The organism is Flavobacterium piscinae (genome assembly GCF_004122145.1).
GTDB lineage: Bacteria > Bacteroidota > Bacteroidia > Flavobacteriales > Flavobacteriaceae > Flavobacterium > Flavobacterium piscinae.
Window position 1 is genome coordinate 288,358 of the sequence record NZ_SBKQ01000001.1, and the last position, 105,365, is coordinate 393,722.

At 33.8% G+C, this 105,365-nt stretch carries 95 protein-coding genes, 1 rRNA gene, 1 pseudogene and 1 riboswitch (1 of these 98 running past the window's edge); of the genes and pseudogenes, 55 read left to right on the forward strand and 42 right to left on the reverse strand.

All coding sequences use genetic code 11. The annotated features are described in order from the left end of the window. The 4 genes in view from EQG68_RS01125 to EQG68_RS01140 are tightly spaced (at most 43 nt apart) and all read left to right on the forward strand, a layout consistent with a single transcriptional unit that may run on beyond the window. Nucleotides 1-2,029, forward strand: the 3' portion of a protein-coding gene (locus EQG68_RS01125; RefSeq protein WP_129462950.1) for a S9 family peptidase. The gene continues 146 nt to the left of window position 1, outside the view; the window shows 2,029 of its 2,175 coding nt (coding positions 147-2,175); its start codon lies beyond the left edge, outside the window; it ends in the stop codon at nucleotides 2,027-2,029. Between the two features lie 18 nt (nucleotides 2,030-2,047). Continuing rightward, a complete protein-coding gene (locus EQG68_RS01130; protein ID WP_129462951.1) occupies nucleotides 2,048-3,763 on the forward strand; it encodes a peptide MFS transporter in 1,716 nt (571 codons plus the stop codon). Between the two features lie 43 nt (nucleotides 3,764-3,806). Continuing rightward, complete coding sequence (locus tag EQG68_RS01135; RefSeq protein WP_129462952.1) at nucleotides 3,807-4,268, forward strand: thioredoxin family protein; 462 nt, start codon at nucleotides 3,807-3,809, stop codon at nucleotides 4,266-4,268. After that, nucleotides 4,268-4,726 (forward strand): thioredoxin family protein, encoded by a 459-nt coding sequence (locus EQG68_RS01140; RefSeq protein ID WP_129462953.1) that lies wholly within the window; start codon nucleotides 4,268-4,270, stop codon nucleotides 4,724-4,726. Before EQG68_RS01135 ends, EQG68_RS01140 begins: the two co-directional genes overlap by 1 nt. A 3-nt stretch (nucleotides 4,727-4,729) precedes the next feature. Here the strand turns inward: EQG68_RS01140 and EQG68_RS01145 are convergent, their stop codons facing one another. The 5 genes from EQG68_RS01145 to surE are packed head-to-tail and all read right to left on the reverse strand — an operon-like array spanning nucleotide 4,730 to nucleotide 9,667. Further along, the gene (locus EQG68_RS01145) at nucleotides 4,730-6,760 is read right to left on the reverse strand and encodes a ComEC/Rec2 family competence protein (protein WP_129462954.1); all 2,031 of its coding nucleotides are present in this window, start codon (nucleotides 6,758-6,760) and stop codon (nucleotides 4,730-4,732) included. A gap of 46 nt (nucleotides 6,761-6,806) precedes the next feature. Then, nucleotides 6,807-7,460, reverse strand: a complete 654-nt coding sequence (locus EQG68_RS01150; protein WP_129462955.1) for a C40 family peptidase — start codon at nucleotides 7,458-7,460, stop codon at nucleotides 6,807-6,809. Nucleotides 7,461-7,503: 43 nt separating this feature from the next. Beyond that, on the reverse strand, nucleotides 7,504-8,616 hold the full coding sequence (lpxB, locus tag EQG68_RS01155) for a lipid-A-disaccharide synthase (protein ID WP_129462956.1): 1,113 nt from the start codon (nucleotides 8,614-8,616) through the stop codon (nucleotides 7,504-7,506). A gap of 2 nt (nucleotides 8,617-8,618) precedes the next feature. Beyond that, the gene (locus EQG68_RS01160; protein WP_129462957.1) at nucleotides 8,619-8,891 is read right to left on the reverse strand and encodes a hypothetical protein; all 273 of its coding nucleotides are present in this window, start codon (nucleotides 8,889-8,891) and stop codon (nucleotides 8,619-8,621) included. 2 nt (nucleotides 8,892-8,893) lie between these two features. Continuing rightward, on the reverse strand, nucleotides 8,894-9,667 hold the full coding sequence (gene surE, locus EQG68_RS01165) for a 5'/3'-nucleotidase SurE (protein WP_129462958.1): 774 nt from the start codon (nucleotides 9,665-9,667) through the stop codon (nucleotides 8,894-8,896). Between the two features lie 203 nt (nucleotides 9,668-9,870). Between surE and EQG68_RS01170 the strand changes: the two genes are divergently transcribed. Both EQG68_RS01170 and EQG68_RS01175 read left to right on the forward strand, forming a co-directional pair. Further along, nucleotides 9,871-12,120: a carboxy terminal-processing peptidase gene (locus EQG68_RS01170; RefSeq protein ID WP_129462959.1), complete on the forward strand. Its 2,250-nt coding sequence runs from the start codon at nucleotides 9,871-9,873 to the stop codon at nucleotides 12,118-12,120. Nucleotides 12,121-12,162: 42 nt separating this feature from the next. Continuing rightward, nucleotides 12,163-13,269, forward strand: coding sequence for an ABC transporter permease (locus EQG68_RS01175; RefSeq protein ID WP_129462960.1), 1,107 nt, complete (start codon nucleotides 12,163-12,165; stop codon nucleotides 13,267-13,269). A gap of 29 nt (nucleotides 13,270-13,298) precedes the next feature. Here the strand turns inward: EQG68_RS01175 and EQG68_RS14955 are convergent, their stop codons facing one another. Further along, complete coding sequence (locus EQG68_RS14955; RefSeq protein ID WP_164975357.1) at nucleotides 13,299-13,841, reverse strand: hypothetical protein; 543 nt, start codon at nucleotides 13,839-13,841, stop codon at nucleotides 13,299-13,301. 115 nt (nucleotides 13,842-13,956) lie between these two features. Here EQG68_RS14955 and EQG68_RS01180 point away from each other — a divergent pair, with 115 nt between their 5' ends. Then, a complete protein-coding gene (locus EQG68_RS01180; protein WP_129462961.1) occupies nucleotides 13,957-14,772 on the forward strand; it encodes a DNA/RNA non-specific endonuclease in 816 nt (271 codons plus the stop codon). 5 nt (nucleotides 14,773-14,777) lie between these two features. After that, on the forward strand, nucleotides 14,778-15,614 hold the full coding sequence (locus tag EQG68_RS01185; RefSeq protein WP_129462962.1) for an endonuclease/exonuclease/phosphatase family protein: 837 nt from the start codon (nucleotides 14,778-14,780) through the stop codon (nucleotides 15,612-15,614). A 1-nt stretch (nucleotide 15,615) separates the two neighbouring features. Here EQG68_RS01185 and rodA read toward each other — a convergent pair whose 3' ends face one another. The 6 genes from rodA to purH are packed head-to-tail and all read right to left on the reverse strand — an operon-like array spanning nucleotide 15,616 to nucleotide 22,708. Continuing rightward, on the reverse strand, nucleotides 15,616-16,869 hold the full coding sequence (gene rodA / locus EQG68_RS01190; protein ID WP_129462963.1) for a rod shape-determining protein RodA: 1,254 nt from the start codon (nucleotides 16,867-16,869) through the stop codon (nucleotides 15,616-15,618). Beyond that, a complete protein-coding gene (mrdA, locus tag EQG68_RS01195; protein ID WP_129462964.1) occupies nucleotides 16,869-18,722 on the reverse strand; it encodes a penicillin-binding protein 2 in 1,854 nt (617 codons plus the stop codon). The genes rodA and mrdA overlap by 1 nt, the downstream gene beginning before the upstream one ends. Then, a complete protein-coding gene (locus EQG68_RS01200) occupies nucleotides 18,719-19,225 on the reverse strand; it encodes a rod shape-determining protein MreD (protein ID WP_129462965.1) in 507 nt (168 codons plus the stop codon). Before EQG68_RS01200 ends, mrdA begins: the two co-directional genes overlap by 4 nt. Then, on the reverse strand, nucleotides 19,218-20,042 hold the full coding sequence (gene mreC, locus EQG68_RS01205; RefSeq protein WP_129462966.1) for a rod shape-determining protein MreC: 825 nt from the start codon (nucleotides 20,040-20,042) through the stop codon (nucleotides 19,218-19,220). Before mreC ends, EQG68_RS01200 begins: the two co-directional genes overlap by 8 nt. 54 nt (nucleotides 20,043-20,096) lie before the next feature. Continuing rightward, a complete protein-coding gene (locus tag EQG68_RS01210) occupies nucleotides 20,097-21,125 on the reverse strand; it encodes a rod shape-determining protein (RefSeq protein ID WP_112084823.1) in 1,029 nt (342 codons plus the stop codon). A gap of 56 nt (nucleotides 21,126-21,181) precedes the next feature. Beyond that, nucleotides 21,182-22,708, reverse strand: coding sequence for a bifunctional phosphoribosylaminoimidazolecarboxamide formyltransferase/IMP cyclohydrolase (gene purH / locus EQG68_RS01215; RefSeq protein ID WP_129462967.1), 1,527 nt, complete (start codon nucleotides 22,706-22,708; stop codon nucleotides 21,182-21,184). A 233-nt stretch (nucleotides 22,709-22,941) separates the two neighbouring features. On the opposite strand from purH, the gene EQG68_RS01220 reads away from it, so the two are divergent. Then, entirely contained in the window at nucleotides 22,942-24,195 is a 1,254-nt protein-coding gene (locus EQG68_RS01220) for an ABC transporter permease (protein WP_129462968.1), read from the forward strand. A gap of 60 nt (nucleotides 24,196-24,255) precedes the next feature. Here the strand turns inward: EQG68_RS01220 and EQG68_RS01225 are convergent, their stop codons facing one another. The 5 genes from EQG68_RS01225 to tamL form a co-directional block, all read right to left on the reverse strand. Further along, nucleotides 24,256-24,843, reverse strand: a complete 588-nt coding sequence (locus tag EQG68_RS01225) for a hypothetical protein (protein ID WP_164975358.1) — start codon at nucleotides 24,841-24,843, stop codon at nucleotides 24,256-24,258. Beyond that, on the reverse strand, nucleotides 24,809-25,279 hold the full coding sequence (locus EQG68_RS01230) for a hypothetical protein (protein WP_129462970.1): 471 nt from the start codon (nucleotides 25,277-25,279) through the stop codon (nucleotides 24,809-24,811). The genes EQG68_RS01225 and EQG68_RS01230 overlap by 35 nt, the downstream gene beginning before the upstream one ends. Nucleotides 25,280-25,340: 61 nt before the next feature. Beyond that, entirely contained in the window at nucleotides 25,341-26,195 is an 855-nt protein-coding gene (gene accD, locus EQG68_RS01235; RefSeq protein WP_129462971.1) for an acetyl-CoA carboxylase, carboxyltransferase subunit beta, read from the reverse strand. Between the two features lie 37 nt (nucleotides 26,196-26,232). Continuing rightward, entirely contained in the window at nucleotides 26,233-27,300 is a 1,068-nt protein-coding gene (fbaA, locus tag EQG68_RS01240) for a class II fructose-bisphosphate aldolase (protein WP_129462972.1), read from the reverse strand. Between the two features lie 116 nt (nucleotides 27,301-27,416). Next, entirely contained in the window at nucleotides 27,417-29,972 is a 2,556-nt protein-coding gene (gene tamL, locus EQG68_RS01245; protein ID WP_129462973.1) for a translocation and assembly module lipoprotein TamL, read from the reverse strand. 36 nt (nucleotides 29,973-30,008) lie between these two features. Here tamL and EQG68_RS01250 point away from each other — a divergent pair, with 36 nt between their 5' ends. Further along, nucleotides 30,009-30,737 (forward strand): RNA methyltransferase, encoded by a 729-nt coding sequence (locus tag EQG68_RS01250; RefSeq protein WP_129462974.1) that lies wholly within the window; start codon nucleotides 30,009-30,011, stop codon nucleotides 30,735-30,737. Here EQG68_RS01250 and porT read toward each other — a convergent pair. After that, nucleotides 30,734-31,435 (reverse strand): type IX secretion/gliding motility protein PorT/SprT, encoded by a 702-nt coding sequence (gene porT / locus EQG68_RS01255; protein ID WP_129462975.1) that lies wholly within the window; start codon nucleotides 31,433-31,435, stop codon nucleotides 30,734-30,736. The genes EQG68_RS01250 and porT overlap by 4 nt on opposite strands. 1 nt (nucleotide 31,436) lies before the next feature. Further along, on the reverse strand, nucleotides 31,437-32,168 hold the full coding sequence (ubiE, locus tag EQG68_RS01260) for a bifunctional demethylmenaquinone methyltransferase/2-methoxy-6-polyprenyl-1,4-benzoquinol methylase UbiE (protein ID WP_129462976.1): 732 nt from the start codon (nucleotides 32,166-32,168) through the stop codon (nucleotides 31,437-31,439). A gap of 184 nt (nucleotides 32,169-32,352) precedes the next feature. Here ubiE and EQG68_RS01265 point away from each other — a divergent pair, with 184 nt between their 5' ends. Continuing rightward, nucleotides 32,353-32,682 (forward strand): hypothetical protein, encoded by a 330-nt coding sequence (locus tag EQG68_RS01265; protein ID WP_246011596.1) that lies wholly within the window; start codon nucleotides 32,353-32,355, stop codon nucleotides 32,680-32,682. A 52-nt stretch (nucleotides 32,683-32,734) separates the two neighbouring features. Here the strand turns inward: EQG68_RS01265 and EQG68_RS01270 are convergent, their stop codons facing one another. Next, the gene (locus EQG68_RS01270) at nucleotides 32,735-33,217 is read right to left on the reverse strand and encodes a dihydrofolate reductase (protein WP_129462977.1); all 483 of its coding nucleotides are present in this window, start codon (nucleotides 33,215-33,217) and stop codon (nucleotides 32,735-32,737) included. Nucleotides 33,218-33,219: 2 nt separating this feature from the next. After that, nucleotides 33,220-33,567, reverse strand: coding sequence for a 2TM domain-containing protein (locus EQG68_RS01275; RefSeq protein WP_129462978.1), 348 nt, complete (start codon nucleotides 33,565-33,567; stop codon nucleotides 33,220-33,222). A 249-nt stretch (nucleotides 33,568-33,816) separates the two neighbouring features. Between EQG68_RS01275 and EQG68_RS01280 the strand changes: the two genes are divergently transcribed. Then, nucleotides 33,817-34,113, forward strand: a complete 297-nt coding sequence (locus EQG68_RS01280; RefSeq protein ID WP_129462979.1) for an isoamylase early set domain-containing protein — start codon at nucleotides 33,817-33,819, stop codon at nucleotides 34,111-34,113. Nucleotides 34,114-34,159: 46 nt separating this feature from the next. Here the strand turns inward: EQG68_RS01280 and EQG68_RS01285 are convergent, their stop codons facing one another. The 7 genes from EQG68_RS01285 to EQG68_RS01315 form a co-directional block, all read right to left on the reverse strand. Continuing rightward, nucleotides 34,160-34,588: an energy transducer TonB gene (locus EQG68_RS01285; RefSeq protein ID WP_129462980.1), complete on the reverse strand. Its 429-nt coding sequence runs from the start codon at nucleotides 34,586-34,588 to the stop codon at nucleotides 34,160-34,162. 25 nt (nucleotides 34,589-34,613) lie between these two features. Continuing rightward, a complete protein-coding gene (locus tag EQG68_RS01290; protein ID WP_129462981.1) occupies nucleotides 34,614-35,408 on the reverse strand; it encodes an energy transducer TonB in 795 nt (264 codons plus the stop codon). 9 nt (nucleotides 35,409-35,417) lie between these two features. Further along, nucleotides 35,418-36,242: a thymidylate synthase gene (locus EQG68_RS01295; RefSeq protein ID WP_129462982.1), complete on the reverse strand. Its 825-nt coding sequence runs from the start codon at nucleotides 36,240-36,242 to the stop codon at nucleotides 35,418-35,420. Nucleotides 36,243-36,589: 347 nt separating this feature from the next. Then, nucleotides 36,590-38,248, reverse strand: coding sequence for a NupC/NupG family nucleoside CNT transporter (locus EQG68_RS01300; RefSeq protein ID WP_129462983.1), 1,659 nt, complete (start codon nucleotides 38,246-38,248; stop codon nucleotides 36,590-36,592). Nucleotides 38,249-38,274: 26 nt separating this feature from the next. Beyond that, a complete protein-coding gene (locus tag EQG68_RS01305; protein WP_129462984.1) occupies nucleotides 38,275-38,898 on the reverse strand; it encodes a bifunctional nuclease family protein in 624 nt (207 codons plus the stop codon). 129 nt (nucleotides 38,899-39,027) lie between these two features. Next, entirely contained in the window at nucleotides 39,028-39,996 is a 969-nt protein-coding gene (locus EQG68_RS01310) for an electron transfer flavoprotein subunit alpha/FixB family protein (RefSeq protein ID WP_129462985.1), read from the reverse strand. 75 nt (nucleotides 39,997-40,071) lie between these two features. After that, nucleotides 40,072-40,818, reverse strand: coding sequence for an electron transfer flavoprotein subunit beta/FixA family protein (locus EQG68_RS01315; protein ID WP_129462986.1), 747 nt, complete (start codon nucleotides 40,816-40,818; stop codon nucleotides 40,072-40,074). Nucleotides 40,819-41,079: 261 nt separating this feature from the next. Between EQG68_RS01315 and EQG68_RS01320 the strand changes: the two genes are divergently transcribed. The 8 genes from EQG68_RS01320 (at nucleotide 41,080) to EQG68_RS01355 (ending at nucleotide 54,413) form a co-directional block, all read left to right on the forward strand. Beyond that, nucleotides 41,080-42,057: a pyruvate dehydrogenase complex E1 component subunit beta gene (locus tag EQG68_RS01320; RefSeq protein WP_129462987.1), complete on the forward strand. Its 978-nt coding sequence runs from the start codon at nucleotides 41,080-41,082 to the stop codon at nucleotides 42,055-42,057. Nucleotides 42,058-42,126: 69 nt separating this feature from the next. Next, nucleotides 42,127-44,607, forward strand: coding sequence for a DUF5686 and carboxypeptidase-like regulatory domain-containing protein (locus EQG68_RS01325; RefSeq protein ID WP_129462988.1), 2,481 nt, complete (start codon nucleotides 42,127-42,129; stop codon nucleotides 44,605-44,607). A 147-nt stretch (nucleotides 44,608-44,754) separates the two neighbouring features. Then, a complete protein-coding gene (locus tag EQG68_RS01330) occupies nucleotides 44,755-45,285 on the forward strand; it encodes an inorganic diphosphatase (RefSeq protein WP_129462989.1) in 531 nt (176 codons plus the stop codon). A gap of 111 nt (nucleotides 45,286-45,396) precedes the next feature. Further along, nucleotides 45,397-47,868, forward strand: a complete 2,472-nt coding sequence (locus EQG68_RS01335; RefSeq protein WP_129462990.1) for a sodium-translocating pyrophosphatase — start codon at nucleotides 45,397-45,399, stop codon at nucleotides 47,866-47,868. Nucleotides 47,869-47,952: 84 nt separating this feature from the next. After that, nucleotides 47,953-50,217 (forward strand): glycoside hydrolase family 20 protein, encoded by a 2,265-nt coding sequence (locus EQG68_RS01340; RefSeq protein ID WP_129462991.1) that lies wholly within the window; start codon nucleotides 47,953-47,955, stop codon nucleotides 50,215-50,217. A gap of 1 nt (nucleotide 50,218) precedes the next feature. Further along, nucleotides 50,219-51,211 (forward strand): isoaspartyl peptidase/L-asparaginase family protein, encoded by a 993-nt coding sequence (locus EQG68_RS01345; protein ID WP_187347455.1) that lies wholly within the window; start codon nucleotides 50,219-50,221, stop codon nucleotides 51,209-51,211. After that, nucleotides 51,211-51,882, forward strand: a complete 672-nt coding sequence (locus EQG68_RS01350; RefSeq protein WP_129462992.1) for a copper homeostasis protein CutC — start codon at nucleotides 51,211-51,213, stop codon at nucleotides 51,880-51,882. Before EQG68_RS01345 ends, EQG68_RS01350 begins: the two co-directional genes overlap by 1 nt. A 59-nt stretch (nucleotides 51,883-51,941) precedes the next feature. Next, nucleotides 51,942-54,413, forward strand: a complete 2,472-nt coding sequence (locus tag EQG68_RS01355; protein ID WP_129462993.1) for a beta-mannosidase — start codon at nucleotides 51,942-51,944, stop codon at nucleotides 54,411-54,413. Here the strand turns inward: EQG68_RS01355 and EQG68_RS01360 are convergent. Genes EQG68_RS01360 through EQG68_RS01370 form a run of 3 tightly spaced genes read right to left on the reverse strand, consistent with a single transcriptional unit; the run spans nucleotide 54,410 to nucleotide 56,418 of the window. Further along, nucleotides 54,410-55,000 carry a carboxymuconolactone decarboxylase family protein gene (locus EQG68_RS01360; RefSeq protein WP_129462994.1) on the reverse strand — a complete coding sequence of 197 codons (591 nt, stop codon included), beginning with the start codon at nucleotides 54,998-55,000 and terminating at the stop codon, nucleotides 54,410-54,412. The genes EQG68_RS01355 and EQG68_RS01360 overlap by 4 nt on opposite strands. Before the next feature lie 9 nt (nucleotides 55,001-55,009). Next, nucleotides 55,010-55,624, reverse strand: coding sequence for a deoxynucleoside kinase (locus EQG68_RS01365; RefSeq protein WP_112084796.1), 615 nt, complete (start codon nucleotides 55,622-55,624; stop codon nucleotides 55,010-55,012). Further along, nucleotides 55,624-56,418: a hypothetical protein gene (locus tag EQG68_RS01370; protein ID WP_129462995.1), complete on the reverse strand. Its 795-nt coding sequence runs from the start codon at nucleotides 56,416-56,418 to the stop codon at nucleotides 55,624-55,626. Before EQG68_RS01370 ends, EQG68_RS01365 begins: the two co-directional genes overlap by 1 nt. Nucleotides 56,419-56,542: 124 nt before the next feature. Between EQG68_RS01370 and EQG68_RS01375 the strand changes: the two genes are divergently transcribed. Then, complete coding sequence (locus tag EQG68_RS01375; protein ID WP_129462996.1) at nucleotides 56,543-57,451, forward strand: GLPGLI family protein; 909 nt, start codon at nucleotides 56,543-56,545, stop codon at nucleotides 57,449-57,451. A 34-nt stretch (nucleotides 57,452-57,485) separates the two neighbouring features. Beyond that, entirely contained in the window at nucleotides 57,486-60,212 is a 2,727-nt protein-coding gene (locus EQG68_RS01380; protein ID WP_129462997.1) for a TonB-dependent receptor, read from the forward strand. Between the two features lie 57 nt (nucleotides 60,213-60,269). Here EQG68_RS01380 and metK read toward each other — a convergent pair whose 3' ends face one another. Then, nucleotides 60,270-61,520, reverse strand: a complete 1,251-nt coding sequence (gene metK, locus EQG68_RS01385; RefSeq protein ID WP_129462998.1) for a methionine adenosyltransferase — start codon at nucleotides 61,518-61,520, stop codon at nucleotides 60,270-60,272. A gap of 283 nt (nucleotides 61,521-61,803) precedes the next feature. Between metK and EQG68_RS01390 the strand changes: the two genes are divergently transcribed. From EQG68_RS01390 to EQG68_RS01420, 7 genes are all read left to right on the forward strand, one after another. Next, a complete protein-coding gene (locus tag EQG68_RS01390) occupies nucleotides 61,804-63,030 on the forward strand; it encodes a T9SS type A sorting domain-containing protein (protein ID WP_129462999.1) in 1,227 nt (408 codons plus the stop codon). A 97-nt stretch (nucleotides 63,031-63,127) separates the two neighbouring features. Beyond that, on the forward strand, nucleotides 63,128-64,030 hold the full coding sequence (locus EQG68_RS01395; protein ID WP_129463000.1) for a T9SS-dependent choice-of-anchor J family protein: 903 nt from the start codon (nucleotides 63,128-63,130) through the stop codon (nucleotides 64,028-64,030). A gap of 202 nt (nucleotides 64,031-64,232) precedes the next feature. Continuing rightward, nucleotides 64,233-64,335: riboswitch (SAM riboswitch) on the forward strand. A gap of 255 nt (nucleotides 64,336-64,590) precedes the next feature. Then, complete coding sequence (locus EQG68_RS01400) at nucleotides 64,591-65,580, forward strand: homocysteine S-methyltransferase family protein (RefSeq protein WP_129463001.1); 990 nt, start codon at nucleotides 64,591-64,593, stop codon at nucleotides 65,578-65,580. Beyond that, nucleotides 65,580-68,267 (forward strand): methionine synthase, encoded by a 2,688-nt coding sequence (gene metH / locus EQG68_RS01405; RefSeq protein WP_129463002.1) that lies wholly within the window; start codon nucleotides 65,580-65,582, stop codon nucleotides 68,265-68,267. Before EQG68_RS01400 ends, metH begins: the two co-directional genes overlap by 1 nt. A gap of 76 nt (nucleotides 68,268-68,343) precedes the next feature. Next, a complete protein-coding gene (metF, locus tag EQG68_RS01410) occupies nucleotides 68,344-69,300 on the forward strand; it encodes a methylenetetrahydrofolate reductase [NAD(P)H] (RefSeq protein ID WP_129463003.1) in 957 nt (318 codons plus the stop codon). A 67-nt stretch (nucleotides 69,301-69,367) separates the two neighbouring features. Next, entirely contained in the window at nucleotides 69,368-70,453 is a 1,086-nt protein-coding gene (locus EQG68_RS01415; RefSeq protein ID WP_129463004.1) for an acyloxyacyl hydrolase, read from the forward strand. A gap of 4 nt (nucleotides 70,454-70,457) precedes the next feature. Continuing rightward, nucleotides 70,458-71,195, forward strand: coding sequence for a head GIN domain-containing protein (locus EQG68_RS01420; protein ID WP_129463005.1), 738 nt, complete (start codon nucleotides 70,458-70,460; stop codon nucleotides 71,193-71,195). Here the strand turns inward: EQG68_RS01420 and gldA are convergent, their stop codons facing one another. After that, entirely contained in the window at nucleotides 71,196-72,095 is a 900-nt protein-coding gene (gene gldA, locus EQG68_RS01425) for a gliding motility-associated ABC transporter ATP-binding subunit GldA (RefSeq protein ID WP_129463006.1), read from the reverse strand. 258 nt (nucleotides 72,096-72,353) lie between these two features. On the opposite strand from gldA, the gene EQG68_RS01430 reads away from it, so the two are divergent. The 20 genes and pseudogenes from EQG68_RS01430 (at nucleotide 72,354) to EQG68_RS14960 (ending at nucleotide 91,725) form a co-directional block, all read left to right on the forward strand. After that, the gene (locus tag EQG68_RS01430) at nucleotides 72,354-73,181 is read left to right on the forward strand and encodes a prephenate dehydratase (protein WP_129463007.1); all 828 of its coding nucleotides are present in this window, start codon (nucleotides 72,354-72,356) and stop codon (nucleotides 73,179-73,181) included. After that, nucleotides 73,178-74,323 (forward strand): pyridoxal phosphate-dependent aminotransferase, encoded by a 1,146-nt coding sequence (locus tag EQG68_RS01435; protein WP_129463008.1) that lies wholly within the window; start codon nucleotides 73,178-73,180, stop codon nucleotides 74,321-74,323. The genes EQG68_RS01430 and EQG68_RS01435 overlap by 4 nt, the downstream gene beginning before the upstream one ends. Before the next feature lies 1 nt (nucleotide 74,324). Next, nucleotides 74,325-75,164, forward strand: coding sequence for a prephenate dehydrogenase (locus tag EQG68_RS01440; protein ID WP_129463009.1), 840 nt, complete (start codon nucleotides 74,325-74,327; stop codon nucleotides 75,162-75,164). Nucleotides 75,165-75,212: 48 nt separating this feature from the next. Then, nucleotides 75,213-76,295 (forward strand): bifunctional 3-deoxy-7-phosphoheptulonate synthase/chorismate mutase type II, encoded by a 1,083-nt coding sequence (locus tag EQG68_RS01445; protein WP_129463010.1) that lies wholly within the window; start codon nucleotides 75,213-75,215, stop codon nucleotides 76,293-76,295. A gap of 63 nt (nucleotides 76,296-76,358) precedes the next feature. Beyond that, nucleotides 76,359-77,702 (forward strand): M48 family metallopeptidase, encoded by a 1,344-nt coding sequence (locus tag EQG68_RS01450; RefSeq protein WP_129463011.1) that lies wholly within the window; start codon nucleotides 76,359-76,361, stop codon nucleotides 77,700-77,702. Nucleotides 77,703-77,713: 11 nt separating this feature from the next. Continuing rightward, complete coding sequence (locus tag EQG68_RS01455; RefSeq protein ID WP_129463012.1) at nucleotides 77,714-79,246, forward strand: DUF6770 family protein; 1,533 nt, start codon at nucleotides 77,714-77,716, stop codon at nucleotides 79,244-79,246. A gap of 146 nt (nucleotides 79,247-79,392) precedes the next feature. Next, entirely contained in the window at nucleotides 79,393-80,361 is a 969-nt protein-coding gene (rsgA, locus tag EQG68_RS01460) for a ribosome small subunit-dependent GTPase A (RefSeq protein WP_129463013.1), read from the forward strand. A 34-nt stretch (nucleotides 80,362-80,395) separates the two neighbouring features. Beyond that, nucleotides 80,396-80,848 (forward strand): D-aminoacyl-tRNA deacylase, encoded by a 453-nt coding sequence (gene dtd, locus EQG68_RS01465; protein WP_129463014.1) that lies wholly within the window; start codon nucleotides 80,396-80,398, stop codon nucleotides 80,846-80,848. A 2-nt stretch (nucleotides 80,849-80,850) separates the two neighbouring features. After that, a pseudogene (locus EQG68_RS01470) lies at nucleotides 80,851-81,006 on the forward strand (pyrophosphatase); the annotation flags it as partial. A gap of 177 nt (nucleotides 81,007-81,183) precedes the next feature. Next, on the forward strand, nucleotides 81,184-81,306 hold the full coding sequence (locus tag EQG68_RS15300) for a hypothetical protein (protein ID WP_262707599.1): 123 nt from the start codon (nucleotides 81,184-81,186) through the stop codon (nucleotides 81,304-81,306). A 293-nt stretch (nucleotides 81,307-81,599) separates the two neighbouring features. Further along, a complete protein-coding gene (locus EQG68_RS01480; protein WP_129463015.1) occupies nucleotides 81,600-82,670 on the forward strand; it encodes a Fic family protein in 1,071 nt (356 codons plus the stop codon). After that, on the forward strand, nucleotides 82,671-82,997 hold the full coding sequence (locus tag EQG68_RS01485; protein WP_026711001.1) for a nucleotide pyrophosphohydrolase: 327 nt from the start codon (nucleotides 82,671-82,673) through the stop codon (nucleotides 82,995-82,997). Between the two features lie 2 nt (nucleotides 82,998-82,999). Continuing rightward, entirely contained in the window at nucleotides 83,000-83,185 is a 186-nt protein-coding gene (locus EQG68_RS01490; protein WP_129463016.1) for a hypothetical protein, read from the forward strand. Continuing rightward, nucleotides 83,182-83,508: a DMT family transporter gene (locus tag EQG68_RS01495; RefSeq protein ID WP_129463017.1), complete on the forward strand. Its 327-nt coding sequence runs from the start codon at nucleotides 83,182-83,184 to the stop codon at nucleotides 83,506-83,508. The genes EQG68_RS01490 and EQG68_RS01495 overlap by 4 nt, the downstream gene beginning before the upstream one ends. Continuing rightward, entirely contained in the window at nucleotides 83,508-84,755 is a 1,248-nt protein-coding gene (aroA, locus tag EQG68_RS01500; RefSeq protein ID WP_129463018.1) for a 3-phosphoshikimate 1-carboxyvinyltransferase, read from the forward strand. The genes EQG68_RS01495 and aroA overlap by 1 nt, the downstream gene beginning before the upstream one ends. Nucleotides 84,756-84,932: 177 nt before the next feature. Further along, a complete protein-coding gene (gene queA / locus EQG68_RS01505; protein WP_129463019.1) occupies nucleotides 84,933-85,982 on the forward strand; it encodes a tRNA preQ1(34) S-adenosylmethionine ribosyltransferase-isomerase QueA in 1,050 nt (349 codons plus the stop codon). 312 nt (nucleotides 85,983-86,294) lie between these two features. Next, complete coding sequence (kynU, locus tag EQG68_RS01510; RefSeq protein WP_129463020.1) at nucleotides 86,295-87,575, forward strand: kynureninase; 1,281 nt, start codon at nucleotides 86,295-86,297, stop codon at nucleotides 87,573-87,575. Nucleotides 87,576-87,610: 35 nt separating this feature from the next. Beyond that, nucleotides 87,611-88,699 (forward strand): agmatinase family protein, encoded by a 1,089-nt coding sequence (locus tag EQG68_RS01515; protein ID WP_129463021.1) that lies wholly within the window; start codon nucleotides 87,611-87,613, stop codon nucleotides 88,697-88,699. A 108-nt stretch (nucleotides 88,700-88,807) separates the two neighbouring features. Continuing rightward, on the forward strand, nucleotides 88,808-91,192 hold the full coding sequence (locus tag EQG68_RS01520) for a penicillin acylase family protein (RefSeq protein WP_129463022.1): 2,385 nt from the start codon (nucleotides 88,808-88,810) through the stop codon (nucleotides 91,190-91,192). Nucleotides 91,193-91,194: 2 nt separating this feature from the next. Then, nucleotides 91,195-91,725: a hypothetical protein gene (locus EQG68_RS14960; RefSeq protein WP_164975359.1), complete on the forward strand. Its 531-nt coding sequence runs from the start codon at nucleotides 91,195-91,197 to the stop codon at nucleotides 91,723-91,725. Nucleotides 91,726-91,729: 4 nt separating this feature from the next. Here the strand turns inward: EQG68_RS14960 and EQG68_RS01530 are convergent, their stop codons facing one another. The 4 genes from EQG68_RS01530 to EQG68_RS01545 form a co-directional block, all read right to left on the reverse strand. Further along, the gene (locus EQG68_RS01530; RefSeq protein WP_129463024.1) at nucleotides 91,730-93,262 is read right to left on the reverse strand and encodes a cryptochrome/photolyase family protein; all 1,533 of its coding nucleotides are present in this window, start codon (nucleotides 93,260-93,262) and stop codon (nucleotides 91,730-91,732) included. Nucleotides 93,263-93,365: 103 nt separating this feature from the next. Continuing rightward, on the reverse strand, nucleotides 93,366-94,670 hold the full coding sequence (locus EQG68_RS01535; protein ID WP_129463025.1) for a DASH family cryptochrome: 1,305 nt from the start codon (nucleotides 94,668-94,670) through the stop codon (nucleotides 93,366-93,368). Nucleotides 94,671-94,773: 103 nt separating this feature from the next. After that, nucleotides 94,774-94,923 (reverse strand): DUF2256 domain-containing protein, encoded by a 150-nt coding sequence (locus tag EQG68_RS01540; RefSeq protein ID WP_129463026.1) that lies wholly within the window; start codon nucleotides 94,921-94,923, stop codon nucleotides 94,774-94,776. A gap of 2 nt (nucleotides 94,924-94,925) precedes the next feature. Continuing rightward, a complete protein-coding gene (locus EQG68_RS01545) occupies nucleotides 94,926-95,561 on the reverse strand; it encodes a flavin reductase family protein (RefSeq protein ID WP_129463027.1) in 636 nt (211 codons plus the stop codon). A 146-nt stretch (nucleotides 95,562-95,707) separates the two neighbouring features. Here EQG68_RS01545 and EQG68_RS01550 point away from each other — a divergent pair, with 146 nt between their 5' ends. Then, the gene (locus EQG68_RS01550) at nucleotides 95,708-97,051 is read left to right on the forward strand and encodes an FAD-dependent oxidoreductase (protein ID WP_129463028.1); all 1,344 of its coding nucleotides are present in this window, start codon (nucleotides 95,708-95,710) and stop codon (nucleotides 97,049-97,051) included. Between the two features lies 1 nt (nucleotide 97,052). On the opposite strand, the gene EQG68_RS01555 is transcribed toward EQG68_RS01550, so the two are convergent. The 3 genes from EQG68_RS01555 to EQG68_RS01565 are packed head-to-tail and all read right to left on the reverse strand — an operon-like array spanning nucleotide 97,053 to nucleotide 99,381. After that, nucleotides 97,053-97,418, reverse strand: a complete 366-nt coding sequence (locus EQG68_RS01555) for a cupin domain-containing protein (protein ID WP_129463029.1) — start codon at nucleotides 97,416-97,418, stop codon at nucleotides 97,053-97,055. 12 nt (nucleotides 97,419-97,430) lie between these two features. Further along, nucleotides 97,431-97,799 carry a DMT family protein gene (locus EQG68_RS01560; protein ID WP_129463030.1) on the reverse strand — a complete coding sequence of 123 codons (369 nt, stop codon included), beginning with the start codon at nucleotides 97,797-97,799 and terminating at the stop codon, nucleotides 97,431-97,433. 40 nt (nucleotides 97,800-97,839) lie between these two features. Next, a complete protein-coding gene (locus EQG68_RS01565) occupies nucleotides 97,840-99,381 on the reverse strand; it encodes a helicase HerA-like domain-containing protein (protein ID WP_129463031.1) in 1,542 nt (513 codons plus the stop codon). Nucleotides 99,382-99,502: 121 nt separating this feature from the next. Between EQG68_RS01565 and EQG68_RS01570 the strand changes: the two genes are divergently transcribed. Continuing rightward, nucleotides 99,503-100,135: a 7-carboxy-7-deazaguanine synthase QueE gene (locus EQG68_RS01570; protein ID WP_129463032.1), complete on the forward strand. Its 633-nt coding sequence runs from the start codon at nucleotides 99,503-99,505 to the stop codon at nucleotides 100,133-100,135. 63 nt (nucleotides 100,136-100,198) lie between these two features. Here EQG68_RS01570 and EQG68_RS01575 read toward each other — a convergent pair whose 3' ends face one another. Beyond that, nucleotides 100,199-100,900 (reverse strand): class I SAM-dependent methyltransferase, encoded by a 702-nt coding sequence (locus EQG68_RS01575; RefSeq protein ID WP_129463033.1) that lies wholly within the window; start codon nucleotides 100,898-100,900, stop codon nucleotides 100,199-100,201. Nucleotides 100,901-100,972: 72 nt separating this feature from the next. Between EQG68_RS01575 and EQG68_RS01580 the strand changes: the two genes are divergently transcribed. Then, the gene (locus EQG68_RS01580) at nucleotides 100,973-101,470 is read left to right on the forward strand and encodes a YkgJ family cysteine cluster protein (protein WP_164975360.1); all 498 of its coding nucleotides are present in this window, start codon (nucleotides 100,973-100,975) and stop codon (nucleotides 101,468-101,470) included. A gap of 1 nt (nucleotide 101,471) precedes the next feature. Further along, the gene (locus EQG68_RS01585; RefSeq protein WP_129463034.1) at nucleotides 101,472-101,861 is read left to right on the forward strand and encodes a PH domain-containing protein; all 390 of its coding nucleotides are present in this window, start codon (nucleotides 101,472-101,474) and stop codon (nucleotides 101,859-101,861) included. Here EQG68_RS01585 and EQG68_RS01590 read toward each other — a convergent pair. Next, a complete protein-coding gene (locus tag EQG68_RS01590) occupies nucleotides 101,858-103,129 on the reverse strand; it encodes an exo-beta-N-acetylmuramidase NamZ family protein (RefSeq protein WP_246011600.1) in 1,272 nt (423 codons plus the stop codon). The two genes, EQG68_RS01585 and EQG68_RS01590, sit on opposite strands and share 4 nt — an antisense overlap. Nucleotides 103,130-103,212: 83 nt before the next feature. On the opposite strand from EQG68_RS01590, the gene EQG68_RS01595 reads away from it, so the two are divergent. Together EQG68_RS01595 and EQG68_RS01600 are read left to right on the forward strand one after the other, a co-directional pair. After that, the gene (locus tag EQG68_RS01595; RefSeq protein ID WP_129463035.1) at nucleotides 103,213-104,448 is read left to right on the forward strand and encodes an ABC transporter permease; all 1,236 of its coding nucleotides are present in this window, start codon (nucleotides 103,213-103,215) and stop codon (nucleotides 104,446-104,448) included. An 852-nt stretch (nucleotides 104,449-105,300) separates the two neighbouring features. Continuing rightward, a 16S ribosomal RNA gene (locus EQG68_RS01600) occupies nucleotides 105,301-105,365 on the forward strand; the annotation flags it as partial.

A 105,365-nucleotide genomic window follows, 5' to 3' on the forward strand; every position in this document is an offset into this window, starting at 1 on the left:
AAACCAATATACCGTATTAAATTTTGACAGAACTTCAAGAACTTTTCAAATTGATTTGTATGATTTTGAGACCTTAAAAAAAGTGGGCACACTCATTGATACGAAAAATCGTTCAGAATTAACTTCCATTGATAGTTATACTTTTAATGCGGCAGAAACTCAGTTGTTAATTGCGATGAACTCAGACCCAATTTACCGCCATTCCACTGTTGCCGATTTTTATCTCTACGATATAACTTCTAAAAAAATTCAAAAAATAGCCGATTATAAAATTCAAGAGCCAACATTTTCTCCCGATGGAAAGAAAATCGCGTATGGTTATCAAAATAATTTATATGTGTATGATTTAGCTTCTGCAAAACATATTCAAATTACAACAGACGGAAAGAAAAATCACATCATCAACGGAATTACCGATTGGGTTTATGAAGAAGAATTTGGTTTTGTTAGAGCCTTTGATTGGAATAGTTCGAGCACACATTTGGCTTTTATAAAATTCGATGAATCCAATGTTCCAGAGTTTTCTATGGATGTATATGGTAAAGAATTGTATCCTTCACAAGAAGTATTTAAATATCCTAAAGCCGGTGAGAAAAACGCCTTGGTTTCTTTGCATACCTATGAAGTTGCTTCAAATCAAACCCAAAACATTAATTTGAGTCAGTACAATGATTTTTATATTGCTAGAATGAAATGGACGAATGAGGCTAATGATTTGAGTATTCAAATACTTAACCGTCATCAAAACAATTTAGATTTACTTTTTGTGGATGCTAAAACCGGAACAACCAAAGTGGTGTTAAATGAAAAAGATGCTGCCTATATTGATGTAACCGATAATTTAACTTTTTTAAAGGACAACAGCTTTATATGGACTTCCGAAAAAGATGGATTTAATCACATTTATCATTACGATAAATCAGGAAAATTACGAAACCAAATTACGAAAGGCAATTGGGAAGTGACTTCCTATTACGGTTTTGATGAAAAAAACGGACAAGTTTATTACCAATCCGTAGAAAATGGTTCCATCAATCGCGATGTTTATAAAATTAAATTAGATGGGAAAAATAAAGTTCGTTTAACCCAAAAAACAGGGACGAATAAGGCAACTTTCAGTCCGAACTTTCAGTATTTTATTAATTCTTTTTCCAGTGTAACCGAACCAACTTCTTATACTTTACACAATTCAAAAGACGGAAAGCAAGTTCAATCCATAGTTGATAATAAAGAGTTAGCTTCCAAATTAGAAAGTTACAATCTTCCTACCAAAGAATTCTTCGAATTAACGACCGAAAAAGGACACAAATTGAATGCATACATCATCAAACCGAAAGATTTTGATGCTACAAAAAAGTATCCATTATTGTTATTTCAATACAGCGGACCGGGTTCGCAGCAAGTAGCCAATCAATGGTTGGGTGCTAATGATTATTGGCATATGCTATTGGCCCAAGAAGGTTATTTGGTTGCTTGTGTAGATGGGAGAGGAACCGGATTCAGAGGAGCAGCTTTCAAAAAAGTGACACAAAAAGAATTAGGTAAATACGAAGTAGAAGACCAAATAGATGCTGCAAAGGTGCTTGGAAATTATCCTTATATCGATAAAACTAGAATCGGAATTTGGGGATGGAGTTACGGTGGATTTATGTCCAGCAACTGTATTCTAAAAGGAAACGATGTATTTAAAACTGCAATTGCCGTTGCTCCGGTAACCAATTGGCGTTTTTACGATTCGATTTACACGGAAAGATACATGCAAACCCCACAAGAAAATGCGAGTGGATATGATGATAATTCCCCCATCAATCATGTGGATAAATTAAAAGGAAATTACCTAATCATTCATGGAACAGCGGATGACAACGTACATTTTCAAAATGCAACCCGAATGATTCGAGCGTTACAACTGGCAAATAAACAGTTTGATCAAGCCATTTATCCCGATACGAATCATGGCATTTATGGCGGAAAAATTCGCTTGCAATTGTATACAAAAATGACAAACTATATTAAACAAAATCTTTAACAAACCAAAACAAATTTTATGAGTGAAGTAGCAGTAAAATCCGGACATCCAAAAGGATTATGGGTTCTTTTCGGAACCGAAATGTGGGAGCGTTTCAATTTCTATGGAATGAGAGCCATCTTAACCTTATTTATGGTAAATGCCTTATTGATGAAAGAAGAAGAGGCATCCATTATTTATGGTGGTTTTCTTGGATTGTGTTATTTAACCCCTATGTTAGGAGGTTTTATAGCTGATCGGTTTTTAGGAAATAGAAATTGTATTATGATTGGTGGTGTAATGATGGCTATCGGTCAAATTATGTTGTTTTTTAGTGCCAGTATTTTTGGTTCAAACTTAGGTTTAGCCAATGCTTTATTATGGGGAGCACTCGGAATTATTGTATTTGGGAACGGGTTTTTTAAACCAAATATTTCTTCTATGGTTGGTAGCTTATATCCTAAGCAAGAAAAATCTAAGCTGGATACAGCTTTCACAATCTTTTACATGGGAATTAATATTGGTGCTTTTTTGGGTCAGTTTATTTGTCCTTTTGTAGGTGATGTTAAAAATGAAGTGGTTATGGCTGACGGTTCCTTAAACATGATTCGTGATGTTCATGCTTTTAAATATGGATTCTTAGCGGCAGGTATAGCAATGATTTTGGGTACAGTCTTATTTTATGTTTTAAAAAACAAATATGTTGTTACTCCGGAAGGAAGACCAATAGGAGGTTTACCATCGGGACATGATGCTTCAGATTATGAAGAAGGTGAGTCGATGAAAGCAGAGTTTTCTATGAAATCAATCATGATTACAATTGGAGTGTTTCTAGCTGTATTTGCTGCCTTTTATTTCAATACAGACGGTACAAATGTGGTAAAATTATACATTTACCCATTCATCTACGCTAGCGGTGTTGCTCTTGCAACTTTAATTTTGTTAGATAAAACGCTAACAAAAGTAGAAACGCAAAGAATTTGGGTAATATACATCATGTCGTTTTTTATCATATTCTTTTGGGCTGCTTTTGAACAAGCCGGTTCTTCATTAACATTTATTGCAGATAACCAAACGGATAGAAATATTTTCGGATGGAATATGCCTCCTTCAATGGTTCAAATTTTTAATGGACTATTTGTGGTAATGTTGGCGTTTCCATTCAGTTTGTTGTGGGATAAGTTAAGAGCAAAAAATATCGAACCACTTTCTACAGTAAAACAATCTTTAGGTTTGTTGTTGATTGCACTGAGTTACTTTATCATTGCTCATAATGTAAAAGATTTAGGAACATCAGGATTACTTGCAATTAAATGGTTAATTTTATTATATTTAATTCAAACAGTTGCCGAATTGTGTTTGTCTCCTATCGGTTTGTCTCTAGTAGGTAAGTTAGCTCCAAAACGTTTTGCTTCTTTGGCATATGGGGTTTTCTTTATCTCGAGTGCCGCTGGTTATGCATTATCAGGAACTTTAGGATCAATTCTTCCTGCTACCGGTGATAAATTCAAAAAAGCGGAAGAATTAGGAATTGATTTGCAAGGAGTTTTAGATAAAACTATTTCACCAACTGCTGAACAACTGAAATTACTTGCTGATAATCAGATAAATGATCATTATAAATCTTTTGCAGGTTTTGAAATTCAAAATCTATATGATTTCTTTATGGTATTTGTGGTACTTTGTGGTTTAGCAGCATTAATTTTGTTCTTATTAACCCCAATGATTAAGAAAATGATGCACGGTGTTCGTTAATATCGGCATTATTTTTGACAATGAATTGTAAAATAATATTTTTATGAAAAAGATAATTTTGATTTTTGCTTTAATAGCAGTTGCTTTTGCACAAGCACAGGAAATTAAATGGATGACTTTTGATGAAGCAACGGCACTTCAAAAGAAAAATCCCAAACCCATTTTTATGGATGTGTATACTGATTGGTGTGGACCTTGTAAAATGTTAGATAAAAACACCTTTCAAACCAAAGAGTTTGCAGACTATATCAATGCCAATTATTATGCTGTAAAATTCAATGGAGAAGGAAACACAACAGTAAATTACAAAGGGAAAAAATATACAAACCCAGGCTATGACGCCAACCGAAAAGGAAGAAACAGCATGCATGAATTTACTAGCTTTTTAAAGGTAGAAGGCTATCCTTCGATGTATGTAATGGATAAAAAAGGTGAAATTGCCAAAGTCATTGTAGGTTATTATCAAGCAGATCAACTATTAGCTGAACTAAAAGAAATTAAATAATGAAAAAGACAATTTTATGTATATTTTTTCTTTGTGCAGTAAATAGTATTTCAGCACAGGAATTAACGTGGCATACAGATATTAATAAAGCCATTGGAATATCTTCGCAAACAAATAAACCAATGCTTTTGTTTTTTACAGGGAGTGATTGGTGTGGCTGGTGCATTAAATTACAAAAAGAAGTTTTCAAAAAACCTGAATTTGCTGAGTGGGCTGAAAATGTTGTGTTGGTAGAATTGGATTATCCTCGTAAAACAAAATTAGAACCTGCTTTGGCTCAACAAAATGCCCAATTACAACAAATTTTTAAGGTTTCCGGATATCCAACGATTTGGTTTGTAACTCCCCAGAAAAACGGTGAACAAATTAATCTTCAACAACTTGGGAAAACAGGTTATGTTGGTGGCGGACCATCAAAATGGATAGAAGTGGCCAATCAATTTATTGCAAAGAAATAAATATTAATCAAGACTAATTCGATAATATCCCTTTTCGCTTGTTGAGTGAAAAGGGATATTTTTTTTAAGGCAAGTTTTCTCCCAACTTTCAATTAAATTTTTGTAATTACTTCCGTCAGCAATGATGATTTTAGGTTCTAATTCGGTCAGCAAACGTTCAAAATTAATTTTGGGAGATTGTGTTAATAAAACAATTTCCGGTTTTTCAGGAAGTTTATAAATTCCTTTTTCATCGATCACTAACAGTTTAGATTTTTTAATTAAGTATACATTTTGTAGTGGGACAATACTATCAATAGTACCAAAATTATTTTGTATGTAATTTTTCACTACATAGTTTGAATTGACTAAGGAATCATTGCTATGCAAAAAGATTGAGTTATTCTCTTTACTCGCTAAAATAGTCTTTTTTGGATATTGAAAAATGATAAATTCATTTTGGGTTCTATGAAACACAAGGGAACCAATAATCGAAAGTTGAAAGACTAAAATGGTGATTAATGCCAAAGTAATTCCTCTTGAAGTTGGTTTTTTTATGTAAAGAATAATAGAAATAATTGCAAAAAGAGAACTAAGTAAGATAAGAGAATTAAACGGAATATCTTTGATAATAAATTGTTCAAAAGAAGAAACATAACCCACATAGTTATTCATAAATCCAATTAATTCGGATAGAAATTCAACCAAAAAAGAAAGATAAATACTAAAGACAGAAAGTAGAATACTTACCATTCCGGTTATTAAAATTAAGGTAAGTAACGGAATAATGACCAAGTTTGTGATAAAAAATAAACCGGGGAATTGATGAAAGTAATAAATACTCAATGGCAAAACGCCGATTTGAGCAGCAAAAGAAACCGTTAGAATATCATAAAAATAACCAATAATTTTATTTTTGGGAGTCCATAGTTTGCTGAACAAAGGTTGTATGGTTACGATTGAAAAAACCGCACAATAACTCAATTGGAAGCCTACATCAAAAATAAAATTAGGTTTAAAAAGAAGTAAAATTAGAATAGACGATCCTAATGTGTTGTAAATATTTGTCTCCCGATTCATATACATTCCAATACTCACAAAAGTAAACATGGTAACAGCTCGCACAACAGAAGCAGATAAGCCGGAGAGCAGTGCAAACGACCATAAAATTACAATCAAAAGAAACGGTGTAATAACGCGGCCATACTTAATTCGTTCGATAGGTTTTAATAAAGCTTTAAAAAAGTAGAGCAAAATTCCAATATGTAATCCTGAAATGGCCAAAATGTGAATCGCTCCCGATTTGGAATAATTATCCAACGTTTCTTGTTCAATATTTTGGCGTTGTCCTAAAAATAGGGCTTTGATGATATTTATTCTTTCAGGGGGAATGTTTTCATTTTCAAAAAAAGCAACGACTTTGTTTCTGATTTTTTCTAACTGAAAATTCAAGTTTTCTTGTTTGGCAATAACTTTATAGTTTTGGTTTTCTAAATACAATTGATCAAAAACATCCTTTTTTTCCAAATAGGCAGCATAATCAAATTGATACGGATTATGTGGTCTAATGATGGGTTTAATAATTGCATTGGCTAATATTTTATCGCCAATTTCAAATTCTTTTTCCGCATCTTTTTTATTCAAAATCACTAAAAGTTTTCCTTTGGTTGCTTTTTCATTAATGGATTCAACTTTCATGAAATACTTAAATGAAAATTGATTGGGTTTTAGTTTTTCTGAAATAATACCGCTCACGAGATTTTTTTCTGAAGAACGATAGGCGGAATTTGAATAATGCGAAGCCTGATTTTTAGGATAGTGTAATGCGAAAAGAAAAATTCCGATTGTGAACGCAAGCAGATAAGATGAAATTCCAAAACTAATTCTAAATTTTAAATTTTTTTTCAATAAAAAGTATAAAATCAAAAACGGAATAAATGCTATAAAAACAATTAGTAGAGCTAAAGAGAAATCCGGTTTGATTTCGTTGGAAACTAAAATTCCTAAAATCAAACAGGTAGTAATTAAAATTGTAGGGAATTTTATCACTTTCATGTAAACGAAAATAATAAAAAATAAATTAGGAAGAAAAAAATTACAATTAAAAGTGTTCGTCGGATAGAATTCGATTTGCTTGTGCGAACGTTCTTTGATAATATGCTTCTTTAGTTGATGAAATTATAACCCCCCGTTGCACAGAAGAATGAATAAATAAAATTTCATCATCTCGAACTTCGGTAACTAAACCTACATGATTGATAACACCTCGGCTACTGGTTTTAAAAAAAACCAAATCGCCTTTTTTTACTTCTTTCAATTTTAATTTCTGACCCACTTTAGACATGTCAACAGATCTTCTAGGTAAAGAAATGTCATATTCTTTAAAAACGGTGCTCACCAAACCGGAGCAATCCATTCCTGCCGAAGTTGTTCCGCCACTGCGATAGCGGACACCTTGGTATTGCATTGCAGAACTAATAAGTTGTTTTACAAAATAGGAGGTGTTGTCATCATCCGGAATATAATCGTCATCGTCAGATTCTGTAATTCTTGATTTTTGGGAAGTTTTTGCAGTTTCTGTTGCTTTCTTTTCTGTTGTATTTTTGGTGTTTTTAGCAACAGCCTTCGTGTTTTTTGGAGCTGTATAAATACCTTTTTTCTCGGCTTCACTCTTACTTGTTACAATACCAGAAGAAGTTGATTTACATCCAACCAAAAAGAACAATAATAATGTAAATATGACTGCGTTTTTCAAAAATTATTAATTTTCACAAAGTTAAAAAATAGATTTTACAGAATCAAGAAATAGCAGCTACAATTAATTTTGCTACTTTTTCGCTGGCTCCTTCGCCCCCTAATTTTTCTTCTAAAAGATTGTATTTTTCAATTAATTTTTCACGATGTTTTTCGTCCAAAATCTTAGTCAATTCGAATTTTATTTTTTTCGAATTACAATCATTTTGAATCAGTTCGGTTACCACTTCTTCATCCATAATTAAATTGACAAGCGAAATGTATTTTAAAGTAATAATTCGTTTGGCAATTTGATACGAAATCCAGTTTCCTTTATAACAAACTACTTCAGGTACTTTGAACAAGGCAGTTTCCAAAGTAGCCGTTCCGGAAGTTACCAAAGCTGCATGAGCTACACTCAACAAATCATAGGTTTTATTCGAAATAAAATGAACAGCTTTATTCGTCAAAAATTGCTTGTAAAACACATAATCTTGTCCCGGAGCTCCGGCTATTACAAATTGGTAATTTGGAAAATCATTCACAATGGCTAACATTTCGTGCAAAAGTTTACTGATTTCTTGTTTTCGGCTTCCGGGTAAAAGTGCGATAATAGGTCTATGATCTAAATTATTTTCTTTTCTAAAAGTCGATTCATCCACTTTTGTTCGATTATGAATTGCATCAATCAGCGGATGACCCACAAAATCAACCGGAAAATGATGTTTCTTTTCATAAAAATCTTTTTCAAAGGGAAGAATCACATACAATTTATCAAAATCGCGTTTGATGTTTTTAATGCGATTTTCTTTCCATGCCCAAATTTGTGGCGAAATATAATAATGAGTCGGAATTTTTTTCTTTTTAGCCCATTCAGCAATTCGCATATTAAAACCCGGATAATCAATGAAAATGATGACATCGGGTTGGAATTGCTCAATATCTTTTTTACAAAATGAAATGTTGTTTAAAATAGTTTTTAGATTAAAAAGCACTTCGGCAAAACCCATGAAAGCTAATTCTTTGTAATGTTTTACTAAAGTTCCTCCTGCTTTTTCCATCAAATCGCCTCCCCAAAATCGAATGGTCGCGTGAGCATCTTCTTTGCGAAGAGCTTTTATTAAATTCGATCCGTGTAAATCGCCTGAAGCTTCTCCGGATATGATGTAATACTTCATTTTTATACAAATAAGGTAACGATTGTTAAAATAATTGTTGCAAAAACTACTCCACGAGCCATCAGTTCTTTATTAAATTTTAAAAGAGCAAAAAATACGATTACATTAATTACAGCCCCAAGAGCAATTAATTTTCCCAGCGAATTTTGAGATTTTAAAGCAATTACTCCATCCACAAATTCAAAATCTGTAAACAAAGTAATGAATAGAAAAACACCAATAAAAGCACCAATAATTCCGATGATAAATCCGATGAGTAAATCTGTTTTTTTCATTATCAATTAAATTTATACGTGTTTAGTTTTTGTATGGCGTGATGAGCTGTCAAATCAAATTGAACAGGTACAATTGAAATAAAACCGTTGGCAAGAGCCCATTCATCAGTATCCTCACCATTGTCTTGGTTGATGAATTCGCCCGTGAGCCAATAATAATCTTTTCCTTGTGGTGTTTTGCGTTTATCAAATTCTTCTTTCCAAAAAGCTTTTGCTTGTCGGCAAACCTTAATCCCTTTTATCTCATCTTCTTTTAATTTTGGAAAGTTAACGTTTAAAATAACACCTTCCGGTAAACCGTTCTCCAGCACTTGCGAAGCAATAGTTTTAATTGCATTTTTTACAGGTTCAAAATCAGCATTCCAATTATAATCTAACAATGAAAAACCAATGGCAGGAATTCCTTCGATACCGGCTTCCACCGCGGCACTCATGGTTCCTGAATAAATAACATTAATAGATGAATTGGACCCATGATTCACACCGGAAACACACAAATCAGGCTTTTGTTTCAAAATTTCATTCACGGCTAATTTTACACAATCAACGGGAGTCCCTGAGCAACTGTATTCTTCTTTTACTTCCGAATCAAAATTTACTTTATTAATAAAAAGCGTGTTATTTATGGTGATGGCATGACCCATTGCACTTTGCGGACTATCAGGTGCAACCACTACCACTTCACCCAATTGTTTCATTACCTCAATCAAAGCTCTTATGCCCGGTGCAGAAATCCCATCGTCATTTGTAATCAGAATAAGCGGTTTTTTAGTCATTTTATGAATTTAATTGGATTATAAACCACAAATTTAGTTTTATCGTATCCTAAAGAAAACAAAATTAACTCTTTTTAAGATTTATAAGCCTAACAAATTTCATAACTTTGTTTGGTTAAGTGATTTTTTTAAAATTAATTTACTAAAAATTGAGACTCTAACAGAAGTGGCATAGTTTTTATGACTACTTATAAAGAAAGATAATGAAAACCATTGTACTATTTATGAAAAGAAACTTTAAATTGGTGTTGTTGGCAGTTGTTTTGTCGGTTTCACTGTTGGCATTTAACGCTATAGATTCTAAAAAGAATGTAAGTTCTGATCCTGAAAAAGATAAACTTTTAATTGAGTTATTAACTTTTGTGATTGAACGCGGTCACTATGATCCCGCTGCTATTGATGATAATTTGTCAAAAGGAATTTATAAAGATTATATCGAAGCATTAGATCCGTCTAAACGATTTTTTCTGCAATCAGATATTGATGAGTTTGCAAAATATGAAACGTTAATTGACGACCAAATCAAAAGCAAAGATTTGTCTTTTTTTGATTTGACTTATACTACGTATTTAAAAAGGATGCTTGAAAGTCAAAAATATTATAAAGATATTTTAGATAACCCCTTTGATTATACAGTTGATGAAACCATCAATACTGAATACGAAAAACTTCCCTATGCCAAAAATACTACTGAGTTAAAAGAGCGTTGGAGAAAACAAATTAAACTTTCCACTCTTTCATCGTTAACAGATAGAATCAAGTTACAGGAAGATCAAAAAAATGGTGTTATCGATGAAAAAATCAATGCTGTTAAAGATGAAAAACTGAAAGAAAAGTTAAAAGCAGAAAAGGATAAAAAGAAAGACGAGGCACCAAAATCGTTTGAAGAACTTGAAAAAGAAACTCGAGAGAGTTCCTTGAAATCCTTAGATGATTATTTTACATTTATCAAAGAATTAGACAGAAACGATTGGTTTGGTGTGTTTGTGAATGCAATAGCCTCACGTTTTGATCCGCATACAAATTACATGGCTCCCGACGACAAAGAGCGTTTTGATGTAAGCATCAGCGGTAAATTTGAAGGAATTGGTGCTCGATTACAAAAGAAAAACGATTTAACCGAAATCACTGAATTAATTTCCGGCGGACCTGCTTGGAGAGGAAAAGAGCTTGAACAAGGTGATATCATTTTAAAAGTGGCTCAAGGTGATGAAGAACCTGTTGATATTGTTGGGATGCGATTGGACAATGTCGTTAAAAAAATCAAAGGACCAAAAGGCACTGAAGTTCGGTTAACCGTTAAAAAAGTAGATGGAACCATGAAAGTGATTTCTTTAATTCGTGACATGGTTGAAACCGAAGAAACCTATGCTAAATCAAGTGTTGTTGAAAGAAATGGAATGAAATATGGCATTATTTATTTACCTAAGTTCTATATCGATTTTGAAAACCAAGACAGTCGTGATGCCGGAAAAGATGTTGCTATAGAAGTGGAGCGTTTAAAGGCTCAAGGTGTAAAAGGTATCATTATGGATGTTCGGGATAATGGTGGAGGCTCATTAAAAACTGCAGTAGACATTACCGGATTGTTTATTGAACAAGGACCGGTAGTTCAAATCAAATCGGCTGGAACTAAGAAAGAAGTTTTATATGACAGAGACCCAATAATCCAATGGGATGGTCCTTTGGTTGTCATGGTTAATAATTTCTCGGCATCCGCATCAGAAATTTTAGCTGCTGCAATACAAGACTATAAAAGAGGTGTTGTAATTGGTAGCAAGCAAACCTACGGAAAAGGAACTGTTCAAAATGTAATCGATTTAAACCAATTTGTTCGCGGAAATACAGTGGGCGATTTAGGAGCTTTAAAAACTACAACTCAAAAATTCTACAGAATTAATGGTGGTTCAACACAATTAGAAGGGGTGACGAGCGATGTTGAAATGCCGGATCGTTATTCGTATATTGACATAGGTGAAAGAGATTTGGACAATGCCATGCCATGGACAAAAATTGATCCGGCTCAATTTACCATTTGGGACAAGCAAACTAATTTTGATCGTGCCGTTGAAAACAGTAAAGCAAGAATGGCTCAAAATGAACATTTTCAATTAATTGAAAAAAGTGCTCGATGGACAAAAGAACGTAGAGATGCTTCAGTTTATAGTCTAAAATTAGATGCTTTTACCGCTGAACAAAACAGTTTGGAAGAAAAAAGTAAACAATTTAAGCCCATTTCAGATTATAAAAATGAATTAGTATTTAAACCAATTCCTCAGGATTTTGAATTGATGGCTAAAGACGAGTCCTTTAAAGAAAAAAGAGAACGATGGTTTGAAAGTCTTTCCAAAGATATTTACGTAGAAGAAGCTTTGAACGTTTTAGATGATTTGCAATCTAAACCGGTAGTCAAAGGAAAAGTAGATTTAAAGAAAAAAATTGTAAAATCATAAACGGCAAATTGTATCTTTGAGCAATAGTTGAAAAAGAAACTAATGTCCAAAAGTAATCAGTCGTTAACTAATATAGCACTTCAGAAATTCCGAAAGAATTTTTGGGGTGTTTTTAGTTTTGGTTACATCGTACTGATGATATTTTTAGCTTTGTTTGCATATGTTTTTGCACCCGACAATTCCGAAAATGCAAATCAAATGCATTTGGCTATTCATTCAAAATCGCCGGGGTTTCAAGTTCAAATATTAGCTGTTCCTTCTGAAAAAATGGCTCCTAAAACCATAAAAGGGTATTTTTTTGGCCATCCCAATCAACTGACTGAAATTCCTATTTTAGAGTATAAAGTAGTTGGAAATGTCATTCAATACATCGAGTACACAGAAGATATTGAATTAAAACAAACCAAAGAAATTAGTTTAGATAAGTTTATTGGTTTTTCAACAATTCAAGAAGTTGAAAAAAAATTAATCTCCACAAAAAAATTCTACCTGGGAACAGATAAATACGGTCGAGATTTGTTAAGCAGAATGTTAGTTGGCTCGCGGGTTTCTATTTCTATCGGCTTTGTAGCTGTTTTAATTTCCTTGGTAGTCGGACTTTTTTTTGGAGCTCTTGGCGGCTATTATGGAGGGAAAATTGATGCTTTGGTGATGTGGTTGGTGAATGTAATATGGTCTATTCCAACACTTTTATTAGTTATTGCCATTACACTTGCACTTGGCAAAGGATTTTGGCAGGTTTTTGTTGCAGTAGGATTAACCATGTGGGTGGAAGTTGCTCGTGTGGTCAGAGGTCAAATTATCAGCGTGAAGGAAATGCAGTATGTCACCGCTGCACGAGCGTTAGGGTTTTCGGATATGCGAATTATTTTAAATCACATCATTCCCAATATTATGGCACCGGTAATTGTAATTTCGGCGGCCAATTTTGCTTCTGCTATTTTAGTAGAAAGCGGTTTAAGCTTTTTAGGTTTAGGAGCACAACCTCCTATTCCAAGTTGGGGAGGTATGATAAAAGACCATTACAGTTATATTATTTTAGGAAAACCATATTTGGCTTTGGTTCCCGGGACAGCCATTATGCTTGTTACTTTAGCTTTTATGATGACAGGTAATGCCTTGCGGGATGCCTTGGATGTAAAGCAATAAAAAACCACGCTTTCACGTGGTTTAGTTGGTTAGTCTCTAACTTTCTCTAATTTTTTTTGGGCATCTTTAACATCTGCCTCAAGTTCTTTTATCTTTATTTGTTGTTTGCTGATCTTGATGTTTTCTTTTTCAATTTCAATATCCGTTAATTTCCCTTTTCGTTTCTTTTTTTCAAGACTTTCTATGTTTTTTTGAAGTGATTTCTTTTCTTTTGTTAATCTATTTTGAGATCTCGAAACACTTTTTTCAGCTGAGGCAACCTTTTTTTGTTGTTTTTCAAACTGTTTGACTTGTTTTTCATGCTTTTCTTGATCTTTGGCTAATTGTTTAGCTTCTTTTTCAGCCTGCTTTTGAGCTTTTTCAGCTTCTTTTTCAGCTTTTTCTCGTGCCTTTTGTGCTATTTTTTTTTCTTTTTCAGCTTTTTCTTGTGCAATATTAATTTCTTCAACGGTTTTAGTTTCTTCAATATGAACCCCTGTTTTGATTAGAGTGTCAGCGTTTGTTTTTGTTATTTGTGCTTGACTAATAAATGAGATTAGCAAAACCAAAAGGATACTAATTTTAAATTTCATAATAGGGTATAAATTAAATTAAACAAATTATTGTATCTCAAAAGAGTTACTTTTTTAATACATTTACAAAGTTAGCAATAATCATTCCTGTTTGTTATATTTAATAAATTTTTAAATGTGTAAATTAAGTTTTGTTTCAATATTAATTCTTTTTTTGTTTCTATCTGTTTCATGTAGAGATAATTATGTTCTAAATGATGCTGGTTTTGATGTTTCAACGGACAAGATAGAATTGACAAAAATTAATTGGAATGAATTTGATTTTTTCCCTACAACTACAACAGGACAAGTTATTCACCACAACTTTTATTCACTTTCTTATCATGAAGAACATGAACAAGCTGAATGGGTTGCTTATGAATTAAAAGACTCATATTTTTCTAATTCTGATTTTAAAAGGCCTTATTTTATCGAGGATCCAAAAGTAAAAACAGGTTCGGCTGATTGGAGAAATTATAAAAATTCAGGATATGACAGAGGGCATTTGTGTCCGGCTGGCGATATGAAATTTTCAAAGAAAGCTTATAATGAGACATTCTATACATCCAATATTTCTCCTCAAGAATCGGATTTTAATGCAGGAGTTTGGAATCGTTTAGAACAAAAAGTTCGATACTGGGCTGATAAATATGATGGTCTGTATGTGGTAACCGGGGGAATTTTAGAGCCGAACTTAAAGACAATAGGAGAAGAAGATGTTTCTGTTCCTGATTATTTTTATAAAGTATTGCTTAATGTTTACAATGATAAACCTCGTATGATTGCTTTTTTACTTCCTCATAAAAACAGCGAAAGGCCACTTTATGAATTTGTAGTTTCGGTTGATGAAATTGAGGAATTGACCGGAATCGATTTCTTTCATCATTTGCCTGATGATATTGAAAACAATGTTGAAAAAAGTGCCGATTATAAATCATGGAGTTTTAATTGATGCAGATGAGAAAGATAACTTTAGTGATTTTAATGTTAATTTCAAATGAATTTATTGGTCAAGAATTAAAAGTGATGACCTATAATATTCGATTAGACATTGCCAGTGATGGAGAAAACAGCTGGCCAAATCGAAAAGAAAAAGTTTCTGATTTAATCCAATTTCATGAACCGGATATTTTTGGTATTCAAGAAGGATTACCACATCAAGTTCAGTATTTAGATTCTGTATTATTGGATTATGAAGCATTTGGAGAAGGAAGAGATGGAGGAAAAAGAGGTGAACATAGTTCCATTTTTTATAAAAGTAATAAGTTTGAATTAATTGAGTTTAATACTTTTTGGTTATCTGAAACACCGGATGCAATTTCAAAAGGTTGGGATGCCGCTTTAAACAGAATTTGTACGTTTGGATTATTCAAGAATAAAAAAACAATGCAACTTATTTGGGTTTTTAACACACATTTTGACCATGTGGGAGAAATTGCCCGAAGAAAAAGTGCTCAGTTGATTCAACAAAAAATAGAGCAAGTAAACAGTAGAAATTATCCTGTAATTATTATGGGAGATTTTAATTTAGAAGCAAATTCTGAACCTATTTTATTCCTTTCTAATCTATATGTTCATTCAAAAAAAACTTCTAAATTAATTTATAATTCGGGGGGTACATTTAATGGGTTTGACTTTCACAAACCAATAGGAAGTGATAAAGAAATTGATCATATTTTTGTTTCCAAAAAATCATTTGAAGTCAAAAAATACGCTGTTTTAACCGATAGTTATTCATGTAAATATCCTTCGGATCATTTTCCGGTTTTAGTAGAGTTGGATTTTTCAAAATAAACTACCATTCATTTACTTTATTGGCATCTAATTTTAAAAATATAAATAACAATATTGTAAACGACCAAAGACTCGACCCTCCGTATGAAATAAATGGGAGTGGCACTCCAATAGTTGGGAAAAGTTTGATGAGCATTGTTATATTAACAAAGTAATGAGTAAATAAAATTGATGCAACGCAATACCCGTAAACCCTACTGAATTTTGTTTTTTGTTGCTCAGCTAGATAGATAATTCGGAGAAAAAGAGTCACAAACAATAAGATTACAACTGTTGAACCCATAAATCCCCATTCTTCACCCACAGTGGTGAAAATATAGTCAGAATGTTGCTCAGGAACAAAACCTCCTTTTGTTTGAGTTCCTTCCATAAAGCCTTTACCAATTAATCCACCGGAACCGATGGCAATCATGGATTGGTTTAAATTATATCCTTCATTTTTTAAATCAACGTCATCACTGAAGAGCACATTAATTCTGTCTTTTTGATGTGGTTCTAGCACATTGTCAAAAACAAATCCAACTGAAAGTACAAAGGAAGTCGCTGCTACAAATACAATTAAATAAGCTAATGGATTTCGGTCAACCCTTCTTGCTCTTAAATAATGAAATATCATGATTACTATAATTCCAATTAAAATGTAAATCGGTTGAATGAGTAATGCCATAAAAAAAAGTACTATTGCGATGAAACCTGTCCAAAGATACCATTCCGGTAAACCTTCTCGATTAAGTACTAAAATCAATGACAGAAATATCATAGCACTTCCGGCATCCGGTTGCATTAAAATTAAAAAAACAGGTAAAAGAATAATGCCAAAAGCAATTAATTGATGTCGTGTGTTTTTTAAAAAAACTTGCGAATCACTAAGAAATTTTGCTATTAATAATGAGGTAGCTGTTTTAACAAACTCAGAAGGTTGAAGACCAAATGACCCAAAACCATACCAGTTGGTTTGGCCTTTAACGGTTTTACCGAATACAAACAATCCAAGAAGTGATACAATTCCAATTATATAGAATACAAAAGAGAATTTCTCGTATACTTTGGCGTCAATTGTTAAAACTACAATAATAATAGGAATGCTTAAAATGATAAAAAGAAGTTGTTTCCCATAGAAATCACTAAAATCAAACTCTATAAATTCAATCGGAATAGAAGTAGAAAAGATGTTTAACCATCCCATTACAACTAAAATAAAGTATAATAGAACTGTGATCCAATCTAAATTACTGGTAACACTTTGATTTTTCATTACAAATTAATTCTAAAAGGTTGACCGCTTAATACTTTTGCATATTCACTTTCTAAACTGGAGTTAAGTATTTTTTTCTCTAAATCGGTTCGAGTGATTTTCCCTTTCAGGTATTTTTCAATCATTAAACTGGCAATTGGTCCCGCAATTCGTGCACCCCAATAACCATTTTCAACAAATACGGCAATGGCAATTTTGGGATTATCTTTTGGAGCAAAGGCCACAAAAATAGAGTGGTCGGTTAATTGCACGCGTTGACCATTTATTTTGGTGAAATTCTCCGCAGTTCCTGTTTTTCCACAAATTTCGATTCCTTCTACTTGCAGTCGTGAAGCAGTTCCTTTGTTGTATACATCGAACATTCCTTGAATAACAGGGGGGAAATATTGTTTGTCAATGGTAGTTTGATGTCTGGTTGTGAATTTTTTATCAATCGTATGGTTTTTTATTTTTTTGATTACGTGAGGAGTGTAATAATATCCTTGATTAGCTACCGCACACATGACATTGCACAATTGTATTGGTGTCATCAAAACCTCACCTTGACCAATTGAATTCGATATAATCGTGGTACTTTTCCATCCTCCGGCAGAGTAATATTTGTCATAAAGTTTTGAAGTAGGTACATTTCCTCTTCGTCCGGGAGGCAAATCATAACCCATAAAATTTCCCAAACCAAAGCTTTTCAAATGATTACTCCAAGCATCTACTCCATAGGCAGGTTTTGGATATTTTTCAATAATTCTTTTGTAAGTATTGGCGAAATAAGTGTTGCAAGAGCTGTAAATTCCGGCATTTAAACTAAATCCTCCTGAATCGTGGCATTTCATAAAACGATTCCCGTAGCTAAATCCTCTTCTGCAGAAAAAAGTAGTTTGTTCATCAATCACTTCTTCTTGTAATCCAATAAGAGCGGTTAGTATTTTAAAAGGAGAACCCGGAGGATATTCAGCTAATAATCCTCTGTCATACAAGGGTTTTGCAATACTGTCGTTATACAATTCAGTATAATTTTTAGACCGTTGTCTTCCAACTAAAAGTGCAGGGTCATAGGTTGGAGCAGATATTAATGCTAAAATCTCACCGGTTCTTGGTTCAATCGCAACAATACCACCTCTTTTGTTTTGCATGAGCTCTTCACCATATTTTTGGATATCAATATCCAAGGTTAGTGTAATGTCATCACCTTGTTTGGAAATGGTATCAAAAATTCCTTCTTTATAAGGACCAATATCCCTATTGAATTTATCTCGTTGGATATATTTAACACCTTTTCTACCTCTTAAAAATTCTTCATATTGCTCTTCAACACCTTGTTTTCCTATTAAATCTCCACTTTTGTAGTAAGGGTTTTTCTCAATTATTGCAGGATTGACTTGTGTGATAAAACCAAAAACATTGGCTCCTACACTTACTTGATAATCCCGTAAAGAACGTTTTTGAATATAAAACCCTTCAAATTTTCTAATTTTTTCTTGAAAAGCGGCATATTCTCTTTTGTTTAATTGAGGTAAAAAAACAGAAGGAAGTCGCGGACTATAAACAATAGCTTTTTTAAGTTTTTTATCGAATTCTTCTTTGGTAATATCAACTAATTCACAGAATTTTAAGGTGTCAAGGTTTTTAATTTCTCTCGGAACCACCATAATGTCATAGGAAGGCTGATTGGCAACTAAAAGTTTTCCGTTGCGATCATAAATATAGCCGCGTTCCGGATATTCATAAACAATTTTAATTGCATTGTTTTCAGATTTTAATTTGTATTCGTCATCAAGTATCTGCAAATAGAAAAGCCTTGCCAAAATGGCAACGGTAACAAAAATTATCAAAGATGGTAAAACAGCTTTTCTCAATTTTTAGCGGGCTTAAACATATAGATGAGTAAAATACAAAGTATCAGTGTAAAGATAGTACTCAAAATGGTTCGAAGCAATATATCCCAGAAAAAACTAAATCGAAAAATTTCCAGTAAAAAGAAGATGATGTGGTGTGTTAAAACGGAGATTAACAAAAAAGAAAATCGTTCCGGAGTGAGCCTTTCGTTTATTTTTACGGTTTGGTATTCATAACTTAAACCAAATGAAAATTTAAAGAAAGAAGGTCTAAAATAAGCTAATGTTAAACAAGATGCTGCGTGAACACCTCCGGAATTGTTAAACATATCCATTGTTATCCCAAGTAGAAAACTTACCAATAATAGTCCGTTTTTGTTTCCATTAACGGGATAAAGTAAAATGAAAAGAATGTAGGGATAAGGATTGATATATCCCAAAAAATTGATTTTATTAAAAATAGCAACCTGAGCCAATATCAGCAAAACAAAACGAATAATATTGAGAATTACCGTACTATTCATCTAGGTTTTGATTTTCTAATTCTAAAATTTCTTTACGGTCTTTGTTTTCAATAATATAAACATGACCCAAGCTCGTCATGTCGTTAAATAATTTTACATCAATAGTAAAATAGTTTGTTTTGTCGTCGGTATATATTTTGTGAATGATTCCTATATTGACATTTTCCGGAAAAATAATCGATTGTGCACCGGTCACAATTGTATCACCTTTTTTTACAGAAGCCAGTCTAGGCACATCAATTAACTGAACATAGCCGGTATTCTTTCCATTCCAAGTTAAGGTTCCAAAATGATTGGTTTTTTTAATCTTTGCATTAATCTGCGATTTGATATTCAAAATACTAATTACAGTTGCATAATTTTTTGATGTGTTTTCAACAATACCAATGATTCCTTTACTGTTTACTACGCCCATATCTGGCTTTACCCCTCGAGCATAACCGGAGTTAATAGTTAAGAAGTTTTCGTGAACATTGTAAGAGTTATTGATGATTTTTGACTGAATTACTTTGTAATTTCCAAAGTTGCTTAAAAGTTCTTTGTCTATAATTTTGGTAGTATCTTTTCTGTTGTACAGTAAGCTTTTCAAACGAGCATTTTCATTAGCTAAACCTTCATTTTCCGTTTTTAAATTTAAATATTCATTCACCGAATTGATTCGTTCATACACACCTCCGGTAATAAAATTTGCCGAATTAATTACTTTACTTCGATGGTATGAATGCGATTGGATAGTGAGCGATAACGAAATGACTAAAAGCAGCAAAAACAGTAGCCTTGTACTGTTTTTTATGATAAAAGTAAATAGCTGCTGCATGTTTCAATGATTCAGATTCGCAATTCCGTTAGGGTAAAAATCAGTTTTAACTGATTATTTAATTAAAATACTTCTGAACTTGTTGATGTTTTTCAATGCAATTCCGGTACCACGAACAACAGCTCTCAATGGATCTTCAGCAATATAAACCGGTAAATCTGTTTTGAGAGAAATCCGTTTGTCCAAACCACGCAACATCGAACCACCACCGGCAAGATAAATTCCGGTGTTGTAAATATCAGCGGCTAATTCCGGTGGAGTTTGAGACAGAGTCTCCATTACAGCATCTTCAATTCGTTGGATTGATTTGTCCAATGCTTTAGCAATTTCGCGATAAGAAACATCAACTTGTTTTGGTTTTCCGGTTAATAAATCACGCCCTTGAACCGACATTTCATCCGGCGGAGTGTCTAATTCTTCAATAGCGGCACCAATTTCAATTTTTATTTTTTCTGCGGTACTTTCTCCCACAAACAAGTTGTGTTGCGTACGCATGTAGTAAACAATATCATTCGTAAAAACGTCACCGGCAATTTTTACCGATTTATCACATACAATTCCACCCAAAGCGATAACGGCAATTTCTGTAGTTCCACCACCGATGTCTACAATCATATTTCCTTTTGGTTGCATAATATCAACACCAATACCGATTGCTGCAGCCATTGGTTCGTGAATCAAATATACTTCTTTTCCGTTTACGCGTTCACACGATTCTTTTACAGCACGCATTTCTACTTCGGTAATTCCGGATGGAATACAAACCACCATACGCAAAGCAGGTGTGAACAAACGTTTTTTTAATGCCGGTATACTTTTGATGAACATACTGATCATTTTTTCAGAAGCATCAAAATCGGCAATTACTCCGTCTTTCAACGGACGAATGGTCTTAATGTTTTCATGCGTTTTACCTTGCATTAAGTTGGCTTCTTTTCCAACAGCAATAATTTTTCCCGATATTCTGTCACGAGCTACAATTGACGGAGAGTCAATTACCACTTTATCATTATGAATAATTAAGGTGTTTGCGGTACCAAGGTCAATCGCGATGTCCTCGGTCATGAAATCAAAAAATCCCATACGTTTGTTTAGGGTTAATTAGGTTTATAATATTGTAACGTACAAAGGTAAAAAAATTAATGTTTGAAATGACGTGTTCCTGTAAATACCATTGCAATTTTATTTTCGTTGCAATAGTTGATACTCAATTCATCTTTAATTGATCCACCAGGTTGAATAACAGCGGTTATTCCGGCATGATGAGCAATTTCTACACAGTCCGGAAACGGAAAAAATGCATCACTTGCCATTACAGCACCATTCAAATCAAAACCAAAAGAAGTTGCTTTTTCGATTGCTTGTTTTAAAGCATCTACACGTGAAGTCTGACCTGTTCCGGAAGCGATTAATTGTCCGTTTTTAGCAAATACAATTGTATTCGACTTTGTGTTTTTGCAGATTTTTGAGGCAAAAAGTAAATCTTCAATTTCTTGATGAGTAGGTGTCGTTAAGGTAACGGTTTTTAAACCTTCTTTATTGTCGGTTATGTTGTTTTTATCTTGAATTAACAATCCGTTCAAACAAGTTCTGATTTGTTTGGCAGGTAATTCAACATCATGTTGAACTAAAATGATTCGGTTTTTCTTTTCTTGTAAAATGATAACTGCATCCTCATCATAACTAGGTGCGATAACAACTTCGCAAAATAGTTGGTTAATTTCCACAGCAGTAGCTTTGTCTATGTTTCCATTTGCAATTAAAACTCCACCAAAAGCAGAAGTTGGGTCGCCGGCTAAAGCATCTAAATAAGCTTGTTTCATTGAACTTCTTGTCGCTAAACCGCATGCATTATTGTGTTTTAATATGGCAAAAGTGGGTTCGTTTTCTTTAAATTCCAAAATTAAATTTACAGCCGCATCCACATCTAATAAATTATTGTATGACAATTCTTTTCCGTGTAATTTGGTAAACATTTTATCAAAATCACCAAAGAAGAATCCTTTTTGATGCGGATTTTCACCATAGCGAAGCACTTGGCCGTTTTCGATACTTGCTTTGTAAACTGTTTCGTCTGTATTGAAATAATTAAAAATAGCTGAATCATAATGTGAAGAAACATGAAAAGCTTTGGTTGCCAAATGACGTCTTTGTTCTAAATTTGTAGCACCATTTTGTGTCGAAATTAATTCCAACAAATAATTGTATTCATTTACAGAAGCCACAATAACCGTGTCTTTGAAATTTTTTGCAGCGGCACGAATTAAGGATATTCCACCTATGTCAATTTTTTCGATGATTTCGGCTTCACTTGCTCCTGAAGCAACTGTTTTTTCAAACGGATACAAATCTACAATTACCAAATCAATTTGTGGAATTTCAAATGCTTTCATTTCCTCGATATCGCTTGCATTGTCTTGGCGATTCAATATTCCTCCAAAAACTTTTGGGTGAAGCGTTTTAACTCTTCCTCCTAAAATCGAAGGATAAGAAGTCACATCTTCAACCGGAACTACCGGAATGCCTAAATTTTTAATAAATTCTTCAGTTCCGCCGGTAGAATAAATCGTGACGTTTTGGGAGTGTAATTTTTGAACAATCGGCTCCAATCCGGTTTTGTCAAACACTGAAATTAATGCTGATTGAATGGTTTTTGTAGTTGTCATTGTGTTGTTGTTTTTTGAAGGTGCAAAAGTACTATTTGTCTGTTTAACTATCAAAGGAATATGAGATTAGTTTTATCTTTTTTTAAATTTTTTAATTTAAAATAATAAGAATTTTGCTTTTAGTTAAAATGATTATTAATTTAGTTAGTACTACACAAAAAACATCCATTTTAGTGTAACAAAACTATAAGTTAGACTACCAATCAGTATATTTACAATAAAGAAAAAATTCTATGCTTTTGTACCTCCGTTTGCTGAAAGAAAGTTTCAATTTTGCAATGAATGCGTTGCGAAATAATAAATTGCGGACTTTTCTTTCTTTGTTAGGTGTTACAATTGGTATTTTTTCAATTATTGCAGTTTTGGCAGCAGTGGATTCGTTAGACCAAAAGATAAAAGGCGATTTAGGCGACTTGGATAAAAATACAGTTTATTTATTGCGATTTCCTTTTGGACCTACAGAAGTACCTAGTTGGAAAAGAGAACAATTTCCAAATGTAACCTATGAGGAATTTGACTATTTAAAACGTTCTTTAAATGGTGTTGATAAAATTGCTTTCAATCTTTTTACCCGTAATGAAAATATTAAGTTTGAAGACAGAACGGTAAGTTCTGTTCGGGTTACGCCAACCACCAATGAGTTTGAAGGGATTGACGGAATTAAAATTGAGCAAGGAAGGTTTTTTAATGAATCAGAATCCAATTCAGGTACCGGAGTGATTATACTTGGTTTTGAAGTTTGTAATGGGTTGTTTGATAGTCCGGAGCAAGCTATTGGAAAAAAAGTTCGCCTATATGGGCAACGTTTTAACGTGATTGGCGTTACTCAAAAGCAAGGTTTTTCAACTTTTGGTGATAGTCGAGATAATGCAGTTTTTATTCCGATGAATTTTATTCGTAAATTATATGGTGAAAACAATGATATGCTCACACCGGCCATTTTGATAAAACCTGAAAAAGGTATTGATATGGAAGGTTTTAAAGGAGAAATTACTCAAAAATTGAGGAATTTCAGAGGCTTAAAATCATCAGATATAGATAATTTCTTTATCAATGTACTTTCCGGTTTTACCGATATGATTGATGAAGTTGTAAGTGAATTGAATATTGTAGGTTGGATTATTTCAGGTTTTTCACTTTTGGTTGGTGGTTTCGGAATAGCTAATATTATGTTTGTATCTGTTAAGGAAAGAACCAATTTAATTGGAATTCAAAAATCATTAGGAGCAAAAAATAAATTTATTTTGTTTCAGTTTTTGTTTGAAGCGGTAATATTGTCCGTGATTGGTGGAATTATCGGTTTGGTTATGGTTTGGCTCATTGCCATGGTATTATCCAAAGTATTGGATTTTGAATTTGTATTGAGCTTTTGGAATATGATGTTGGGTGCCGGATTAGCCGGAGTCATTGGTTTAATAGCCGGAATTATCCCGGCAATATCGGCTTCTAAATTGGACCCGGTGGAGGCGATTCGAAGTGGGATGTAATTAGGATACTTCATTAACTAATTCAAAAGCTGTAATGAATGTAACATCTAATTTTGTTTTTTACTCTCCCATCAAACTATATGAAAAAAAGAAATAATATTTTTCGCTTTTCACAATTTTCTTAATTTTTTCTAAAGTTTTAATTTTTATATCCATAGTGTATTTTACTCCCAAATAACCAAGTTTATCATACGATATTAATACAGGAATCAAATCTAAAAACACCTCAAAATTTTCTGAAATATAATATCTAATTTCAAAATTTTCATGGTCTATAATTGCTATTTCTTCTGTTGATTTTATCAAAATTAAAAAATCCCTCTCAAGATTTCCAATTTTATAAAAGTCTTCATATTCCACAATTTCAGTTAGCATTAAATTTCCAATGATTGAAAATCTTTTATATCGTACATTTAATTTAAATAATTCGAACAATTCAACTTCTGTTTCATTGCACTGTTTTTTATATTCCAAAATATATTCACTAATAAATGCTTGAGCATAATCGTTATCAAAACCATTTTGTAGAAAGTCATCTAGATTTGGAGTTACTGAATTTATTATAGCTATTTTTTGTTCTAAATGATTATTGTGTTGCATAAATATATGTTTACTATAATAATTTGACTCTTTTAGCAAAGTCTTCATGAAAATCTTTTTTAGATAAGTGTAGAATTAAATAAAAAAGAAAGTCAAATAGTAAATAATAAACAATTGAAAAAAGTAGTAATGATAATGATTCATTAAATATTGCACTAATTAGAAATAAATAAGTCAAAACCATTACAAAAATTTGATATCTTAACTTTTGAAACGAAAAAGAATAGTTGAGTTGTAAGTCTCCTTCAACAATTTTTCCTTCTACATTATAGTTTTGTGATTTTCTATTTATTTTTTTTGTTAGACAAAACTTCTTTTCATATTCATCTATTGTTCCAAAATATAATTTTTCATTTTTTATTTCAACAATTTCATCTGAGTTGTCAAGTAGTTTTTTTAATTCCGAAAAAAAATGCTTTTCATCTTCTATATGAAAGCTAAAAGCAATTTTGTTTCTGAATATTTTTTCAAATACTGAAATCATTTTTATAAACTCAAATTAATTATAAAAAAAACGAAAAATCCCGATTCCTCGGGATTTTCAATTATCTAACATCTTCATTTAAAATTAAATCTAAATAGAGATTCACTTTGTCTTTTAATTCTTTTCGGTGGGTAATAAAATCTAAGAATCCGTGTTCTAACAAGAATTCAGAAGTTTGAAACCCTTCCGGTAAATCTTTTCCGGTTGTGTCTTTTACAACGCGAGGTCCTGCAAAACCGATAAGTGCTCCCGGTTCACCAATATTGATGTCACCTAACATGGCATAAGATGCGGTTGTTCCTCCCGTGGTTGGGTCGGTACACAATGAAATATAAGGAATTTTAGCTTCAGCTAATTGTGCTAATTTGGCTGAGGTTTTGGCCAATTGCATCAAAGAGTAGGCGGCTTCCATCATTCGGGCACCTCCTGATTTAGAAATCATCAGAAAAGGCACTTTATTTTTGATGGAGTAATCGATTCCTCTGGCAATTTTTTCACCAACCACAGCTCCCATAGAACCGCCAATAAAGGCAAAATCCATACAACAAACGACCAAATCTTTTCCTTTTGATTTTCCCACGGCTGTTCGAACCGCATCTTTCAATCCGGTTTTATCGTTGGCTTCCTTCAAGCGGTCAGAATATTTTTTTGTGTCCACAAAATGCAACGGATCTTTGGAAGTCATTTTGGCATCCAACTCTTTGAATTCATTGTTGTCAAACAAAATTTCAAAATATTCTTTACTGCCAATTCGCACATGAAAATCATCATCGGGACTTACCCAAAGATTTTTGGCTAATTCGTCCTGATCAATAATTTTTCCGGTAGGAGATTTATACCAAAGTCCTTTAGGGACATCTTTTTTATCTTCCGTAGCGGTTTGAATTCCTTTTTCTGTTCTTTTAAACCAAGCCATAATTTTTAGTTATCAGTTATCAGTTGTCGGTTGTCAGTTAAAGTGTATTCACGTTGTTGAGGTCAGCAAATGCTTGCTCCAAACGTGCATTGAATGTCATTTCTCCTTCGCGAATCCATTTTCTTGGGTCGTAATGTTTTTTGTTTGGTGAATCGGCACCGTCCGGACTACCGATTTGAGTTTTTAGGTAATCAATTTTATTCACCATATAATCACGAATTCCTTCTGTAAAAGCGAATTGTAAATCGGTGTCAATATTCATTTTTACTACACCATAGGAAATGGCTTCTCTAATTTCCTCTAAAGTAGAACCGGATCCGCCATGAAAAACAAAATCAATTGGATTTGAATTAGTATTAAATTTTTTCTGAACATATTCTTGAGAATTTTTCAAAATCACAGGCGTTAACTTAACGTTTCCTGGTTTGTATACACCATGCACATTCCCAAAAGCGGCAGCAATGGTAAATTTCGGACTTACTTTCATTAATTCTTCATACGCATAACTTACTTCTTCCGGTTGGGTATATAATTTTGAAGAATCAACATCTGTATTATCCACACCATCTTCTTCGCCACCGGTTACACCTAATTCAATTTCTAAAGTCATTCCCATTTTACTCATTCGAGCCAAATAATCTTTACATATATGAATGTTTTCTTCGAGTGGTTCTTCTGACAAATCGATCATGTGAGAAGAAAATAATGGTTTACCGGTTTCTGCAAAATGTTTTTCAGAGGCATCTAACAAACCGTCAATCCAAGGCAATAAATTTTTAGCACAATGGTCTGTGTGTAAAATTACAGTAGCTCCGTAGGCTTCAGCCAATGTGTGAATGTGTTTTGCTCCGGCAATTCCGCCTAAAATAGCTGCACGTTGGCCTTCGTTTGAAAGACCTTTTCCTGCATTGTATGATGCACCGCCGTTAGAAAATTGAATAATTACGGGAGCTTTTAATTTTGCAGCAGTTTCCAATACACCGTTGATAGTACTGGAACCAATAACATTTACAGCCGGTAAAGCAAATCCTTTTTCTTTAGCATAGTTAAAAATTTCCTGAACTTGATCTCCGGTAGCAACGCCCGGTTTTATGTTGTGTGCCATTTTGCTTAAATATTAGTTAAGTTACAAAAATAAGAATTAATCGAGTGAACAAAAAAATTATTGACAATAAATTCGATGTGATTAAGATTGAATTTTCAAAAAAATACGATAACGTTTTAGAAAGGGTAATTTATTCCCACATTGAAAACCGTATTGCTGAAGTTGTATTCTCTAAACCAACGTTTACCTTCTTCATGAGCTGGATTATAAGTTTTGAACCCAAAATCAAATCGGGCTACCACAAATCCGAAATCATAACGAAAACCAAAACCTGATCCTACAGCAATATCTTTTAGTGAAGCTAACCCATCAAAAATTAATTCTTCATCTTCCACGTTATCCAGCACATTCCATATGTTTCCGGCATCAACAAAAAGCACTCCTCTTAATTTTCCAAAGATTTTAAATCTAAATTCGGCATTCAGCAATATTTTCATATTGGCTTCATTAAAATCATTTCTGGCTCCACTTCTACCGGGTCCTAATCCATAAGGACGCCAAGCTCTATTGTCGTTTGAACCACCGCCAAAATAACTTCGTGAGAATGGAATACTGTTCGAATTTCCGTAAGGAATGGCTATGCCAAAAAATGTCCTTGTAGCAAAGACTTTATTATTTCTTAGGTCAAAATGTTTTATATATTCAAATTCTGCTTTAACATATTGAGAAAATTCAATATCAAAAAAAGTTTTATTGCCATTTGGACCCAGAGGTTGATTAGAACCATCTGCAAATAAGGAAAGAAGATTTCCCGCAGTTTCTAATTTTGTTCTAAGTACATAAAAATTGTTGTCAAGTAAATTGGTCTTCGTTGTTTTTGAAAAACTATAACTTGAAGCTATAATAAGGTTGTTTTCGGTAAGTCTGTTTTTTCTTTCGTTAATACTTCTTATTTCATCAAGGTCTGATGGGGTAGGATTGATACTTTGATTTTCCCCTAACACTTGATCTAAAAACCAATTGGTTCCGATTGGAATGGTTAAATTACCATTTTCATTCAAGTATTCCTGTTCAATCAAATAATTATTAGCAATATTGTTAAGTGCAGCATAGGATGAGCGATAAACGTTGAAATAATTATTAACATTAATGTTTTTGATATATTGAATGTTAACCAAATCAAATCGAACAGCATTATACCTTTTTGGAGTCCAATTATAAGTAATCGAACCGGTAAAATTTTCTTTATCAAGACCAATATTTTGTTGTTTGGCAAAACCCAAACTAATTTGCGTGGAGGGAATCATTTCCTTTGGAAGAATTTTATCCGTTTTTATAGGAAAAAATAGCCTTGGAAAATTTAATCTCATATCGGCACCGTATTCAGAAATATTGAAAAATGTATTATCAGGATTTGCTAAATCTTGAGATGATCCGATATTTCCTCTAGCAGCTATTTCAAAGGTTTCTGCTCCGTTAAATAGGTTTCGTATGGAAAATGAAGTGTTGCCGGATAATCCAAAGTCTTGAATGTTAGAATGTAAAGCATCAAATGAGGCTCCAAAACTGTATTTTTTTCTTGGACTTAAATAAATATTAGCTATTAATGAACTTTGAAGGCTATCTCTGGGGTCAACTTCGTATTGTATTGACGGATAAGTAAATACTTTAAAATTGTTAAGAGAACGCGAAGTTAAATTGTTTTTATAATCAGCATAAATGCCTCCTTTGGTAATAAAAACGGCATCAGTTATAGCTTTTGGTCTATATTTTAATTTGTCAATACTATATAGGTTATAATTATTATATACAACACTATCGACAATTTTGACTTTGTTTTTTGATGAAGGATTGTCAGTGTAAATATTAACTTCGCTAATTTTATAAATTTTAAATGGAGTTGTAATTAAAGAGTCACCAGCTCTAAATGAATAATCACTGATTAATAGATTCACATTTGCTTTGTTTCCAGTTTTTATGGTGTCAATATCAAAACTAATATAATTTTGTTGAAAATTATAAACGCCATTATTTCTAAAATTATTTGTAAGGCGGTTTCTTTCACTTTCAAAATTATCTGATTTATATTGTTCTCCTGATTTAATGTTGGATAAATATTTTGTTTTTCCGTATAAAGAGTCTAATACCGGAGAAGTAATTTCATGATTAATAGTATCTATTATATAAGGTTTTCCTAATGTTACATTATATTCTGTTGCTACTTTTTTTAATCCGATTGAGTCAATTTTGATTGTAGCGTCAACATTAAAATAGCCTTGATTAAAATAGTAAGCTTTTAATTTAGTAAGTGATTTTTTTGTTTTAGCCTCATCAAGGATAATAGGAGGTTCTCCGGTATTCTTTAAAAAATTATGTATTCCGGAATACCAAAACGATTCTCCTAATCGATAGACCTGTTTAGAGGACAAAAGTTTTGAAATTCTTTCAAATCGAACAGAATCTTTCAAAAATTTTTCTGCAAACAAAGAATCGTGATTTGGTTTAGCCCAATTGTAAAAGTATAAACTGAAAGGTAAATTTAAGAATTTAGTATTCGTTTTTTGCGAAAGTAATTCGGTTACTTCTTCACTGTTTTCTTTATTATTATCTACAAGAATAACCGATTTAGCTAGTAGTTTTTTACCATTGGGAACTCTTTTTGTAGAATCGCATGCATAAAAAAACAATACAATTAAAAATAATAATGATATTTTTGTAGAAACCTCTTTCAATGGAATTATAAATTTAGTTCAAAAATACATTATTTTATGCTTAGTAAAAACCAAATTAAGCGAATTACGGGATTGCATCAAAAAAAGTTCAGAAATGAACAGCAATGTTTTATAGCGGAAGGGTTAAAAGTGATTCAAGAATTGTTTCATTCCAATTATGAGGTTATAGAATTTTATTCAACCAATGCTACAATTGAATTAGATCATAAATACAAATCCCAAATTATTACCGAATCAGATTTAAAGAAAATAAGTTGCTTAAAAACACCTAATTCTTGTTTGGCAGTTTTTAAAATTAAACCTTCAGAAGCGATTAGTTGTAAAGGTTTAACGTTGGTTTTAGATGATATTCGTGATCCCGGTAATATGGGAACGATCATTCGGTTATGTGATTGGTTTGGAATAGAACAGCTTATTTGTTCTAATGATACAGTAGATGTATACAATCCGAAAGTAATTCAAGCAACAATGGGTTCAATTGGCAGAGTTAATGTAATATACACATCGTTAAATAACTTTTTGGGTCAAACAAAATTACCTATTTATGGAGCATTTATGGACGGTGAAGTTGTCTATAACACCCTATTACCTAAAGACGCAATATTAATCATGGGAAATGAATCCAATGGAATCAGTGCTGAGATTAATTCTATGGTTCAGCATAAAATAAGTATTCCTCGTTTTGGGAAATTACTAAAAACAGAAAGTTTAAATGTAGCAACTGCAACTGCTATTTTGTTAAGTGAATTTCGAAGAAAATTTTAGTGGAATGTAAAGTTTACAAAAAAACCTCTGGTCTGCATTGATTCAACGGAAGAAGTCCAAGGACTATTCGGATCATTATCACGAATTAATTCATCATTAAAACTAAATACTCCTCTAATGGAAGGGGAAAATTTAAAATATTCCAAGTAAATATCAATTCCGAAACCCACTTCATAAAAATTTGTCCATTTTGTCATTCGGAATCGGTTGTTTGAGTTATCATCTTGAGAATTAGCGTTACTTGAAAGGTTTAAAGCAGTGGAAACGCCTCCCACCAAATAGGGTCTTATGTTTCCAATTCGTTGAGAAGAAAATTTCAAAAGCAATGGGAAGTGAAGATAAGTGGATTTGACTTCTCGCAACGCATCAAATTTATTTTCAAAATTTGGGAATGTTAAATTACGTTGCGTATAATAAAGCCCCGGCTCAAAACGAAGATTAATATTTTGATGTAACCTTAAATCTCCTACTAAACCAACATTAAATCCGGTGGTGGTTTCAGAAAGAATTTCTTCAGTAATTCGGTTTTGATCTATTTTAAAATCATAGGAGTTGAATCCTAAGAAATATCCCCAATGTACACGTTGTTTGTCAAAATTTTCAAGATGAATTATGGGGTCTTTACCAAAAATCCCACTAAACTGTGCATTTGAATGGATACTTAAAAAAAATAGTATGGTAAAAAAAACTGTTCTCATTTTATTTTTTTGATGCAGAATAAATAGTAGCAACACCAAATGTTTGTGGCATCGCTGCTACGTCTATAAACCCAACTTTTCTCAAAATATTGTTTAACGCTTCTCCAAACGGAAAAACTGAAGCTGATTCTGATAAATAAGAATAGGCAGAATTGTCTTTTGAGAATAGTTTTCCGATTAAGGGTAAAATATTTTTGGTGTAAAAATAATAACCTTGTTTAAATGGAAATTTCTTTGGTACTGAAGTTTCTAAAATCACAAAAATTCCATTTGGTTTTAAAACCCTTAAAATTTCTGCTAGACCTTTTTCTAAGGTTTCAAAGTTCCTTACACCAAAGGCAACCGTAATGGCATCAAAAGAATTGTCTTCAAAAGGCATGTTTTCAGAATCGCCTAAAACCATTTCTATTTTGTTAGAAAGTTTTTTTTGTTCAATTTTTTTTCTACCCACATCCAGCATACCGGCAGATATGTCTAAACCTATAATTTTTTTAGCATTAGTTTTTGTCATCAAAATTGCTAAATCACCGGTTCCAGTTGCAATATCTAGAATAGTATCGGGTTTTTTTGCATCAACTAAGGCTAGAACTTTTTTACGCCACTTTACATCAGTTCCAAAAGAAATTACTCGGTTTAACCCGTCATAATTGCCCGATATGGTATCAAACATTTGAGCTACTTGTTCTTTTTTACCTAATGAAGAATCTTTATAGGGTGTAACAGATTTTGACATACTTAAATTTTACGCAAATATAAACTATTCTATAATCATGGCAATAATGCAATAATTAAATTTGTTTATACTTTTTTTAAAAAAAATAAACAAAATATCACTGTTTTTGGTGATATAAAAAAAATCACTAGAAGTGGGTATTGTGTATGTGTTTGATAATGTGCAATTTTACAACATGAATCAAATGTTAAACATCATGTTGTCAAGAATTGTCAAGGCTGAACTAAAATGGATACTATTGGCACTGGTTATCACATTTTTTCTTGTTAGCAGTATCGACAGTGTTGCTTTAATGAGCAATACTGAAGTTGGGGTGCCACAAACGTTCTTAGGGTTAAATTTGTTTTTGGAAATTTTAGTTTTTTTCGCTTTTAGTACCTTTGTGGTATTTGGTATTAAAGGCTTCTTTGAGATGTATTCTCAAAGGTTTGCCAATGTCGTAATCTTCATTTCTGGAGTATTTTTGGCAGTGGTGATTTTTATATTAAGTTATCAGATACTGATACTTGAATAGGCCAATTCAAACATGATACATTGATTCTAAACATCCCGAAAGGGATGTTTTTTTATTTACGAATGTAAGTTTGATAGGTAAAATCAACCAAATGTTTTTCGTCTTTTGGATGGTATTCTTCCTCCACTAGTTGCCAATTTTCAGGGTTGATTTCAGGGAAATAGGTATCAGCTTCAAAAGAGTCGTGAACTCGAGTAAGTTCAATAATATCTGTGTATTCCAAAGATTGTTTGTAGATTTCACCGCCACCTATAATAAATGCATCTTCATCTTCAGGAACAAATTCAAGGGCTTTTTCAATACTGTCTACCACAATACAATGTTCCGGTTGATATTTTTTTTGTCTTGTAATGATTATATGTGTTCTGTTAGGTAGAAGTTTAGGAAAGCTTTCAAAAGTTTTTCTTCCCATGATGATAGGATGGCCGGAAGTCAATTCTTTGAACCGTTTAAAATCATCCGGTAAATGCCAAACCAAATCATTGTTTTTTCCTAAAGCATTATTTTCTGCCGCCGCAGCAATCATTATAATCATGATTATATTTCTTTGTTTTTGAATTTAGTTTCTTTTTCTATTTTTTGTTCCAATTGTTTGATGCGTTGTTCTTGTTTGGCCATTAAACGCTCAATCTGTTCACGTTCCCATTCTTTATTCATAAACCTATCGGTTATATAAACTTTTATAAAATGCAGAATAAACAAAAAAAACCAAATAGTTACAGCCCATAAATACCAGCCTTCAAAGGGCTGGATGTCAAAAAATTTCTCAATTAAAAAAAGAAACAAACTACCAATCAAAAACAAGACAAAATGATAGTATAATCTTTTTTTTTGTTTGATTCTTCGCCGAGCATATTCATATTGTTCGTGTTGCTCTGTGTTCATAAACGTCTTTTTTATTGTTTTTTGGTTTTGAAAGGTATTATTTTTTTGAAAAATAAAAAAATCAAATTACATATAATGAATTACGAAACCGTTTTCCTATTTTAATAATTGCAAATGAAGTAGTTATAAATTATCAATTTTGTTTTTTTTAAGCAGGGATATTGGTAATATGACAAAAGTAATGCTAACTATTTGATTTTCATTATTCTATTTGTTTCTTTGCAGTATAATTTTAAAAATGAGTACATTATGGCAATTAAGAAACAATTTATAAAAACAAAACCGGTTTGTAAAGTAACTTTTTCAATTGAAGCAAAAGAGGCTACTACTGCTGCAGTAGTAGGTGATTTCAACAATTGGAATCCAGCAGAAGGAGAATTAAGTAAGTTAAAAAACGGAACATTCAAAGCTACTTTTGAATTACCTGCTTCTAACTCATATGAATTCCGTTATCTAGTAGATGGAGAATTCGTAAACGATGACCAAGCAGATGCTTACAAATGGAATGATTTTGCTGCTGCTGAAAATAGTGTTGTAGCGGTATAAAAATTTTTATATCATAAAAAACCACCTTATTAGGTGGTTTTTTTTATTATAAATTAAATGTTAAAGGAATAGACATAGTCATTCTTGTAGGTTTACCTTTAAATAAACCTGGTCTCATTTTAGGTAAAAGAGAAAATATTCGCTTTGCTTCTTCTTCTAAGATAGGGTGTGGACCTCTAATGTTACTTATTGTCACACTTCCGTCTTTTTCAATAATAAAAGAAATAAATACTCTTCCCTGAATTTTATCTTTGATAGCTGCACTAGGGTATCTGAAATTGGTTTTGATATGTTCTTGGATTTTTTCTTGGAAACACTGCTTTCTTTCTTTCATATCAATATGCTCGCAACCCGGAAAAATTGGAACATCTTCTATTATATGAAAAGGAACATTTTCTTGATTCTCGCTTTTTTCAGTTTGAGCTGAAATCAAATTAAAACAAAAGAGAAAAAATATAATTTTAATTTTATACATTCTTTTTTAATTAGTTATTAATAATTTAGTCAAGTTTAAAAGTAATTGGGATACTAAAAGAAACTTTTACAGGAACTCCTTTAATTGTAGCATTAACTAATTTAGGTATTTTATTTAAGATTCTTTGGGCTTCATCTTCTAAAATTTTATCAGGGCCATTTAATTCTTGTACAACTATTGACCCGTCTTTGTCAATATAAAATTTACAATCAACTCTCCCTTGTATTCCTTTTCTTAATGCCTTTTTTGGATAATTAAAATTTTTAACAATATGACTTGAAAAATACTTGTTAACACAACTTCTGATATCAGTCGAATTTTTACATTCTAAAGGATAAGGACTTTCAATGAACTTAAATTCTGATATATACTTCATTTCTTTCAATAGTTCATCACTGGCAATAAATAGTTTGTTGTCTGAATTTTTTACAAAAACAAATTCAAAACGTTTTGCTTTATTGGTGTCTTCAAGATTTTCATCGTCTGGATAGGGTTGTAATTGAAGTAAAAATTGAATTACTTTTACTTTCAATTCTTCGTTTATAAAGTCGATGTCAATGTCTTCTCTAATGGGTTTATTTGGACTATATACAAATGCAAAAGTTAAAGAAGCTTTGTTGTCAATCATTTTTTCTATAATATCATTTTCAATTTCAGGTGTAATTAATCCTAAAATTTCTTTTTCAAAAACTTCTCTTTCACAATCATAATAGTCTGATTCATTGTTGCATATATCCCTAAATGGAAAATATTTTTGGACTTTAATTTCCTGACTTAGCAAAGAAAAAGTAAATAAAAAAAAGAATATTGGATATCTCATAAGTAAATTTTAAACAGCCACTGCTCCTTTAATATGCGGATGCGGATCATATCCTTCCAACGTAAAATCGTCAAACGTAAAATCGAAAATGTTTTTTATTTCCGGATTAATGACCATTTTGGGCAATGGTCTTAGCTCACGTGAAAGTTGCAATTCCAATTGTTCGATGTGGTTGTTATAAATATGGGCATCACCAAAAGTGTGAATAAAATCACCGGGTTGTAGTTCGCAAACTTGTGCAATCATCATTGTAAGTAAAGCATACGAAGCGATATTAAAAGGAACACCTAAAAAAATATCGGCACTGCGTTGATACAATTGACAACTCAATTTTCCATCGGCCACATAAAATTGAAAAAAAGCATGACAAGGTGGAAGTGCCGCTTTACCATTGGCTACATTTTCAGAAAATGATTTGGAAGTATCCGGTAAAACAGAAGGATTCCATGCAGAAACCAACATTCTTCGACTATTTGGGTTTTTCTTTAACGTTTCTATTAATTCTGAAATTTGATCAATCTCTTCACTGTTCCAATTTCGCCATTGGTGTCCGTAAACCGGACCTAAATCACCCTTTTCATCCGCCCATTCATCCCAAATTTTTACGCCGTTTTCTTTTAAATAATTGATGTTGGTATCGCCTTTCAAAAACCATAACAACTCATAAATAATCGACTTTAAATGTAGCTTTTTGGTGGTGACCATCGGAAAACCTTCACTTAAATCAAAACGCATTTGATACCCAAAAACACTGATGGTTCCAGTTCCGGTTCGATCACCTTTTTGAGTTCCGTTTGCTAAAACGTGTTTAACGAGGTCGTGATACTGCTTCATTTTTTTCTGATTCTGTAATTATTAAATGTTTTGACTAAACTTGTTTCATATACAAGAACAAGTGTTGGTATACTAATAATAGCCGTTGAAATGATAATGTAATTTTCAAGTATAAAAAACAATACAATACTTAAAAGTAATCCAGCACAAAAACCAATTATTAAAAGATTTCTTGATACTTTACCAAATATATCATTTATGTGCGTCTTCTCTTTTCTTAAACAATTTATACAAGTCGTATCTTTAAAATCACCTTTATTCATTTGATAAGTTCCTCGATCACTTTCGCTTATTGAAACTTTATTTTCATGTTTGCAATGGTTGCAAATAAAATGATGTGTCATACGCTATCCAATTATCATTCCGGCTATTGTGGCAGAAAGTAAAGACGCTAAACTTCCGCCAATTACTGCTTTTAAACCAAATTCAGAAAGTGTTTTACGTTGTCCGGGAGCTAATGAACCAATTCCACCAATTTGAATTCCGATCGATGCAAAATTGGCAAATCCACATAACATATAGGTTGCCATAATGACCGATTTATCATACGTAAAATGAATGGCATTAGCAGCATTTTTTAATTCAGCCAATTGTATGTAACCTACAAATTCTGACGCAGCTAATTTTATTCCCAGTAATTGTCCCATTAGCATAACGTCTTCCTGAGCCACACCAATTAACCACATTAAGGGAGCAAAGACAATTCCTAAAATGGTTTCTAACGAAAATTTTGAATAAGGTGTATTTGCGGCAATAACTTCATTTAATCCGGACCATCCGCCAATCCAACCTAATGTGTAATTAATCATCGCAATAAATGCAATAAAAACCAATAACATGGCGGCTACATTAGCCGCTAATTTCAAACCTTCGGTTGTTCCGGTGGCAATAGCATCAAGTATATTTGAACCGATTTTTTCTTTAGAAACTTCAACATTGGTGTCGATAGCTTCCGTTTGTGGAAATAGCATTTTAGACACAACAATTGCACCGGGTGCGGCCATTACTGAAGCAGCAAGCAAGTGTTTAGCAAATTCCAAACGTAAAACAGGGTCGTTCCCACCAAGAAAGCCTATGTAAGCTGCTAAAACTCCTCCGGCAACTGTGGCCATTCCGCCGACCATTACTAAAAGAATTTCACTTTTATTCATTTTTTCCAAATAGGCTTTAATCATCAATGGAGCTTCGGTTTGACCTAAAAAGATATTTCCGGCTACCGATAAACTTTCTGCTCCTGAAATACCGAGAATTTTGGTTAAAAGCATCGCTAAACCTTTTACAACAATTTGTATAATTCCTAAATAAAATAACAATGAAGTTAACGCGGAAAAGAAAATAATGGTTGGTAAAACTTGGAATAGGAAGATGAAGCCGAAATTGTCTACATTCATCATGCCACCCAATAAAAATTCACTTCCGGCTCTAGTGAAATCCAAAACTTTTACGAATAATCCTCCAACGAATTCAAAAAGATTTTTTACAAATTCAACCTTTAATACTCCGATAGCTAAAACTAATTGAGCAAAAACACCTATTGCAACAGTTTTCCAATTAATCCCTTTTCGATTTGAACTAAATACAAAAGCTAAGGTTAACAGCGAAATCATTCCTAATATTCCTTTCCATAAACTGGTCATTGAAAAACCTTCACTGGCAATGAGTTTTGCTTTACTTTGAACCGGTTTTATTTTATTAGAAGAAAAAAATGAATACGCTTTGTCTTTTGATTTTAAGGTTAAAAGCGAATCTGATTTTGAGGTGATGGTAAATCGTTTAGTTGGTGCATCGGAACCATTTTCAAACAAAAAAAGATAATTATCCTGTACTAAATAATCACCTTTTTGAGCAAGGCTATCGGAAGTGATTTTGAGTTCATAACCACCTTCTTTTAGTTCTAAATAATCCGTTTCAGAAGAACTTAATTGCCATTTTTTTTCAAGTTCTTGTGCATTTAAACCAACTGATAAAAGTATAGTTAAAGCAAGTAAAAATATTTTTTTATACATTTTATAAGGTATAGATGTTGGATTATTTAAGATTCTTTTTTTGAGATTTCATCTCTTATCTTAGCCGCTTTTTCATAGTCTTCGTTTTGTACGGCTTCATTTAACAATTCATATAATTCTTGAACACTTTTTCCGGTGTAACTGTCTTTCGGAGTGGTTTCTTCAGTGCCAAACGTTTCAGGCGTACTTAAAACACCGTCGTTGTCTTCGTTGGCATTTTCCGGTTCCATTGAATTTCCTTTCAGGTAAACCCCCGCCTTATCTAAAATATTTTTGTAAGTAAAAATGGGAGCATTGAAACGCAAAGCCAAAGCAATAGCATCAGAAGTTCGAGCATCAATAATCTCTTCGATTTTGTCGCGTTCACAAATAATACTCGAATAAAAAACACCATCCACTAATTTATGAATAATCACTTGTTTCACCACAATATCAAAACGGTCGGCAAAATTTTTAAACAAATCATGCGTGAGTGGGCGAGGTGGTTTTATTTCTTTTTCTAACGCAATGGCAATGGATTGAGCTTCAAAAGCACCAATAACAATGGGTAATTTTCGCTCTCCGTCCACTTCATTTAGAATCAATGCATAGGCACCGTTTTGGGTTTGGCTGTAAGAAATTCCTTTTATGGCTAGTTTAACAAGACTCATATTATGATGTTATAATGCACTAAAAATTATGCATTTATGCTTAATTAGTAATAAAAAAAAAGGGCTATCCAAACAAAGATACAACTATCTCGATTTAGATAGCCCAATGAGGGCACAATTTATAAAAAATTATGAATTTTGAGCTTTAAATTCTTTTAATTTTTGAGTCAATTTAGGAACAATTTCAAAAGCATCGCCAACCACTCCGTAATCGGCTACTTTAAAGAAAGGAGCTTCCGGATCAGAATTGATGACCACTTTAACTTTTGATGAATTTATTCCGGCAATATGTTGAATGGCTCCTGAAATTCCAATTGCAATGTATAAATTAGTAGCTACTGGTTTTCCGGTTTGTCCAACGTGCTCGCTGTGAGGTCTCCAACCTAAATCGGACACCGGTTTTGAACAAGCCGTGGCAGCACCTAAAACGGTTGCTAAATCTTCTACTAATGCCCAATTTTCGGGACCTTTTAATCCCCGACCGCCTGAAACTACCACTTCTGCATCGGCAATGGTTACTTTTCCGGTTACTTTTTCTACGCTTTCAACTTTCACATGAAAATCAGCATCATTTAAACTAGGCGAAAAATCTTCGGTTGATAAAGATGAATTACTTTCTACCAATCCATACGAGTTTTTAGCTAAACCTACTACTTTTACGTCGGTAGAAATTTCTGTTATATTAAAAGCTTTATTAGAAAAAGCATTTCTTTTCACTTGAAATGGCGAAATACTCAAAGGTAAACCAACAACATTAGAAGCATAACCCGCATCTAATCCAACTGTGACCAATGGAGCCAAATAAATACTGTCAGTTGTGGAAGAAAGTACAATCACTTTTGCTCCCTCTTTTTGAGCCGCTTGTTTAATTACATCAGCGTATGCTTTTGCATTAAAAGAAGATAATTTATCATTGCTTACTTTCAATACTTTATCCACACCGTATTTTGATAACTCTGAAACATCAGCGGTATTTATCGTTACAGCAGTTACCGATGTTCCTAAAGATTCAGCTACTTTTTTTGCATAGGAAGCCAATTCAAAAGCAACTTTCTTGAATTTCCCTTCTGCTGATTCTGCATATATTAATAATGACATAATTTTTTAGTTTTAAAAATTTAATAATGGTTTTATAGTTTAAGTGTCTGAACACTAAAAACTGAACACTGGTTACTAGATAACTTTTGCTTCGTTGTGCAATAAATTTACTAATTCGTCCAAATTGTCGGCACTAACTAATTTCACGGCAGATTTTGGAGCCGGTTTTTCAAATTTTACCGCTTTTGTATTCACATTAGTTGCAATCGGCTCCAATACGGTTAGAGCTTTCGTGCGTGCAGTCATAATCCCTCTCATGTTGGGGATTCTTAAATCTTTTTCTTCAACCAATCCTTTTTGTCCTCCAATAACTAAAGGTAAAGAAGCTGAAATAGTTTCTTTACCGCCATCAATTTCCCTAATTGCTTTAACAGAAGAACCATCAACTTTTACATCAATACATGAGTTTACAAAATTATAGCTTAACAATCCGGCAATCATTCCGGGAACCATTCCGCCATTATAATCTAAAGATTCTTTACCGCAAATCACTAAATCATATTGTCCTTGTTTGATCACTTCTGCTAATTGTTTGGCTACAAAAAACCCGTCAGTTGGATTAGCATTTACACGAATTGCTTCATTTGCTCCAATCGCTAATGCTTTTCTTAAGGTTGGCTCTGTATCAGGGCCGCCGACATTAACCACAGTTACGTTTGCTCCTTGTTGCTCTTGTAACCAAATGGCTCGAGTTAAACCAAATTCATCATTCGGATTGATAACAAATTGCACTCCATTTGTGTCAAATTCAGAGTCGCCGTTTGTAAAATTAATTTTTGAAGTAGTATCAGGTACATGACTGATGCAAACTAATATTTTCATATAATAGGTTTAAATTATTTTTCGGTACGAAAGTACAAATAAATTTTCGAATTTTAGTATGCGTGCATAATATTTTTTCAGTATTATATCGTTTTCGTAGGGTATTATAATTGTTTTTTAATTTTTTTCTCTCAACTATTGCGAATTCTAAATTAAAATAACACAAAAAATTGTCAACTATTTTACTCTCAAAATATGCATTAAAGTGATTTTAAATTTTTATTTTTGCCTTTCGTTAAAAAGACTTAAGAAAATAGAGATATGAGAACAATTCAATTCAGAGAAGCAATTTGTGAGGCCATGAGCGAAGAAATGCGTCGTGACGAAAGCATTTATTTAATGGGTGAAGAAGTAGCAGAATATAATGGGGCTTACAAAGCTTCAAAAGGAATGTTAGATGAATTTGGACCCAAAAGAGTAATTGATACTCCAATTGCAGAGCTAGGTTTTGCAGGGATTGCTGTAGGTTCAGCTATGAATGGTTGCCGCCCGATTGTTGAATTCATGACGTTTAATTTCTCTTTGGTTGGAATTGACCAAATTATTAACAACGCAGCCAAAATGCGTCAAATGTCAGCGGGACAATTTCCTATGCCAATGGTTTTTAGAGGACCAACAGCTTCTGCCGGACAATTAGCTGCTACACACTCGCAAGCTTTTGAAAATTGGTTTGCCAATACACCGGGTTTAAAAGTTGTGGTTCCATCGAATCCGTATGATGCAAAGGGATTACTTAAATCGGCTATACGTGATAATGACCCGGTTATATTCATGGAGTCAGAACAAATGTATGGAGACAAAATGGAAGTGCCGGAAGGAGAATATACCATTCCACTTGGCGTTGCTGATATTAAAAGAGCAGGTTCTGATGTAACCATTGTTTCTTTTGGAAAAATAATTAAAGAAGCTTATGCAGCCGCAGATGAATTAGCTAAAGAAGGAATTTTATGTGAAATCATCGACTTAAGAACGGTTCGTCCGATGGATTATGATGCCATTTTAAATTCGGTTAAAAAAACGAATCGTTTAGTTGTTTTAGAAGAGGCATGGCCCTTTGCCAGTGTGGCCTCAGAAATAACCTATATGGTTCAAGAAAGAGCATTTGATTATTTAGATGCTCCGGTTCAAAGAATAACTACAGCCGATACTCCGGCTCCTTACTCACCGTCTTTATTAAAAGAATGGTTGCCAAATTCAAATGATGTAATTAAAGCAGTTAAAAAGGTTTTGTATAAATAATTAAAATAAAAACTATATTTGAAACTTCATCAACGTGTTATTTGATGAAGTTTTTTTTTACAAATTGCAATGAAAATTAAAAGCCTACTTTTTTTATTTTTACTTTTTTCGGCCTCAATGATTGCTCAAACCAAAGTAAGTGGCATTGTTGTGGATGAAAACAACGACCCTATTCCATTTGCCAATGTTTATTTCAAAAACTCCACTGAAGGAGTAATTACAAATGAAAATGGGCGATTTTATTTAGAATCTCAAAAAAGTTATGGAGTTTTAGTTGTCTCATTTATTGGTTATACCGCTCAAGATGTAAAACTTGAAAAAGCGGTAACCTATAACATGAAAGTAACTTTAACGGAAGGAGAAACACTTCGAGAAGTGGTTTTAGTTTCCGGAAAATTGTCCAAAAAAAATAATCCGGCTATTGATATTCTTCGCAAAATTTGGGAAAGAAAACGGAAAAATGGTTTAAGACAATTCAACCAATACCAATATGATAAATACGAAAAAGTAGAGTTTGATCTTAATACCATCGATAGTGCAACTATGAAAAGTAGGGTCTTCAGAGGGATGGAATTCGTTTTTGAACAAATGGATACTTCGGCAATTACCGGAAAAACCTATTTGCCGATATTTATAAATGAATCGCTTTCAGAAGTTTATGGAGATAATGTTTCCAACCGTGAAAAGGAAATTCTTAAAGCCAATAAAAATTCAGGTTTTAGCAATAATCAACAAATTATTGCTTTTGTGAAAGATTTATATGCCGATTATGATATTTATGATAATTACCTGAAGTTTTTCGATAAAGATTTTGTGAGTCCATTGTCCAGAACCGGAATTGATGTCTACAATTATGCTTTAACCGATAGTATGTATATTGATAATAAATGGTGTTATAACATAGTTTATTATCCCCGTAGAAAAGGCGAACTTACATTTAAAGGGGATTTTTGGGTGAATGATACCACGTTTGCCATCAAAAACATCAACATGGCCGTGACCAAAAGTGCGAACATCAACTGGGTCAAAGAAATTTACATTGAACAAGATTTTGAAGTAGTTAGTGATTCGGTATTCTTATTAAAAAGAGACCACATGATGTCTGATTTTGCTTTTAACAAAAAAGAAGAATCTCAGGGTGTTTATGGTAAACGAACAACGTTGTTTAAAAATCATCAATTCAACATCGAAAAACCTAAAGAATTCTATAAAGAAGAAGTCAATTTTATTGATAATGAAGTCTATAGTCGCTCTGATGAATATTGGCATGAAAACCGATTTGAGAATTTGAGTAAAGACGAATTGGGGGTTTACAAAATGCTTGACACACTCAAAACTGTGAAAAAATTCAAGCAAATGTATGATTTGGTTGCCATTTTAGGTAGTGGCTACATTCAAAAAGGTAATTTTGACATTGGTCCGATTTTTTCAACCTTTGGTTATAATGAAGTGGAAGGGTTTCGCCTTCGTGCAGGCGGTAGAACTTATTTTGGTCAAAATGATCCATGGCGTTTGCAATTTTATACCGCTTACGGATTTGAAGATAACCAATTTAAATATGGTGTTTCCGGAAAGGTATTATTGAACAAGCGAAATCGACTCATTCTCGAAGGTGGGAATAGGCGAGATATTGAACAAATTGGAGCCAGTTTGACCACCACAAACAACGTACTCGGGAGAAGTTTTGCGTCCAACGGATTGTTTATGGCCGGAGCCAATGACAACTTGACAAGCATCAATTTAAGTATGGTTTCTTTCAATATTGAGCCCATTAAAAACCTAACTTTTGAAACCGGTTTTTCCTATCGAACCTTAAAACCTGCTTGGGATAAATTTAGTTTAGCTTATTTTTCACCTGATTCACCAACAGGAATAAAAAGCGAAGTAGCTCAATCTGAGATTAATTTTTCCGTAGATTATACACCCCGAAGAAAAACGGTTGGGTATGGCGTTGAAAGAAGTATTGTAGATAGCCCATTCACAAGAATTTTTGTTAATTATAGCCAAGGACTAAAAGGTGTTTTTGACAGTGATTTCGATTATCAAAAAATACAATTATACATCAAGCAACCAATTTTAGTGGGCGGTTTCGGACGATTAAATGTTATTACAGAAGCTGGAAAAACGTTTGGGGAGGTGCCGCTTGGTTTGATGAGTGTTGTCCCGGGAAACCAATCGTATTTTTTAATTGAAAACACTTTCAATAACTTAAATTTCTATGAGTTTGTAACGGATGAATATGCAACGTTGCAATTGGAACATCATTTTTTAGGTCGAATATTATCGAGAATTCCGGGGTTAAGAGATTTAAATTTGCGAGAAATTGTTGGTGTAAAAGCGGTTGTTGGAACAGTCTCTGATGCAAACCGAGCTTTAAATGCTTCGGGATTGAACTATTTGTCACCGGATAAACCGTATTGGGAATACAGTGCCGGAATCGGAAATATCTTCAAAGTCTTCCGTATCGACTGTTCTTGGCGAGGAAATTACCGCCATCTTCCCGATGCAAATAATTTTACAATCAAAGGTTCATTTGGATTTTATTTTTAATTCAAAAATATTTCTATTCATTTTTTTCATTGTTTCTAAAACTTTACAGACAATGTTGTTAAATCCTTAAAAGTTGTTTACAAGCATCACTTTTAAAGATAAGGCCTTACCTTTGTAGCCCTATTTTTTTGTAAATAAAACAACTATATGAGTGCAGCAAAACAAAAATCATTCGATGTGTTAATCGAAATACCAAAAGGAAGTCGAAATAAATATGAATACGATTTTGAATTAAAAAAAATCCGTTATGATCGAATGATTTTTTCTTCGATGATGTATCCTGCCGATTATGGTTTTATACCGGAAACGTTAGCATTAGATGGAGACCCATTAGATGTATTGGTTTTGGTCACAGAACCTACTTTCCCGGGTTGTGTGATGGAAGTAAAACCAATTGGTGTTTTCCACATGGCAGACGAAAAAGGACCGGATGAAAAAGTGATTTGTGTGCCGGTTTCCGACCCAATTTGGAATAAATTAAACGATTTATCCGATGTTAATCCACATTTATTGAAGGAGATTGAACATTTTTTCCAAGTGTACAAAGATTTAGAGCAGAAAAAAGTGGATGTAGAAGGCTGGGGAGATGTCACCGAAGCGAAAGAAATTATAGAAAAATGTGTCGATCGCTTTACAAATTTGGAAAACAAAACGGCTGGTTTGTTTAGTATTCGTTAAAGAATTTACTGTTTTAGTAAAAAAAGCAACATTCTAATTGGAATTGTTGCTTTTTTTTATTCCTATTTTGTTACTTTTGCAATCGTTAAAAAAATTATAAAATACATTTTTATGGATTCAATTATGATTTATGTGCCGTTAATCATGGCATTAATTGGTTTAGCATTTATGTGGGCCAAAAGAGCATGGGTTTTAAAGCAAGATGCCGGTGATGGTAAAATGAAAGAGATTTCAGATTACATTTACGAAGGTGCTTTGGCCTTTCTTAAAGCGGAATATCGATTATTAACTTTCTTTGTTTTTGGAGCAAGTATTGCTTTAGCAGGAATATCGTTTATCGTTCCAACCACACATATATTAATAGTAGTAGCGTTTATTTTCGGAGCAGTTTTCTCTGCTTTAGCCGGAAATATGGGAATGAAAATTGCTACCAAAACAAATGTAAGAACTACGCAAGCTGCTCGTACGAGTTTGCCACAAGCTTTAAAAGTATCTTTTGGTGGTGGAACCGTAATGGGATTAGGTGTAGCCGGTTTAGCTGTTTTAGGTTTAACAGGTTTCTTTATCATATTATTCCATTTCTTTATGAAAGGAACTTGGACTTCAACAGATGACATGACCATTGTGTTGGAAACTTTAGCCGGATTCTCTCTTGGTGCTGAATCAATTGCATTATTCGCTCGTGTCGGTGGTGGAATTTATACTAAAGCCGCCGATGTTGGTGCCGATTTAGTAGGTAAAGTAGAAGCCGGAATCCCGGAGGATGATCCACGTAATCCTGCAACTATTGCGGATAACGTTGGTGATAATGTAGGAGACGTAGCCGGTATGGGTGCCGATTTGTTCGGTTCCTATGTAGCAACCGTTTTGGCAGCAATGGTTTTAGGAAATTATGTGATTAAAGATATGGGTGGTTCTATAGAAGATGCTTTCGGTGGAATCGGACCAATTTTATTACCAATGGCCATTGCCGGGTTCGGAATTTTATTCTCGATCATCGGAACCATGATGGTAAAAATTAAAGATAACAATGCTAAAGAAAAAGAAGTACAAGGTGCTTTAAACATTGGAAACTGGGTTTCAATTGCATTGACTGCTGTTTCGTGTTTTGTATTGGTAAAATACATGTTGCCAGAAACCATGAATATGGAATTCTTTGGAGAAGGATTAAAAGAAATTTCATCCATGCGAGTATTCTACGCCACCATTGTTGGATTATTTGTAGGGGGTGTTATTTCATCGGTAACAGAATATTACACAGGTTTAGGTACAAAACCTGTTTTGGCGATTGTACAAAAATCATCAACCGGAGCAGGAACAAACGTAATTGCCGGTTTAGCAACGGGTATGATTTCTACTTTCCCAACGGTGTTAATTTTTGCAGGAGCTATTTGGGCTTCGTATGCGTTAGCAGGTTTTTATGGTGTGGCTTTAGCTGCTTCTGCGATGATGGCTACCACAGCAATGCAGTTAGCTATTGATGCTTTCGGACCAATTTCTGATAATGCCGGTGGTATTGCCGAAATGAGTGAATTACCTAAAGAAGTTCGTACGCGTACCGATATTTTAGATTCTGTTGGAAACACAACTGCGGCAACCGGAAAAGGATTTGCAATTGCTTCTGCAGCGTTAACTTCGTTAGCTTTATTTGCTGCGTATGTAACGTTTACAGGAATCGACGGAATCAACATTTTTAAAGCTCCGGTTTTAGCGATGTTGTTTGTGGGTGGAATGATTCCGGTGGTTTTCTCTGCTTTGGCAATGAATTCAGTTGGAAAAGCTGCTATGGACATGGTGTATGAAGTTCGTCGTCAGTTCAAAGAAATTCCGGGAATCATGGAAGGTAAAAATAAACCCGAATATGGCAAATGTGTGGAAATTTCAACGAAAGCCGCTTTACGTGAAATGATGTTACCGGGTATTTTAACGATTGGTTTCCCAATATTAATTGCGGTTTTACCAATGTTGTTAGGATATGACAATAAATTAATTGCCGAAATGTTAGGGGGTTACATGGCCGGAGTTACCGTTTCGGGTGTGCTTTGGGCTGTATTCCAAAACAATGCCGGTGGTGCTTGGGATAATGCTAAAAAATCTTTCGAAGCCGGTGTAATGATTAATGGTGAAATGACCTACAAAGGTTCCGATGCTCACAAAGCAGCCGTAACCGGAGATACCGTGGGTGATCCATTTAAAGATACTTCCGGTCCATCGATGAATATTTTAATCAAATTAACGTGTTTAATTGGATTGGTAATTGCCCCAATTTTAGGAGGTCATGATGCAACAACCATTACTGAAAAGCCAGGTTGTTGTTCTGAAACAGAAATGTGTGCTTCAATGACTAAAGAAGAATGTATTGAAAAAGGTTGTACGAACAAGAATTGTAAGTACATGAATGAAAACACAAAAGAAATTTCTAAAAATGTTTCAATAGAAAAATCTGTCAACGCTGATGGAAAAGTAGTGGCTTCTGTTTCAGTTTCCACTACAGAAAATGGTGAAACAAAATCAGACACTATAACTTTTGAAGGAACTGACGAAGAAGTAACTGCAAAAATAGAAGCGTTTAAAAAACAATAAATTGTTCTGATAAACATAAAAAAATGCCTTGCAACTGCGAGGCATTTTTATTTTTACTAAATTTAGCGTGAACAAAGAACTATCATGACTAAATTTTTTCTTTCTATCTTTCTGTTTCTATCCTTTTTGGGATATAGTCAAGAAAATTTACCACTTATTCCAATTCCTAAACAAATTGAAGTCACGAATGAGTATTTTGAACTTGATAAAAACACAGTCATTTTTTCTTCGGAGATAAATTCTTTTGAAGCAATATTTCTAAAGGAAAATATTAAGATGAAAACGGGTTTAGATATACAAATTACTTCTTCTTATCCAAAAGGGAAAAGTATTCAAATGTCCATTCAAATTCCTGATACAATTGGATTTGATAAAGAAAAATATCAAGTTTCAATTTCTAAAAATAGTGTTCGATTTTCTTCCTTTTCTAGTCAAGGAATATTTTACGGGATTCAAACTTTTTTACAATCTATTCCTTATCAAAAATCTGATAATGTAAAAATTCCGTGTTTAACAATCGTTGACGAACCAAAATACAAATGGAGAGGAATGCACCTCGATGTGTCTCGTCATTTTTTTTCCATTGATTTTATTAAAAAGTACATTGACTATATAGCCATGTATAAAATGAACATGTTTCATTGGCATTTAACCGACGACCAAGGATGGCGAATTGAGATAAAAAAATATCCAAAACTTACCGAAATTGGAGCTTGGCGAAACGGTTCCATGGTTGGGCATTATAACGAACAACGATTTAATACGGTTCGTTATGGAGGTTATTATTCACAAGAAGAAATCAAAGAGGTAGTCAATTATGCACAACAACGCCATGTGACAATTGTTCCAGAAATAGAAATGCCCGGTCATTCCTTAGCTGCCTTAGCCGCCTATCCGGAATATTCCTGTACAGGTGGACCTTTTGAAGTTGCAAAAGGATGGGGCGTTTTGGATGATGTTTTTTGTCCAAAAGATGGAACATTTTCTTTTTTAGAGAATATTTTATCAGAGGTGATGGATTTGTTTCCTTCTAAATACCTTCACATTGGTGGTGATGAAAGTCCGAAAATTAGATGGAAAAACTGCTCTCATTGCCAGACTTTAATAAGAAAAGAAGGTTTAAAAGACGAACATGAATTACAAAGTTATTTCATTCAACGAATTGAAAAATTTGTCAATTCTAAAGGGCGAAAAATAATCGGTTGGGATGAAATTCTCGAAGGCGGACTCGCTCCAAATGCCGCTGTAATGAGTTGGCGTGGCACTGAAGGCGGAATTACTGCTGCGAAGCAAAAGCATTTTGTGGTGATGACACCAGGATCACATTGCTATTTTGATCATTATCAAGGCGATCCAAAGAATGAACCAATTGCCTTTGGAGGATATACGCCAGTTGAAAAAGTGTATTCTTTTAATCCAACGCCAAATGAATTATCAAAGGAAGAAGTAACCTATATTCTAGGTGCTCAAGCCAATGTTTGGACTGAATATATTGAAACACCTGAACATGTTGAATATATGATTATGCCAAGAATGGCCGCTCTTTCAGAGGTCTTGTGGGGAACTGCAAACGCTTCAGAGTATAAAAATTTTGAAAAGCGATTAATCAATCATTTTGATTTTTACGAAAAGAGTGGTATTAATTTTAGTAAAGCAATTTATGAAGTAACGACTGAAGTTTCTTCCGGGATAAAAGGTGTAGAATTTATTTTGAAAGCGGTTAATCCTAGCGGAATTCGTTTTACAACAGATGGTTCAGAACCATCTTATTATTCAGCAATGTATTCTAATCCCATTCCAATTACAAAGAGTGGATGTATTAAAGCAGCTTATTTTGAAAATGAAAAGCAAAAAAGTAACACCATTGAACAATGTTTTAATATCACTAAATCATCCGGAAAGAGAATTCAATTAGTACATCCACCACATGAAAATTATGGTATTGGTGGAAGCTTTACTTTAGTGGACGGAATGAAAGGAAATCCTTCCAAGTTTGGAAGAGATTGGCTCGGGTTTTCAGGAAAAGATGTCATCGCTACTATTGATTTAGAGAAAGTTGAACCTATTTCAAAAATAAAATTGAATGTTTTGAAAAGCACAGGAAGTTGGATTTATTATCCGAAAGAAATTGAGTTTATGGCTTCTGAAGATGGTTTGAAATACATTTCAATTAAAAAGTTTTCATCTGCAGAAATCGAAAAGTTGAACGGTACTATTGAAGAATTATGTAAAAATGTACAAGCAAAATACATTAAAATAATAGCAAAGAATTTAGGCATAATTCCGGACGGAAATCCGGGTGCAGGTGCCAATGCTTGGTTATTTATCGATGAAATTTCAATTGAATAATATGGCAAACAGACGAGATTTTATTAAAACAACAGCTTTGGCAACTGCCGGAGTGGCGTTGCATTCTTTTCAATCCGATTCAGAAAAGCAGGAAATAATTTCAGAAAACTCAAACAAACCCATCGTGCTTTCCACATGGAATTTTGGCCTTCAAGCCAATGAAGCCGCTTGGGAAGTATTGAAAAACAAAGGACGTGCACTCGATGCTGTTGAAGTTGGTGTAAAACTTACCGAAGCAGATCCTACAGAACGAAGCGTTGGCTATGGCGGTCGTCCGGATAGAGAAGGGCGGGTAACGTTGGATGCGTGTATCATGGACGAATTTTCAAATATCGGTTCAGTAGCTTGTTTGGAACACATCAAACACCCTATTTCTGTAGCTAGAGCCGTCATGGAAAAAACGCCTCATGTCATGTTAGTTAGCGAAGGTGCGTTGCAATTTGCGTTGCAACAAGGCTTTAAAAAAGAAAATCTTTTGGTGGAAGAATCCGAAAAAGAGTGGAAAGAATGGCTCAAAACAAGCGAATACATTCCAAAAGCTAATATCGAAAATCACGACACTATCGGAATGATTGCTTTGGATGCACAAGGAAATTTGTCGGGAGCATGTACTACCAGCGGGATGGCTTTTAAAATGCATGGACGTGTTGGCGATTCTCCTATTATCGGTGCCGGTTTGTATGTGGATAACGAAATTGGTGCCGCAACCGCAACAGGTCACGGAGAAGAAGTCATCCGAATTACGGGCTGTCATTTAGTAGTGGAATTAATGCGACAAGGAAAATCACCACAAAAAGCGTGTGAAGAAGCGGTAATGCGAATAGTAAAACTAACACAAAATCGGGGTAAAAATCTAAAAGATATCCAAGTTGGCTTTATCGCATTAAACAAAAAAGGTGAATATGGTTCGTATTGCATACAAGGTGGATTCAATTATGCTGTTCATGATGCAACCGGAAATAAATTAATCGATGCGAAGTACTTTTTAAAATAATGAAAAAAATCGAAATCGCGTGTTTTAACCTTGAATCTGCCCTAATTGCTCAAAAAGCAGGAGCTGATAGAGTGGAATTGTGTTCAGATATGTCAGTTGGAGGTACAACTCCAACAATTGAAACGATTCAAAAAGCTCGTCAACATTTGACAATCGATATATATACAATGATTCGCCCAAGAGGTGGAAATTTCGTTTATTCTAATTCTGAATTTGAGCAAATGAAGTCGGAAATTGAAATCATCAAAAAGTTAGGAGTCAACGGATTTGTTTTAGGAATTTTAAATGAAGATAATTCAATTAATATTGAACAAAATAAAGCCTTAGTCGATTTATCGAAACCATTTCCTTGCACATTTCACAGAGCTATTGATGAGATTTCAGATTATGAACAAGCATTAGAGGATGTCATTTCTTGTGGCTTTTCAACGATTCTAACTTCTGGAACTTTTCCAAATGTGATGGAAGGAAAAGAAGTTTTAATGCAAATGGTACTTCATGCCAATAATCGTATTGAAATCATGCCCGGTGGCGGTTTGCGTTCGACCAATATTTCCGAATTAAATGAAATGGTAAATGCCAATTGGTATCATTCTTCCGCTATCACCGATGGAAGTGTAATCGCAAATCCAGAAGAAATTATTCAATTAAAGAAAATGTTACAATTTTAATTGAACTTAAATGAACTCCTTTAAGTTATAACTTTCACTTTCAAACTTATATGACTTATATGTTTAAAAAAATTACATTATTTCTAATTTTCATCTGTTATTCCGTTTCAGCACAGACTTCCTATCGCAATTTATCTACCGAAAACTGGACATTCAACAAACAACACGAAGTTCAAAAACACAAGGCAACCATTCCCGGAACTATTCACACCGATTTGTTTCAAAACCAATTAATTCCAGATCCTTTTTTTGGTGCCAATGAAAAACAATTGCAATGGATTGAAAATGAAAACTGGGAATATGAAACCCATTTTATACTATCAGAATCGGAACTAAAAAACCAAAATATCGATTTAGAATTTGTAGGTTTGGATACGTATGCAACCGTTTTTTTGAACGGAAAACAAGTTTTAGAAGCCAATAATATGTTCCGAAAATGGACAATTTCTGCAAAAAATTATCTTAAAAAAGGAAAAAATCATTTAAAAGTAGTTTTTCATTCCGCAGTTCAAAAAGGAAAAGAGGAAGCTTCAAAATTACCTTATACCTTACCAGAAAAAGAACGCATTTTTGTTCGAAAAGCACAATATCAATTCGGTTGGGATTGGGGGCCACGATTTGTTACGGCTGGAATTTGGAAAAAAGTCCAATTAAAATTTTGGAATTCGGCTAAAATTGAAAATATAAAATACAGCCAAATCGAATTGAATGATAAAAAAGCGATTTTAGAATTCACAACCGAAATTTACGTTTCCAAGGTCAAAACGATTCAGTTAAAAATCAATGACAAATCTCAAACTTTCAATCTTAAAAAAGGAAAGAACAGAATTCAAATGCAATATGAAATTACGAATCCAAAATTGTGGTGGTGTAACGGATTAGGTGATCCGAATTTGTATCCTTTTACTGTTGAAATCAGTCAGAAAAATCAGTTTTTAGATACAATAAAGCTGGATATTGGTTTGCGAACTATCGAATTAATTCAGGAAAGAGACCAAGCTGGAAAAAGTTTTTATTTCAAATTAAATGGGAAATCGGTTTTCATGAAAGGGGCTAATGTGGTTCCGCCCGATAGTTTTTTACCACGAATTTCGGATTCCACTTATTTTTCTTTAGTTGAAAATGCTAAAAAAGCGAATATGAACATGCTTCGCGTTTGGGGTGGCGGCGTTTATTTTGATGATGCCTTTTATGAAGCTTGTGATGCCAACGGAATTTTGGTGTGGCAAGATTTTATGTTTGCGTGTTCGATGTATCCTGGTGATGAAAAATTTGTAGAAAATGTAAAACAAGAAGTAATTGATAATATAAATCGCTTACAAAATCATCCAAGTATTGCCATTTGGTGTGGTAATAATGAGAATGATGAAGGTTGGCACAATTGGGGTTGGCAAAAACAATTCAACTATTCAAAAGCGGATTCGACTCAAATTTGGAACGAATATAAAAAAGTATTTCATGAAATGATTCCGAAAACTTTGGATAGTTTATTGCCAAAAGAAAAGAATATTTATTGGTCATCCTCACCCTCAAAAGGTTGGGGAAGAAAAGAAAGTTTAACCCAAGGCGATGTACATTATTGGGGTGTTTGGTGGGGAAAAGAACCCTTTGAAATGTATGAGAAAAAAGTAGGACGTTTTGTAAGCGAATATGGTTTTCAAGGGATGCCCAGTTTGGAAACCTTACAAAAAGTGGTAGCGGTTGAAGATCTAAATTTTACATCTGAAGCTTTTAAAAATCATCAGAAACATCCAATTGGATACGAAACCATCAACGAATACATGGAACGCGATTTTGTGGTGCCCAAAGATTTTGAAGATTATTTATATGTTTCCCAATTATTACAAGCTCGTGGGATGAAAATTGCCATCGAAGCTCACCGGAGAGCCAAACCGTATTGCATGGGAACGTTATTCTGGCAGTTGAATGATTGCTGGCCTGTTACGTCTTGGAGTTCGTTGGATTATTATGGAAATTGGAAGGCCTTTCATTATCAAGCGAAAAAGAGCTATGAAAATTTACTGATTTCAGTTCAAGAAGAAAATGATTCGTATAAAATTTGTATTGTAAATGATGATTTGCAGACTATTTCAGGGAATTTAGAAATTCAAAATATTGATTTTAAAGGAAAGTTACTTTTTTCAAAATCATTGAAAATTGTAGTAAAACCAAATTCGAGAGGGTCTTATTTTACACTTTTAAAAACCGCTATTTCTGAGGTGGATTTAAAAAAATCATTATTAAATATTATATTTATTTCAGAAAAAAAATTGACTTCAACTGCGTTTTATTTTGTAAAACCAAAGGCGTTAGCCCTAGAAAAGCCAACAATTGCAATTAAAAAAATAGATGACTTAACGATCGAAGTTACTACAGATGTTTTAGCAAAAAATGTATATTTTTCAACGGAAGGCAATAATCACATAAGTGATAATTATTTTGATATTTTGCCCAATCAAGTTTATAGAATTAATTTATCAAAGCCATCTAAGGAAATAAGAATAAAAAGTCTATTTGATACCTTCAATTAAATGTGTTTCCCTTTTTCCCAGCCGGTTTTAACTAAGTATTGTTGTGCACTTTCTACAGCTCCATTTTCAATAATTGTTCCCATCGAATCATTCCATCGGTTTAAGTAACCAAAAAGTGAAATTACTCCCAACATTTCAACAATTTCTCCTTCATCCCAATATTTATATAAATTGGTTTTTATTTCATCATCAACAGCATTTGGAATCACAGAAGAAGCCAACGCAAAATTTAAAGCAGCTCGTTCTGCCTCAGAAAATGCAGGATGAGTTTTATATTCCCAGATATTGTCCAATTGTTCTTGTTCCGCACCATAACGTTCCGCTGAACGGATGGCATGTGCTTGACAATACCGACAGCCAGTTGCATTACTACTAACCCAAGCAATCATTCTTTTCAATGCAGAAGATACTCGGCCTTGATTTTCCATCACAGCTTTGTTCAAATTTATAAAAGCTTTAGAAATTGCGGGACGATGTTGCATGGTAAGAACTGAATTTGGACAAAAACCTAGGGTTTCATTAAAAAATTCAGCTAATTTTTTTGTTTCTTCATCGTGATTGGATGGAAGTGGATTTACTAACGGCATAGAATATTTTTAAAATAAACCATTAATCTCAGCATCAATTCGATTGATAATCATCCCTAAATCCTCCGGATTATCTACAAAGTTAATATTGTCCACATCAATTATAAGCAGTTTTCCTTTGTCGTAACTTTGAATCCAAGCTTCGTAACGTTCATTCAATCGACTTAAATAATCAATTGAAATTGTATTTTCGTATTCACGACCTCTTTTGTGAATTTGACTTACTAAATTGGGAATCGAACTTCTTAAATAAATCAATAAATCCGGTGATTGCACCATGCTTTCCATTAACTCAAACAATGATTTGTAATTATTAAAATCACGATTAGTCATTAAGCCCATAGCATGGAGGTTAGGAGCAAAAATATGCGAATCTTCATAAATCGTTCTATCCTGAATAATTTTCTTTCCGCTTTCACGAATTTGCAAAACCTGTCTGAATCGACTGTTTAAAAAGTAAATCTGTAAGTTAAACGACCAACGTTCCATCTGATGATAGAAATCGTCTAAATAAGGATTGTCCACCACATCTTCAAAATGCGGTTCCCATTTAAAATGTTTGGCTAATAGTCGTGTTAAAGTGGTTTTTCCGGCTCCAATATTGCCTGCTACTGCTATGTGCATTACGGTAAATTAATTTGATATTTTCTTATTTCGTTGTTGGTAAAAATAAGCAAAAATTGGTCTTTAATCTGAAATTTTTCAATGATTTTTTCACCTAAATTAATTAATGAACTTTTGTTATCTTTAAAATAGTGATAATACAATTGATTTCCACTTTGATAAACCATCAATTCATTGGTAATAATTTGTGCCAAGTCAAATGGAGGTATTTTACCTAAAGAAGAAACTTTTCCAAACACATCAGAATAAGAAACAAGTCCGTTTGAATCGATCCAATAAAATTGATTGTAATCGGTTTGATAAAATACAATCGGTTGCTGAAAAGGTTGAGACAAGGGTTGAAAAACTTGTTTGTTAAAATCATACAATCCCAATTGCATTTGTAACGAATTAAAAATCCAAAGTCTGTTTTGTGAAGCTAATCCTGCAGCAGTAGTCACAATCGGGTTATTCTGAATTTTTGAAAAGTTAATCGATGCCGTTTCATTCAATTGATTATCTAAGGTAATCACTGAATTAAATCCTTCATAAAAAAGGACAATTTTCAATGGATTTTGTAAATCAACATGGGTAATTTTTCCCAAAGAAAGATTTTTATATTGTAACAATTCATTTTCCTTTTGTTTGTAAAAAACATTTCCTTTGATGAAATAATAATAGCCAAATGAATCCATTGTAATGAATTCATCAGCTATAAGTTGCTGAGAAGAAAGTAATATTGGTGTAATTTTCTTTTCTTGCGAAAATGCTAACGCTGCAAAAAACATCCAAAAAGAAATAATTATTTTTTTCATCTTGGCTAAAATACAATTATAATGATAAATATTTTGTAAGAATACCTTAATTTTTAACAAAATCTTGGTAACAAAAACCCAAATAACTCGTCATATTTGTTCTGTCAACATAAAACGTTTTGCGATGAAAACTATTGTAGTTACTTTACTTACTTTTTTTGCAGCTATTATTAGTGCTTTTGCACAAGATTTTCAGGGAATGGCTGTGTATGAATCAAAAACAAGCACCGCTGATGCTAAAGCAACACTTGCCGGAAATAGAGAGATTACTCCTGAAATGCAGAAAATGTTTGAAGAGCGGATGAAAAAAATGTTTGAAAAAACGTTTGTTTTAAATTTCGACAGAAACGCTTCAATCTACAAAGAAGAAGAGAAATTAGATGCTCCGGGACAAGGTGGCGGAATGCGAATGATGAGCAACATGATGGGTGGAGGCGGAACACATTATAAAAATGTGAAAGAAAAAATTTTTACTGTTGATAAAGAGTTTTTTGGAAAAGAGTTTTTGGTAAAAGACACATTGCCAAAATTAAATTGGAAACTTGAGGGCGAAACGAAACAAATTGGTAATTATTTATGTTTTAAAGCCACAGCAGTTAGACCGGTTAGTCAATCTGACTTTAGAAATTTCAGAAGAAAGAAAGAGGAAGAAAAAAAGGATGACAAAGAAGTTGTAAAAGAGGAAAAGAAAGAAGAAACCAAAACTACAAATTTTATGGATGGTTGGGAAATGCCTTCTGAAGTGCAAATTACAGCTTGGTATACTCCGGATATTCCAATTAATCAAGGGCCGGAAAATTATTGGGGATTACCGGGTTTGATTTTAGAAGTCACAGATGGGAAAACGGTTATTTTATGTTCAAAAGTAGTTTTGAATACAAAAGATAAAAAAGAGATTAAAGCTCCAAAAAATGGTAAGGAAGTTACGCAGGCAGAATATGATAAAATTGTCATGGAAAAAATGGCTGAAATGCGAGAAATGAATCAAGGTAGAGGTGGCAGAGGCGGAACGCAATTCCGAATTGGAGGATAAGCGACGGTATTTTAACATATAGGTACAATTTAACATGACAAAAAAATATTTTTTAACTCTTTGCTTATTTATTTCTTTTTTTTCCTTTTCACAAACAGTTCGGTTAGAGGGTTTTGTTCAGGATTCATTACAAAAACCATTGGAAATGGCTAATGTAATGGCGGTAAACCAATTAACTAAAGCAATGGATTCTTATGCAATTACAAATGATAAGGGAAAATTTCAATTAAGTTTAAAAGCAAATTCAACCTACAAAATAAAAGTGAGTTACATTGGTTATCAACCTCTTGATGTTTCAGTTGAAACCAAAGAAGATGATATTCAAAAAATTTTAATTCTAAAAGAAGGTGGTTTTGATTTAGAAGGAGTTGAAATTGTACAGGAAATGCCTGTTTCTATTAGTGGTGATACAATTATTTACAATGCCGATTCTTTTAAAACAGGCACCGAACGGAAATTAGAAGATGTACTCAAAAGACTACCAGGTGTTGATGTAAATGCCGATGGTGAAATTGAAGTGGAAGGTAAAAAAGTATCTCAACTTTTGGTTGATGGAAAAAAGTTTTTTGAAGGAGATACGAAATTAGGTGCAAAAAATATTCCATCAGATGCCGTAGACAAAGTTCAAGTGTTGCGTAATTACACCGAAGTGAGTCAGCTTCGCGGATTAGAAAATAACAATGATGACATTGCAATCAATATTAAACTCAAAAAAGGGAAAAATAAATTTTGGTTTGGCGATATTTCGGCCGGTGTGGGGCCGGATGAACGTTACATAATCAACCCCAAATTGTTTTATTATAGCCCGAATACGAGTATAAACGTACTTTCAAATTTTAATAATATCGGCGATGTGCCTTTTTCATTGCGTGATTATTTTAGGTTAACCGGTGGTTCGAGAAACACAATCAGTCGTAGTGGTACTAACTTTAACGTTTCTTCCAACGATTTAGGAATTTCAACGCAGCGAAATAATCGTGCCGCTGAAATTGACACAAAATTTGGAGCCGCAAATGTAACACAACAAATTTCGAAAACATGGAATGTAAGTGGTTTTGCGGTTTTTACATCCGACAAAACACTAACTAATACACAATCGCGATTTGAATATTTTCTGCCAAACTCAACACAAGTTGCAACACAAGAAAACAGAAGTGATATTTCGAATTTAACTAATAATCTGTCTATTATTAAATTTGGTTCCAAATTTAAACCTAACTCAAACTTTCAATTCGATTATGATGTTTCTTTAAAAAGATCCAATCAAGAAGAAGCAAATTTATTGGAAACCAATGAAACCTCTTTCGACGGGAGTCAGAATTTAAATAGCATTAATTCATTTAAAAAACAAGATCCGCTTACATTAAATCAAAGTGTGAACATGTTTTGGACTCAAGACGAAAAAAATACATGGGCATTAGAAATGCAACATCTTTATCAAGATGAAGATCCGCTTTATAATCCGAATTTATTAAACGAACCTTTTGAAGAGTTGGGGCTTTTTGATGTCAATCAAAGTAGTTTTAATATCAATCAAACTCGTTTTGTGAAGACAAATAAGTTAGATGCCAAAATTGATTATTACTATTCACTTACATCAAAAAGCAACATTAATATCACCATAGGAAACACCAATTCCAACCAAAGTTATAACTCCGGAATTTTTCAAGCATTGGATGATGGTACAAATTTTGTTCTGGAATCAGATGATTACAAAAATGATGTTCGTTATAGTTTTAATGATGCTTATTTAGGGGTACACTACAAATTTATTACCGGTAAATTTACGTTCAATCCGGGCGTTAGTTTTCATTTGTATAATACGTACAATGATCAGTTAAATTCCAGAGTTAGAGATGATTTCTCAAGAATTTTACCGGATGTATTTGCACAATATCAAATAAAAAAATCGGAATCGTTGACTTATAATTACCGAATGAGTAATGTTTTTAGCGATATAAATTCTTTTGTGCAAGGATTAACGTTTAGTAATTTTAACTCGTTTAACAGAGGTAATCGTTTGTTAGAGAATGCCTTGCAACAAACACATTCCTTGCGTTACTTTAAATATAATCTCTTTAACTATACAACTATTTTTGGTAATTTAATTTATTCCAAAACTACTGATCCAATTGTGAATAGGGCGTTTTTTAATGGAATATACCAATTGAATGAAAGAGTAAACCTAGATGTGGAAAACGAAAGTATAAATGGAACAATTGGTTATCAACGCACTTTTTTGAAATATTATAAAGCGAATGTGGGAGCCAACTTGAACTGGTCAAAATTTAATACCCTTAGAGTTTTTGAAGTAAATACTATTCAAGTGGAGAGATTACAGACAACCGAATCGTTTAGCCAAATTTACAGAGCTTCGTTAGGAACTCAGTTCAAACAATGGCCTAATATTGAAGTGGGTTACAGTATAACTCTGAATGATTATGAAAGTGCCACTTTTAAAACGCAACAACCATTTGCTCGCTTGGATTATTTCTTTTTGGATGGATTTTCATTCAATGCAGAATATGATTATTACAATTATTCAAATTCAAATGGTACTATCAATAATGAATATGATTTTTTAAATACGAGTTTAAGCTATCGTAAAAAAGATGCAAAAATGGAGTATAGAGTTGGTGTTACCAATTTATTAGATACGAAATCTTTAAATGATGATAGTTTCAATCAGACATTTTTTTCTACATCGCAATACGTTGTTCAGCCTCGTTATTTAATTTTTACACTTAGGTATAATCTATAAAAAATAAAACCCTGATTCTTATTTTGAAGTCAGGGTTTTTTATGGATAAGTTTGTACTTATAATCCAAAAGCTTTTTTCACAGGATCTACGAAGTCTAATTTTTCCCAAGTAAATAATTCTACTTCAATAGTTTTTGATAAACCACCCGGAGCATTAAATGTTTTAGTTATAGTTTCAGGAGTTCTGCCCATATGTCCATAAGCAGCCGTTTCACTGTAAATAGGATTTCTCAATTTCAAACGTTGTTCAATAAAATAAGGACGCATATCAAAGATATTTTCTACAATTTTACTGATTGCTCCATCTGTCATATTAACTTTAGAAGTGCCATAAGTATTTACATTAATAGAAGTTGGTTCTGCAACACCAATAGCATACGAAACTTGCACTAAAATTTCATCTGCAACACCGGCTGCAACCAAATTTTTTGCAATATGACGTGTTGCATAAGCCGCACTTCGATCTACTTTAGACGGGTCTTTACCTGAAAAAGCACCACCTCCGTGAGCTCCTTTTCCTCCATAGGTATCTACAATAATTTTTCTTCCGGTTAACCCGGTATCACCATGAGGACCTCCAATAACAAATTTTCCGGTTGGGTTGATGTGGTATTTAATGTTTTCATTAAATAAATGAGTATACTGTGGATTTTTAGAAATAACCCTTGGAATTAATATGCTAATAATGTCTTTTTTGATTTTCGCTAACATGGTTGGTTCATCAGCAAAGTCATCATGTTGTGTAGAAACTACTATGGCGTCAATTCGAACGGGTTTGTTGTCATCAGAATATTCTAAAGTAACTTGAGATTTTGCGTCCGGACGCAAATACGTAATTTCATTGTTCTCTCTACGTAAATCAGCCAATTCCTGTAACAATTGATGTGATAATTTCAAGGCCAACGGCATGAATTCTGCCGTTTCATTTGTAGCATAACCAAACATCATTCCTTGGTCGCCGGCACCTTGCTCTTCTTTACTCGCTCTGTCAACACCCTGATTAATATCGGCCGATTGTTCGTGAATAGCTGAAAGCACACCACATGAGTTAGCTTCAAACATATATTCGCTTTTAGTATAGCCAATCTTTCTAATTACATCACGTGCAATAGATTGTACATCCAAGTAAGTATTAGATTTTACCTCCCCGGCTAGAATTACTTGTCCTGTTGTAACCAATGTTTCACAAGCCACTTTTGATTCAGGGTCAAAAGCCAAAAAATTATCGATTAAAGCATCACTGATTTGATCTGCTACTTTGTCTGGATGTCCTTCGCTTACAGACTCTGACGTAAATAAATAAGCCATAATTACAATTTAAATTACTGTTTTTTTCATTGTTAATATAAAAAGATAACGGAAAAATAAATTGCATGAAAATAACTAAAGAAGAATTCTGCTTTAGCATTTTTTTATGAGGTTGCAATCAGTACAAATTTTTCCTCTAAATTATCAGATGGCAAATGTATGGAGGTTTTTGTTAAAATAAAAATTATATCTTTTAAAAGTTTTTCATTACATTTTTATTCAAATGTTTGACTTTCAAAAAAAAGTTTTACTTTTATACATTAAAATATAAAACTATTAATTTATGAAAAAACTATTACTTTTTGTTTTTGCTTTTGTTCAATGTGCAATTTTTGCTCAAGGAGCTAGTTGTGAAACAGCTACTTCGGTGACTGTTGGTACATATACTTATGGCACAATTAATGGGACTTATCAGGCTGGTTGTTATACTACGGCAGATGTGACCTCTGGATTGTGGTATTCATTTAATTCTCCAACTGAGACTGTAGTTAGAATAAATACTAACATTGCTGCAAATCCTGCTACTGGAGATTCTAGAATTTCAGTTTTCGATGGTTCTTGTTTAGCCTTAGTATGCGTAAATGCTTCTGATGACGTTAGTGGTACAAATTATTTAACAGATTTGTCATTTTTAGCTGAGGCTAATGTAACTTATTACATCCAATTCGATAACCGATGGGGAGCAGATGCCGATAATTTATCGTTCGAGGTTTCAACATTGCCTTCTCCATGTAGTTCGGAAGTACCATTCAATGAGGTTTGGGCAAATCAATTTACTTGTTGGCGAGTTTTTAATACTGATGCGAATGGCTTGTCTTGGGCATTTAATAACGGTAATGATGTAAATGGAGATACAGTAAACGATCCAATTGCATTGGTTTTTCCTACTGCAACAACTAATGGTCCTAAAAATGACTGGTTGATATCCAATGGTCTTTCACTTACTGCAGGAAGCACTTGTCAAGTAGTTTTAACTTATAATGGTTTTAACAATCCTTTGCCTGCTAACGAAAGTTTTAGAGTTGTAATGCTTGATAGTAAATCACCTGATGCTGCATTTAGTCAAGAAATTGGGTCTGAAACAGGAATAGTACAAAGTGGTGCAGGTGTACCAAACTTATTACCGGAAGCATATACATCTACTTTTGAGTTTGTACCACCAACTTCAGGAAATTATCACATTGGGGTACATTCAAATACAGGTTCAGCGGCAGGTATATTTATGTTATTTAGTGTTTCTTTGACAGAGACTCTTAGCACGCAAGATTTCTTTGCTAATAATTTAAAGATTTCTCCAAATCCAACAAAAGATATTTTAAACTTATCTACGTCAACAACGTTGATTAACAATGTTGAAGTGACTGATTTAAATGGAAGAGTGGTTAAATCATTTAACTTAAGTGGAATATCTCAAACAGAATTAAATGTGTCTGATTTACAATCTGGAATGTATTTCATTTTAGTTGAAACTGATTTAGGAAAAGGTACCACCAAAATTGTTAAAAACTAAACATTAAATAAAACGTAAGAAGTCCGAAATTTTCGGACTTTTTTTTAAAATTATTTATTAATTTTTTATCTTAGGTTTAATATTTAAAAAATAAATCATGAAAAAACTATTACTATTGGTATTATTTTGTACATCGTTTTTGACAGATGCTCAAACAACAATTTTTGCTGAAGATTGGGACGGAAACGGACCTGGAATCAGTGAATGGATTTTGTATAATCTTGACAACAGAACTCCAGTTGGACCTGGTGGAACTGATGGTGAGGCATTATCATTTTTAGTTCAAGATGCATGGACGGTTCTTTCGTTTGAACAAATTCAAGGAGCTAATCCTCTTTTTGAGGCATATCCTACGGCAGCAACTGGTATGGATGGAAATATTATTGCCAGCAATTCATGGTATAATCCAGTTGGTGTTGCAAACGATTGGCTTGTGTCTCCTTTGATTAGTATTCCAGTTGGAGCCACAAACATAAGTTTAAATTGGGCAGCTACAAGCTTAGGTAATACGACTTTTCTAGAAGATTACAGAGTTCATTTATCACCAACAGGTGGTTCTCAAGTGGCAAATTTTACAACTCTTTTAATTGATGTAAATAATGAGTTAAATACAGGTAACTATCGTGTACAACCTTTAAGTGACAATTTAGCAGGAACTTCTTTTAGAATTGCTTTTCAAAATGATGGAAATGATCAATATGTAATGTTTCTAGATAACATTACTGTAACAGCTACAGTTACAGCATCAGCTGAAGATTTCTTTGCCAACAACCTAAAAATCTATCCTAATCCAACTAATGGCATGATTAACCTTTCTTCTACTACAACTTTAATCAATAATGTGTCGGTGACTGATTTAAATGGTAGAATTGTTAAATCTTTTTACTTAAGTGGAATTTCTCAAACAGAATTAAACGTTTCTGATTTAACTTCAGGGATGTATTTTGTTTCAGTTGAAACTGATTTAGGAAAAGGAACTACTAAAATAGTTAAAAACTAAATAGGTTATACATAATTAGGAAAATCCGGACTTAGTTCCGGATTTTTTTTTAAAAGTCATCTAAATTAATAAATTATTTTTCTAAAAGATACGTAAAATATAGAGTAATTTTCTGTAATCATTAAAAAATAAAATTTATTTTAGATATTTTTTCTAAATTACGAATACTTTTCTATATTTGCCCCGTTCATACACATACTGATCGTTATCACGAAAGCCGGAGGGAATAGACCCTGTGAAAGCTTAGCAACCCTGCAACTGTAGAAGGTGCTACATTCTATTCGCCACGGCGAAACAGATAACCCGTTTATTTTCTCTATTTCCTGATAATTTTTTTAGTTAGAAGCTAATCCCGCTTTCCGCTGCAATTTTTTGCCGCATCCGGCTTTTTTTCTACGCTTCAAAAAGAGCTTCCGTTGGTCGCTTTTTTAAAGCAAGAAAAAATAGCCGTCTGTTCCAAAAAATTTACGCTACAATCGGGGCTAGGTGTCGGTGCAACATGCAAGTCATAGCGAACTTTGCGTAAACTCTTTGCGAACTTTGCGGTTAAAAAAAATAAAATGTTAGAAATAGAAAAAGCCATACAAGAAAGAATCCTCGTCCTCGACGGAGCCATGGGAACGATGTTACAACGAAACAACTTCTCCGAAGAAGATTTTCGCGGCGAACGTTTCAAAGATTTTCCACATCCTTTAAAAGGAAATAACGACTTACTTTCCATCACCCAACCCGAGGCAGTAAAAGCCGTCCATCGAGCCTATTTTCAAGCCGGTGCTGACATCGTAGAAACGAACACTTTTTCAGGAAACACCATCGGAATGGCCGATTATCATCTCGAAGAGTTGGTTTATGAACTCAACTATCAATCTGCTAAAATCGCCCGCGAAGTTGCCGATGAATTCACCGATAAACCACGTTTTGTCGCCGGTTCCATTGGGCCAACCAACCGAACTGCATCCATGAGTCCGGACGTGAACGACCCTGGATTTCGTGCCGTAACTTTTGACGATTTGCGCATCGCTTACAAACAACAAGTAGAAGCTCTTATCGATGGAGGTTGTGATGTTTTATTAGTAGAAACCATCTTCGACACACTCAACGCCAAAGCCGCCCTTTTTGCCATCGAAGAAGTCAAAGAAGAACGAAATCTTGATATTCCGGTTATGGTGTCGGGAACAATTACCGATGCATCCGGACGAACCCTTTCCGGACAAACCGTTGAAGCTTTTTTAATTTCGATTTCACATATTCCATTATTAAGTATCGGATTCAATTGTGCTCTTGGTGCAGACCAATTGAAACCTTACTTGAAACGACTAGCGATGAATACGCAGTTAAATATTTCAGCTCATCCCAATGCAGGATTACCCAACGCTTTTGGGCACTACGACCAAACTCCGGAAGAAATGCAAGCGTTAATCCGTGACTATTTGCAAGATAATTTAGTCAACATTATTGGTGGTTGTTGCGGCACAACGCCGGAACACATCAAATTAATTGCCGAAGTAGCGAAAGAATTTAAACCCAGACAAATTTTAGAAATGAAATAATGCCAGAAGCAGTTTGTAAAAAATATTTGAAACTATCCGGTCTTGAACCACTCGTCATAACACCTGAAACGAATTTCGTAAATGTGGGCGAACGTACAAATGTGACCGGGTCACGAAAGTTTCTCCGATTAATCAAAGAAGAAAAGTACGAAGAAGCTCTTGATATTGCCAGAAATCAAGTGGAAGGAGGAGCTCAAATCATCGACGTCAACATGGACGAAGGAATGTTGGATGGCGTTTATGCAATGACCAAATTCCTAAATCTAATTGCCGCCGAACCTGATATTGCAAGAGTTCCGGTGATGATAGACAGTTCTAAATGGGAAATCATCGAAGCCGGATTAAAAGTCATTCAAGGAAAAGGTGTTGTAAACTCCATTTCGTTAAAAGAAGGAGAAGTAACGTTTATTCATCACGCCAAATTAATTAAACGTTACGGAGCAGCTGTCATCGTAATGGCTTTTGATGAAAACGGTCAAGCGGATACCTATGAAAGACGTATCGAAATTTGTAAAAGAAGCTACGATATATTAGTCGAAAAAGTAGGTTTTCCGGCTGAAGACATCATTTTCGACCCCAATATTTTCCCGGTTGCTACCGGAATGGAGGAACATAAATTAAATGCGGTAGATTTTTTCAGAGCAACCAAATGGATTCGAGAAAATTTACCTTATGCACATGTTTCCGGTGGTGTGAGCAACGTTTCCTTTTCGTTTCGTGGGAATGATAAAGTGCGAGAAGCCATGCATTCTGCGTTCCTTTATCACGCCATACAAAATGGAATGACAATGGGAATTGTGAATCCTGAAATGCTGGAAATTTATGATGAAATCGATAAGAATTTATTAGAATACGTTGAAGATGTTTTATTAAACCGAAAAGAAGATGCCACTGAATTGCTTTTGGCTTTAGCCGAAAGTTATAAAGGAGATTTCAAAGTCAATGAAAAAGCTATACAAGAATGGCGAAATGGTTCGGTTCAAGAACGATTGACTCATTCCTTAGTCAAAGGAATTGATGAATTCATCGAAATTGATGTAGAAGAAGCCAGACTAAATGCTTCAAAAGCAATCGAAGTCATTGAAATCAATTTAATGGCAGGAATGAATGTCGTAGGCGATTTATTTGGTAGCGGAAAAATGTTTTTGCCGCAAGTGGTTAAATCGGCTCGCGTGATGAAAAAAGCGGTAGCTTATCTTCTTCCTTTTATCGAAGCTGAAAAAGATTCAACCACTTCATCATCCGCCGGAAAAGTATTGATGGCAACCGTTAAAGGCGATGTTCATGATATTGGAAAAAATATTGTGGCAGTTGTATTAGCCTGTAACAATTTTGAAATTGTCGATTTAGGTGTCATGGTTCCGCCGGAAAAAATCATTGAAACCGCAATTCGTGAAAACGTTGATATTATAGGATTAAGCGGATTAATTACACCATCGTTGGATGAAATGGTTTCTTTGACCAAAGAAATGGATAAGTTGAATATTAAAATCCCAATTATGATTGGTGGGGCAACTACTTCTCGTGCCCATACTGCTGTGAAAATTGCACCCGAATATCGAGAAACCGTTGTGCATGTGAATGATGCTTCGCGAGCTGTAACAGTTGCAACGAATTTATTGCAGCCCGAAACTAAAACAGTTTATGCTAAAACATTACGAGAGGAATATGACCAACTTCGTGAAGGGTATCTGAACAGAAGTAGAGAGAAGAATTTTTTGTCGATAACTGAAGCAAGAAAAAATAAATTGCAACTCGATTGGAAAAATTATCATGTAACAAAACCCAATTTTATCGGAGTAAAAACCATTGAAGTAGAATTATCCGAGTTAGTTGATTTTATCGATTGGACACCCTTTTTTCAATCGTGGGAATTGTATGGAAAATATCCGACTATATTAACTGATGAAGTGGTAGGTGAACAAGCCTCCCATTTATTCGCTGATGCTCAAAAAATGTTACAACAAATCGTAAATGAAAAATGGTTTACCGCTAAAGGAATTCTCGGAATTTTTCCGGCTAGTTCAATAAATGATGATGACATAGCAGTTTTCCCGACAACAGAAAACGGACAACCAACAACGTTTTTGACCTTAAGACAACAATCCCAAAAAACCGCCGGAGCACCAAATATAGCTCTTGCCGATTTCATCGCTCCCAAAGATTCGGGAAAGCAAGATTATATCGGTTGTTTTTGTGTCACAACCGGATTTGGCGTGGATGAAAAAGCATCCGAGTTTGAAAAGCAGTTAGATGATTATAATTCTATTTTAGTAAAAGCTTTGGGTGACCGATTGGCAGAAGCTTTTGCCGAATATTTACATCTCAAAGTGCGAAAAGAAATTTGGGGACATTCTTCCGATGAAAAATTATCAAATGAAGATTTAATCAAAGAAAATTATACCGGAATTCGTCCGGCTCCGGGTTACCCTGCTTGTCCGGATCATTTAGAAAAACCTACCATTTGGAAATTGTTAAATGTAGAAGAAAAAATAGGCGTAAAATTAACCGAAAGCATGGCCATGTGGCCGGCAGCATCGGTTTCCGGTTATTATTTTGCTCATCCGGAAAGCAAATATTTCGGATTGGGTAAAATAAAAATAGACCAAGTAGAAGAATACGCCAAACGAAGAAATATCAGTGTAGAAATGGCGATGAAATGGCTTTCGCCGAATATAGCAGAGTAATAATTTGTTTCATGTTTCAAGTTTCAAGTTGTTCTACCAACCTGAAACCTGAAACCTGAAACCTGAAACTTAAAACATGAAAGTAACCCAACATATCGAAAACGCCAACGGCAAACCCTTATTCTCCTTTGAAATTTTACCGCCATTAAAAGGTCAAAATATTCAATCTATTTTTGATTCGATTGATCCGCTGATGGAATTTAATCCACCTTTTATTGATGTAACCTATCATCGTGAAGAATATGAATTCAAAGAATTACCCAGCGGATTATTACAAAAGAAAATTGTAAAAAAACGTCCCGGAACGGTGGGGATTTGTGCGGGAATTCAAAATAAATATGAGGTGGATGCTATTCCGCATATTTTGTGTGGCGGATTTACTAAAGAAGATACCGAAAATTTATTAATTGATTTAGATTTTCTTGGGATTGATAATGTAGTGGCTCTTCGTGGCGATGCTTTGAAAAACGAAATTTATTTCAAACCTGAGAAAGAAGGGAATGAATACGCATCAGAGTTGGTAACACAAATTCATAATTTAAATAAAGGTATTTATTTGGATGAAGATTTACAAAATTCATCGTGTACCAATTTTTGTATTGGTGTTGCCGGTTATCCCGAAAAACATATGGAAGCACCCAGTATGGACAGCGACATTCATTTTTTAAAACAAAAAATCAAAAACGGAGCAGATTATATCATCACACAGATGTTTTTTGATAATCAAAAGTTTTTTGATTTTGTTGCCAAATGCAGAGCAGCCGGAATTACAGTCCCAATTATACCGGGATTAAAACCCATAGCGACCAAAAAGCAATTGAATTTGATTCCGCATCGATTCAAAGTGGATTTACCTGACGATTTAATTATGGCTGTGGTTAAAGCTAAAGATAATGATGCCGTAAAACAAATCGGAATTGAATGGTGTATTGCTCAAAGTAAAGAATTGGTTGCAGCCGGAATTCCGGTTCTACATTATTATTCGATGGGAAAAGCAGAAAATATTAAAGCAATTGCAAAGGAGATATTTTAAACTCAATTGATTCATAAAGTTTTCTTACTAATTTTATTCTGTTATATTTGCCGGAATAACTTTTAGAATGAGGAAACTTTATTTTTTTTTATTGCTTTTTACATCATTCCTCTCAGCTCAGGAAAAAACAGAAACAACCGCATTGGATGTCCAATATTTTAGGGGAAATGTTTTACCTCACACTGACGATTTACAACATTTTTTGCAAGGTCATCCTGATGGCGTATTAATTAGTTTGTATAAAAAAACCTATGGACATCAAGAATGGGAAAGAGCATTTAACTATCCGGATTATGGTGGTTATTTCATTTTTCAAGATTTTAAAAATGATATTTTAGGAAAGGTTTATGGCGTTGGAGCTCACTACAATTTTTATTTTTTAAATCGTAAAGTTCAGTTTAAAATTGCACAAGGAGTAGCTTATACAACTGATCCCCATGATAAAGAAACCAATAGTAAAAATTATGCTTTTGGTTCAAAAATAGTAGCTAATACTAATTTTGCACTAAATTATTCCACACCGCTTGTTGATCGATTTGAATTAAAAGCAGGATTATTATTCACTCATTTTTCAAACGGTAGAATTAAAGCTCCCAACAGCGGAGTGAATTCCTATGGCGTGAATCTTGGTGTAACCTATAATTTTCAAGAGCCACTTGAAAGACAAATTGATACCTTGCCCAAAATTAAATTTACGGAACCGATAAAATATAATTTAGTTTTAAGAACCGGAATTAGCGAAAATCCTATTATTGGAAGTGGTCAAAAACCATTTTTTCATCCTGCTTTTTATGTTGATAAACGGATAAGTAGAAAAAGTGCTTTTCAATTAGGAGCAGAAGTTTTTTTTACCAATTCTTACAAAGAATTTATCAAGTTTCAATCCATAGCTTATCCTGAAGAAAATGTAACAGCAGATACAGACTATAAAAGAGCGGGTGTATTTGTTGGGTATGAACTATTTATCAATAGAATTTCGCTAGAAGCACAAGTAGGATACTATGTCTATCAACCCTACAAGTCAGATATACCTGTTTATGATAGGGTTGGAATGAAATATTACATTACTAAAAAAGTATTCACAGGATTATCAATAAAAACCCATATTTTCTTGGCAGAGGCAATGGAGTTTGTGATGGGAGTAAGATTTTAATACGATGAAAAAGTTAATTTTAATATTTGTAATGGCTACTTTTTTTTACAATTGTGAAAAGCCGGGAGATTGCATTAAATCAACAGGTGAAATGGTTACAAGAGAAATTGAGGTAACGCCTTTTGAAACTGTTTTTGTTTACACAGGAATTGGATTAGTTATCAAACAAGGACCTGAATATAAATTAGAAGTCAAATCCGGTGAGAATTTAATTGATGATATTGAAGTAAAAGTTGAAAATAATACACTCACATTAAAAGACAAAACCACTTGTAATTGGGTACGGGATTATGGGCAAACAACCGTATATATTACAGCCCCGAGTTTATCTGATATTCATTCAAAAACGGAGCAAGAAATTAGGTCAGATGGTGTTTTAAGTTATCCAATAATAAGGTTATATAGTATGGATTTAACGGATGGTGCCGGAACTGGCGATTTTATTTTTGAAATTGATAACGGACAATTAGTGGTTCTAAATAATAATGTTTCTCGTTTTTACATTTCAGGTAACACACAAGAAGCTTTATTGAATTTTTATGATGGAAATGGACGCCTTGAAGCACAAAATTTAACTATAAATGTTGCGAAAGTTTTCCATCGAGGTTCAAATGATATGATTATTAAACCTCTTCAAAGTGTAGAAGGAGATTTATATAGTACAGGAAATTTAATTTTATTAAATACACCTCCTAATGTAAATCTAACTGAACATTATCAAGGAAGAGTGATTTACAACTAATTATTTCTTCGTTTTTTCTCTGAAAATAGCTTCCAAATTTTTACTTTTCAAATGAATTTGAAGGGTTTTCAAGCCATTTTCATTAGCAAAATCAAATAGTTTTGATCGCATATCATCTGAAGAGATGAAGGTTATTTCCCAAACAAAAGCTGTTATTTTTTGGGCTGATTTAAAATTGGGTAAAGTAGTAAGCAATTCTTCTGAAACAGCTTTATCAAATTCTACTTCAATCACTTGCTCTTGTTCATCTGACATTAATTTATCTAATTTTTTATCCGTTACAATTTTTCCTTTGTTAATAATGATAACGCGATCACAAATAGCTTCCACCTCTTGCATAATATGTGTAGAAAGGAAAACCGTTTTGTCTTTTCCGATATTTTTTATCAACTCTCTAATTTCCACCAATTGATTCGGGTCTAAGCCCGTGGTGGGTTCGTCCAAAATTAAAACTTCCGGGTTATGTAATAAAGCAGTAGCCAAACCAACCCGTTGACGATACCCTTTTGAGAGTTGACCAATTTTTTTGTGACTTTCAGGGGTCAAACCGGTTAATTCAATCACTTCCTGAATTCTGTTTTTAGAAACTTTATACACATCCGCATTAAAAGCTAAATACTCACGAACATATAAATCTAAATACAACGGATTGTGTTCCGGTAAGTAACCAACAATCTTCTGAACTTCTTGATTGGCATCAGTTACATCTAAATTATTCACCGATGCACTTCCCTCATCAGCAGAAATATAAGTAGTTAAAATTTTCATCAATGTAGATTTTCCGGCCCCATTTGGTCCCAAAAAACCAACAATTTCCCCTTTATTTACAGAAAATGATACATTGTCTAATGCTTTCTGAGCACCATACATTTTTGAAATATTTTTAACCTCGATTGACATAGAATAAGATTTAAAGCAAAAGTAAAGTTTTTTATTTAACTCATTTTTTTTGAGAAAAGTATTTTAATTAAAATAATTTACTATATTAGCAATTCAAAATCAAAAAATGATTTCACACAACACCTATTATTTCACCAATTTCTTTTATTTTTTCTTTGGGAAAAAATCGGGATTGGTATTGTGTTATGTAAGGTAAATTTTTAATTCACAACAAATATAAATCCCGGTTCTTTTGAGTCGGGATTTTTTTATGCTTTTATGATAACAAAAATTGCAATTCAGGGTATAAAAGGCTCATTTCACCATCAAGTAGCTGAAAATTATTTTGCTGAACCATTTGTTTTGGAAGAATGTCACTCGTTTGAAAGTTTGGTTAAAAATGTCATCTTAGATACATCAAGCAAAGGAATAATGGCTCTTGAAAATTCCATCGCCGGATCAATTATTCCAAATTATGCTTTAATTGACCACAATAATTTACACATTATTGGCGAATATTATTTGGATATTCATCACAATCTTTTGGCATTAAAAGGTCAAACGATAGCGGATATAAAAGAAGTACAATCGCACCCAATGGCATTGCTACAATGTGCTGTTTTCTTTTCAAATTATCCGCACATCAAATTGATAGAAAGTAGCGATACAGCTGAAACAGCTAAACGAATTCAAGAACAAAATTTGGTAGGTGTTGCAGCCATAGCAGGCAAAAAAGCAGCAGAATTATATGATTTAAGTGTTTTGGCAAAAGATATTCACACCGTAAAAAATAACACCACTCGTTTTGTCATCGTGAAATCGGTGAATAAAGAATTTCCGAAAAGTGAAATCAATAAAGCTTCCTTAAAATTTGAATTAGCAGATAAACCCGGCAACTTAGCATTTGTATTGAAAATGATTAGCGATTGCCAATTAAATATGACCAAAATTCAATCGTTACCCATTATTGAAACACCTTTTCAATATTCGTTTTTTATTGATGTGGTTTTTGATAAATATGATTTTTATGAAGAAGCTAAAAGAAATTTACAACAAATAACCCGACATTTTAAAGTATTAGGTGAATATAAAAATGGACGACTATGATACCAACTGCAGATCGCTTGAATTCGGTTCAAGAATATTATTTTTCCAAAAAATTGCGAGAAGTGAATCAACTACTTTCCGAAGGAAAACCGATTATTAATATGGGAATTGGCAGTCCGGATTTGTTGCCACATTTTTCGGTGGTGAATGCCATTCAACATTCGATGAACGATAAAAAAGCTCACGAATACCAAAGTTATCAAGGTTTACCTGAACTGCGAAAAGCGATGGCAACATTCTATCAAAATCAGTTTCATGTTTCGATGGATTTTGCTTCCGAAATTTTGCCTTTAATGGGTTCGAAGGAAGGAATTATGCATGTTTCGATGGCTTTTTTGAATAAATCGGATGAAGTTTTAATTCCCAATCCGGGTTATCCAACGTATGCTTCCGTTACGGAATTAGTCCAAGCAAAACCTGTTTTTTATGATTTAGTAGAAGAGAATAATTGGCTTCCCGATTTTGAAGCTCTCGAAAAATTAGACTTATCCAAAGTCAAAATTATGTGGGTTTGTTATCCACACATGCCAACCGGTGCAAAAGCGAACACAGAAGTTTTTAAAAAATTAATCGCTTTCGGAAAAAAACATCAGATTTTGATAGTCAATGATAATCCGTATAGTTTTGTGTTGAATGATCATCCGATGTCGATTTTTCAAGTGGAAGGAGCCAAAGAAATTGCGTTAGAACTCAATTCACTCAGCAAATCATTCAATATGTCCGGTTGGCGAGTGGGGATGATTTTGGGAAGCAAATTTTTTTTAGATGCTGTCTTAAAGGTGAAAAGTAACATGGATAGCGGTATGTTTTACGGTATTCAAAAAGGAGCAATTGAAGCATTAAACTTAGATAAAAATTGGTTTGAAAGCCAAAATAAAATTTATCAAAAGCGAAAAAACTTGCTTGTCAAATTCGTAGATAAATTAGGTTGTTCATATGATAAAAACAGTGTTGGATTATTTATTTGGGCTAAACTTCCAGATGGTGTGACTTCATCTGAAGCATTTATTGATGAAATGTTGATTGAAAAACATATTTTCATCACACCGGGAACAATTTTTGGGAGTAATGGCGAAGGATACATTCGGTTTTCGTTGTGTATCGAAGAAGAAAAAATTATGGAAGCATTAGCACGATTTTAATATGAAAGTATATATAATTGGATTAGGATTAATTGGCGGTTCCATGGCTTTGGATATTCAAAGATTATATGAAAACGCCGAAATTATCGGAATTGATTCAAATGAAAATCATCTCAACGAAGCATTATCAATAGAATTAATACATCAAAAAGGAAATATAAACGATGATTTTGATGGAGATTTTGTCATTTTAGCTGTTCCGGTTGATGTGGCTTTAGTACTTTTGCCTAAAGTGTTGGATAGTATTTCGGAAAACACTCTTGTATTTGATGTAGGTTCTACAAAAAAGCCAATATGCGAAGTAGTGGAAAATCATCCCAAAAGAAGTAATTTTTTAGCCACACATCCCATTGCAGGAACAGAATTTTCCGGACCAAAAGCTGCCATCGAAAATTTATTTGAAGACAAAGTGAACATCATTTGTGAAATTGAAAAAACAGCCTATAAAAAACAGGAAAAAGCGTTAGAATTTTTCCGAAATTTGAAGATGCGAATTCGGTATATGGAAACAAAATCTCATGATAAACATATTGCGTATGTTTCACATCTATCGCATATTAGTTCATTTATGTTAGGGAAAACGGTCATCGAGAAAGAAAAAGATGAAAAAGATATTTTTGATATGGCCGGTAGCGGATTTGAAAGTACAGTTCGACTTGCTAAAAGTTCACCCTCAATGTGGACACCGATTTTTAAACAAAACAAAAAGCAAATTGTTAAATCGTTAGAAGAATATATCGCCAATTTATCCTCCTTTAAATCCTTTTTGGAATCAGATGACTATGAAGCGATTTTTAATGAAATGAAAAATACCAACAGAATTAAAGAAATTTTAAAATAAAAAGTTGTCCGTTATCAGTTATCTGACAACCGACAACCGACAACCGCTATGAAAAACGATAAAAATTTAAAAAACTGGCTAACCGATTTTCAATTAGATCATCCGCTAGTCATTGCAGGACCTTGTAGTGCAGAAACCGAAGAACAAGTGTTAAAAATTGCACGAGAATTAAAAGATTCCGATGTCAGCATTTTTCGTGCCGGAATTTGGAAACCGCGAACGCGTCCCGGCGGATTTGAAGGAGTAGGAGCCATCGGTTTAAAATGGTTGCAAAAAGCTAAAGCAGAAACCGGTTTGCTTATGGCCGTTGAAGTTGCCAATGCCGCTCACGTAAAATTAGCATTAGAGCATGATATTGATGTGTTGTGGATTGGAGCTCGAACTACCGTGAATCCATTTGCTGTTCAAGAAATTGCTGATGCTTTAGAAGGTACAGATAAAATAGTTTTACTAAAAAACCCAGTCAACCCCGATTTATCTTTGTGGATTGGTGGTTTGGAACGATTGTACAATGCCAATATCAAAAAATTAGGCGTCATTCACCGTGGATTTTCAACATACGAAAAAACAAAGTACCGTAATAATCCGGAGTGGCAAATTGCGATTGATATGCAAAATAAATTTCCCGATTTACCTTTAATTTGTGATCCTTCTCACATTACCGGAAAACGCGATATGATTCAGGAAGTTTCGCAACAAGCGTTAGACTTGAATTATGATGGTTTAATTATCGAAACCCATATTGATCCGGATAATGCATGGAGCGATGCGGCTCAACAAGTAACACCATCGGTTTTGAAACAAATTTTTCACGATTTACGCGTACGAAAAGAAACCGACGAAGCGGATGATTACACGATGCGAATGAATAAATTACGTACTCAAATAGATGAATTTGACAGTAAGATTCTCGAAATTTTAGGAGGAAGAATGAAAATTGCCAATCAAATAGGAGCATTGAAAAAAGAAAAAAATGTAGCTATTTTACAAAATAAGCGTTGGCAGGAAATTCTAGATAAAATGATTTCTGAAGGAAGTCAGAAAGGATTGAGTGAAGATTTTATCGTACAGTTGTTCAAAGCCATTCACCAAGAAAGTATTGATCATCAAGAGAAAATCATAAATAGTTAACTAAAGAAATACTTTTGTTTCTAATTTTTTTGTATCATTGCTTTTTAGCAACTTCTTGTTTCAATGAGAATATTTTTTCTATTTCTTTTTTTTAATTCAACGTCATGTTTTGCACAAAACATTGAATTCGATTATTTACCGCAAAATAAAGATTCTCTAGAAAAATATGTAAACGAAGTTAATAACAAAAAAATAAAAAAATTTGGGGATAATTACCACAAGAAAATAAAGGAGAATATCCAAGAGAGAAAAGCTGTATTTTTAAATAAAATTAGTGATAGTTCCTTTGTTTTTAATAAGAGAATAACGGCTTATCTAAATACAATTTTAAAGGAAATATATTTTTCAAATCCTGAAATTAATAAAAATGACTTTTATTTTTTTATTGATAAATCTCAACTCCCTAATGCAGCATGTTATGGTAACGGTATTTTTACAGTTAATTTAGGATTGTTCAAATATGTAAATTCTGATGATGAACTAGCTTACATACTTTGTCATGAAATCGCTCATTACGTTCTGGAGCACAATGATAAAAGTTTGTTAAACTACTTTGAAACAATAAATTCCAAAGAAAACAAAAAGAAAATTAAAGTTCTTAAGAATCAAAAATACGGAAAGAGGAAAGCCTATTCAGAATTAATTGAAGACTTGAGTTATAATTTTTTAATGCGAAGTCAAGAAGTAGAAATTGAAGCCGATTCTTTAGGTCTTTTACTTTTTAAAAACACAAAGTTTAATATCAATGCCAGTATAACTAGTTTAAAAAATTTAGAACTTTCAGACAAGTTGCTTTTCAACGAAGACCCTAAACTCAAAGAAAATTTCAATTTTCAAAATTATCCGTTTAAAGATGTTTGGATAAAGAAAGATGAAACGTTATTTGATATCACTAAAAGTTCGGATGATTTTATTCTTGATAAAGATTCTTTAAGCTCTCATCCTTCTATTCCATTAAGGATTGAAAAACTAAATTTTTTAATCAATAATAGAACGAGTTCGATAGTAGAAAATACAAATGAATTAAATGAGATAAAGAAGTTAGTGTCCTTTGTCAGCATAATTAATTTTATTGATTCTAATAAATTAGATATGGCTTTTTATCAATGTTTAGTTATGCACAATCAAAAATTAATTGATTCTAAAATGTATGCAGAAATCATGAGTAAATTACTAAGAAGAACATATGAACTGAAAGAAAAGCACACTTTTGGTAGATATGTTAGTCCGATTTATCCGTTTTCTGACGAATTATATCTAAATGACGTAAAACAATTTTTGCATAATTTAGAATTAAAGAATATTAGAAAAATTGGTTTAAACTTTTGCCTTTCGTACAAAGAGATAATGAAGCAGAATAAAGAATTTAAAGAAACATTGAACTATTTTTCATCACTTAATCACTAAAACAAGAATAAATGAGATCAAAACTATTATTATTTACAATTTGTTTATTGTCAATTAATTCCTACTCACAATTATCTAAAATTGATGGAGTAAACACATTTTTATTAAGAAATTCAGGTCCTATTTTAGATAAAAATAAAGACGTAGATGGGTATTTTTTTTATTATGTTATCGATAAATTAAAAAAAGGAGATAATGAGTTTGCAATTCAAATTTTAGATAAAAACTTAAATGAAGTAGCAAAAAAAACCTATATCGACAATAAGAATACATTTTTAATGAAGTCGAGTTTTAACAATCAAGCATTAATGTTTGCTATGGCAAATTACAAAGAGAAAAAAATTGATTTATTATTATTTGATAAGCAAGCAAATCAAAATAAAACAATTTCAATTCCATTAAATCAAAAGGAAGTTGACTATTTTGGTCATATCAACAATAGAAACGGTGGAGATTATAATTTTCTATTTCCTGTTGAAGATAAAGGTTTTATTTTTAGTAAAGTTCAAGACAATAAAAAAATAGGTTATTCATTAAAATACATTCCAACAGACGGTGGTAAAGCATGGGAGTTTAACTCACCGGCAGATTCAAAAGAGATTTTGTTGATTAATCCAATAGAAATTAATAATAAATTTATTGTTGCAGTTGAATCTGCTTTACCCAGTGCAATATCAAGAAAAGTAACATTAAGAACAAAAATTATTGATGCTTCAACCGGAAAATTAATCTTTGAATTAGAAAATAATAAAAATGATAAACCAAGATTAATTAGTAATGCTTTTGTTGGAGACAATGATAGTATCATTTTAATGGGAGAATATTTTAAAGAAGGAGATAACATTTTTGATGATAAAAGTTTAGGTTTATTTGCACAGGTTATGGACATGAACGGAAAAATTGTAAAAGAAAGTTATACAACTTGGGTTGGTGATGTTTCCAAAATAGCAAAAACATCAAAAAGTTTTATAGACGACAAAGGATATGTGTTTTTTCACAACATTGTAAAAACTAACTCAGGCGATTTTTACGCTATCGGAGAGTATTATAAAAAATCAGTTAGTGCCGGTGGTACAGCTTTAAAAATTTTGTCCGGAGGAGGTGGTTCTGCAACAAAAATTTCAATTTCTGATGCAGTTGTTTTTAAATTTGATCCCGACTTTAAATTGATAAGTATCAAAGATTTTAAGAAAACTGTTTCTTCTGTACCAAGTATATCCGATTTTGCTAGCCCTCAATTAAATGCACATGCACTAAAGTCTTTTGGATATTTTGATTATGAATATACTCAAATTGATAAAGCTAATGACCGATTTTATGCTTGTTTTTTTGATTACGAAAAAATAAAAGGATCTAAAAGTAAAAGAGCATTCAAAGCAGTAATTTACGATGAAGGGGAATTTAGCGAAGATAAAATTTATTTAACAGAGAATGATAAAGAATTCAAACTAATGCCTGCTAAAATAGGAAATGTAATGATGTTGGAATACGATAAAAAAGCAAAATCAATTAATATTCATCTTGAAAAAATAAATATAAAATAGAACTATCGATAGATAAAAAGGCTGCTTTTATAATTGTAAAAGCAGCCTTTTTTCTTTTTGTGTAATAAACAAAATTTTATTTTTAATACATTTATGACATCACTTTTTTGTAAAACTTTCTATAAACAAAATAGTATCTTTGTGGCATGACAGGAATCGTGTATAAATCTACCGGAAGTTGGTATACCGTAAAAACGGAAGACAATCAATTTTATGATTGTAGGATTAAGGGTAAATTCCGTATGAAAGGAATCAAAAGTACCAATCCAATAGCCGTAGGTGATGTAGTAGATTTTGAAATTGATGAGACTTCCGATGCAATTACCGGAAATATTCACAATATTCACGAGAGAAAGAATTACATTGTACGAAAATCGGTCAACCTTTCCAAGCAAACGCACATTATTGCTTCCAATATTGATATTGTTTTTTTGTTGGTTACCATTAATAATCCAATCACAACAACAAGTTTTATCGATCGTTTTTTAGTTACCGCAGAAGCCTATCACATTAAAGCGGTTTTGATTTTTAATAAGATTGACACTTATGACGACGCTAGTTTAGATGAACAATTATTCTTACAATACATTTATTCTCAAATTGGATATGAATGTCTTCGAGTTTCTGCAACCGCAAAAAAAGGTTTAGAGGATTTAAAAAAAATGATGGAAGGAAAAGTGTGCATGTTTTCCGGTCATTCCGGTGTTGGGAAATCCACTTTAGTTAATGCTTTGGAACCTAATTTGAATTTAAAAACAAAAGAAATATCCGACTTGCATCAACAGGGACAACATACCACTACGTTTGCAGAGATGTTTGATTTATCTTTTAATTCAAAAATTATCGATACGCCAGGCATTCGCGGATTTGGTATTGTAGATATGGAAAACCAAGAAATCAAAGGTTATTTTCCGGAGTTTTTTAAGTTGGAGGATCAATGCAAGTTCAACAATTGTTTGCACAAAGACGAACCCCATTGTGCGATAAAAAGAGCATTAGAAGAAGATAAAATTGCTTGGTCTCGCTACAAAAGTTACCTTCAAATTTTAGAAGGTGACGAAGAACAGTATCGGAATGATATCTATGCTGAGGGAAGAAACCAAGATTTGGATTAACCATTTGCCCATTACAACCAACTTTTACCAAAAAATGAAAGCCGTTATTCAAAGAGTTGCACAATCATCGGTTACTATCGAAGGAGAAGTTGTAGCCTCCATCCAAAAGGGTTTACTGATTTTGGTGGGAATTGAAGAAGCGGATACAAAAGAAGACATTGAATGGCTATCTTCAAAAATTGTCAATCTTCGTATTTTTGCAGATGAAAATAGTATCATGAATTTATCTGTTAAAGAGGTGAATGGCGATGCAATAATTGTAAGTCAATTTACCCTTCATGCTTCTACCAAAAAAGGAAATCGCCCTTCCTACATCAAAGCAGCTAAACCGGATATTGCTATTCCACTTTACGAACAATTTATCCAACAATTTGAGAAAGATTTAGAAAAGAGAGTGCAAACCGGGCAATTTGGTGCGGATATGAAAGTGAGCTTGATAAACGACGGACCGGTTACAATTTTAATTGATACAAAAAATAAGGAATAACCATGAACCTTCAAAACGCTCAACTCGAAGTAGACAACTGGATTAAAAACCATGGCGTTCGCTATTTTAACGAACTAACCAACATGGCATAACTTACCGAAGAAGTATGCGAAGTAGCCCGAATCATTGCTTGTCGTTATGGCGAACAATCCGAAAAATAAAGCATTAACACACCACTACAATTTTCAGAAGAAGCCACCGCCGTTTTTGATGCCGGTCGCGAACTTTGGAAATACTATCACGCACAACCCAATGTAAATGTAAACGCAAGTTTATACGACATCCGCGAATATTTTCAAGGCAGAAATGACAAAGGCAGAAATGACAAAGGCAGAATGAATAGTAAAAGTGATGATGCTATTTACACTAAACTAATTGCCGAACTAAGAAACAAATTAGCCATTCTAGCCGATAAAATAAAACCAAAAGTGTACCAATACGAGTTTTTGAAAGAGTAAAAAAGTTCAAAAAAAAGTGTTTTCTTATTCATGAAACAATAACATACACAAAAAACATCACTTTCTTGTACATAAAAAAAGAACGTGCATAAATAACACGACTTTCTTGTGCATGAAAAAATAACGTGTATAAATTTCTTTATTTTTTATACATGACATAAATAACGTGCACAAAAAACATCATTTTCTTGTGTACAAACAAATAACGTGCACAAAAAACATCATTTTCTTGTGCATGAAATAAGAATGAACACAAAAAAACACCTAAATTTGTGTATAACTAATAGAACATCATGGATAACTTTGAAGTTACAGCATTGCCGCCAAGTATCAATTTAGAAAGTGTAGCTATATTAAAGGCATTGGTAACAGCAACTAGAGCATTAGGCGAACTGCGGGGTGAAATAAAAAAAATACCTAATTCTCAAATTCTGATAGATACTATTGCTTTGCAAGAAGCGAAAGATAGTAACGAGGTAGAAAATATTGTAACTACCGATGATGAGTTGTATCAGGCAGCAATTGAAGATGAAAACATTTCACAAGCAGCAAAAGAAGCTCAGAGTTATGCAAAAGCTTTAAAAACAGGTTTTTCAATAATAAAAGAAAAAGGTATTTTAACCATTAATGATATAAAGAAAATACAAGAAATAGTTTCTCCAAATCATCCTGTTCGAAAAGTTCCCGGAACGGTTTTAAAAAATCCAAAAACAAAAGAAATTGTTTATACACCTCCACAAAATCATTTAGAAATCATAAAACTTTTAGAAAATTTAGAAGTTTACATCAATGATGCATCATTTCATGAAATAGATGGATTAATTAAAATGCCAATCATTCATTATCAATTTGAAAGTATTCATCCGTTTTATGATGGAAATGGTCGGACAGGTAGAATTTTAAACATGTTGTATTTAGTACAGCAGCAATTGTTAGATATTCCTGTTTTGTATTTGAGTAGTTATATCATTAAAAATAAATCTGATTATTATAGATTATTACAAGAAGTAAGAACAGAAAATAAATGGGAAGAATGGATTATTTGGATGTTAAAAGGGGTTGAGGTAACATCTAAAGACACAATTAAGGTGGTTAATAACATAAAATTATTAATGGATGATTACAAACAAAAAATACGTGCTAATCATAAATTTTATAGTCACGATTTAATAAATACTATTTTTAAACACCCTTATACAAAAATTGATTTTATTGAAAAAGAGCTCGGTGTACACAGAAATACAGCCGCAAGTTATCTTAATGCATTAGTTGAAGATGAAAATCAGTTTTTAAAGAAAATAAAGATTGGTAAGAGCAATTATTTTATTAATGATAGATTACTTCAAATATTAAAAAACAGATAAATGAACCTCCAAAACGCCCAACTCGAAGTAGACAACTGGATTAAAAACCACGGTGTTCGTTATTTTAACGAACTAACCAACATGGCTCAACTTACCGAAGAAGTAGGTGAAGTGGCCCGAATCATTGCCCGCCGCTATGGTGAACAATCCGAAAAAGAAAGCGATAAAAACAAAGACCTTGGCGAAGAATTAGCCGATGTTGTTTTTGTAGTACTTTGCCTCGCCAATCAAACCGGTGTCGATTTGCAAGCCGCTTTTGATAAAAAAATGGACTTGAAAACCAAACGCGACCACGACCGCCATCACAATAACGAGAAACTAAAATAAGATTGAAAAAGAAATTTATTCATTTCATCACCGCCTTGATTATCTACGGACTCATTGGCTGGTTAATGACCTTTTTTTTGGATGATGAAAACCATAATCCTTGGTTTTTTATCATTTTTTGGGCAGTTTCCATGGCGTTAGCCGAATTGTTTATCTTTGAAAAAATAAGAAACAGAAAAAAGAAGTGAATTGGATTCTACTTGTTATCGCCGGTTTATTTGAAGTAGCCTTTGCGGCTTGTCTCGGAAAAGCCAAAGAAACTACCGGGACAACCATGTGGTTGTGGTATGTCGGGTTTTTAGTCTGCCTTACTATTAGCATGGTTTTATTGGTCAAAGTCACCAAAGAATTACCCATCGGAACCGCTTATGCCGTTTGGACCGGAATCGGAGCAGTGGGTAGCGTACTTGTTGGTATCTTTGTATTCAAAGAACCTGCCACTTTTTGGCGAGTATTTTTCATCAGCACCCTAATCATCTCCATCATCGGACTTAAAGTTGTGACTAAATAATGAATGTTAAACTTCAACAATCAACAATCAACAATCAGCAATCGTTAATAAGAATCACCGGTTCCAAATCCGAAACCAATCGTTTGTTGTTGTTGCAAGCATTACATCCCAATTTAGTTTTAGAAAACACCTCTAATTCAGACGACTCAGTCTTAATGCTCAAAGCCATCCAAAAACCGACAACAGACAACCGACAACAGACAACCGTAATAGACATCCACCACGCCGGCACCGCCATGCGTTTCCTCACTGCCTACTTTGCCATTCAAGTTGGGAAAGAAGTCATTCTCACAGGTTCGTCTCGAATGAAAGAGCGACCTATCAAGATTCTGGTAGAAGCTCTTCAGCAACTGGGTGCCGAAATCAGTTATGAAGAAAATGAAGGTTTTCCTCCCATTCGCATCAAAGGAAAAAAAATTACTCAAAATAAAGTTGCTCTTCCGGCCAACGTAAGTAGTCAATATATTTCTGCATTATTATTAATTGCACCCAAACTGGAAAAGGGATTAGAATTAACTTTAGAAGGAGAAATTACGTCAATTCCCTATATCAAAATGACATTGGCTTTACTGAATGAAATTGGAGTAGAAACCTCTTTTATCCAAAACCAAATTACCGTCAAACCACTCCATACTATCAACTCCCAACTCCTAACTATCGAGTCGGATTGGAGTTCCGCTTCCTATTGGTATTCCATTATTGCCTTATCTCCTATCGGAACACAAATAACGCTTTCCAGCTACAAACAAAACAGTTTACAAGGTGATGCTTCTTTAGTTGAAATCTACAAAAGTTTTGGAGTAGAAACGTTTTTCAAAGGCAATTCAATTGTTTTGCACAAAATAAACAACCTGAAACCTGATACGTTAAACCTGAAACTAAATAATTCCCCCGACATCGCCCAAACCATCGCTGTAACCTGCTTCGGATTAGGACTAGGTTGCAATTTAACCGGCTTACACACACTTAAAATCAAAGAGACGGACAGATTAGAAGCGTTAAAAACTGAGTTAACAAAGTTAGGAGCGAAAGTCTTAGTTACTAATGATAGTTTGATTTTAGAAAATTCAATTAGCATCAACGAAAATATTGCAATTTCCACCTACCAAGATCACCGTATGGCTATGGCTTTTGCACCATTAGCCATAAAAACATCAATTATAATTGAAGAGGCTGAAGTCGTCTCAAAATCCTATCCCACTTTTTGGGAAGATCTAGAAAAATTCGGATTTCAAATTTCAAAATGAGACCATTATGTGTATAAAAATTAGCTCAGAACCTTAGTGTCTTAGCACCTTAGCAGCTTTCCAAAAAAAATAAACCCCAAAACACTTGACAACCCCTATTTCGCAATCGTATATTTGCCACCTGAAAATTGGAAGAAGTGAAACGAATCACTAATTACTATTCACTAATCACTATTTATGAAATTATCTCATTTTAACTTCAATCTACCTGCCGAATTATTGGCCGAATTTCCAGCAGAAAACCGCGACGAATCCCGTTTAATGGTAATCGATAGAGCAAAAAAAACAATCGAACACAAAATGTTCAAAGACATCATTAACTATTTCGACGATGGCGATGTAATGATCATGAACAATACCAAAGTTTTTCCTGCTCGTTTATACGGTAATAAAGAAAAAACCGGTGCTAGAATAGAAGTGTTTTTGTTACGTGAACTCAATGCAGAGCAACGCCTTTGGGATGTTTTGGTTGATCCGGCAAGAAAAATTAGAATAGGAAACAAATTGTATTTTGGAGATGACGATTCTTTAGTGGCAGAAGTAATCGACAATACCACTTCTCGTGGTAGAACCCTTCGCTTTTTATACGATGGTTCATACGATGAATTTAGAAATAAATTAACCGAATTAGGTGAAACTCCAATCCCAAAATACATCAATAGAGAAGTTACTCCAGAAGATGAAGAGCGTTACCAAACCATTTACGCCAAAGTTGAAGGTGCTGTGGCCGCTCCAACAGCCGGTTTACACTTTTCTAAACATTTGATGAAACGTTTAGAAATCAAGGGAATCAATTTTGCCGAAGTAACCTTACACGTTGGCTTAGGTACTTTCAATCCGGTTGAGGTGGAAGATTTATCGAAACACAAAATGGATTCTGAGGAACTATTCATCACCCAACAAGCGTGCGATATAGTAAATAATGCTATTCAAAACAAAAAAAGAGTTTGCTGTATCGGAACTACTTCCATGAGAGCAATTGAAAGCTCAGTTTCCTCAGCCAGAACGCTGAATCCTTTTGAAGGGTGGACCAATAAGTTCATCTATCCGCCATACGACTTTAGCATAGCCAATTGTATGGTGACCAATTTTCATACACCAAAATCAACCCTGTTGATGATGATTTCAGCTTTCTGCGGTCATGATTTAATGAAAAAAGCCTACGAAGAAGCAGTAAAAGAAAAATACAGATTCTATTCGTATGGCGATGCCATGTTGATTATATAATCTGATTTTATTTCAGTTTTTTAAATACAAAATCCCAATCTTTTCTGGTTGGGATTTTTTTGGGCGTATTACGGGCTTTTCACTCCAAGTCCTCACAACAAAACACAATTTTCTAAAGGTTTAAAAGAGCTTCCTGTGGTCGCTTTTTCAACCTAAGAAAATTTGCGTTTTGTTGCTCCGGGCTTTCCGCTTCAATCCCTAACGCAAATTGTGCTACAAATAAAGTATTTCAAAATTCATCTTACGGACAGGTTTCGACCTGTCCCTACATTCCAAAAAATTACTACCTTTACCACACAAACAATCAACTTCATGAATTTTCAAAATACTCGCGAATTTGCTCAACAATTAGATGCACAAGACGAACTTTTTAAGTACCGTAACGAATTTCTTTTTCCCAGCATAAATGGTAAAAACGTGATTTATTTCACCGGAAATTCACTCGGATTACAACCCAAACGCACCCAAGCTTATGTGGATGAAGTGATGAACGATTGGGCTAAACTCGCCGTCGAAGGTCATTTTTATGCCGACAAACCTTGGTGGGATTACCACGAGCGTTTCGCCGTTCCCTTAAGCGGAATCGTTGGGGCAAAACCTTCCGAAATCACCGTGATGAATACGTTAACCGTCAACCTTCACTTGATGATGGTTTCTTTCTATCAACCCACACCCAAAAAATATAAAATCATTTGCGAAGAAAAAGCGTTTCCTTCTGACCAATACATGTTTCAAAGTCAGGTAAAATTTCACGGATATGACCCCAAAGACGCTATTGTTGAAATCAAACGCAGAGAAGGAGAACACAACATTCGCCATGAAGATATCATTGCCAAGATTGAAGAAGTAGGCGAGGAGTTAGCTTTAGTTTTAATTGGTGGTGTAAACTATTACACCGGACAAGTGTTTGACATCAAAGCCATCACCGAAGCCGGTCATAAAACCGGTGCATACGTGGGTTGGGATTTAGCCCATGCCGCCGGAAATATTGAACTCGAGCTCCACGATTGGAATGTGGATTTTGCCTGTTGGTGCAGTTATAAATACATGAATTCGGGTCCGGGTAATGCTTCAGGTTGTTTTGTTCATGAAAAACATCATAACGATAAGGAATTACCTCGTTTTGCCGGTTGGTGGGGACATAACAAAGAACGACGTTTCAAAATGGAACCCGACTTTGATCCGGTTCACGGAGCTGACGGATGGCAAATCAGTAATTTACCCATTTTATCTCTAGCTCCTTATCTCGCTTCGGTTGAAATGTTTGCCGAAGTGGGAATGAAAAAATTAATTCAAAAAAGAAATTTGCTAACGGCCTACTTAGAATTCATTCTTCACGAAATCGACCGCGAAATCGATGGAACCGAATTTGAAATCATCACACCTCAAAACCAAGAAGAACGAGCGTGTCAATTATCGGTTTATTTGCATGGTCAAGGTCGCTCTTTATTCGAATATTTAATGAAAAACGGCGTCATCACCGATTGGCGTGAACCGAATGTAATTCGATTAGCTCCCGCACCATTCTACTGCTCTTTTGAAGACATGTATGAATTTGGACAAATTTTAAAAGCAGGAATTTCAAAACCTTAGCACCTTAGTACCTCAGAACCTTAGTACCTCAAAAAATGACTAAACAAGAAATACTCCAATCCTTCGACCCTAGCCAACCCGGCTTGGCCGACGCCACCATTTTTGGTTTACCTTTTTCCATTGAAGACAGTGAAATCATAGTAATACCTGTGCCATGGGAAGTAACTGTTAGTTACGGTTCAGGGGCATCAAAAGGACCGGAAGCCATTTTAGAGGCTTCTTTTCAAGTAGATTTAAACCACCAAGAATTTCCGGAATTATGGAAATTAGGCATCTTTTTAGATGAATCTCCTAAAAACGTAAAAAAGAATTCTAAAAAATATAAAAAGAAAGCCGCACCTATCATTGAAGCTCTTGAAAGTGGTACTGTTTTAGACCATCATCCCGGCCTACAAAAAGACCTTGATAAAATCAATTACGCTTGTTCCGATATGGTAGAAGCTGTTCGTGAAAAAACATTATATTGGTTGAATCATGGAAAAAAAGTAGTTTTGTTGGGCGGAGATCACAGTACGCCACTTGGTTATTACCAAGCCTTAGCCGAAAAACACGATAACTTCGGAATTCTTCATTTAGATGCTCATATGGATTTACGAATTGCTTATGAAGGATTTACGTATTCACATGCGTCGATTATGTATAACGCTTTGCAAATTCCGCATATTTCTAAGATTGTTCAAGTTGGCATTCGCGATTTCTGTGAACAAGAAGTGGAGGTCGTGAAAAAAGAAAACGGAAGAGTCGTCATCCACACCGATTCTGATTTGAAAAAAGAAACCTTTGAAGGCAAAACATGGCAACAACAATGCGATGCCATTATCGCAGCGTTACCGCAAAAAGTCTGCATCAGTTTTGATATTGATGGCATGTATCCTTGGTATTGCCCCAACACAGGAACTCCGGTTCCGGGCGGATTTTCATTTGAACAAGCCGCTTATTTATTGAGTCGACTAGCCGAAACAGATAAAGAAATCATCGGTTTTGATTTGGTGGAAGTCGCACCGGGCGAAAATGACGATTGGGATGGAAACGTAGGAGCGAGAATGTTATTTCACATGTGTGGTGTTTTAGCCAAAAACAATAAAATGAATGTGGGAGAGAAAATTAGCTTTCCAAGAAAATAATTTTTTCAAATTTTTCCATTAAGCCGTTAAGAAATTAAGTCATCAAAACGTAATGAACCTTAAAATTCTTAATGGTTTTTTTATACCTTTAAGTCAAATTCCATTTTCATGAAAAAACTCAAAAAAATAGTTGGTGTTGTTCTTCTACTTTTTGTCATTTTAGCCCTTGCAGTAGTGGGTTATGGCTATTTTTTAAAACCAAAATATGATGGAGAAGTGGTATTAAATGCCATCCAAAAAGAGACCACAGTTTATTTTGACGAATATGGAATTCCGCATATTTATGCACAATCTCAAAAAGATGCGATGACCACGTTGGGTTATGTACATGCTCAAGACCGCTTGTGGCAAATGGAACTCATGCGACGAATTGCTCCGGGAAGACTATCTGAAATCTTTGGTTCGGTGATGCTCAAAAACGATAAATTTTTCGCCGGTTTAGGATTAAATGAAGATTCTGAAAAAGCCATCGCTCAATTGGATAAAAACAGTGAAAGTTATCAATTGACACTTGCTTATTTGGAAGGTGTTAATCAGTTTTTAGAAGACGGACCAACACCCATCGAGTTTCAATTGGTTGGTGTTCAAAAAGAAAAATTTACCATCAAAGATGTCTATAATATTTTTGGTTACATGGCTTTCAGTTTTGCAATGGCTCAAAAAACCGATCCATTATTGACCGATATTCGGGATGAATTAGGAATGGAGTATCTCAAAGATTTCGGTATCGATGGTTCTTTAGCTCATACGCAACTCAAAAGCTTCAAAGGAAAATCAGAAGCCTATTCCAAAATTTCAAAATCAGTCACTTCCTTATTAGAAAACTCACCGATTCCCCCCTTTATTGGCAGTAACAGTTGGGTCGTTGGTCCTCAAAAAACGAAATGCGGAAAAGTGTTGTTTGCCAATGATCCGCACATAGGTTTTTCACAACCGGCAACATGGTATGAAGCTCATATCGTTACTCCCGATTATGAAATGTACGGTTATTATTTAGCCGGAACCCCGTTTCCACTTTTGGGTCATAATCGTGAATATGCCTATGGTTTAACCATGTTTGAAAACGATGACATGGACTTGTTTTTGGAAACCAACAATCCCGAAAACGAAAACCAATACCAAACTTCGGAAGGATTTAAAAACTATCAACTTTCAGAAAAAACGATTAAAGTAAAAGATAGTACCAATGTGGTTTTGAAAATCAAAAAATCACATCACGGACCATTAATGAACGGTTTAGTTGAAGGTTTAGCAAATGACAAACCCATTTCGATGTGGTGGACGTACTTACAACATAAAAATCAAATTTTAGATGCCGTTTACGCACTTTCACATGCCAAAAATTTAGAACATTTTCATCAAAGTATCGAATTGATTGCCGCTCCGGGATTAAATATCATGTATGGCGATGCCAAAGGGAACATCGCTTGGATAACTTCCGGAAAATTGTATAAAATGCCGGATAATGTGAATGCTAATTTTATTCTTGATGGATCAAATGGTAAAGACGAGCAAAAAGAATACTATGATTTTTCCGAAAATCCCTATGCCATCAATCCGGATTGGAAGTATGTCTATTCCTCCAATAATCAAGTAGAACCGATGGGTGATTATTTGTACCCTGGGTATTATTTACCGGAAGACCGAGCCAAACGCATTGTACAATTACTCGAGCCCAAAAACGATTGGACGAAAGAAGATTTTATGAAGATGATTAACGATGATCAATCGTCTGTAGCTCCTTCAATTGTGCAAAATATTTTAAAGGGCATTGCTCAAAAAAGTCTTTCCGATACCGAAAAAGCGGCTATTGCACAACTTCAAAAATGGAATGGAAATAATGGTTTAAATGAAATTGCTCCCACCATTTACAACCAATTTCTATATCATTATCTTCAAAACACCTTTGAAGACGAATTAGGAAAAGACCGTTTTGCTATTTTATTGAACACCCATATTATGAAACAAATGATTGCGTTTCAAATCGCTAACGAAACTTCGCCATGGTGGGATAATAAGACAACGTCAGATAAAACAGAAACACGAAAGGATATTTTAACGCGTTCTTTCCAACAAACCATTTCGCATTTAAATCAAAAATTAGGCAACCAAGTTTCGGGTTGGACATGGAATAAAGTACATACAGTAGAACACAAACATCCACTCGGCGAGGTTGCTGCTTTGCGTAGTTATTTCAATGTAGGACCTTTTGAAATCAATGGCTCGAATGAAGTCATCAATAACCTAATGTTTACGTTTACCGAAGCCGGAAACCATCAAGTAAAAGCCGGACCTTCCACCCGCAGAATTATAGATTTTTCAGATATTGAAAACAGTGTGAGCATCCTTCCTACCGGACAATCGGGAAATCCGTTGAGTGAACATTACAAAGACCAAGCAGAACTATACAACCAAGGCAAATTTCGAAAAATGAAAATGAATAAGAAGGAGATTGAGGGAAGTTCAAGGAAGTTGGTGTTTAAGCCGAGATAGATATGCAAATAGAAAAAACTTTTCATTGCCAATTTTGCAGTCTTAAAAAATATGATTTTAAGACTGGTACTACTTGTGGTTTGACTAAAAAAGCTCTTGATTTTAATAAAACTTGTCCGGATATTAAATTTAAAAATCAAACACTTGAATCTCAGATTATTAAAATAAATGCCAATTTTGAACACAATAAGCATTCAAAATTCTGGGTTATCTTGAATTTGATATTTTTTTCTGCTATTTTTATTTTGTTGATTTTAATTGGCTTTTTATTCGCAGAATATTTAAATAATTATTCTCGATTTCGTTTATATGTTTTTCCATTAGTAATTATAATCATTAGTTTTTCTATTTTAAAAATTGCTGTTGGACCATTTAATACTTATCGTAGAGATAATAAAATTTATAGTTTTGAAAAGAACAGAATCGATTCTTTTTTGTCTTTATATGGAATTAGTTATGTTTTAAAATTTAAACGGAATAAGCGAATTGGTGAAAGTTTGGATATTGATTTTGATTTCGAATTAAAGAAATAAATAATCAGATTGTATCTAAACCATCCATAATCTCCCTTGCCCTCATTTTAATCTGATACAATTCTTCCGCCGGAATCTTATGCAATAAATTCAACATCATCGCCATGCGTTGGTTGTTTTTGAAATGTTCTTTTTTGTCATCTAAAAAATTCCAATACAAACTGTTGAACGGGCAAGCATTTTTGCCCAATTTGTCTTTGACACTATAATGACAACTACCGCAATAATTACTCATTTTGTTGACGTAACTACCGGAAGAAACATAAGGTTTGGTGGCTAAAATTCCACCATCGGCGTACTGACTCATGCCACGCGTGTTGGGCATTTCCACCCATTCAATCGCATCAATGTAAACCCCTAAATACCAGGCATCCACTTCATCGGGATGCATTTGTGTGAGCAATGAAAAATTCCCAATAATCATCAACCGCTGAATGTGATGAGCATAGGCTTCCTCCAAACTTTGCGAAATGGCTTTTTGCATGCAATTCATTTTGGTTTTTCCGGTCCAATAAAAAGTTGGTAATTTGTTATGATTTTCCAAAGCATTCATATTGGAATAATTCGGCATTTCTTTCCAATAAATACCGCGGACATATTCCCGCCAACCCAAAATTTGTCGCACAAAACCTTCTACTTGCGAGAGAGAGATTTCAGTTTCGTTTTGATGATAATAATGCACAACTTGTTCAATCACTTCCCTAGGCGAAAGCATTTTCGAATTCATCGCAAATGACAAACGGGAATGAAACAGAAATTTTTCCTCCGTGTGCATCGCATCTTCATAATCGCCAAAATGTTTCAATAAATGGTGACAGAAATAATCCAATTGTTCCAAACATTCTTCACGTGAAGTCGGCCAATTGAATTTTTCAACATCAATCGAACCAAAGGTTTGGACTTCCATTTTATTTAATTGACGAATAACTTCTTTCACATTTTTGGGAAATACTTTGGCATTTGGAATCGGAACTTCACCTTTATATTTTTTCCGATTGTCATGATCAAAATTCCATTGATTCCCAACCGGATTATTCCCAACCATCAAAATTGCATGTTTTTTTCGCATCATGCGATAGAAATTCTCCATTAGCAACAATTTTTTTCCTTGAAAAAATTCAGCTAATTCAGTTCTTGTCGTATAAAAATGTTCTGTATCAAAAGCTTCAGATGGGATAGAAATTTTTTGGCAGATTTGTTTCAATTGTTCATCCAACCGATATTCATCCGGTAATTGGTATTCGAATTTTTCAATAGAATGTTTTTCAATTATCTGTTGAATCAATTTCTCCAAACTTTGCGGATTATTTACATTATCAATCTCAAAATAAACCACTTGATGATTGTTTTTTTTCAAATGCAATGCAAAATTCCGCATACTCAAAAAGAACCCCACCACTTTTTGAAGGTGATGTTTCACATAATCGGTTTCCTGACGCATTTCTGCTATCAGATAAATGACATTTTCATCCGTTTTTTGAAACCAAGAATGGTTGTGATTCAATTGATCTCCGAGAATGAGTCGAAGTGTTTTCATGTTATTTTTGTTTCAAGTTTCAAGTTTGCTACGCCAGTCGCCCTTTGGGCTCGTGTCAGGTTTCAAGTTCTAGATAACGTGAAACCTGAAATCTGAAACAAATTTATTTTAACCAAAGTCTCTGATATTCCCCTTTCGCATCATACATTTCCGCTTGCCGTTTAATATTGAATTTGCGATCTCTCGGGTCATTTCCAACACCGGCATTGTACATCCAATTGCCATAATTCGAATGGACATCATAATCAATCAACATACTTTCAAAATAAGCAGCGGCAACCCGCCAATCTTGTTCCCATTCTTTCGCCCAATAACTCACCACATTTTGCCGACCACGATTGCTCATAAATCCGGTTTGTTGTAATTCAATCATATTGGCATTTACTAACGGCTCACGAGTATTGCCATTCATCCATTGGCGAAGTGCTTTTTCGTTGAATTTCCAATCGTATTTTTTTCCTAAAATGCCATCGAGTTGAAAGATTTTGTTGCCGTGTTTCAATGAAATGTATTTGAAATAATCCCGCCAAATCAATTCAAAAATCAACCAATAGGTGTCTTCATTTTTACAAATTTCGCGTTCGTAGTTTTGCACTTCCCAATAAATCGTTCGTGCAGAAATACTTCCATTAGCCAACCAAGCCGAAAATTTTGAACTGTAATCCGTGCCAATTAATCCGTTGCGGGTTTGTTTGTATTGGGATAAGTTTTCGGTATCAAAAAAATAGTGGTTTAACCGTTTCAAAGCAGCCGTTTCGCCACCACGAAATGGGAAAGCCGAATATTTATGCAGTTTGAACGATTCTAAACCTAAATCTGCTAAACTCGGAATCACATTCGAAGTTTCAATCAAGTTTTCGATGGGTTTTGAAGTGATTTCTACACAAGGTCGAATCTTACTTTCTTTTTCGCACTTCTTACGAAATTCGGTAAAAACTTCCGGTATTTTTTGAAAATCAGCGTAAGGAATATCACTCGGATGAAATAAAAATTGGTTGTAGGTTTCTACAAACTCAACCCTTGAAATTTGATTTTTGAAATTGCGATTGATATTGTTTTTGACATTGACATTGACATTGACCTCTTCTTGTGTCCACTCTTTTTGAAGAAAAATAGTTGAAATGTGATGTTCTTCCACCAATCTAGGAATTACATTCTCAGGTAAATCATGGAAAATGAGCAATGAAATATTTTTTGACGCTAAATTATTTTTCAAATCCCGAAGCGTTTCCAATAGAAATTTTGCTCTGAATTTTTCAGTTTTTTTGAAACCAAAACGAGTCATTTCAAATTGTCTGGGGTCTAAAAAGTAAACGCCAATGACTTTACCGGTTTTTTGGCAAGCACAGTATAATGAGTGATTATCTTCCACTCGTAAATCATTTCGAAACCAAACGAGATTGTTCATTTTTTATGGTAATGGGTAATAGGTAATTTGTAAAAGGTTAATACAAAACTGAAAACTGCGATTGCGACTGTGACTGAAAACTGAGACTGCAACTGAAAACTCCCTACTCCTTACTCCCAACTTTATTCCTCCTGCATCGCTCACTACAATACAACACATCCTCCCAATTTTTCTCCCATTTTTTTCGCCATGAAAAGGGAAGTCCACAGGTTTTGCAGATTTTTTGAGGAAGATTTACTTTTTTATGTGGCATTTTTAAAGCATTGATTTGGTTGGCATATTTGGACGTGCATACTCAAATCGGTCTACTAATTTTGGAACACAATAACCATCTAATCCATTAATGGATACTACGTTTTCTACATCCAATCGCAACCAATAATCTTTTTGAAGAAGTCTTTCCTCTACAAATATTTTTTCGATAGAAGCAATGATATGAATCGTGCCGTTTTCTTTAATTTCATATTCGTTGAGGTATTTGCAAAGAATTTGAACCGGACTATTTTTTATAAATGGGATTGAAATTCCTTCGTAATATTCTTCTTCCAGATTGGTTTGATCAAATTCAGAAATATTTTCATCATAATTTGCAGAGGAATGGTGAGCATCAGCAATCATAGTTTCTGTAATGTGATTGACTGTAAAATAACCGAGGTCCTTGATATTTTTATACGTATTTCGAGGAACGGTAGTTGGTCTTAAAATAAATCCTAACAAGGCAGGGTCGCTTCCGAGATGTGTAATACTGCTGAAAATCGCAACATTGGAAACTCCATCAGCTGTTTTTGTTGCGATTAAATTAGCCGATTTGTAACCGGTACAACTGTTAATCAAATTCAATCGTGGAATTTTGGGAAGCTCTTGAATAACTTCTTTAGTAAACTTTTTCACAAGCAATTTTTTTCAAAAATACAAATTGTTTAACTAAATACAAAAAAGATTAAACAAAATTATTTTCAATCATAAAATTTAGCACTTTTAAGCTCTTTTATCTTTTGGTATTCCGTACTTTTGTATTCCAATTTTTGATTTTTATCATGCAAACGCCACAAAAAATTGCTGTTGTTGGTTCCGGTTTAGTTGGAACTTTATTGGCAATCTACCTCAAAAAATTAGGGCATACTGTTCATGTTTTAGACCGAAGTCCGGACATTCGCACGGTTGAATTTTCGGGTCGTTCTATCAATTTGGTGATGTCGAACAGAGGTTGGAAGGCGTTGGAGGATATCGGCTTGACCGAAGAAATTAAAAAAATTGGAATACCGGTTGATAAACGTGCCATTCATTTAAAAGATTCCAAACTCAATTACCAATATTACGGCAAAGAAGGGGAAGCCATTTATTCACTTTCTCGTGGGGTTTTGAACCGAAAAATGATTGATTTGGCAGAAGCAGCCGGAGTTGAATTCTTTTTTGAACACCGCATTTGGGATGTTACTTTAGCGGATGCTACTCTGCATATTGGAGAAACTGAAAGAGGCGAGTGGACCGATTTAAAATACGATAAAGTTTTTGGAGCGGATGGTGCTTTTTCTCGTATCCGTCATCGGATGCAACGCCAAAGTATGTTCAATTATTCACAGGAATTTTTGAACATTGGTTATAAGGAATTACATATTCCTGCCAATCCGGATGGTTCGCACAAAATTGACAAAAACTCTTTACATATCTGGCCGCGTGGCAATTTCATGTTGATGGCTTTGGCCAATTTGGATGGTTCGTTTACATGTACGCTGTTCATGCCGTTTGAAGGTGAAAATTCTTTTGAAAGCTTGAAAGACGAAAAAACCTTGGTGGATTTCTTTGCCGAATTTTTTCCGGACACCAAAGAAGTGATTCCGGATTTGGTGCGTGATTTCTTCAAGAACCCAACGAGTTATTTGGTGATGATGAAGTGTTTCCCTTGGACACATGCTGATAATGTGGCTTTAATTGGTGATTCGGCTCATGCCATCGTACCTTTTTACGGTCACGGAATGAATGCCGGATTTGAAGATATTACCGTTTTAAATGAAATGATTGCAAAGTACGGCGATGATTGGGAAGCCATTTTCAAAGCCTATGAAAAATCCAGAAAGCCCAATGCTGATGCGATTGCTGAACTTTCGTATCGCAATTTCATGGAAATGAGTGCCAAAACGGCCGATGAAAAATTCTTGTTGCAAAAGAAAATAGAAAAATGGTTTTCAGACAAACATCCTGATTTATGGATGCCGTTGTATAGTCGCGTAACCTTTAGTTTGCAACCGTATTCAGAAGCTCTTGCTATTGGCGATTTCCAAAATAAAATCATGGAAGAAGTGATGCAAATGGAAAATATTGAAACTATTTGGGATAGCGAGGTTGTGGAACAAAAGATTATTTCGCTACTTTCAAAATAAATTACATTTCCTCGCGGTTTACTTTCTCAAAATCAAATGCCGGTTTACAAATAGCAATATATTCACAAACTTCTTCAAACGGATTGGAATATTGAACGCGAGTGTTTTTCTCAATTTTGATGGATTGACCGGCTTCTAAAACAATCACTTCGTCTTCAATGATAAATTGTTTTTTACCTTTGATGATAAACGTATATTCATCAAATTCAGGTGTTTGAAACGGTTCGCTCCAATGAGGTGGTGCAATCATATGAGCGATGGAGATTTCATTATTGCCATCCGAAGCTTTTCCGAAATGTTCTGCAATTAGTTTTCCATCAGTTGTTGGAACGATAAAAGGTGATTTTTGGATATAGTATTTTTTCATAACGTCTATTCTCTATTTTCTAAAAATAAAATATACTGCCAACACCAAACAACACATTCCCACAAAATGATTCCATTTAAACGTTTCCGTTTTGAAGAAAAGCATTGAAAAAATAACGAAAATGATCAACGTAATCACTTCTTGAATGACTTTTAGTTGCAATAATGAAAACGGACCTCCATTTCCTTCATATCCAATACGATTGGCCGGAACTTGAAAAAAATATTCAAACAAAGCCAATCCCCAACTGATTAAAACAATCGTTATTAATCCGGCATTTTCAAACCATTTCAAGTCTTTAAATTTCAAATGGCCATACCAAGCTAAAGTCATAAAGATGTTAGAAAGTAGGAGTAATGCGATGGTAAAGAATCCTTTCATGAAATCATTTACAAATTGTCACATTGACACATTTTCAAATTTACTTTTTAAACATCTTACTCAAAATCCCTAAAGCACCCCGAATAAAAGTAGCACTCGTTAACACTTTTACGACTGCTTTTGTGGTCTGACTCTCAGGGGCTCTTCGAGTAGTAGTGGCAGTAGTTTTTTGTACTTCTTTTTGTTTGGCCACTTCTTCAGCTTGTTTTGCGGCTTGTTCTTCGGCGACAGCTATTTTTTTGTTCAATAATTCATACGCACTTTCACGGTCAATTACTTCATTGTATTTTTTTGCCAATTTTGAACTGGTAATGTGTGAATCAATTTCTTGTTGCGTTAACACATCCATACGGCTCATCGGTGCACGAAGCATCGTAGCAACAAGAGGAGTCGGAATCCCTTTTTCATTCAAAGCTGTGACAAACGCTTCTCCGATACCAAGTTGCGTAATTACTTCATCGGTTTTGTAATAATCGGATAACGGATAATTTTCAGCTGTCATTTTAATCGCTTTTCGGTCGTTGGCGGTAAAAGCTCTTAACGCATGTTGAATTTTTAAACCTAGCTGACTCAACACACCCGCCGGAATATCTTGTGGGTTTTGTGTGATAAAATAAACGCCAATTCCTTTGGAACGAATCAATTTTACGATGGTTTCAATTTGATCTTGCAAGGCTTTACTGGCTTGGTCAAAAATCAAATGAGCTTCATCAATAAAAATTACCAATTCCGGTCTGCCGGCATCGCCTTGTTCCGGCATTGTACTATAAATTTCAGCTAATAAACTCAGCATAAATGTTGAAAACAACTTTGGTTTGTCTTGAATATCAGTCAAACGGATAATGTTGACATAACCATTTCCGTTTTCATCTATTCGCATCAAATCATTAATATCAAACGATAATTCCCCAAAAAACACATCAGCACCTTGTTGTTCTAATTCGATGATTTTTCGTAAAATCGAACCGGTAGAAGAAGTGGAAATACGGCCGTATTCTTTCTCAATTTCCGCTTTTCCATCTTCGGTGATATATTGTAAAACTTTTTTAAAATCTTTTAAATCCAATAGTGGCAAATGATGGTCGTCGCAATATTTAAAAATCACGGCAACGACGCCACCTTGCGTATCATTCAAATCTAAAATTCTGGAAAATAAAACCGGTCCAAACTCAGAAACGGTAGCACGTAAACGAACCCCATTTTGTTTGGAAATCGTCATTAATTCCACCGGAAAACCTTTGGTTTCATAGCCTAAATTGATTTTAGCATGACGTTCAGTGATAAAAGATTGCTCAATTCCCGGCATGGCTATTCCGGAAAAATCACCTTTAATATCCATCATCAAGACCGGAATTCCGTTTTGAGAAAGTTGTTCCGAAAGTACTTGAATGGTTTTGGTTTTTCCGGTTCCGGTTGCTCCGGCAATCAATCCGTGACGGTTTAATGTTTTTAAAGCAATATTTACATGGGCTTCTCCACCCACAGGAACGCCGTCTAGCATTGCCCCTCCCAACGTTATAAAATCACCTTTGGTCGTGTATCCGTTTTTAATATGTGAACTGAATTCTTCGACTTTACTCATAATTTCAAATTTATATTTCAAATGTAGTAAAAGCATTTATAATTCAAAAGCTATCATTTTCAAATTTTCAAATGGCTTCATTTTCAAATTAACTATCTTTGCACACTTATTTCAGAAAAAAATGCTTCAAAAAGAAATACAATTGGCCGTTGAAAAAGGAGAAATGCTTCCGTTGATGGAAGAGTTTTACACCATTCAAGGCGAAGGTTATCATACCGGAACTGCGGCTTACTTTATTCGAATAGGTGGTTGTGACGTGGGTTGCCATTGGTGCGATGTGAAAGAAAGTTGGAATGCTGAACTTCATCCGCCTACGGAAACAGATATCATTGTTGCAAATGCAAAAAAATATTCGGATACGGTTGTAATTACCGGCGGCGAACCGCTTACTTGGGATATGAATCCGTTAACACAAAAATTGAAAAGTGTTGGAATAAATATTCACATTGAAACATCTGGATGCTATCCAGTTACCGGAAAATGGGATTGGTTTTGCCTTTCGCCTAAGAAAAACAAGTTGCCGGTTCAAAGTGCGTATGACATAGCGAATGAATTAAAAGTTATCATTTACAACAAACACGATTTTATTTTTGCGGAAGAGCAAGCCGCTCAAGTAAATAAAAATGCTATTCTTTTTTTGCAACCGGAATGGAGCAAAAGAGAAGAAATGACACCATTAATTGTGGATTATGTGATGAAAAATCCAAAATGGAGAGTATCATTGCAAACGCATAAATATTTGAATATTCCTTAGCACAAATAAGTAAATTCATTGATCTAAATTCCAATGAATTCATTTTATTGGAATTTTTTCGTTTTAAGATAATCTCGCTAAATAATCAAAATGCTCTCCTTCTTGTATTAATTCACAATTCAAGCCATTAGCATGAGCGGCGTTTTGAAGGGTGTTGTAATCCAAATACAACCATTCAAAAGCTTCTTCAGTTTCTCCTTTGTAGTGAACGGTAAAAGTCAATTCTCCATAATATTTATCGGCAGGAACTTCATACGCACCCTCTTCATCTTGGTCGTACATGTAAATTAAATCGGAACTGTCGATGAGAATTTGACCGCCTTCGTTTAAAAGTGATTTTAACTTTTTCAGATACGTTGTAATGGAATTTAACCTACCAAAAATTCCGGTTCCGTTCATTAGTAGTAAAAGGGTGTCGAATTTTTCACTTGACAAAAAGGTTAAAATATCAGAAACATGACACTTTTTTACTCCTCTTAATTCACATGCTTTTACAGCATTTTGTGAAAGATCAATCGAAGTTACATCAAAACCTTTTTCCTGTAAATACAAAGAATGACTTCCGGCACCACATCCTACATCTAATACTTTTCCTTTCACAAGTTGTAAAGCCTTTTGCTCTAATATAGGCATTTCATCAAAATCCCTAAACAAATAAGCCACACTCATTTCATCTGCCTCAGAAATGGAAGTTTCGGTAATCAAATCTTCAGGATTGTTTCCGGATTGGTAATCTAAAATGGCTTTTCCAAAAAGGTCTTTCATAAAAAGTTTAAAAGTTTAGAGGTTTATGCGTTTAAAAGTTCTTTAAATTTGCAGTAATCTAAAATTGACACATTGGCACATTTTCAAATCGATACATTGGCTAAACTTGCCAAAGATAAGCATATCGAAAACAAAAAGTATTTTGATAAGCTTAAAAAGAAAACACCCAAAAATTTGGATTATGTGATGCAAGATTTGCATGAAGCCGAGTTTAAAAAAACAGATTGTTTGGAATGTGCCAATTGCTGTAAAACAACCGGTCCGCTTTTTACTTTGGCTGATATTGAACGTATTTCGAAACATTTTAAACAAAAACCACAACAATTCATCGAGCAATACCTGAGAATAGATGAAGACAATGATTATGTGTTGAAGTCGGTTCCATGTACATTTTTAGAAAGTGACAACAAATGTTTCATTTATGACGTTCGCCCTAAAGCTTGTCGCGAATTTCCGCATACCGATAGAAAAAAATTCCAGCAAATATCGGATTTAACCTTGAAAAATGTAGCCATTTGTCCAGCCGCTTATAACATTGTGGAAGAAATGAAAAAAAAATTATCTTTGTAATATGAAAACGTTTAGATCAAAAATTGATTGGTGGTTAATTCTTTTAATTGTTGGAATCTTTAGTTATCCAATTGTAGAAGGTATTCAAACTCATCAATATGCTTTGTCAATCACCATGATTTCAATTTTAATTGTCATGTTTTGGATGTTTTCTAAAATAAAATATGTCATTGATGGAACAATCCTAAAAGTTTGGTGGATAAAAATTGATGTTCATTCTATCAAAAGAATATACAAAACGAATAATCCACTGAGTTCACCGGCATTATCATTAGATAGAATAGCTATTGTTTACAATACATATGTTGAAGTATTAATTTCACCTAAATTGAAAAAAGAATTTGTGGAAGAGCTTCTGAAAATCAATCCTTCTATTAATGTGGAAATTTAAGGATAAATCAAATAGTTTTCCCTCAATTTTTTAAAATCCTCTAATCCTTTCTCCCAATTTTTTCTGATTTCATGTTCAGGAAGACCTTTTTCAATTTGCTCTTGCAATTTTTTTGTGCCTGCCAATTTCACAAAAAACGAATTAAAAAACGCTTTTTTATCAGAAGTTGATTCATAAGCGTTGATGAGCCATTTCAATTCCAAACGATTTACTTTTTCGATGGTACTTAAATCTTCACCATAACACAGTTTTCCATTATGCATCGGATCTTTTGCTCCTAAATTAGGTTTTGGGGTAAAACTAAAATCAGATTTAGTCAAAAAAGGCGAACCATAAATTTGGAATTGCTTTTCCGTTCCGCGGCCCACACTAACATTCGTTCCTTCAAAAAAGCATAAACTTGCATATAAATTAATCGATTGGTCATTTGGCAAATTTGGTGAGGGTTTCACAGGCAAACTATATTGCATTTTTCGATTGTAATTTAAACATGAAATTACGGTCAATTGACATCGAATACCTTTCTTTAACCATTTTTCTCCATTTATCATTAGAGCATATTCTCCAATCGTCATGCCATGCAAAACCGGAATCGGATGCATGCCCACAAAACTTGTAAACTCTTTTTCTAAAATCGGACCATCAACAATACGTCCATTCGGATTTGGACGATCTAAAACTAGTAACGGAATATTGTTTTCTGCACAAGCTTCTATTACATAATGCAAAGAAGATATGTAAGTATAAAATCTCGCACCAACATCTTGCAAATCAAAAACCATTACATCTATTCCGGCTAATTGCTCAGGTTTTGGTTTTTTGTTATCTCCATAAAGCGAAATAATGGGCAATCCCGTTTTAGTGTCTTTTCCGTCTTTAATCAATTCTCCTGCATCAGCTGTTCCTCTGAAACCGTGTTCGGGGGCATATATTTTTTGCACTTGAATTTTTCTTTCAATTAAAAAATCAACTAAATGTACATTAGTAAAAATGCGTTGATATTCTTTTATGCCATTTTCAACTGCAATATTTTCAGATTCGATTTTTAAAATTCCGGTTTGATTGGTTACCACTCCAACTTTCTTTCCTTTTAAAATAGGTAAATAGGAAGTGTAATTTTCCGCCCCGGTCTTTAACTCTGCTGTAGTTGAAATTTCTTCACTTTTTCGTGAGTCATCTATTGTCTTTTCTCTATTTTCTATTTTCTTACTTCCTCCACAATAAATCATCAAACACAACAAACTCAAACCCAAAAAATAATATTTCATAATAAAAATTGTTTATTAAAAATCTCAGCCACTCAGCTTCTCAGCCACCCAAAAAAACTATATTTGCATCAAAACCAATTCCTTTGAATTTAGAATATTTCATCGCTAAACGATTAACTACTTCAAAACAGCATAAAAGTAGTATTTCCAAGCCAATAATAAAAATTGCAATCACCGCCATTGCAATCGGAATCATCATGATGATTATTTCTGTAGCAACCGGTTTGGGGTTACAACAAAAAATACGCCAAAAAGTTTCCGCTTTTAACGGGCATATTATTGTTTCTAATTTCGATGACAACCAATCCGAAGTCAGCAAAGTTCCGGTATCTACTAAACAAGATTTTTATCCTGAGTTCAAATCGGTTGAAGGTGTAAATCACATTCAAGCTGTGGCAAGTAAGGCTGGAATTATCAGAACTGAAAAATCTTTTGAAGGAGTTATTTTTAAAGGCGTCGGGAACGATTACAAATGGGAAAACATTAATGAATACATCGTTGAAGGTAAAATCCCAAACGTAAAAGACCAATTAAATCCTGAAGTACTCATTTCGCAGTATTTGGCTAACCGACTTTTTCTAAAAGTAGGTGATAAGTTCAACACGTTCTTTATGAAAGAAGATAGCAACGAAATGCCTAACCTACGTGTTTTCACCATTACGGGAATATACAACTCCGGATTTCAAGAATTTGATGCCACCTACATTATAGGCGATATTCGTCACGTACAACGAATCAATAAATGGAAATCGGACGAAGTAGGAGCCTTTGAAGTTTTTATCGACGATTTCAATAAAATTGAACAAAAAGGCGAAGAAGTCTATGAACAAACCTCCTACATGCTCGACAGCAAAACCATCATCGAAAAATATTTTTTCATCTTCGAATGGCTACAACTATTCGATTTCAACATCATTGTTATTTTAGTAATTATGATTGTCGTTGCAACTATCAATATGGTCGTTGCACTCTTAGTTCTCATTCTGGAACGAACACAAATGATTGGAATACTCAAAGCTTTAGGGGCAAATAATTGGACCGTCAGAAAAATATTTCTGTTCAATGCCTTCCATATCATCCTCCGCGGACTACTTTGGGGCAACGCCATCGCAATTGCTTTAATGCTTATCCAACAACAATTCGGAATCGTCAAACTAAACCCTGAAAACTATTATGTAAGCGAAGCACCGGTCTATTTCAATTGGTTCTACATCATACTACTTAACCTTGGAACAATTTTAGTAAGTTTAATAGTTTTACTAATTCCGTCTTATATCATCACAAAAATATCTCCGGTAAAAGCAATCCGTTTCGACTAATTTTTTAAGAAGCCATTTCCCGCTTTTCATTGCAAGCTTGTTTGTCTTGTTGTTTTTTTCAAAGTCAAAGAAAGAGCTTCCTTTGGTCGCTTTTTTTTGCCAAGAAAAAATACACCAATCCATCACAAGGCTTTCCATTACAATCGGGGCTAGGGGAGCAGAGTTTAAGAATTTTCAGGTTTCAACCAAAATGAATTGATTACCAAACCCATCCGTTCCAATCCATTATAGCGAAGCTATTAAAATCCGTTTAAATCCGCGTTAAGCTTTAGCTAATCCGTCCAATCCGTGTTTCATTATAAATTTTATATGTCCCCTCAGCCTAAAACCTGAAACCTGAAACCTAAAACCTAAAACCTAAAACTTGAAACAAAAAACTTTTGATTATTTCCCTCTCACAACCAAGTAGTTAAAAAAAAGAATAGAAAAGAGGGTAAAAAAGATTTGGAAAGGCGAAAAAGAGTATTACTTTTGCACCCGCAATGAGAGGGACGTTGGGTATGGGTTTTGAGTTAAAAAAAATCTTGAAAAAGATTTGGTAGGAGAGCAAAAAGAGTGTTATCTTTGCCCTCCGCAAACGACAAAACTGGGGGGTTAGGGATGCTAAAAAAGAAAAAAAATATTTTTTTTTCGAAAAGCTTGTCTAATCAAAAAGAAGTTGTACTTTTGCACCCGCTTTGAGAGACAAGCGAAAAAAACAAGAAGAAAACGTTCATAGACATATTGGATTGACAGCACAATTAGACAGCGATGTTTAATTGAAAAAAAGAGAGAGTAAGGCTAATCGAGAGATTAAAGAAAATACCTAGCCAACTTCGTCTACAAAACTGCTAATTTATTAGCGAACAATATACGATGAAGAGTTTGATCCTGGCTCAGGATGAACGCTAGCGGCAGGCCTAACACATGCAAGTCGA

Bases quoted from the DNA above. Each gene is read 5' to 3' on its own strand.
- EQG68_RS01130 (WP_129462951.1), top strand. From the start codon at position 2,048: ATGAGTGAAGTAGCAGTAAAATCCGGACATCCAAAAGGATTATGGGTT.
- EQG68_RS01135 (WP_129462952.1), top strand. From the start codon at position 3,807: ATGAAAAAGATAATTTTGATTTTTGCTTTAATAGCAGTTGCTTTTGCA.
- EQG68_RS01140 (WP_129462953.1), top strand. From the start codon at position 4,268: ATGAAAAAGACAATTTTATGTATATTTTTTCTTTGTGCAGTAAATAGT.
- EQG68_RS01145 (WP_129462954.1), bottom strand. From the start codon at position 6,760: ATGAAAGTGATAAAATTCCCTACAATTTTAATTACTACCTGTTTGATT.
- lpxB (WP_129462956.1), bottom strand. From the start codon at position 8,616: ATGAAGTATTACATCATATCCGGAGAAGCTTCAGGCGATTTACACGGA.
- EQG68_RS01160 (WP_129462957.1), bottom strand. From the start codon at position 8,891: ATGAAAAAAACAGATTTACTCATCGGATTTATCATCGGAATTATTGGT.
- surE (WP_129462958.1), bottom strand. From the start codon at position 9,667: ATGACTAAAAAACCGCTTATTCTGATTACAAATGACGATGGGATTTCT.
- EQG68_RS01170 (WP_129462959.1), top strand. From the start codon at position 9,871: ATGAAAACCATTGTACTATTTATGAAAAGAAACTTTAAATTGGTGTTG.
- EQG68_RS01175 (WP_129462960.1), top strand. From the start codon at position 12,163: ATGTCCAAAAGTAATCAGTCGTTAACTAATATAGCACTTCAGAAATTC.
- EQG68_RS14955 (WP_164975357.1), bottom strand. From the start codon at position 13,841: ATGAAATTTAAAATTAGTATCCTTTTGGTTTTGCTAATCTCATTTATT.
- EQG68_RS01180 (WP_129462961.1), top strand. From the start codon at position 13,957: ATGTGTAAATTAAGTTTTGTTTCAATATTAATTCTTTTTTTGTTTCTA.
- EQG68_RS01185 (WP_129462962.1), top strand. From the start codon at position 14,778: ATGAGAAAGATAACTTTAGTGATTTTAATGTTAATTTCAAATGAATTT.
- rodA (WP_129462963.1), bottom strand. From the start codon at position 16,869: ATGAAAAATCAAAGTGTTACCAGTAATTTAGATTGGATCACAGTTCTA.
- EQG68_RS01200 (WP_129462965.1), bottom strand. From the start codon at position 19,225: ATGAATAGTACGGTAATTCTCAATATTATTCGTTTTGTTTTGCTGATA.
- mreC (WP_129462966.1), bottom strand. From the start codon at position 20,042: ATGCAGCAGCTATTTACTTTTATCATAAAAAACAGTACAAGGCTACTG.
- EQG68_RS01210 (WP_112084823.1), bottom strand. From the start codon at position 21,125: ATGGGATTTTTTGATTTCATGACCGAGGACATCGCGATTGACCTTGGT.
- purH (WP_129462967.1), bottom strand. From the start codon at position 22,708: ATGACAACTACAAAAACCATTCAATCAGCATTAATTTCAGTGTTTGAC.
- EQG68_RS01220 (WP_129462968.1), top strand. From the start codon at position 22,942: ATGCTTTTGTACCTCCGTTTGCTGAAAGAAAGTTTCAATTTTGCAATG.
- EQG68_RS01225 (WP_164975358.1), bottom strand. From the start codon at position 24,843: ATGAAGACTTTGCTAAAAGAGTCAAATTATTATAGTAAACATATATTT.
- EQG68_RS01230 (WP_129462970.1), bottom strand. From the start codon at position 25,279: ATGATTTCAGTATTTGAAAAAATATTCAGAAACAAAATTGCTTTTAGC.
- accD (WP_129462971.1), bottom strand. From the start codon at position 26,195: ATGGCTTGGTTTAAAAGAACAGAAAAAGGAATTCAAACCGCTACGGAA.
- fbaA (WP_129462972.1), bottom strand. From the start codon at position 27,300: ATGGCACACAACATAAAACCGGGCGTTGCTACCGGAGATCAAGTTCAG.
- EQG68_RS01250 (WP_129462974.1), top strand. From the start codon at position 30,009: ATGCTTAGTAAAAACCAAATTAAGCGAATTACGGGATTGCATCAAAAA.
- porT (WP_129462975.1), bottom strand. From the start codon at position 31,435: ATGAGAACAGTTTTTTTTACCATACTATTTTTTTTAAGTATCCATTCA.
- ubiE (WP_129462976.1), bottom strand. From the start codon at position 32,168: ATGTCAAAATCTGTTACACCCTATAAAGATTCTTCATTAGGTAAAAAA.
- EQG68_RS01265 (WP_246011596.1), top strand. From the start codon at position 32,353: ATGTTAAACATCATGTTGTCAAGAATTGTCAAGGCTGAACTAAAATGG.
- EQG68_RS01270 (WP_129462977.1), bottom strand. From the start codon at position 33,217: ATGATTATAATGATTGCTGCGGCGGCAGAAAATAATGCTTTAGGAAAA.
- EQG68_RS01275 (WP_129462978.1), bottom strand. From the start codon at position 33,567: ATGAACACAGAGCAACACGAACAATATGAATATGCTCGGCGAAGAATC.
- EQG68_RS01280 (WP_129462979.1), top strand. From the start codon at position 33,817: ATGGCAATTAAGAAACAATTTATAAAAACAAAACCGGTTTGTAAAGTA.
- EQG68_RS01285 (WP_129462980.1), bottom strand. From the start codon at position 34,588: ATGTATAAAATTAAAATTATATTTTTTCTCTTTTGTTTTAATTTGATT.
- EQG68_RS01290 (WP_129462981.1), bottom strand. From the start codon at position 35,408: ATGAGATATCCAATATTCTTTTTTTTATTTACTTTTTCTTTGCTAAGT.
- EQG68_RS01295 (WP_129462982.1), bottom strand. From the start codon at position 36,242: ATGAAGCAGTATCACGACCTCGTTAAACACGTTTTAGCAAACGGAACT.
- EQG68_RS01300 (WP_129462983.1), bottom strand. From the start codon at position 38,248: ATGTATAAAAAAATATTTTTACTTGCTTTAACTATACTTTTATCAGTT.
- EQG68_RS01305 (WP_129462984.1), bottom strand. From the start codon at position 38,898: ATGAGTCTTGTTAAACTAGCCATAAAAGGAATTTCTTACAGCCAAACC.
- EQG68_RS01310 (WP_129462985.1), bottom strand. From the start codon at position 39,996: ATGTCATTATTAATATATGCAGAATCAGCAGAAGGGAAATTCAAGAAA.
- EQG68_RS01315 (WP_129462986.1), bottom strand. From the start codon at position 40,818: ATGAAAATATTAGTTTGCATCAGTCATGTACCTGATACTACTTCAAAA.
- EQG68_RS01320 (WP_129462987.1), top strand. From the start codon at position 41,080: ATGAGAACAATTCAATTCAGAGAAGCAATTTGTGAGGCCATGAGCGAA.
- EQG68_RS01325 (WP_129462988.1), top strand. From the start codon at position 42,127: ATGAAAATTAAAAGCCTACTTTTTTTATTTTTACTTTTTTCGGCCTCA.
- EQG68_RS01330 (WP_129462989.1), top strand. From the start codon at position 44,755: ATGAGTGCAGCAAAACAAAAATCATTCGATGTGTTAATCGAAATACCA.
- EQG68_RS01335 (WP_129462990.1), top strand. From the start codon at position 45,397: ATGGATTCAATTATGATTTATGTGCCGTTAATCATGGCATTAATTGGT.
- EQG68_RS01340 (WP_129462991.1), top strand. From the start codon at position 47,953: ATGACTAAATTTTTTCTTTCTATCTTTCTGTTTCTATCCTTTTTGGGA.
- EQG68_RS01345 (WP_187347455.1), top strand. From the start codon at position 50,219: ATGGCAAACAGACGAGATTTTATTAAAACAACAGCTTTGGCAACTGCC.
- EQG68_RS01350 (WP_129462992.1), top strand. From the start codon at position 51,211: ATGAAAAAAATCGAAATCGCGTGTTTTAACCTTGAATCTGCCCTAATT.
- EQG68_RS01355 (WP_129462993.1), top strand. From the start codon at position 51,942: ATGTTTAAAAAAATTACATTATTTCTAATTTTCATCTGTTATTCCGTT.
- EQG68_RS01360 (WP_129462994.1), bottom strand. From the start codon at position 55,000: ATGCCGTTAGTAAATCCACTTCCATCCAATCACGATGAAGAAACAAAA.
- EQG68_RS01365 (WP_112084796.1), bottom strand. From the start codon at position 55,624: ATGCACATAGCAGTAGCAGGCAATATTGGAGCCGGAAAAACCACTTTA.
- EQG68_RS01370 (WP_129462995.1), bottom strand. From the start codon at position 56,418: ATGAAAAAAATAATTATTTCTTTTTGGATGTTTTTTGCAGCGTTAGCA.
- EQG68_RS01375 (WP_129462996.1), top strand. From the start codon at position 56,543: ATGAAAACTATTGTAGTTACTTTACTTACTTTTTTTGCAGCTATTATT.
- EQG68_RS01380 (WP_129462997.1), top strand. From the start codon at position 57,486: ATGACAAAAAAATATTTTTTAACTCTTTGCTTATTTATTTCTTTTTTT.
- metK (WP_129462998.1), bottom strand. From the start codon at position 61,520: ATGGCTTATTTATTTACGTCAGAGTCTGTAAGCGAAGGACATCCAGAC.
- EQG68_RS01390 (WP_129462999.1), top strand. From the start codon at position 61,804: ATGAAAAAACTATTACTTTTTGTTTTTGCTTTTGTTCAATGTGCAATT.
- EQG68_RS01395 (WP_129463000.1), top strand. From the start codon at position 63,128: ATGAAAAAACTATTACTATTGGTATTATTTTGTACATCGTTTTTGACA.
- EQG68_RS01400 (WP_129463001.1), top strand. From the start codon at position 64,591: ATGTTAGAAATAGAAAAAGCCATACAAGAAAGAATCCTCGTCCTCGAC.
- metH (WP_129463002.1), top strand. From the start codon at position 65,580: ATGCCAGAAGCAGTTTGTAAAAAATATTTGAAACTATCCGGTCTTGAA.
- metF (WP_129463003.1), top strand. From the start codon at position 68,344: ATGAAAGTAACCCAACATATCGAAAACGCCAACGGCAAACCCTTATTC.
- EQG68_RS01415 (WP_129463004.1), top strand. From the start codon at position 69,368: ATGAGGAAACTTTATTTTTTTTTATTGCTTTTTACATCATTCCTCTCA.
- EQG68_RS01420 (WP_129463005.1), top strand. From the start codon at position 70,458: ATGAAAAAGTTAATTTTAATATTTGTAATGGCTACTTTTTTTTACAAT.
- gldA (WP_129463006.1), bottom strand. From the start codon at position 72,095: ATGTCAATCGAGGTTAAAAATATTTCAAAAATGTATGGTGCTCAGAAA.
- EQG68_RS01430 (WP_129463007.1), top strand. From the start codon at position 72,354: ATGATAACAAAAATTGCAATTCAGGGTATAAAAGGCTCATTTCACCAT.
- EQG68_RS01435 (WP_129463008.1), top strand. From the start codon at position 73,178: ATGATACCAACTGCAGATCGCTTGAATTCGGTTCAAGAATATTATTTT.
- EQG68_RS01440 (WP_129463009.1), top strand. From the start codon at position 74,325: ATGAAAGTATATATAATTGGATTAGGATTAATTGGCGGTTCCATGGCT.
- EQG68_RS01445 (WP_129463010.1), top strand. From the start codon at position 75,213: ATGAAAAACGATAAAAATTTAAAAAACTGGCTAACCGATTTTCAATTA.
- EQG68_RS01450 (WP_129463011.1), top strand. From the start codon at position 76,359: ATGAGAATATTTTTTCTATTTCTTTTTTTTAATTCAACGTCATGTTTT.
- EQG68_RS01455 (WP_129463012.1), top strand. From the start codon at position 77,714: ATGAGATCAAAACTATTATTATTTACAATTTGTTTATTGTCAATTAAT.
- rsgA (WP_129463013.1), top strand. From the start codon at position 79,393: ATGACAGGAATCGTGTATAAATCTACCGGAAGTTGGTATACCGTAAAA.
- dtd (WP_129463014.1), top strand. From the start codon at position 80,396: ATGAAAGCCGTTATTCAAAGAGTTGCACAATCATCGGTTACTATCGAA.
- EQG68_RS15300 (WP_262707599.1), top strand. From the start codon at position 81,184: ATGAATAGTAAAAGTGATGATGCTATTTACACTAAACTAATTGCCGAA.
- EQG68_RS01480 (WP_129463015.1), top strand. From the start codon at position 81,600: ATGGATAACTTTGAAGTTACAGCATTGCCGCCAAGTATCAATTTAGAA.
- EQG68_RS01485 (WP_026711001.1), top strand. From the start codon at position 82,671: ATGAACCTCCAAAACGCCCAACTCGAAGTAGACAACTGGATTAAAAAC.
- aroA (WP_129463018.1), top strand. From the start codon at position 83,508: ATGAATGTTAAACTTCAACAATCAACAATCAACAATCAGCAATCGTTA.
- queA (WP_129463019.1), top strand. From the start codon at position 84,933: ATGAAATTATCTCATTTTAACTTCAATCTACCTGCCGAATTATTGGCC.
- kynU (WP_129463020.1), top strand. From the start codon at position 86,295: ATGAATTTTCAAAATACTCGCGAATTTGCTCAACAATTAGATGCACAA.
- EQG68_RS01515 (WP_129463021.1), top strand. From the start codon at position 87,611: ATGACTAAACAAGAAATACTCCAATCCTTCGACCCTAGCCAACCCGGC.
- EQG68_RS01520 (WP_129463022.1), top strand. From the start codon at position 88,808: ATGAAAAAACTCAAAAAAATAGTTGGTGTTGTTCTTCTACTTTTTGTC.
- EQG68_RS14960 (WP_164975359.1), top strand. From the start codon at position 91,195: ATGCAAATAGAAAAAACTTTTCATTGCCAATTTTGCAGTCTTAAAAAA.
- EQG68_RS01530 (WP_129463024.1), bottom strand. From the start codon at position 93,262: ATGAAAACACTTCGACTCATTCTCGGAGATCAATTGAATCACAACCAT.
- EQG68_RS01535 (WP_129463025.1), bottom strand. From the start codon at position 94,670: ATGAACAATCTCGTTTGGTTTCGAAATGATTTACGAGTGGAAGATAAT.
- EQG68_RS01540 (WP_129463026.1), bottom strand. From the start codon at position 94,923: ATGCCACATAAAAAAGTAAATCTTCCTCAAAAAATCTGCAAAACCTGT.
- EQG68_RS01550 (WP_129463028.1), top strand. From the start codon at position 95,708: ATGCAAACGCCACAAAAAATTGCTGTTGTTGGTTCCGGTTTAGTTGGA.
- EQG68_RS01555 (WP_129463029.1), bottom strand. From the start codon at position 97,418: ATGAAAAAATACTATATCCAAAAATCACCTTTTATCGTTCCAACAACT.
- EQG68_RS01560 (WP_129463030.1), bottom strand. From the start codon at position 97,799: ATGAAAGGATTCTTTACCATCGCATTACTCCTACTTTCTAACATCTTT.
- EQG68_RS01565 (WP_129463031.1), bottom strand. From the start codon at position 99,381: ATGAGTAAAGTCGAAGAATTCAGTTCACATATTAAAAACGGATACACG.
- EQG68_RS01570 (WP_129463032.1), top strand. From the start codon at position 99,503: ATGCTTCAAAAAGAAATACAATTGGCCGTTGAAAAAGGAGAAATGCTT.
- EQG68_RS01575 (WP_129463033.1), bottom strand. From the start codon at position 100,900: ATGAAAGACCTTTTTGGAAAAGCCATTTTAGATTACCAATCCGGAAAC.
- EQG68_RS01585 (WP_129463034.1), top strand. From the start codon at position 101,472: ATGAAAACGTTTAGATCAAAAATTGATTGGTGGTTAATTCTTTTAATT.
- EQG68_RS01590 (WP_246011600.1), bottom strand. From the start codon at position 103,129: ATGAAATATTATTTTTTGGGTTTGAGTTTGTTGTGTTTGATGATTTAT.